At 55.4% G+C, this 107,062-nt stretch carries 88 protein-coding genes and 1 pseudogene; 52 read left to right on the top strand and 37 right to left on the bottom strand.

Features of this window, described 5'->3' with window-relative positions; translation table 11 throughout:
- Window positions 1-550: 550 nt before the first annotated feature.
- Window positions 551-1,567 carry an NADPH-dependent aldehyde reductase Ahr gene (gene ahr / locus WH277_RS03225; RefSeq protein WP_133844318.1) on the bottom strand — a complete coding sequence of 339 codons (1,017 nt, stop codon included), beginning with the start codon at window positions 1,565-1,567 and terminating at the stop codon, window positions 551-553.
- A gap of 464 nt (window positions 1,568-2,031) precedes the next feature.
- On the opposite strand from ahr, the gene WH277_RS03220 reads away from it, so the two are divergent.
- Window positions 2,032-5,055: an autotransporter family protein gene (locus WH277_RS03220; RefSeq protein ID WP_339504325.1), complete on the top strand. Its 3,024-nt coding sequence runs from the start codon at window positions 2,032-2,034 to the stop codon at window positions 5,053-5,055.
- A gap of 71 nt (window positions 5,056-5,126) precedes the next feature.
- Here the strand turns inward: WH277_RS03220 and proP are convergent, their stop codons facing one another.
- Window positions 5,127-6,632 (bottom strand): glycine betaine/L-proline transporter ProP, encoded by a 1,506-nt coding sequence (gene proP / locus WH277_RS03215; RefSeq protein WP_159337789.1) that lies wholly within the window; start codon window positions 6,630-6,632, stop codon window positions 5,127-5,129.
- A 429-nt stretch (window positions 6,633-7,061) separates the two neighbouring features.
- On the opposite strand from proP, the gene WH277_RS03210 reads away from it, so the two are divergent.
- Window positions 7,062-7,586: a hypothetical protein gene (locus tag WH277_RS03210; protein ID WP_133844312.1), complete on the top strand. Its 525-nt coding sequence runs from the start codon at window positions 7,062-7,064 to the stop codon at window positions 7,584-7,586.
- 5 nt (window positions 7,587-7,591) lie between these two features.
- Here WH277_RS03210 and WH277_RS03205 read toward each other — a convergent pair whose 3' ends face one another.
- A complete protein-coding gene (locus tag WH277_RS03205; RefSeq protein ID WP_133844310.1) occupies window positions 7,592-9,163 on the bottom strand; it encodes an EAL domain-containing protein in 1,572 nt (523 codons plus the stop codon).
- A 48-nt stretch (window positions 9,164-9,211) separates the two neighbouring features.
- Here WH277_RS03205 and WH277_RS03200 point away from each other — a divergent pair, with 48 nt between their 5' ends.
- Window positions 9,212-9,433, top strand: coding sequence for a hypothetical protein (locus WH277_RS03200; RefSeq protein ID WP_159337791.1), 222 nt, complete (start codon window positions 9,212-9,214; stop codon window positions 9,431-9,433).
- 38 nt (window positions 9,434-9,471) lie between these two features.
- Window positions 9,472-9,801 (top strand): DHCW motif cupin fold protein, encoded by a 330-nt coding sequence (locus tag WH277_RS03195; protein ID WP_133844306.1) that lies wholly within the window; start codon window positions 9,472-9,474, stop codon window positions 9,799-9,801.
- A gap of 52 nt (window positions 9,802-9,853) precedes the next feature.
- On the opposite strand, the gene uxuA is transcribed toward WH277_RS03195, so the two are convergent.
- Both uxuA and WH277_RS03185 read right to left on the bottom strand, forming a co-directional pair.
- A complete protein-coding gene (gene uxuA, locus WH277_RS03190) occupies window positions 9,854-11,041 on the bottom strand; it encodes a mannonate dehydratase (protein WP_133844304.1) in 1,188 nt (395 codons plus the stop codon).
- A 62-nt stretch (window positions 11,042-11,103) separates the two neighbouring features.
- Window positions 11,104-12,393, bottom strand: a complete 1,290-nt coding sequence (locus tag WH277_RS03185; RefSeq protein ID WP_133844301.1) for an MFS transporter — start codon at window positions 12,391-12,393, stop codon at window positions 11,104-11,106.
- Window positions 12,394-12,654: 261 nt separating this feature from the next.
- On the opposite strand from WH277_RS03185, the gene WH277_RS03180 reads away from it, so the two are divergent.
- Window positions 12,655-13,341 carry a FadR/GntR family transcriptional regulator gene (locus WH277_RS03180; RefSeq protein WP_212815782.1) on the top strand — a complete coding sequence of 229 codons (687 nt, stop codon included), beginning with the start codon at window positions 12,655-12,657 and terminating at the stop codon, window positions 13,339-13,341.
- A gap of 63 nt (window positions 13,342-13,404) precedes the next feature.
- Here the strand turns inward: WH277_RS03180 and WH277_RS03175 are convergent, their stop codons facing one another.
- From WH277_RS03175 to WH277_RS03160, 4 genes are all read right to left on the bottom strand, one after another.
- Entirely contained in the window at window positions 13,405-14,442 is a 1,038-nt protein-coding gene (locus WH277_RS03175) for an AI-2E family transporter (protein WP_133844297.1), read from the bottom strand.
- 320 nt (window positions 14,443-14,762) lie between these two features.
- On the bottom strand, window positions 14,763-16,418 hold the full coding sequence (locus WH277_RS03170) for an ABC transporter permease (RefSeq protein ID WP_339504317.1): 1,656 nt from the start codon (window positions 16,416-16,418) through the stop codon (window positions 14,763-14,765).
- A gap of 44 nt (window positions 16,419-16,462) precedes the next feature.
- A complete protein-coding gene (locus tag WH277_RS03165; protein ID WP_133844292.1) occupies window positions 16,463-17,437 on the bottom strand; it encodes an ABC transporter substrate-binding protein in 975 nt (324 codons plus the stop codon).
- Window positions 17,434-18,138 (bottom strand): ABC transporter ATP-binding protein, encoded by a 705-nt coding sequence (locus WH277_RS03160; RefSeq protein WP_133844289.1) that lies wholly within the window; start codon window positions 18,136-18,138, stop codon window positions 17,434-17,436. The genes WH277_RS03165 and WH277_RS03160 overlap by 4 nt, the downstream gene beginning before the upstream one ends.
- A gap of 151 nt (window positions 18,139-18,289) precedes the next feature.
- Between WH277_RS03160 and WH277_RS03155 the strand changes: the two genes are divergently transcribed.
- On the top strand, window positions 18,290-19,498 hold the full coding sequence (locus tag WH277_RS03155) for an MFS transporter (RefSeq protein ID WP_133844287.1): 1,209 nt from the start codon (window positions 18,290-18,292) through the stop codon (window positions 19,496-19,498).
- Between the two features lie 119 nt (window positions 19,499-19,617).
- On the opposite strand, the gene WH277_RS03150 is transcribed toward WH277_RS03155, so the two are convergent.
- Window positions 19,618-20,433 carry a TIM barrel protein gene (locus tag WH277_RS03150; protein ID WP_133844285.1) on the bottom strand — a complete coding sequence of 272 codons (816 nt, stop codon included), beginning with the start codon at window positions 20,431-20,433 and terminating at the stop codon, window positions 19,618-19,620.
- A gap of 573 nt (window positions 20,434-21,006) precedes the next feature.
- On the opposite strand from WH277_RS03150, the gene WH277_RS03145 reads away from it, so the two are divergent.
- Window positions 21,007-22,512 (top strand): CoA-acylating methylmalonate-semialdehyde dehydrogenase, encoded by a 1,506-nt coding sequence (locus WH277_RS03145; protein ID WP_133844282.1) that lies wholly within the window; start codon window positions 21,007-21,009, stop codon window positions 22,510-22,512.
- Window positions 22,513-22,559: 47 nt separating this feature from the next.
- Window positions 22,560-23,381, top strand: a complete 822-nt coding sequence (iolB, locus tag WH277_RS03140; protein WP_133844279.1) for a 5-deoxy-glucuronate isomerase — start codon at window positions 22,560-22,562, stop codon at window positions 23,379-23,381.
- 155 nt (window positions 23,382-23,536) lie between these two features.
- Here iolB and WH277_RS03135 read toward each other — a convergent pair whose 3' ends face one another.
- Window positions 23,537-24,391, bottom strand: coding sequence for a MurR/RpiR family transcriptional regulator (locus WH277_RS03135; RefSeq protein WP_159337799.1), 855 nt, complete (start codon window positions 24,389-24,391; stop codon window positions 23,537-23,539).
- 243 nt (window positions 24,392-24,634) lie between these two features.
- Window positions 24,635-26,557 carry a bifunctional 5-dehydro-2-deoxygluconokinase/5-dehydro-2-deoxyphosphogluconate aldolase gene (locus tag WH277_RS03130; protein ID WP_167864246.1) on the bottom strand — a complete coding sequence of 641 codons (1,923 nt, stop codon included), beginning with the start codon at window positions 26,555-26,557 and terminating at the stop codon, window positions 24,635-24,637.
- 597 nt (window positions 26,558-27,154) lie between these two features.
- Here WH277_RS03130 and iolD point away from each other — a divergent pair.
- From iolD to iolE, 4 genes are all read left to right on the top strand, one after another.
- Window positions 27,155-29,095: a 3D-(3,5/4)-trihydroxycyclohexane-1,2-dione acylhydrolase (decyclizing) gene (iolD, locus tag WH277_RS03125; protein ID WP_159337803.1), complete on the top strand. Its 1,941-nt coding sequence runs from the start codon at window positions 27,155-27,157 to the stop codon at window positions 29,093-29,095.
- A gap of 199 nt (window positions 29,096-29,294) precedes the next feature.
- Window positions 29,295-30,308 carry a Gfo/Idh/MocA family protein gene (locus tag WH277_RS03120; protein ID WP_159337805.1) on the top strand — a complete coding sequence of 338 codons (1,014 nt, stop codon included), beginning with the start codon at window positions 29,295-29,297 and terminating at the stop codon, window positions 30,306-30,308.
- Between the two features lie 91 nt (window positions 30,309-30,399).
- The gene (locus WH277_RS03115; RefSeq protein ID WP_133844269.1) at window positions 30,400-31,284 is read left to right on the top strand and encodes a sugar phosphate isomerase/epimerase family protein; all 885 of its coding nucleotides are present in this window, start codon (window positions 30,400-30,402) and stop codon (window positions 31,282-31,284) included.
- A gap of 44 nt (window positions 31,285-31,328) precedes the next feature.
- Entirely contained in the window at window positions 31,329-32,225 is an 897-nt protein-coding gene (gene iolE, locus WH277_RS03110) for a myo-inosose-2 dehydratase (protein ID WP_133844267.1), read from the top strand.
- A 58-nt stretch (window positions 32,226-32,283) separates the two neighbouring features.
- Here iolE and WH277_RS03105 read toward each other — a convergent pair whose 3' ends face one another.
- Together WH277_RS03105 and WH277_RS03100 are read right to left on the bottom strand one after the other, a co-directional pair.
- Entirely contained in the window at window positions 32,284-32,844 is a 561-nt protein-coding gene (locus WH277_RS03105) for a DcrB family lipoprotein (protein ID WP_133844265.1), read from the bottom strand.
- A 218-nt stretch (window positions 32,845-33,062) separates the two neighbouring features.
- A complete protein-coding gene (locus WH277_RS03100; RefSeq protein WP_133844263.1) occupies window positions 33,063-33,728 on the bottom strand; it encodes a 7-cyano-7-deazaguanine/7-aminomethyl-7-deazaguanine transporter in 666 nt (221 codons plus the stop codon).
- Window positions 33,729-33,934: 206 nt separating this feature from the next.
- Here WH277_RS03100 and tusA point away from each other — a divergent pair, with 206 nt between their 5' ends.
- A complete protein-coding gene (gene tusA / locus WH277_RS03095) occupies window positions 33,935-34,180 on the top strand; it encodes a sulfurtransferase TusA (protein WP_133844261.1) in 246 nt (81 codons plus the stop codon).
- A gap of 192 nt (window positions 34,181-34,372) precedes the next feature.
- Here the strand turns inward: tusA and WH277_RS03090 are convergent, their stop codons facing one another.
- A complete protein-coding gene (locus WH277_RS03090; protein ID WP_159337807.1) occupies window positions 34,373-36,640 on the bottom strand; it encodes a zinc/cadmium/mercury/lead-transporting ATPase in 2,268 nt (755 codons plus the stop codon).
- 310 nt (window positions 36,641-36,950) lie between these two features.
- Entirely contained in the window at window positions 36,951-37,577 is a 627-nt protein-coding gene (locus WH277_RS03085; RefSeq protein ID WP_133844257.1) for a lysoplasmalogenase, read from the bottom strand.
- A gap of 152 nt (window positions 37,578-37,729) precedes the next feature.
- Here WH277_RS03085 and WH277_RS03080 point away from each other — a divergent pair, with 152 nt between their 5' ends.
- On the top strand, window positions 37,730-38,089 hold the full coding sequence (locus tag WH277_RS03080; RefSeq protein ID WP_133844255.1) for a DUF2500 domain-containing protein: 360 nt from the start codon (window positions 37,730-37,732) through the stop codon (window positions 38,087-38,089).
- A gap of 64 nt (window positions 38,090-38,153) precedes the next feature.
- Here the strand turns inward: WH277_RS03080 and WH277_RS03075 are convergent, their stop codons facing one another.
- Both WH277_RS03075 and rsmD read right to left on the bottom strand, forming a co-directional pair.
- The gene (locus WH277_RS03075; RefSeq protein ID WP_133844253.1) at window positions 38,154-38,423 is read right to left on the bottom strand and encodes a DUF1145 family protein; all 270 of its coding nucleotides are present in this window, start codon (window positions 38,421-38,423) and stop codon (window positions 38,154-38,156) included.
- A pseudogene (gene rsmD, locus WH277_RS03070) lies at window positions 38,413-39,018 on the bottom strand (16S rRNA (guanine(966)-N(2))-methyltransferase). The gene WH277_RS03075 and the pseudogene rsmD overlap by 11 nt, the downstream one beginning before the upstream one ends.
- A 174-nt stretch (window positions 39,019-39,192) precedes the next feature.
- Here rsmD and ftsY point away from each other — a divergent pair.
- The 7 genes from ftsY (at window position 39,193) to WH277_RS03035 (ending at window position 46,221) form a co-directional block, all read left to right on the top strand.
- Window positions 39,193-41,271: a signal recognition particle-docking protein FtsY gene (gene ftsY, locus WH277_RS03065; RefSeq protein ID WP_339504311.1), complete on the top strand. Its 2,079-nt coding sequence runs from the start codon at window positions 39,193-39,195 to the stop codon at window positions 41,269-41,271.
- 6 nt (window positions 41,272-41,277) lie between these two features.
- On the top strand, window positions 41,278-41,946 hold the full coding sequence (gene ftsE, locus WH277_RS03060) for a cell division ATP-binding protein FtsE (RefSeq protein WP_133846607.1): 669 nt from the start codon (window positions 41,278-41,280) through the stop codon (window positions 41,944-41,946).
- The gene (ftsX, locus tag WH277_RS03055) at window positions 41,936-42,928 is read left to right on the top strand and encodes a permease-like cell division protein FtsX (protein ID WP_133846608.1); all 993 of its coding nucleotides are present in this window, start codon (window positions 41,936-41,938) and stop codon (window positions 42,926-42,928) included. The genes ftsE and ftsX overlap by 11 nt, the downstream gene beginning before the upstream one ends.
- Window positions 42,929-43,223: 295 nt before the next feature.
- Window positions 43,224-44,078 carry an RNA polymerase sigma factor RpoH gene (gene rpoH / locus WH277_RS03050; protein ID WP_133846609.1) on the top strand — a complete coding sequence of 285 codons (855 nt, stop codon included), beginning with the start codon at window positions 43,224-43,226 and terminating at the stop codon, window positions 44,076-44,078.
- Between the two features lie 171 nt (window positions 44,079-44,249).
- Window positions 44,250-45,101, top strand: a complete 852-nt coding sequence (locus WH277_RS03045; protein ID WP_133846610.1) for an AraC family transcriptional regulator — start codon at window positions 44,250-44,252, stop codon at window positions 45,099-45,101.
- A gap of 83 nt (window positions 45,102-45,184) precedes the next feature.
- On the top strand, window positions 45,185-45,913 hold the full coding sequence (locus WH277_RS03040; RefSeq protein ID WP_159337814.1) for an AzlC family ABC transporter permease: 729 nt from the start codon (window positions 45,185-45,187) through the stop codon (window positions 45,911-45,913).
- A complete protein-coding gene (locus WH277_RS03035) occupies window positions 45,910-46,221 on the top strand; it encodes an AzlD domain-containing protein (RefSeq protein ID WP_159337816.1) in 312 nt (103 codons plus the stop codon). Before WH277_RS03040 ends, WH277_RS03035 begins: the two co-directional genes overlap by 4 nt.
- Here the strand turns inward: WH277_RS03035 and panM are convergent.
- Window positions 46,197-46,601, bottom strand: a complete 405-nt coding sequence (gene panM, locus WH277_RS03030; protein WP_159337818.1) for an aspartate 1-decarboxylase autocleavage activator PanM — start codon at window positions 46,599-46,601, stop codon at window positions 46,197-46,199. The genes WH277_RS03035 and panM overlap by 25 nt on opposite strands.
- Before the next feature lie 388 nt (window positions 46,602-46,989).
- Between panM and WH277_RS03025 the strand changes: the two genes are divergently transcribed.
- The 10 genes from WH277_RS03025 (at window position 46,990) to ugpQ (ending at window position 57,165) form a co-directional block, all read left to right on the top strand.
- A complete protein-coding gene (locus WH277_RS03025; RefSeq protein ID WP_133846614.1) occupies window positions 46,990-48,105 on the top strand; it encodes a branched-chain amino acid ABC transporter substrate-binding protein in 1,116 nt (371 codons plus the stop codon).
- 194 nt (window positions 48,106-48,299) lie between these two features.
- Entirely contained in the window at window positions 48,300-49,226 is a 927-nt protein-coding gene (livH, locus tag WH277_RS03020; RefSeq protein ID WP_133846615.1) for a high-affinity branched-chain amino acid ABC transporter permease LivH, read from the top strand.
- The gene (locus WH277_RS03015) at window positions 49,223-50,497 is read left to right on the top strand and encodes a high-affinity branched-chain amino acid ABC transporter permease LivM (protein WP_133846616.1); all 1,275 of its coding nucleotides are present in this window, start codon (window positions 49,223-49,225) and stop codon (window positions 50,495-50,497) included. Before livH ends, WH277_RS03015 begins: the two co-directional genes overlap by 4 nt.
- Complete coding sequence (gene livG / locus WH277_RS03010; protein WP_339504305.1) at window positions 50,494-51,261, top strand: high-affinity branched-chain amino acid ABC transporter ATP-binding protein LivG; 768 nt, start codon at window positions 50,494-50,496, stop codon at window positions 51,259-51,261. Before WH277_RS03015 ends, livG begins: the two co-directional genes overlap by 4 nt.
- Window position 51,262: 1 nt before the next feature.
- Window positions 51,263-51,976 carry a high-affinity branched-chain amino acid ABC transporter ATP-binding protein LivF gene (livF, locus tag WH277_RS03005; RefSeq protein ID WP_062747708.1) on the top strand — a complete coding sequence of 238 codons (714 nt, stop codon included), beginning with the start codon at window positions 51,263-51,265 and terminating at the stop codon, window positions 51,974-51,976.
- A gap of 232 nt (window positions 51,977-52,208) precedes the next feature.
- Entirely contained in the window at window positions 52,209-53,525 is a 1,317-nt protein-coding gene (ugpB, locus tag WH277_RS03000; protein ID WP_133846618.1) for a sn-glycerol-3-phosphate ABC transporter substrate-binding protein UgpB, read from the top strand.
- Between the two features lie 97 nt (window positions 53,526-53,622).
- A complete protein-coding gene (gene ugpA, locus WH277_RS02995; protein ID WP_227535572.1) occupies window positions 53,623-54,510 on the top strand; it encodes a sn-glycerol-3-phosphate ABC transporter permease UgpA in 888 nt (295 codons plus the stop codon).
- The gene (gene ugpE, locus WH277_RS02990; RefSeq protein ID WP_133846620.1) at window positions 54,507-55,352 is read left to right on the top strand and encodes a sn-glycerol-3-phosphate ABC transporter permease UgpE; all 846 of its coding nucleotides are present in this window, start codon (window positions 54,507-54,509) and stop codon (window positions 55,350-55,352) included. The genes ugpA and ugpE overlap by 4 nt, the downstream gene beginning before the upstream one ends.
- 2 nt (window positions 55,353-55,354) lie before the next feature.
- The gene (locus WH277_RS02985; RefSeq protein WP_339504302.1) at window positions 55,355-56,425 is read left to right on the top strand and encodes a sn-glycerol-3-phosphate import ATP-binding protein UgpC; all 1,071 of its coding nucleotides are present in this window, start codon (window positions 55,355-55,357) and stop codon (window positions 56,423-56,425) included.
- Window positions 56,425-57,165 carry a glycerophosphodiester phosphodiesterase gene (gene ugpQ / locus WH277_RS02980; RefSeq protein ID WP_159337827.1) on the top strand — a complete coding sequence of 247 codons (741 nt, stop codon included), beginning with the start codon at window positions 56,425-56,427 and terminating at the stop codon, window positions 57,163-57,165. Before WH277_RS02985 ends, ugpQ begins: the two co-directional genes overlap by 1 nt.
- Window positions 57,166-57,318: 153 nt before the next feature.
- On the opposite strand, the gene WH277_RS02975 is transcribed toward ugpQ, so the two are convergent.
- Entirely contained in the window at window positions 57,319-57,606 is a 288-nt protein-coding gene (locus WH277_RS02975; protein ID WP_133846623.1) for a DUF2756 domain-containing protein, read from the bottom strand.
- A gap of 155 nt (window positions 57,607-57,761) precedes the next feature.
- Here WH277_RS02975 and ggt point away from each other — a divergent pair, with 155 nt between their 5' ends.
- A complete protein-coding gene (gene ggt, locus WH277_RS02970) occupies window positions 57,762-59,510 on the top strand; it encodes a gamma-glutamyltransferase (protein WP_133846624.1) in 1,749 nt (582 codons plus the stop codon).
- Window positions 59,511-59,555: 45 nt separating this feature from the next.
- On the opposite strand, the gene WH277_RS02965 is transcribed toward ggt, so the two are convergent.
- Both WH277_RS02965 and WH277_RS02960 read right to left on the bottom strand, forming a co-directional pair.
- Complete coding sequence (locus WH277_RS02965) at window positions 59,556-60,698, bottom strand: phytanoyl-CoA dioxygenase family protein (protein ID WP_159337831.1); 1,143 nt, start codon at window positions 60,696-60,698, stop codon at window positions 59,556-59,558.
- A gap of 13 nt (window positions 60,699-60,711) precedes the next feature.
- Entirely contained in the window at window positions 60,712-61,542 is an 831-nt protein-coding gene (locus tag WH277_RS02960; RefSeq protein WP_133846626.1) for an SDR family oxidoreductase, read from the bottom strand.
- A 309-nt stretch (window positions 61,543-61,851) separates the two neighbouring features.
- Here WH277_RS02960 and WH277_RS02955 point away from each other — a divergent pair, with 309 nt between their 5' ends.
- On the top strand, window positions 61,852-63,033 hold the full coding sequence (locus WH277_RS02955; protein ID WP_133846627.1) for an aspartyl protease family protein: 1,182 nt from the start codon (window positions 61,852-61,854) through the stop codon (window positions 63,031-63,033).
- Window positions 63,034-63,100: 67 nt separating this feature from the next.
- On the opposite strand, the gene WH277_RS02950 is transcribed toward WH277_RS02955, so the two are convergent.
- Complete coding sequence (locus WH277_RS02950; RefSeq protein ID WP_133846628.1) at window positions 63,101-63,595, bottom strand: GNAT family N-acetyltransferase; 495 nt, start codon at window positions 63,593-63,595, stop codon at window positions 63,101-63,103.
- 364 nt (window positions 63,596-63,959) lie between these two features.
- Between WH277_RS02950 and WH277_RS02945 the strand changes: the two genes are divergently transcribed.
- The 4 genes from WH277_RS02945 to gntU all read left to right on the top strand — a co-directional run bounded on the left by WH277_RS02945 (window position 63,960) and on the right by gntU (window position 67,849).
- Window positions 63,960-64,655: a pirin family protein gene (locus WH277_RS02945; RefSeq protein ID WP_133846630.1), complete on the top strand. Its 696-nt coding sequence runs from the start codon at window positions 63,960-63,962 to the stop codon at window positions 64,653-64,655.
- A gap of 105 nt (window positions 64,656-64,760) precedes the next feature.
- Window positions 64,761-65,756, top strand: coding sequence for a gluconate operon transcriptional repressor GntR (gene gntR, locus WH277_RS02940; RefSeq protein WP_159337835.1), 996 nt, complete (start codon window positions 64,761-64,763; stop codon window positions 65,754-65,756).
- A gap of 206 nt (window positions 65,757-65,962) precedes the next feature.
- The gene (gene gntK, locus WH277_RS02935) at window positions 65,963-66,502 is read left to right on the top strand and encodes a gluconokinase (RefSeq protein ID WP_133846632.1); all 540 of its coding nucleotides are present in this window, start codon (window positions 65,963-65,965) and stop codon (window positions 66,500-66,502) included.
- A 6-nt stretch (window positions 66,503-66,508) separates the two neighbouring features.
- Window positions 66,509-67,849: a gluconate transporter gene (gene gntU, locus WH277_RS02930; protein ID WP_133846633.1), complete on the top strand. Its 1,341-nt coding sequence runs from the start codon at window positions 66,509-66,511 to the stop codon at window positions 67,847-67,849.
- Window positions 67,850-67,983: 134 nt separating this feature from the next.
- On the opposite strand, the gene WH277_RS02925 is transcribed toward gntU, so the two are convergent.
- The gene (locus WH277_RS02925) at window positions 67,984-68,577 is read right to left on the bottom strand and encodes a YhgN family NAAT transporter (RefSeq protein ID WP_133846634.1); all 594 of its coding nucleotides are present in this window, start codon (window positions 68,575-68,577) and stop codon (window positions 67,984-67,986) included.
- A 272-nt stretch (window positions 68,578-68,849) separates the two neighbouring features.
- On the opposite strand from WH277_RS02925, the gene asd reads away from it, so the two are divergent.
- The 6 genes from asd (at window position 68,850) to glgP (ending at window position 79,944) form a co-directional block, all read left to right on the top strand.
- Window positions 68,850-69,959, top strand: coding sequence for an aspartate-semialdehyde dehydrogenase (gene asd, locus WH277_RS02920; protein ID WP_133846702.1), 1,110 nt, complete (start codon window positions 68,850-68,852; stop codon window positions 69,957-69,959).
- A gap of 468 nt (window positions 69,960-70,427) precedes the next feature.
- Window positions 70,428-72,614: a 1,4-alpha-glucan branching enzyme gene (gene glgB, locus WH277_RS02915; RefSeq protein WP_133846635.1), complete on the top strand. Its 2,187-nt coding sequence runs from the start codon at window positions 70,428-70,430 to the stop codon at window positions 72,612-72,614.
- Window positions 72,611-74,596 (top strand): glycogen debranching protein GlgX, encoded by a 1,986-nt coding sequence (gene glgX, locus WH277_RS02910; protein WP_133846636.1) that lies wholly within the window; start codon window positions 72,611-72,613, stop codon window positions 74,594-74,596. The genes glgB and glgX overlap by 4 nt, the downstream gene beginning before the upstream one ends.
- A 12-nt stretch (window positions 74,597-74,608) precedes the next feature.
- Entirely contained in the window at window positions 74,609-75,895 is a 1,287-nt protein-coding gene (glgC, locus tag WH277_RS02905) for a glucose-1-phosphate adenylyltransferase (protein WP_133846637.1), read from the top strand.
- Window positions 75,896-76,041: 146 nt separating this feature from the next.
- The gene (glgA, locus tag WH277_RS02900; RefSeq protein WP_133846638.1) at window positions 76,042-77,475 is read left to right on the top strand and encodes a glycogen synthase GlgA; all 1,434 of its coding nucleotides are present in this window, start codon (window positions 76,042-76,044) and stop codon (window positions 77,473-77,475) included.
- 21 nt (window positions 77,476-77,496) lie between these two features.
- Window positions 77,497-79,944 carry a glycogen phosphorylase gene (glgP, locus tag WH277_RS02895; RefSeq protein ID WP_133846639.1) on the top strand — a complete coding sequence of 816 codons (2,448 nt, stop codon included), beginning with the start codon at window positions 77,497-77,499 and terminating at the stop codon, window positions 79,942-79,944.
- Between the two features lie 116 nt (window positions 79,945-80,060).
- Here glgP and glpD read toward each other — a convergent pair whose 3' ends face one another.
- Window positions 80,061-81,572, bottom strand: coding sequence for a glycerol-3-phosphate dehydrogenase (glpD, locus tag WH277_RS02890; RefSeq protein ID WP_133846640.1), 1,512 nt, complete (start codon window positions 81,570-81,572; stop codon window positions 80,061-80,063).
- Between the two features lie 238 nt (window positions 81,573-81,810).
- Here glpD and glpE point away from each other — a divergent pair, with 238 nt between their 5' ends.
- The 5 genes from glpE to malQ all read left to right on the top strand — a co-directional run bounded on the left by glpE (window position 81,811) and on the right by malQ (window position 88,608).
- Window positions 81,811-82,134, top strand: a complete 324-nt coding sequence (gene glpE / locus WH277_RS02885) for a thiosulfate sulfurtransferase GlpE (protein WP_133846641.1) — start codon at window positions 81,811-81,813, stop codon at window positions 82,132-82,134.
- Between the two features lie 100 nt (window positions 82,135-82,234).
- Window positions 82,235-83,053 (top strand): rhomboid family intramembrane serine protease GlpG, encoded by an 819-nt coding sequence (gene glpG, locus WH277_RS02880; RefSeq protein WP_133846642.1) that lies wholly within the window; start codon window positions 82,235-82,237, stop codon window positions 83,051-83,053.
- 12 nt (window positions 83,054-83,065) lie between these two features.
- Window positions 83,066-83,824: a DeoR/GlpR family transcriptional regulator gene (locus tag WH277_RS02875; protein ID WP_133846643.1), complete on the top strand. Its 759-nt coding sequence runs from the start codon at window positions 83,066-83,068 to the stop codon at window positions 83,822-83,824.
- A 298-nt stretch (window positions 83,825-84,122) separates the two neighbouring features.
- Entirely contained in the window at window positions 84,123-86,555 is a 2,433-nt protein-coding gene (gene malP, locus WH277_RS02870) for a maltodextrin phosphorylase (protein WP_339504292.1), read from the top strand.
- On the top strand, window positions 86,536-88,608 hold the full coding sequence (gene malQ / locus WH277_RS02865) for a 4-alpha-glucanotransferase (RefSeq protein WP_133846645.1): 2,073 nt from the start codon (window positions 86,536-86,538) through the stop codon (window positions 88,606-88,608). The genes malP and malQ overlap by 20 nt, the downstream gene beginning before the upstream one ends.
- A gap of 95 nt (window positions 88,609-88,703) precedes the next feature.
- Here the strand turns inward: malQ and fabF are convergent, their stop codons facing one another.
- The 3 genes from fabF to gntX all read right to left on the bottom strand — a co-directional run bounded on the left by fabF (window position 88,704) and on the right by gntX (window position 91,474).
- Window positions 88,704-89,987 carry a beta-ketoacyl-ACP synthase II gene (gene fabF, locus WH277_RS02860; RefSeq protein WP_133846646.1) on the bottom strand — a complete coding sequence of 428 codons (1,284 nt, stop codon included), beginning with the start codon at window positions 89,985-89,987 and terminating at the stop codon, window positions 88,704-88,706.
- A gap of 169 nt (window positions 89,988-90,156) precedes the next feature.
- A complete protein-coding gene (nfuA, locus tag WH277_RS02855) occupies window positions 90,157-90,732 on the bottom strand; it encodes a Fe-S biogenesis protein NfuA (RefSeq protein WP_133846647.1) in 576 nt (191 codons plus the stop codon).
- Between the two features lie 58 nt (window positions 90,733-90,790).
- Window positions 90,791-91,474 (bottom strand): DNA utilization protein GntX, encoded by a 684-nt coding sequence (gene gntX / locus WH277_RS02850; protein ID WP_133846648.1) that lies wholly within the window; start codon window positions 91,472-91,474, stop codon window positions 90,791-90,793.
- Between the two features lie 35 nt (window positions 91,475-91,509).
- Between gntX and bioH the strand changes: the two genes are divergently transcribed.
- Together bioH and WH277_RS02840 are read left to right on the top strand one after the other, a co-directional pair.
- Window positions 91,510-92,286, top strand: a complete 777-nt coding sequence (gene bioH, locus WH277_RS02845) for a pimeloyl-ACP methyl ester esterase BioH (RefSeq protein WP_133846649.1) — start codon at window positions 91,510-91,512, stop codon at window positions 92,284-92,286.
- A gap of 163 nt (window positions 92,287-92,449) precedes the next feature.
- Window positions 92,450-92,716 carry a YdgH/BhsA/McbA-like domain containing protein gene (locus tag WH277_RS02840; RefSeq protein ID WP_133846650.1) on the top strand — a complete coding sequence of 89 codons (267 nt, stop codon included), beginning with the start codon at window positions 92,450-92,452 and terminating at the stop codon, window positions 92,714-92,716.
- Between the two features lie 33 nt (window positions 92,717-92,749).
- Here the strand turns inward: WH277_RS02840 and WH277_RS02835 are convergent, their stop codons facing one another.
- From WH277_RS02835 to greB, 5 genes are all read right to left on the bottom strand, one after another.
- Window positions 92,750-94,438 carry an alpha-amylase family glycosyl hydrolase gene (locus WH277_RS02835; protein WP_339504290.1) on the bottom strand — a complete coding sequence of 563 codons (1,689 nt, stop codon included), beginning with the start codon at window positions 94,436-94,438 and terminating at the stop codon, window positions 92,750-92,752.
- 82 nt (window positions 94,439-94,520) lie between these two features.
- The gene (gene feoB, locus WH277_RS02830) at window positions 94,521-96,824 is read right to left on the bottom strand and encodes a Fe(2+) transporter permease subunit FeoB (RefSeq protein WP_339504289.1); all 2,304 of its coding nucleotides are present in this window, start codon (window positions 96,822-96,824) and stop codon (window positions 94,521-94,523) included.
- Window positions 96,821-97,063, bottom strand: coding sequence for a ferrous iron transporter A (gene feoA, locus WH277_RS02825; RefSeq protein WP_133846653.1), 243 nt, complete (start codon window positions 97,061-97,063; stop codon window positions 96,821-96,823). The genes feoB and feoA overlap by 4 nt, the downstream gene beginning before the upstream one ends.
- A 136-nt stretch (window positions 97,064-97,199) precedes the next feature.
- Window positions 97,200-99,530 carry a Tex family protein gene (locus WH277_RS02820; RefSeq protein WP_133846654.1) on the bottom strand — a complete coding sequence of 777 codons (2,331 nt, stop codon included), beginning with the start codon at window positions 99,528-99,530 and terminating at the stop codon, window positions 97,200-97,202.
- A 100-nt stretch (window positions 99,531-99,630) separates the two neighbouring features.
- The gene (gene greB / locus WH277_RS02815; protein WP_339504416.1) at window positions 99,631-100,110 is read right to left on the bottom strand and encodes a transcription elongation factor GreB; all 480 of its coding nucleotides are present in this window, start codon (window positions 100,108-100,110) and stop codon (window positions 99,631-99,633) included.
- A 288-nt stretch (window positions 100,111-100,398) separates the two neighbouring features.
- Here greB and ompR point away from each other — a divergent pair, with 288 nt between their 5' ends.
- Both ompR and envZ read left to right on the top strand, forming a co-directional pair.
- Window positions 100,399-101,118: an osmolarity response regulator transcription factor OmpR gene (ompR, locus tag WH277_RS02810; protein WP_001157751.1), complete on the top strand. Its 720-nt coding sequence runs from the start codon at window positions 100,399-100,401 to the stop codon at window positions 101,116-101,118.
- Window positions 101,115-102,464 (top strand): two-component system sensor histidine kinase EnvZ, encoded by a 1,350-nt coding sequence (gene envZ / locus WH277_RS02805; RefSeq protein WP_133846655.1) that lies wholly within the window; start codon window positions 101,115-101,117, stop codon window positions 102,462-102,464. The genes ompR and envZ overlap by 4 nt, the downstream gene beginning before the upstream one ends.
- A 64-nt stretch (window positions 102,465-102,528) precedes the next feature.
- Here envZ and pckA read toward each other — a convergent pair whose 3' ends face one another.
- The 4 genes from pckA to WH277_RS02785 form a co-directional block, all read right to left on the bottom strand.
- The gene (gene pckA / locus WH277_RS02800) at window positions 102,529-104,148 is read right to left on the bottom strand and encodes a phosphoenolpyruvate carboxykinase (ATP) (protein ID WP_339504287.1); all 1,620 of its coding nucleotides are present in this window, start codon (window positions 104,146-104,148) and stop codon (window positions 102,529-102,531) included.
- 395 nt (window positions 104,149-104,543) lie between these two features.
- Window positions 104,544-105,422, bottom strand: a complete 879-nt coding sequence (hslO, locus tag WH277_RS02795; RefSeq protein ID WP_133846657.1) for an Hsp33 family molecular chaperone HslO — start codon at window positions 105,420-105,422, stop codon at window positions 104,544-104,546.
- Window positions 105,423-105,444: 22 nt separating this feature from the next.
- Window positions 105,445-105,846: a ribosome-associated heat shock protein Hsp15 gene (hslR, locus tag WH277_RS02790; RefSeq protein ID WP_200642645.1), complete on the bottom strand. Its 402-nt coding sequence runs from the start codon at window positions 105,844-105,846 to the stop codon at window positions 105,445-105,447.
- A gap of 130 nt (window positions 105,847-105,976) precedes the next feature.
- A partial coding sequence (locus WH277_RS02785; protein ID WP_339504285.1) for an IgaA/UmoB family intracellular growth attenuator occupies window positions 105,977-107,062 on the bottom strand: 1,086 nt, incomplete at its 5' end.

Genomic DNA, 107,062 nt, shown 5'->3' with positions numbered 1-107,062 from the left:
CCTGGAATGGATGATGCCGGGGATCTCGCAGGGGCATGCTGGCCCCTGGAATGGATGATGCCGGGGATCTCGCAGGGGCATGCTGGCCCCTGGAATGGATGATGCCGGGGATCTCGCAGGGGCATGCTGGCCCCTGGAATGGATGATGCCGGGGATCTCGCAGGGGCATGCTGGCCCCTGGAATGGATGATGCCGGGGATCTCGCAGGGGCATGCTGGCCCCTGGAATGGATGATGCCGGGGATCTCGCAGGGGCATGCTGGCCCCTGGAATGGATGATGCCGGGGATCTCGCAGGGGCATGCTGGCCCCTGGAATGGATGATGCCGGGGATCTCGCAGGGGCATGCTGGCCCCTGGAATGGATGATGCCGGGGATCTCGCAGGGGCATGCTGGCCCCTGGAATGGATGATGCCGGGGATCTCGCAGGGGCATGCTGGCCCCTGGAATGGATGATGCCGGGGATCTCGCAGGGGCATGCTGGCCCCTGGAATGGATGATGCCGGGGATCTCGTAGGGGCGGGGCATGCCCCGCCCGTTACGATCAACGGCTTAAAAATCCGCTTTCAATACCACGCGGAAATTGGCTTTTCCGGCGCGCACATGGTCCAGCGCATCGTTAATTTTCGACATCGGGAAATACTCGACGTGCGGCGCGATATCGCGACGTGACGCCAGCTTCAGCAGCGAACGCAGCTGGCCCGGCGATCCGGTAGACGAACCGGTCACTGCTTTGTCGCCCATGATCAAATCAAATGCGCCCACCTGGAACGGCTTCATCACGGCACCCACGGTGTGGAATTTGCCTTTCGGTGCCAGGGCATCGAAGTACGGTTTCCAGTCAAGGTCAACGGCAACGGTGCTGAGGATCAGGTCGAAACGGCCCGCCTGTGACTTCAACGCTTCCGGGTCACGGCTGTTGATCACTTCATCGGCACCCAGATCCAGGATGGACTGCTTTTTATCCGGTGTGGAGCTGAATGCGACCACTTCAGCGCCCATCGCCCGCAGAATCTTAATCGCGATATGGCCAAGACCGCCAATGCCGATGACGCCGACGCGGCTGGTGGCGGTAATGTTGCTCATCAGCAGTGGTTTAAACACGGTGATCCCCCCACACAGCAGTGGGCCTGCGGTCGCCGCATCCAGGCTTTCTGGTAATGGGATCACCCACTGCCAGTCTGCACGCAGCTTCTCGGCGAAACCGCCGTTATTCAGAATTGTCGGGATGGTTCCCTGTTCGCAGTTCACCTGCTCACCGTTAATGCAGGCATCGCAGTGCTGACAGCTTTTCGCCGTCCAGCCAATGCCCACGCGCTGACCCACAGACAGTCCTTTGTTTTTTGCCGCATCCCCGAGCGCGGAGACACGTCCGATCACTTCATGACCGCCGATAGTCGGGTACTGAGAGATGCCCCATTCGTTATCGATCATCGACAAATCGGAATGGCAGACGCCACAGTATTCCACCTCGACTTCCACTTCCTCTGCACTCAGCGCGCCTGCGTCGAACTCATACAGCTCCAGAGCCTGTCCTGCTTTCATTGCTGCGTAGCTTTTAATTTTCACTTAATACCTCAGATTCAGTTTACGGTCAGGGCGAAGTGTAGCGCTATGAGGGCAGAAAGTTGGATTTTTGCCGCACAAACTGCCCATCTGCGCCGATGAATGGGGATAATTTAGCCATTCCCCCCTGATTGAAGGGTGAAAAGTGTACGCCAGTTTTGCCGCAAAAAGTGCGATATCCCTCTTACATGGTTCACTGTAATTCACTATTACCTTAGAGAAATCCTAATTCTGAAAAAATATCTTTCAGATAATCTGAGTGGCTACAGCCTGTTTTTATTTTATTGTTTTTTATTTTTATTAGTGAGGCTTAATCGTTTTTTTTCATTTTTTATTTCGAAGAATAAAGTACTTTCCTATTGTTAATTTATGAGTTAAACCCAATGGGGAATATGATGTTGTGACGTTTAAATGGACTGTTTTGTATTTATTGATGAGTTAAGTAATAAAGGGATTTTATGCGAAAAATGAATAAGCGATTTACCTGCAATATCGTGACGCTACTATTGTTTCCTCTGAGTGCTGCGGCAACATCACCATGGGAAGTTAACGATGGTCAGAAACTTCAGGTCAGTCAGGGAAATATGACCACGGGCAATAATCAGCCTGCGCTATCTGCCAGTGGTGAAAACAGCCACCTGGTGACGGACCCGAACCTCAACTTTATCACTTCCGGCTCTGGCTCTTACGGTGTACGGGTCGTTCAGGGGGCGCAGGCTGACATCAATAAAGCCTCCATATCTACCCAGGGAAGCTATGGCAACGGTGCCAATGTTGTTCAGGGTACGCTCAACATGGATGGAACCAATATTCATGTTACCGGGATAAATGCTTATGGTATTTCGGCCACCGGAAATTCAACGCTGAATCTCAGTAATACCCATATTACACTGGGGAACAGAATGAATGAGGGCATCGATATTGCGGGCGGAACGCTTAATGGTAATGGCCTGATATTAACGGCAAATAGCCCCACCATGTTGAATATGATAGAAATCTCTCAACAGACTCAGGCAACGCTAAAAGATTCCCAAATTATTCTCAATGGCCTGAGCTCCAGTTTTGGTATTCATGTTAATAACGCAACGCTGAATGCATCCGGTCTGATTATTAATGCGAGTAATCTGGGCCAGGGGATTCTGGTAGAAAAGAGCAACCAGGCCGGTTCTGCATTGACCCTGAATGACAGCAGTATCAGCACGACGGGGAGAACGGCCACCGCGATATCGACGCTAGGACAAAGTGTTCTCAATAACGTGAATATCAACACCACCGGTGATTTTGCCCATGGTGTGAGCCTGGAATATGCCGGTTCGGCGCAGGTTAATGGAGGTCATATCGAGACATCGGGTTCTGATGCTTACGGCATCTGGACAACAACCAAAGATTCCTTGCTGCAGGTGAAGGATACGGTGTTCAGCATTTCAGGTGAGAACGGTATAGCGGTGGCAGCACAGGGCGGTAAAGCATCACTCGACAATATTCAGGCCACGATCACCGGTGAGAGAGGTCGCGGTATTGTCACGGAAAGTCAGTTGGATGCAAAAAATATCAATGTGCTCACAACGGGGAACAACAGTACCGGTGTGCAGTCCAGCGGCGCAAAAGGTGATATGACGATAAGCAACTCATCGATTACCGCCACCGGAACGGGGGGTTCGGGGATGGCCGCAGCGCTCGGTGCGAAAATCAACGCCGACGGTATCAACATGACCATGAAAGGCGAAAAGAACATTGGGCTATGGTTGAGAAAGGGAACGCTCAACGTGGCGAACAGTACTATCGTCACGGCGGATGGCCCCGGATTATATACAGATGGTAACGCCCTCAGCGAGGCTGCCCTCGACAATACTCAGCTAGAGAGTGGCGGCTTCAGTGCGTTTCAAATACTGGGCAGTGCGCTGAATCTGAATCTGAGCAACGGGACGGTCGCCACCGGAGGCAATGGCAATGTGCTTGAGGCTCTGACCCTGAAAGACGCTCAGGGTGCAGATGCCCGCAACAGCCAGGTGAATCTGATGGCAGATAACGCCACCCTGAATGGCAACGTGATATCAGATTCTGTGCGTAATCAGGTCAACCTCAATCTGCAAAACGGTTCGACTCTGACCGGCATGATGAAAAATGTCAGCAGTACCCTACTGGATTCGACCAGCACCTGGAATATGACCGGGGATTCCGATCTGAATACGCTCCAGCTGGATGGCAAGGTTCTGTTTGATGGTCAGGATTTCCATACGCTGACCGTGAACAATAACCTGAGCGGCAGCGGCTATATTGGTATTCATACCCGGCTGGATGGCGACGATTCACCGAGCGATCGATTGAATGTGAAGGGCGATGCCACAGGCCATTTTACGGTAGATATCACCAATCAGGGGGGGAAAGGGGCTGAGACACACATGGGTATTCCGGTCATTAACGTGGCGGGGGAAACGAAAGATGTCACCTTTACACAATCACAACCCTTACTGGCCGGGAACTATGAGTACTTCCTCAACCCGGTCAACAGCCATGAATGGTACTTACAGTCCAGCTATAAGCCCGTGGTCGACCCCAATGCACCGGCTCCCGAGGCACCCTATCGTCCAGAGACCAGTGGTTACCTGATTGGGCCTTATCTCAATGCGGCTTATGCTTACACGGCGGCCGGAACCTACCATCAGCGTCTTGGTGCCCGTCAGGAGGGCGAGGCCGCCTGGGGCCGCATCTATGGGCGGCATGATATCTACGGAGCAGGCCAGTTTGGGTATGACAGCACCACCGCCTTTATGCAGCTGGGGGGGGATCTGTGGCGGGGGAGTGTAACGCCTGACATTCAGGCGCGTTCAGGCGTGATGGTGACCCTCGGTGATATCCACAGCAGTGCACGTGACTATGCTCGTAGCCAGCGTAGTGGCTTGTCGGTCAATACCGGTAAAATTAATACCACGGCATACAGCCTTGGGGGGTATTTCACGGCTGATAATGAGGAGGGGGCGTATCTGGATACCGTGGGTCAGGTCACCTGGTATCGTAACCACTACAAAAGTATCAACAACACCGGGCAAGGCAGCTACAGTACTCTGCTGTCGGCTGAAACGGGCGTTCCTTTTACCGTCAGCGGCGAGTTTAAGCTGGAACCTCAGCTGCAACTGATGGGGCAGTATCTGCACAATGGTGAAATCCGTGCGGGTGGTGCCAAAGTCGATCGCAGCCATGACGTCATGGGGCAGGCGCGTGGTGGGGTGAGGCTGTTTTATGATGCGCAGGATGTCCAGCCCTGGGTGCAGGTTGATACGGTGCAGCGGATGGGGAAAATTCCCAGTATCGCGATGAATCAGGAGAGTCTCTCACCGGATATTCACTCCGGCTGGTGGCAGCTGGGGACGGGGATTCGCGGTCAGGTTAATCCGGCTCTCAGCCTGTACGCCGATGTGACCTACCAGCACAGCTATGGGCAGGGTGTGGAAGGCTACGGCGGGAATATAGGGATGAAATACCAGTTCTGAGTGCGTCAGGCTTGCCCGATAAAAAAGGGCCGACCGGACAGGCCGGTCAGCCCTCATCATCAGAATCAGAACTACTCGTTAATACGCGGATGCTGATCAATCAGGCGGGAGCGTTTGGCTTCCAGCTCGCTAATCTGCTCACTAATATCTTCGATTTTCTGCTCAATGTTATCGTGATGCTCCTGCAGGATCTCTTTCGCTTCAGCCATATCTGAAGCGGCAGGGGTGGCGCCACGCAGCGGCATATTGGCGGTTTCCTTCATCATAATCCCGGTCACCAGGCCAATCACTGCCACGACCATCAGGTAGTAAGCTGGCATGTAAAGATTATTGGTGGTTTCTACCAGCCAGGCCACGGCGGTTGGCGTCAGACCCGCTACCAGTACGGAGATGTTAAAGGCACTGGCCAGCGCACTGTAACGGATATGGGTCGGGAACATGGCCGGCAGGGAAGAGGCCATCACGCCAGTGAAGCTGTTCAGGATCACCGCGAGGATCAGCAGGCCGGCAAAAATCAGCCCCATCACGCCGCTGTTAATCAGCATAAAGCACGGCACCGCCATCACCAGCAGCGCGATGCTACCAATAATCACAAACGGACGACGGCCAAACTTGTCGCTCATCAGGCCCATAACGGGCTGCACAAACAGCATACCCAGCATAATGGCGATGATAATCATCACGCCATGATCCTCCGAGTAGTGCAGGTTATGCGACAGGTAGCTCGGCATGTAAGTCAGCAGCATGTAGTACGTGACGTTGGTAGCAATCACCAGGCCAATACAGGCCAGCAGGCTTTTCCAGTGCTTAGTGGCGATCTCTTTGAACGAGACTTTCGGGCCATCGGCCAGGCCTTCACGGTCGCCCTGTTCCAGCTTATCTACGTGCTGCTGGAACGCTGGCGTCTCTTCCAGCGCGTGGCGCAGGTAAAGCCCGATGATGCCTAACGGCAGAGCAACAAAGAACGGAATACGCCAGCCCCACTCAAGGAAGTTTGCTTCGCCGATAATGGCTGAAATCAGCACCACCAGTCCCGCACCCAGAACGAACCCGGCGATAGAACCGAAGTCCAGCCAGCTACCCATAAAGCCGCGCTTACGGTCAGGAGAGTACTCAGCAACGAAGATCGATGCGCCGGTATACTCACCCCCGACCGAGAAGCCCTGTGCCATTTTACACAGCAGCAGCAGGATCGGCGCCCAGATACCAATTGAGGCATAGGAGGGAATTAAGCCGATACAGAAGGTACTGATCGACATAATGATGATGGTGATAGACAGGATTTTCTGGCGTCCGTACTTATCCCCCAGAGCGCCAAAGAACAAGCCACCTAATGGACGGATTAAGAAAGGAACGGAGAAGGTTGCTAAAGCGGCAATCATTTGTGTGCCGGGATCGGCGCCTGGGAAGAAAACTTGCCCCAGTGCATAGGCAACAAAGCCATAAACACCGAAATCGAACCACTCCATGGCATTGCCTAATGAGGCGGCGGTGATCGCCTTGCGTAATCTGGTATCGTCAATGATGGTAACGTCTTTTAACCCAATCGGCTTGACACGCTTCCTACGTAGCTTCATATAGAGCACCCTGTAATTTTCTGTTTTTCCTGGATAAATATCTCGCCGCTGTGGTCAGACCCGTGGTGTGATTGACCGCTCACGGGAGAAAACCAACTGCAAAATGCGCCATCGTCAGGCATTGGTATGAGCCAATACGGTACGGCAGCGCACTCTGCCAGCTATACAGTATATAGGCTCTTCGCAAGCTGACATAATTTCAGTAAGAAACCTCTTATCTGAGATGGCAAAAATCGGCGTTTCCACAGCGGTTCATTCTGCGAATTAGCACTGTGCTGGAGAATTAAATGTGAGGTGTCAGTCATCTGTAGATTAATAAGTTAATCTTATCATTGGCTTGGTGGGAATAATCTTAAAAAATTCCTCTTTCTGCTCTTGATCGGCTGTCATCTATCAGTAATACTCGTCGCCGCCTTTTAGGGGGACGATGTGAGTCAGACCAAAAACAATAATTTCCAAAACCACTGGCTGATTATGTTGGACAGTGTTGAAGAAAATCTAAAGTATTATTGCCGTACTCACGTCTTATCCGATGGCGTTGCCAGCGTGAACGGTGGCAAAACAGCGCAGACTAATGAGTGGCTTCACTGCGCCTCAAGCGTGGAAAATGTGCTGCAAACGTTGTCGCTGAACAGTGAAAATCTGGGTGAACAGGTCAAGGCACTGCGGGGAGAAGGGCTGGTATCCGGCCGGGCGTATCGTCTGATCCTGCGTTTCCAGTCATTAAGCGCGTTACTGGCTGAACGGACGGCCTCGGTGCAGGCCCGCGAACGGCATGCGGAATACCGCCAGCTGGCTGACCAGATTATGCCAACGCTGGCGCGCATTAATAAACGTGTGGCTGCCCGCCGCCAGATGCTGGATGCCTGCGGCGAGGGGGGGCAATTCGTGGCGTGCCCGGCGGACGATACCATAGACGTCGCGCTGCGCGCTGCGCAAAAGCGTCGTATTTAATCGACTCAGGGCTTGCTGCCATTGATATCGCGCTGCGCAATCCACTGCATCAGTTCCTCATTGCCCATCGGACGGGCATAGTAATAACCCTGAATGTACTCAACGCCGCGATTTTTCAGATATTCCAGCTGCATGTTACTTTCCACACCTTCTGCCACCACCTTCATCGCCAGCTTCTGCGCCAGCAGGATAATGGCATCCAGCACCGGCGTTTCGCCCTCAATCGATTCAATGGCGTTGACGAACCCCTTATCGATTTTCAGATAGTCGATCGGGAACGTTTGCAGATAGGTCAGTGAACAGTGCCCGGTACCGAAATCGTCGATAGCCACCTTCATCCCCTCACGACGCAGCTCCGACAGTTTTTTCCCGACCTCAATACCATCACGGATCAGGCTGCGTTCCGTCAGTTCCAGCGTAATGCAGGCGTTCAGATGGGCAATTTCGCGAGAGAAATGGCGCATATCGCTCACAAAGTCCGGGTGTTGCAGGTGTTCGGCAGCGAGGTTGATGCCCAGATTAAAACCGGGTGGAACCTGCCAGTCGGCACAGTCTTTGGCGACCAGCGTCAGCAGATGGCGGGTCAGCGGGATGATCATTCCTTCGTCTTCCGCGGCCGCGATAAAGATATCCGGGCGCACCCAGCTTCCGTCGGGGCGCTGCCAGCGCAGCAGCGATTCAGCCCCGGATAACTGCCCGGTCAGCTGGTTATAAACTGGCTGGTAATTCACCGTGAACTCATCATGGACAATGCCCCGGTGGATTTCGTCACGGAAGGAAGCCTTACGATTCAACCATTTATTGGTGATGACGACAAACAGCAGTGAAAGAATGATCGCCATCGGCAAGAAGGTGAACATTATCTGCCGCCAGCTTTGCAGTGCTTCAGCACGGGGGGCGGTGATGTTGATGGTAATCGGGTAACGGCTGGACTGGCTGGTATAGCTACTGGTGCCCAGAACACCCTGATAGATATACAAGGGTTTACCGCTGGAAATGCGGTAGCCACCGCCAAACTGCATGGTGATATGGTAGCCACGCTTAAGGCCGACGGCAGTCATAAAGTCGATCAGGTACTGACCATCAATGACAGCATAGGTGCCAAAGGTGGGGTCGGTTTCACGTATAAACACCACCGCAGGCCGATCTTTCACACCAAAGGTTCCCGCAACGGACCATGACCATGACGGCGCGCTTCCGACCGGGAGCGCGCCTCGTACCATTGTTTCCAGGGTTCCCCGGGTGGTGCCAAAAGCGGAGGAGCAATAGATTTCGTTACCGCGGGTGAGACCTACGGAACGGAAGTAGGGGTAGAGCGTGCCGAACTGCTGGAGCTGCAGACGAATATCCGAGCACTCACGGGGACGGAACTGCTGCAAGAGGTCGGTCATCTTCCACGCAAGATCGCTGACATTATCGGCCTGAGCAAGTAGCATAGAGGCCGTGAGTGTTTGCTGGTGGATCACCGTTTTACGGGCTTCAATAAAGGCAAAAATAAGACAGAGTACCAGTGGCAACAGCCCGGTAAGAGTCAGCCAGATATACTTTTTCTTCTTCGGCTTTGCGAGAGCTTGCAAGCGGTTCCCCTGTTAGCTGCCTGAATGGATCGCAGCGGCGGTAGATGATTGAAAAATGCCTTTTACTACCCGGTGGTTATCGGCGCACCGGGGCAATCACTAAATAAGTCCTTTTTGCTTGCGCTTATGCCTGATGTGACAGGCACACTGTGCATCAGCGTTATTATTATGCAAAAAGCGGTTGAATTCACCATCACTCATACTGAAATCTTTACCACTTCTCTTTCTTTTCCACCCGAACGGCTGGGCTTGCGGCGCGTATCCTTCTGACGTAGTTTATTTTTTTCACTACTCACGGAAGCCTGATAATGAAGATGAACGATATCCCTTTTGGCACCACGGACTGGTCAACGCTGACAGCAACGGAACATCCGGGAGAAACCGGTACGGCCTGGTGGCGGACTCAGCAGTTTGGTGAGGTTCGGGTGAGAAGGGTGGATTATACCGCCGGGTATCTGGCGGATCACTGGTGCAGCAAGGGGCATATTCTGCTGTGTCTGTCCGGTGAGCTACACACTGAGCTGGATGATGGCCGCGTGTTTACCCTGACGGCGGGGATGAGCTATCAGGTGGCGGATAATGCGGAAGCGCACCGTTCGTGGACCGACAGCGGTGCGCAGCTGTTTATTGTTGACTGATATGTCTGCTTCACACGGCAGGTGCCTTGTTTGCACCTGCCTGAGATCGATATTATTCCGCGTTGAAGAAAATCTGTTTTAACGCTAACTCTACGCCGCGGATCTCCGCCAGCCCCTTCAGGCGACCAATCGCGGAATAACCCGGATTGGTTTTTTTATGCAGATCATCCAGCATCTGGTGTCCGTGGTCCGGGCGCAGCGGAATGGCGCGCTGGTTGCCCGCATGGCGGCGCTTCTGCTCCTCGGCCAGAATCACCTTAATCACGCCGACCATATCAACATCTCCCGCCAGGTGGGCGGCTTCGTGGAAGCTGTTCGGGTTCGCTTCGCGCTTCGTAGAACGCAGATGGGCAAAGTGAATTCGGTCGGCAAAGGTTTCCGCCATTTTTACCAGGTCGTTGTCGGCGCGTACGCCGTAAGAGCCGGTACAGAAGGTGAAACCGTTATGTACGCTGTCGACGGTCTCTTTCAGCCACTGCATATCGTCGATAGTGGACACAATGCGCGGCAGGCCGAGTATCGGACGCGGTGGATCGTCCGGGTGTACCGCCAGCACAATCCCGGCTTCTTTCGCCACCGGCACGATGGCACGCAAAAATTCGGCCATATGTTCACGCAACTGCGCTTTGTCGATGCCATCGTATTGGGATAACTGCGCCTGGAACTGTTCCAGCGTGTAACCCTCTTCTGCGCCCGGCAGCCCGGCGATAATGTTGCGCGTCAGGGTATCGATCGCTTCCTGGCTCATGGCGGCAAAACAGGCGGCGGCTTCGCGCTGTTCTTGCGCGTCATAATCCTGCTGCGCACCGGGGCGTTGCAGGATATGCAGCTCAAAGGCGGCAAAGGCAATATGGTCAAAGCGCAACGCTTTTGCCCCGTCCGGTAACGTCCAGCCGAGATCGGTACGCGTCCAGTCCAGCACCGGCATAAAGTTGTAGCACACGGTGTCGATGCCGCAGGCACCGAGATTGCGCAGTGATTGCTGATAGTTGGCGATGTACTTTTTGTAGTCGCCGCGCTGGGTTTTAATCGACTCGTGGATCGGCACACTTTCAACCACCGACCAGACCAGGCCTTTCTCTGCCAGCAGAGCCTGACGGGCTTTGATCTCTTCCACCGGCCACACCTCGCCGTTAGCGATATGGTGCAGAGCGGTCACGATGCCCGTCGCACCCGCCTGGCGAGCATCATCCAGCGAAACCGGATCGTTAGGGCCGTACCAGCGCCATGTATGTTCCATACGTTCTCCTTTCGGGACTATCTGCCTGCGATAACGCCCCTGATGTTGAATGATTTAGCTAATTAATCCGCAATCGGATCTTTCACGATAAAGAAATAAGCCAGTGCGCCTGCGAAGGTCACGCAGGAGCAGATCACCAGCGCCATATTGAACGAACCGGTGGTATCGACTACCCAGCCGGTGACAATCGGGGCGAATGAGGCACAGATAAAGCTACCGAAGTTTTGAATACTGCTGACCGAGGCCACCATGCGTGACGGTGCCATGACCTGTACCAGCCCCCAGGCGGACGTCCCGGCAAAATGCACAAAGAACAGCGCCAGACTGATAAAACCGACGGCCATGGCGGTTGAGGTGGATTGCACCACTAACAGGGTACAGGCAGCGGAACAGACCAGGCCCAGGCAGATGAGCGCCTTGCGGGTTTTCGCCAGCGCATAGCCACGGCGTGCCAGACGGTCAGCAACGGTGCCATTCACCAGCATCCCTATCGAACCAAACAGAAAGGGAATGGCGGCGACCCAGCCAGTGCTGGTCAGGCTCAGACCGCGCTCGGCCTGTAAATAACCCGGCAGCCACGAGAGATACAGCCAGCCGGTGTAGTTCACGCCGCTGAAGCCGAGGATCATTCCCCATACGGTGCGCTTCTTAAACAACGCGCCCCACTCTTTCAGCGATACGCGGGTTTTCTGTGACGGCATGGAGCCTTGATCGAGGTACTGCTGCTCCTCCGGCGTCAGGGCAAAACGGTCGCGGTTGCGATACCAGGCATACCAGCAGAGAGCAATCGCCACCCCGGCCACACCGATAATCACAAACATCATGCGCCAGCCGAAGGCCAGCATCAGCGCCACGAGGATCGGCGGGGCGAACGCCTGACCAAAGGTAGTGGAGGAGTTAAAGATCCCCATCGGCAGGCCACGTTCACGAGCATTAAACCAGTCGTTGACGACTTTAACGCCGCTCGGCATAAACGGCGCTTCGCCTATCCCCAGACCAATACGCAGCATAATGAAGTGGCTGAAACTGTTGACTGCACCAGCCATCGCCTGCATCACCGACCAGAACAGCAGGCCGCCGCCCAGCACGATACGCGGGCCGAAGCGGTCCAGCAGCAGGCCGCTGGGCAACTGGGAAATACCGTAAGAGAGAGAAAATGCCGAGAGCAGCACGCCAAACTCGGTGGCCGACAGGCCAAGATCGTTGCGGATCGCGGCATTAGCGATCGATAACGATCCGCGATCGAGGAAGTTAATGATCCCGGCGAGGAACAGCAGCGTCAGCGAAACGGTCTGTATCCGTTTGAGGCGGCTGGATTTTTGTAAGGGTGATTCAAAGGCTGAAACCGTCATCGGTGTTCCTTGTACGGCTCAACGGCCGTTTTCTTATCAGAAAGTCACAGGTTACATTGTCTGGCCCAGTGGTCAGGCCGCTGGACCAGAGCATAAATGCGAAGGGCCTGTGGGTTCCGTGATCGCGATCGCAGCATGAGCATTTTTCCCAATACGGGATCAGGTGGTGATGCCGGATACACCGTAGGGGCGGGGCATGCCTCGCCCGGCTGTGGGGCCTTGTGATAAGCTCTGCCATCATCTTTGCCGCCTGGAACGGGTATGGAATTACCAACACTGAAAGTCGAACGCCTTTACCGGCAGATTTCTAACCTGCTGATTGGCTGCATTAAAAAGGGACAGTTTCCCGCCGGTGCCATTTTGCCGCCGGAGCGTGAGTTAGCGAAGCAGCTGGGCGTCAGTCGTTCGTCGATTCGTGAGGCCCTGATTGCTCTGGAGATTACCGGCTGGGTGGAAATTCGCACCGGCAATGGCGTTTACGTGATGAATCCGCTGCCGCAAAGCGAAGATACACTGGTTGAAGAGGAGTTCAGCCTGAAGGCGCTGATCCAGGCTCGTCAAGTCTATGAAGCGATGACGGCTGAACTGGCGGCGCGCAACGGCAGTGACGATCAGCGTGCCGAATTGCAGGAGATCACCCAGGACCTCATCCAGTTACACGTTAATGATGAGAAATTCCTGCGGGAAGATAAGCGTTTCCATTTGCTGATCGCCGAGATGACCGGGAATGAAGTGCTGCGCGATATGATGGAATATCTGTGGAATAAACGTAAAAGCTCGCGCTTTGTGCGGCTGGAGAGCCACTACGCGGAGAGCGATTTCCCGCGTGAGATGAACCAGGATCATGAAGACATTGCCCGTGCCATCATCGCCCGGGATGCCGTTCAGGCACGGGCCTGCATGGAACGCCATTTACAGCATGTGTATGACCGATTGTTTATCGAATAACACGGATTGGCATATCGGCCAGTAGGGTTTTTGTAGGGGTCGGGCATGCCCGACCCGTGAGGATTAAATTGATTTGCGCCCATTCCCCAACAGGATCGCCAGCTTGCCGCCGCCGGGGGTGGTTTCCATCAGAATTTTACAGACGCTGGTCAGTGGGACAGAGAGTAGCATTCCCACCGGGCCGAGCAGCCAGCCCCAGAATATCAGCGACAAGAACACCACCAGACTCGACAGCCCCAGCCCGCGTCCCATCACTCTGGGTTCCAGCAGATTGCCCAGCAGCATATGAATGGCGATAAACAGTGCCGCGACCAGCCCGGCTTCCAGCGGCGTGTTCAGCAACAGCGCCTGCAACACGGGGGGAATACCGGCAATCACGGGCCCGATATTCGGCACAAAGTTCAGCACGAAAGCGACCACACCCCACAGCAGCGCGAACTTCACCCCCAGGGCCAGCAGCGCCAGCCAGACCAGCACACCCGTTGCCAGACTGATCAGCGTTTTCAGTGCCAGATAGTGGGTGACCCCCTTCAGCGCCTTATGCATGCCGGCAATACGGATCTGCGGATTGACCAGCGCGTAACGTAGCTTGTACGGCAGATGATGAACCTCAAACAGCATAAAAATCACCGTCATCATCACCAGAACGATCTGCGCCATTGCCCCGGAAAACTGCCCCAGCATGGTGGTGGCGACATCCATCACTGCATTCGGGTCCAGCCGCTGTGCCAGCGACTCAGGGGAAATCATGATATGAAAACGGGCGGCAACGTGTTGCACCAGGGCCAGTTTTTGCTCCGCCTGCGCCTGAAGCTGTGGGTAGACTTCGCCAAACTCCTGCAATGACCCGGCAATCATGGCGATCAGCAGCGCCAGCCCAATCAGCACCACCACCACGACCAGGCTGATAGCAACACCACGGCGCATTTTTCGCCGCATCAGCCAGCTCACCAGCGGGTTCAGCACGATGGCGAAAAACAGCGCCATCAGGAACGGCACCACGATCTCTGCCGACAGCTTGATGCCGCCCAGAATTACCACCAGCGTAGCCAGTTTTAGCAAAATATTTTGCCCGATCTTCTCCTGCGGCAATGACTTCATTGCGTCTCCGTTTTGACAATATGCGCAGCAAGTGTAGCGGCTCTGGCGCGACAGCCATTCACTTTAGGAATGGTCGTGTTTTTCCGTTGGTAACGGGCGAGGCATGCCTCGCCCCTACGGCAATGAAGTTTTGTCGGGGTCGGGCACGCCCGACCCGGTGACAATGGAAAGGTATGCAGGTGTTGGGTCGGGGTCGGGCACGCGGGTGTTTTGTAGGGGTCGGGCACGCCCGACCCGGTGACAATGGAAAGGTATGCAGGTGTTGGGTCGGGGTCGGGCACGCGGGTGTTTCGTAGGGGTCGGGCACGCCCGACCCGGATTTATCCGCGCTCGCGTCGTTGCAGGATCGCCAACGCAGTGAGCATCAACGCCAGCCCGGTGCCCATCGCAATGCTGGCCATCGCCATTCCCTGACCCACGGAACCCTGCTCGAACTGACGCCAGATAAAGACCGATACTGTCTGGGTGCCCGCCGGGGCCAGCAGCAGCGACGTCACCAGCTCGCGCGAGGCGATGGCAAACACCATCAGCATTGCGGCCAGCAGGCTGGGGAACACCAGCGGCAGCACGATATGGCGCAATGCTGCCCAGGCGCTGGCGCCGTGCACACGCGCTGCCGGCTCCAGGTTGCTGCCCAGTTGTTTGAGCGCGCTGCTGACATAGCGCACCGGCCAGGGCAGCAGCAGGCAACAGTAGGAGAGCAACAGGATCGGCCAGCTGTTATAGGGTGTCAGCGGCCAGAACGGCTGATTCCATAGCAGGATCAGCCCAACGCCGACCACCACGCCCGGCAGCGCGGCCGGGAGCAGAGACAACGCATCGATCAGCGCAGCACCGCGAATACGCCGTACCACCACCAGCCAGGCCGCCAGAAACCCTAACAACCCGGTGATCACTGCCGCGCCGAGCGCCAGGCCGAGGCTGGTGGAGAGCGCCGTCAGGGCATCACCCTGTAGCGCAAACAGCGCCGCGAAATGGCGTAGCGTCAGATTGCTGAGATGCATCCCGCCGGATAGCGTGGAAAGCAGTGACGTCAGCAGCATGGAGCTCATCGGGAGCACCACCATCAGTAACGCCATCAGGCAAAACAGCAGCAGCACCGGTGCGCGCCAGGCACCGAGCGAAATGCCGCTGTTCTGCGCGGGCTTGCCGTTAATACTGGTGACATCTTTGTTGCCGACCAGCTTCTTCTGCAAAGCGAACGCCGCCAGCGCCACCATCACCAGCAGCATGGAGAGCAGCGACGATCCCGGCAGGTCGATCGGCCAGTCTGCCAGGCGCTCCTCAATACCAACGGTCAACATCACAACCCCCGCACGTGAACCGAGCGCGGCGGGAACGCCATACTCCTCAATCGCCAGAGTAAAGGCCAGCAGGATGCCGGCGGCCAGCGCAGGCAGCAGCATGGGTAGGGTAATGTGCCAGAAAGCCCGCCATGCGCTGGCGCCATGTACCCGTGCCACGATGGCCAGCTGCTGTCCGCTCGCCAGCAGACTGCGCGACACGGCAAAGTAGACCACCGGGAAAATATTCAGCGTCATCACCAGCGTAATGCCGCCCTGACTGAACAGTAGATCGTTGAGATCGAGACCGATCGCCTGATACAGATAGCCGTTATGTTGCAGCGCCAGCATCCAGCTGAGGGCAGAAATATAGGGTGGAGTCAGGAACGGGATCAGCAGCAGTAGATCCCAGACACGCGCCAGCGGCAAATGAAACAGCCCGCGCAGCGTGCCGAGAGGAATGCCTACCAGCGCGCTGAGCAACGCTACGCTCAGGCCGGTTTTCAGCGTACCGCTGAGTAGCGCGGGCAACTGCGGATCGGCCAGCAGCGTCGTGATCGGGGTAAAGGCACCGGCCAGCGATCCCTGTGCCAGCGCGGGAAACAGCGCCTGTAGCAGAATAAACAACAGCGGCAGGGCGACCAGAATAAGCAGCAGCGCCACGGTCAGCAGCGGAAGTAAACGAGAGGTCATTGTGGGTTCCTGCGGGGCGACGCAGAGGCGCCGCCCGGGGAGAATTAAGGATGGCTGAACAGTGTGCCAAAGCGTTGCAGGACGGAGCCACGGTCGGCGTTACCACCGCTTTGGGCTGGCAGAATGTTCAGGTCACTGAGCAGTGGGCGTTTTGCGCCGACGTCAGAACGTGCGGGCATTAACCAGGCATCGGCCACTTTCTGTTGCCCCTCTTCCGACAGCACATAGTCGATAAAGGCTTTGGCATCCGCCGCGTGCTGCGTACTTTTCAGGATCATCATCGGACGTGGTGCCACCACCGTACCGCTGGCCGGGAAGATCACTTTGATCGCTTCACCCTCCTGAATGCTGTTATAGGAAACGTAATCCACTGCGCCAAAGACGGCGGCTTTTGCGCCCTGTAACACCGGGGTCAGCGCCTGAGCGTTAGGCCCGGCAATCACCATCCCGTTCATCTTCAACTGACTGAACAGCTGCCAGGCCCGGTCGCCCATGCTGTTTTGCAGGCCGATAAGCAGGTCAAGCGAGGCACCGGAGAGCGAGGGATCGGGGGTGGTTACGCGGTCTTTAAAGGCTGCACTGGTCAGGTCGTTCCACTCTTTCGGCTCCGGGGTGCCGCTTTTGGTATTCCAGACAATCCCCAGCGCTGAAATGCCCTGGGCCACATACGCATCGGTTTTGAACGCGGCGGGCACCTTTTCGGCATTCGGGCTTTGATAGGGCAGCAGCCACTCACGCTTCTCAAGCTCTTCGGCCGTATCCCAGGAGGCGGAGATCAGGATGTCGGCCTGAGGATTCGCCTGTTCGGCCTCCAGTCGTGCCATGACCTTGCCGGTGGTGGCCTGGAAAATATTGACCTTCACGCCGCTCTGTTTCTCAAAGCCCGCCGCGAGGCTTTTCGCCAGCGATCCCGGCCCGGCGGTGTAAACCGTCAGCGCCTGTGCATCATTCATTATCATGCCGGAAGATAACAGCATCGCGAAAAGTGCTCCTTTTTTCATCGAGTTTAACAAGGTCATGCGAGTTCCCCAGAGAGTGACGTAACGGTTTGAAGTGCAGAAACAGACCCGGCAGACAGCCAGACGATACGGTCAGCCAGCATTTCGGCTTCGCTGCGATCGTGGGTGACATACACGGCGGTCGTACCGAGCTGGCGCAACAGACTGGCCATCTCGCGACACAGAGATTCACGTAAATCGCGATCAAGATTGGAGAGCGGTTCATCGAACAGCAGAATCTTCGGTTCCGCGATAATCGCCCGCGCCAGCGCTACGCGCTGCTGCTGCCCCCCGGAGAGATCGGCGGGTTTACGCCCGGCGAAATCCGCCAGACCAACGCGTTGCAGGGCGGCCATCACCCGCTCGTCGCGTTCGCGCGCAGCCACCCGGCGCATCAGCAGGGGAAAGGCAACGTTTTGCGCCACGCTCATATGCGGCCACAGGGCGTAATCCTGAAAAACCATACCGATATCGCGTTGTTCAGGGGGCAGGCAGTGGCCCGGGCTGGCAATCAGGCGTTCGCCAAATTGCAGCGTGCCCTGCTGCGGTTGCAGCAATCCAGCCAGCAGTTTCAGAAGGGTACTTTTGCCGCAGCCGGAGGGGCCAAGCAGGGCGACAATGCTACCCGCCTCGATATGAAGATCGAGATGGTTGAGCACCGTCTGCGTGCCGAAGGCATAGTGGATGCCTTCCAGCGTGACGGAAGTGGGGGAACAGGTCATCTTGTTATCCTCTTTGGGACTTTGTGCGGGGAAGTATAGGGAGGCTGTATGACGGATTTATGGCGGAAGAAAGACGCCAGCGCTAGCTACCGGTTCTGCTATTTCGCGTATAGTGGCATTTCATCCATTTTTCCCTGCGAGCAGGATTTTCATGTCTGAGCAGCCCGTCGGAGCCATATCGCTAAGTGGCTTTCGCTTAAATCTGCGTATTTTCTCCGTAGTGATGTTCAATTTCGCCAGCTATATGACCATCGGTTTACCGCTGGCTGTGCTGCCTGGCTATGTCCACGATGTGATGGGCTACAGCGCCTTCTGGGCGGGGCTGGTGATCAGCCTGCAATACTTCACCACGCTGTTGAGTCGTCCCCATGCCGGGCGCTATGCCGACCTGTGGGGCCCGAAAAAAGTGGTGATTGTTGGCCTGTGCGGCTGCTTTATCAGCGGGATTTGCTACCTGCTGGCGGCGTTGAACAGTGGGCTGCCGTTGCTGAGCCTGCTGCTGCTGTGTGCAGGCCGGCTGATACTTGGCGTTGGACAGAGCTTTGCCGGGACCGGCTCAACCTTGTGGGGGGTTGGGGTGGTGGGATCGCTGCATATTGGCCGGGTGATCTCCTGGAACGGGATTTTCACCTACGGGGCGATGGCGATTGGCGCACCGCTTGGTGTGGCTATTTATCACTGGGGCGGCCTGATGCTGCTGGCAGGGATTATCACGGCGATTGCGCTGGTGGGTATTCTTCTGGCGTTACCACGAGCCCCGGTGAAAAGCAATAAAGGCAAGCCACTGCCATTCCGCGCTGTGCTCGGCCGCATCTGGAGTTTTGGCCTGCTGCTGGCAATGGGATCGGTGGGTTTTGGCGTTATTGCGACCTTTATCACGCTGTTTTATCAGGATAAAGGGTGGGATGGCGCGGCCTTTGCGCTGACGTTGTTCAGCGTGGCCTTTGTATGTACCCGGCTACTGTTCCCCAATGCCATTGCCCGCCACGGCGGGCTGAATGTGGCGCTGGTCTGTTTTGCGGTGGAAGCCATCGGCCTGTTTATGGTCTGGGGGGCGTGGGATCCGTGGCTGGCACGTGTCGGTGCGTTGCTGACCGGAGCCGGGTTCTCACTGGTGTTCCCGGCGATTGGCGTGGTGGCGGTAAAAGTGGTGCCGCCACAAAATCAGGGCAGTGCGCTGGCAACCTATACGGCGTTTATGGATCTGGCGCTGGGCATTACCGGACCGCTGGCAGGCCTGGTGATGAGCTACGCGGGTGTGCCGATTATCTATCTGCTGAGTGGGCTGCTGGTTTGTCTGGCGATGGTGGCCACGTTGCGGCTTAAAAAAGCGACCCCCGAAGGGGTCGTTGTCAAATGACACAGATAAGATGAAGATATTTGCCGCCTGTCGGGTCGGGCATGCCCGACCCCTACGACAGCGTGGAATCCCGTAGGGCCGAGGCATGCCTCGCCCGCTGTCAATGCGACTCCCGTTGATTAATTCTGCAACAATGCAATGCTCTGGCGGATCTCACGTTCGATATCCGCCGCACTCCAGTTATCCATTACTGAAGCAAATGGCTCGAAGGCGTAAACACCTGTGTAGCCCCGTTCTTCAAGGCGCTGCACCTGCCAGACGCTTTTCAGCAGGTCATCCTCACTCAGCATCAGACGCTCTTCATCAGTCAGCTCGTTCACCGGGCGGCCATCGATGACACCAGACAGATGCACCAGGCCAATCTGGTTCACATCAATGCCGTTGGCAAAGTCCTGCTCAGCGCCTTCATACAGATGGTGGTGGAAGGTATCCAGCACCATTTTGAACGGCACCCCCGCCTGTTGAATCAACTGCTGTGCCTGGCCTGCGGAGCGCAGTGAACTCACCGGGAAGCCCAGTGGCTCAACCAGGCCTTCCACGCCGTAGCGCGCAAACAACGGGGCCAGCGTGCTCAGTGCCTTCTGCGTGTCTTCGGCTGAAATTTTTGTGCCGTCATTAAGTGGGCACATGACCAGCGCTTTCGCCCCAATGCCCTGTGCGTCTTTCAGCAGACTTTCGGCACGGGCCAGCAGGTCATCACTGATCTGGTTAAACGGATACAGTGCGTTGATGGTGACAATGTCCAGGCCATACTTTTCTGCCAGATCGCGAACCTGCTGGTGGCTCAGGTTGTCTGTGACGCTGCCGCCTTTCATATCGTTACGCAGTTCAACTTTATGCAGGCCCAGCTTTTGCACTAGTTGGAAAAATGCCTCGATGCTGAGGGCAGGTGCAATTTTACGGTTAATACAAAAACGGGTTGGATCGATAGCCATCGTGTGGCTCCTGTTGAGTAGGGTAGGAAGGTAAAAAGTTCATCCCTGTCATGCGTTCAAGCGGCATGGCAAGGGTTGCCTTTCTGCCACCCGACACGTCAGGGCGTACCGCCAGCCATTTTTGTTAACGCCGAGGCTGGTCGGTGGTCATGCACAGGCCATAAGAGAACATTTATTTCATATATAGTGAATAATGAAATTTAAATTTTTAGATCCGTCTCGCAAAATTTCACTCAACACCGGATAAAACCAGCATAAATACAGAGTAATCCTGGCGTTTTAGTGGGGCCAAACGTGGCGTTATGTGACCGTTGTCCTGAAACGACTGCTCCGCGCACCGCCTGAGCTGAGGGCTTTTTTTACCCGTGTCCATTCCCGGGGTGAAATGGCCGGGGCTCTACCCCTGAAAAATGCGATCCAGGCCGCTAAAAACGAATTTTCTAAAGTGAAATATTTGAAAAATTTATTTCAATATTATACTGTCTCAACACGAATCAAGGTTTTGCCCGGCAAGGCAGCGGTATGACGTCAGACTGCCTGCGAGGGAAACTCATACTTCAAAGAGGCCAGCACATGACTATCGTAGGAAACTTTATTGGCGGTAAAACTTCTTTCAGCGCCAGCAACGAAACCATTCCGATTTACGATCCGGCAACCGGTAAGCCGGTGCGCGAACTGACGCAGAGCACCAGTGATGAAGTCGCCAATGCGATTGCCGTTGCACACGAAGCATTCGATAGCTGGTCACGTACTTCTCCACTGCGCCGCGCCCGTATTCTGTTTAACTTTAAAGCACTGATGGAAGAGCATCGTGATGAGCTGGCCGAGTTGATCGTCAGTGAGCACGGTAAAGTCTGGTCAGATGCGCTGGGTGAACTGACCCGTGGTCTGGAAGTGGTGGAGTTTGCCTGCGGTATCCCGCACCTGATCAAAGGTGAGAACTCTGCTGATGTTGGTACTGGCGTTGACAGTTACTCGCTGATGCAGCCACTGGGCGTTGTGGCCGGTATCACCCCGTTCAACTTCCCGGCGATGGTGCCACTGTGGATGTTCCCGATTGCGCTGGCTTGCGGTAATACCTTCGTGCTGAAGCCACCGGCACTTGACCCGTCAGCGTCCGTACGTATGGCTGAACTGCTGACCGAAGCCGGCCTGCCGGATGGCGTGTTCAACGTGATCCACAGCTCGAACGAAAATGCTGAGCAGTTGTACAAAGATCCACGCGTTCAGGCGGTGAGCTTCGTCGGTTCATCCGGTGTGGCCGAGCACATCTACACCACCGCCAGCGCCCATGGTAAACGTGTGCAGGCCTTCGGCGCAGCGAAAAACCACGCTATCGTGATGCCGGATGCCGATCTGGATGCGACGGTCAATGCCATCATGGGCGGCGCGTTCGGCTCCGCCGGTGAACGCTGCATGGCACTGCCGGTTGTGGTTGCTGTGGGCGACGACACCGCAGACAAACTGATTGCTGCACTGACTCCGCTGGTGAAAGCCCTGCGCGTTGGCCCTGGCATTCACAAAGGCAAAGACGAAAACGAAATGGGGCCGGTTGTTTCTGCTGCGCACCAGAAGAAAGTGCTGGGCTACATCGACAAAGGTGAAGCAGAAGGCGCGAAACTGGTGGTTGATGGTCGTGGTATTCAGGTGGAAGGCAATCCTGATGGCTACTACGTTGGCGGTACGCTGTTCGATAACGTCACCACGGATATGGTGATCTGGCGTGAAGAGATCTTCGGACCCGTACTGAGCATCGTGCGTGCGCCTGACTACAAAACGGCACTTGACCTGGTGAACAGCCACGAATTCGGTAACGGCAGCGCCATCTTCACCAGCAATGGTCATACCGGTCGCGACTTCGTACGTGAAGTGCAGGCGGGCATGGTTGGCGTTAACGTACCGGTTCCGGTACCCATGGCCTTCCACAGCTTCGGCGGCTGGAAACGCTCCGTGTTTGGGGCACTGAATGTGCACGGGCCGGACGGTGTGCGCTTCTACACCCGCATGAAAACGGCCACCGTACGCTGGCCGAGCGGTCAGAAAACCGTATCTGAGTTCAGCATGCCTACGCTGGGATAATTAAATATGGGCGAGGTGCGCCTCGCCCCTGTGAACAGAGAGGCTGTATGTCATTGCTATCCAAAGTAAAACAGCCGGATGCGCAGGGCCGTATCCAGCACGTCACCCCGGAAAGCGCTGGCTGGCGCTATGTTGGTTTTGATGCATATCAGTTGAAGAAGGGCCAGACGCTGACGCTTGAGAGCGGCAGCAAAGAGCTGTGCCTGGTGCTGGTTGCAGGGCTTGCCTCCGTGAAAACCCGTCAGGCTGAGTTCCCGAACATCGGCAAACGTATGTCACCGTTTGAACGCACTCCCCCTTACTCTGTGTATGTTCCGCACAACGAACAGGTTGTCGTGGTGGCAGAGTCTGACCTTGAGCTGGCGGTGTGCAGTGCACCGGCGACGGAAGGCAAACTGCCTGCACGTCTGATCGCGCCTGAAGATGTCGGTGTTGAGCAGCGTGGTAAAGGGAATAACAAACGCCTGGTACACAACATTCTGCCTGACGATAAGCCAGCGGACAGCTTGCTGGTGGTGGAAGTGTATACCGACGAAGGGAATACCAGTTCGTACCCAAGCCATAAACACGATCAGGAAGATTCACCTGATGAAACCTACCTGGAAGAGACGTATTACCATCGTTTCAACCCGGATCGCGGTTTCGCGATGCAGCGTGTTTATACCGACGACCGTTCGCTGGATGTCTGTATGGCGCCTTACAATCAGGATGTGGTTACCGTTCCGCGTGGTTATCATCCGATGTCGACCGTTGCAGGTTATGACAACTATTACCTGAACGTGATGGCCGGGCCGGTGCGTCTGTGGAAATTTACCTGGGAGAAAGATCATGCCTGGGTGAACAGCGATGAGTATCCCCGCAAAGGATAATCCCGCATGGACGATCGTTGCGGGGTCAGGCATGCCTGCCCCCTACGAAACCGTCATTGACGTAGGGGCGGGGCATGGCTCGCCCGATGGCGCAATAAAAGGTTGATGTTAAAACGAGCGATAAAACGGGTGGCCCTCACAGGCTACCCGTTTTTTTATGGGCGGGGTTTATTCGGGTCGACGTTGGTCAGTGCCAGCGACACGGCCAGCGTCTGGGCCAGGCACAGCGAGGCGACCTGGGAACGGAAACCATCCACCTGCGCTTCACGCACCACAAAACAGACATCACTGAAGGCGGCGAGTGGGCTGACCTGGCTGTCAGTAATCGCGATCTGATGTGCGCCACGTTTTGCACCCAGCTCCACCAGCTCAACGGCTTCGCGTGCATACGGTGAGTAACTGATGGCAATCACCACGTCTTTCGGGTTCACCATGCTCAGCTGCTCGGCAAACATACCGCCCAGGCCGTCGATCAGAAACGCGCGGCGCTCCAGATGACGCAGAGCGTAAGTCAGATAGGACGCCACGCTGAATGAACGGCGTAAACCGATAACGTAAATGTTGTCAGCCTCATCCAGCATCTTCACCGCTTTTTCCAGCTGCTCAGGATTGACCTGCATCGCCAACTGTTGCAGCGCCTGCGAGTTGACCATGGTGAACACATTGAGGATTTCAGCCGGGCTTTCCGGGGCGCTGGCCGTTTCATCGGTGGCGGTCTGGCGGAACAAACGTGCGCGTTCGGTGTAGTTGACCGTCTCTTCCATCAGATGCTGGCGGAACACCTGCTTCATTTCATTGAAACCACTAAACCCAAAGGCATTTGAGAAGCGGATAAGCGTAGAGGGTGGGACATCAGCCTGCTGAGCGATAGAGGCAACGGTATCAAAGGCGATGCTGTTGCTGTTATCAAGAATATAGCGAGCCACCTGCTTCAGGCGTTTACTGAGAGTGTCGTAGCGGCGACGGATATCGTCCTGCAACAGAGAAAGTTGGGTCGGATTATTAGTCATTAACGGCTCGCAAAAAGTAAAATAGTGTTCTTCTGTGCGTTATTCTACCAGATGAACAAAAAATTTCACTTGATGACGAAAGCAGCGGCTTCTATTTCATCAGGGTTGGGAATCAGTTCACAAAATCGTAACCTTCTGCGTGCGCCGCGCAAAATAATAAATTCGTTTCAAAAAAAAAGGGTGACCCTATACCAGGTCACCCTTATGGCCGTACCGTACATATACGGACGGCTGTACGGCGTTTTATTTCGCCGGACGCGCCTCACGCCAGTAGCCGATCAGCGTCAGGTAGTTACTTTTTACCTTCTCAATCAGTGCGGCATCATCCAGCTCACCCTGCAACCACTGACGTGATGGCTGGCCGAAGATGGTGCGACCCACGGCAAAGCCTTTCACCCACGGTGATTTCGCGGCGGCAGCAAAGCCTGCTTTCAGTTCAGCTTCCGGTGCATCCAGGCCCAGCAGCAGAATGCCACGGCAGTGTGGATCGTGCTTTTCAATCAGCGCGCTGATGGCTTCCCAGCTGGCGTGTGACAGCGGAGGCAGCTTCCACCAGTCAGGCTGAATGCCCAGGCTGTAGAAATGGGTGAGGATCTCCAGATAATATTTCTCATCTTTATCCGGGTTGCTCTCCGGCAGGATCACTTCCAGCAGCAGCTCATGACCAGACTTGTTACAGCCGTTCCACACATCGAGGATCAGCGCATCCTGTTCCTGACGCATCTCTGCGCTGTCTTTCGGATGATAGAAAGTCAGACATTTGACCACGTGCTCCTGCGGCCAGTCGATCAGCTGGGAACCGATGTTGCCGTGTTCCAGACGCAGCGGACGTGAGCTGGGTAATTCGATAGGGCGACCAATCCACCAGCCTTTACCGGTGATGGCATTTAGCGCGGGCTGACCATAAGTGGTGTCTGCCAGGATACCGCAGCGGCCATCGTCCAGACCGGCTTCTTTCGCCGCAGCCTGCGCGCCCTGTAACAGCAGCAGCTTCAGGTCGGGAATACGTGCATCACTGACGCCCGCTTCTGCTGCCATATCGGCAAGCTGTTTACGGTGGTCAAAGGCAAAAATGTTCAGTTCGTTCCACTGCTGCTTACGGGTGGTCACGCGGTGCAGGTGGTTGAGGCGGCTGTCGAGATCCGGACGTTTCACGTCTTTGTCACGGCTCAGGAAGTCGTCCAGCTCTTCTTTAGTCGGCATGGCCGGGGCGCAGCCGTGGCGGGAAACAACCAGCGCGCCGCAGGCATTCGCGTAACGGCAGGCCTGCTCCCAGCTTTCATCGTTGAGCCAGCCGCGCAGCAGGCCAGACATAAAGGCATCGCCTGCACCGAGTACGTTCAGCACGTCAACGCGCACGCCGGTTTGCAGTTTGGTCTGTTCCCAGCTGTCCGGGATTTCGCCTTCAAAGACCACACAACCCAGCGGGCCACGTTTGCACACCAGCGTGGCTTTTGTTGCTTTACGCACATTTTTTAGCGCAGTCAGGCTGTCGGTGCTGCCACCCGCAATGTGGAACTCTTCTTCTGTTCCCACCACCAGATCGAAATAGTGCAGCACTTCCTGCAATTGCTGCGTGACACGCTCGGATTCCACAAAGCGGGTTTCGCCATCGCCCAGTGAGGTCAGGCCCCACAGAACCGGACGGTAGTCGATGTCCAGTGCGGTACGCAGACCATGACGACGTGCAATATCCAGCGCTTTCAGCACGGCGGCGCGGGTATCAGGATGTGACAGGTGCGTACCGGTTACGGCAACGGCACGCGATGAGGCGATGTAATCTTCCTGGATATCATCCGGGACCAGGCCCATATCGGCGCAGTTATCGCGGTAGAACACCAGCGGGAAGGTTTCCTGATCTTTGATCCCGAGGATCACCAGGCCGGTCAGGCGGGTTTTATCCGTAATCAGGCTCTGGGTATCACAGCCCACGCGTTGTAACTCTTCGCGCAGGAAGCGGCCCATGTGTTCATCACCGACACGTGCCAGCATGGCAGATTTCAGACCCTGAATCGCTGTGCCATAAGCAACATTGCCAGAGGAGCCACCAAGATACTTTGCAAAGGAGGTCTCATCTTCAAGGCGCGCACCGATTTGCTGGCCATAAAGGTCGACAGCGATGCGCCCGATACAAATCACATCGAGCGGCTTCTGTTGTGTACTCATACCTGTTGTTTCCTCTGTTTTTTACCCTGCCTCCTTGCCGTTTAACTGCCACGTCAATGATTGTGGGTAGTGCCGATGCTGTTGAGCGTTTCCAGCAGATCGGAGCCATCAGCCCGATCACATCCGGATCTAACATGTAGCGAAGTATGAGGAATAAAAATTCCAAATTCAATATGAAATGAAATTATTGCCCCAAAAGTGTGAGGTGGTTAAAACTCTTGCATCGTGGATTTCGCTACCCGATGGGGCAGTGGCGTTTCGCGGCATTACAGAGATGTGAGCGGCCTCTCAACTTTCTTAACGTGCATCAGGGAACATATTGAAGTGAAACGATTTTTCTCTTTTTGGAGTAAAGGTATTGTTATCGTTTCATTTACCCGATGTAAATCACCCCATTTACCCCCGTTGCACCGCAGAATTTGATCTCACTCGCAAAATGAAATGTTTCTTCTGTAATTGTGTTTAGTGAAAAAAATATTTGTTTATAATCGGCTCACGTTTCACTTATAGCTGTCGCCGTTTTGATCCCAAGGCGACCACAAATGCGAACCTCGGTGGACCTTATGATGTGGCCACCGATACTGAAAGGAAGAGCAAATGGGCAAGATCAGATTAACCACAGCACAGGCTCTGGTCAGATTCCTGGACAACCAGTATCTGTCGGTAGACGGCGTTGAAACCAAATTTGTTAAAGGTATTTTCGCTATCTTCGGCCACGGTAACGTACTGGGCTTAGGCCAGGCGCTGGAACAGGATAGCGGCGATCTGGTGGTCTACCAGGGTCGTAATGAGCAGGGCATGGCGCATGCGGCCATCGGTTTTGCCAAACAGAAACTGCGCCGCGAAATTATCGCCTGTACCTCATCCGTCGGTCCGGGTGCCGCGAACATGGTGACAGCCGCCGCGACCGCGACCGCCAACCGTATTCCTTTGCTGCTGCTGCCTGGTGATGTGTTTGCCACCCGCCAGCCGGACCCGGTTCTGCAACAGATTGAGCAAAGTCACGATCTGAGCATCAGCACCAATGATGCTTTCCGCGCCGTCAGCAAATACTGGGACCGCGTCAGCCGTCCGGAGCAGCTGATGACCGCCTGTATTAATGCCATGCGTGTGTTGACCGATCCGGCCGACACGGGTGCGGTCACGATTTCACTGCCGCAGGATGTGCAGGGTGAAGCCTATGACTTCCCTGACTACTTCTTCCAGAAACGCGTCCACCGTCTGGAGCGTCGCCTGCCCACCGAAGGCCAGCTGGCTGATGCAATCGCACTGATTGCCGGTAAGAAAAAACCGATGATCATCTGTGGCGGCGGGGTGAAATACTCCGGCGCGGGTGATGCACTGCGCGCCTTTGCTGAACGCTACAACATTCCCTTCGCTGAAACCCAGGCGGGCAAAGGCACCATCGTTTCTGACCATCCGCTGAACGTTGGCGGTGTGGGCGAAACAGGCTGCCTGGCGGCTAACCTGCTGGCAAAAGAAGCGGACCTGGTGATTGGTATCGGTACACGTTACACCGACTTCACTACCGCCTCGAAATGGATTTTCCAGAATCCGGACGTCAGCTACGTCAACATTAACGTCAGCAACTTTGATGCCTACAAGCTGGATGCTGTTCAGGTGGTGGCTGATGCGCAGGAAGCCCTGACCGCACTCGACAGCCGTCTGGCGGCAACCGGCTTCAGCAATGGCTGGGGCGAAAAAGTCTCACAGGCGCAGAGCAAACTGCTGAAAGAAACCCAGCGTGTTTATTCTTCCGTCTACAGCGGCACCGACTATGTGCCGGAAATTGATGATCATATGGATCGCGAAGCGGTATGGGCTGAGTTTAACCGTCTGACTGGCTCCTTCCTGACTCAGAGCAGCGTACTGGGTACGCTCAATGAGCGCCTCCCAAAGGATTCAGTGATTGTCGCGGCAGCGGGCAGTCTGCCGGGCGACCTGCAACGTATGTGGCGCACCAAAGATTACAACAGCTATCACGTCGAGTATGGCTATTCCTGTATGGGCTACGAGGTCAGCGCTTCACTGGGCGTTAAGCTGGCCGAACCGCACCGTGAGGTCTTCACGATGGTGGGTGATGGCTCCTTTATGATGCTGCACTCCGAGCTGGTGACCTCGATCCAGGAAGGCGCGAAGATCAACGTGATCCTGCTGGATAACATGACTAACGGTTGTATTAACAACCTGCAGATGGAGCACGGTATGGATAGCTTCACTACCGAGTTCCGTTTCCGTAATGCCGACGGCGGCAAACTGAACGGCGGCTTTGTGCCGGTCGACTTCGCCGCTATCGCCGGTGGCTACGGCTGTAAAACCTATCGCGTCACCACCCTTGAGCAGTTGCAGGCGGCGCTGATTGATGCGCAGAAACAGACGGTATCAACGCTGATTGATATTAAAGTTCTGCCAAAAACCATGATCCACAAATACTTCAGCTGGTGGCGCGTAGGCGGTGCCCAGGTGTCCACATCAGAGCGCGTAGACGCCGTGGCCCAGATGCTGAACGAACATATCGACCAGGCGCGTGAATATTAATTATACCCTTCATTCTTCACGCTGCAGGTGCGTTGGCTGCGCCTGTTCACCCCAGTCACATAGTTATCTATGCTCCTGGGGATTCGCAGGCTTGCCGCCTTCCTGCAGCGAGAATTATTTTGGGTATAAACATTTGTTGTTTATTTAACGGGCATTTTTATTTCGCCCGCTCTTATCCCCCTACATGTAAGGACCTGTCATGACATTAAAATTAGGTGTAATCGGAACGGGCGCTATCGGCCAGGAACATATCCGTCGTTGCAGTAAAGTGCTGCAGGGTGCGCAGGTGGTGGCGGTTTCAGATATCAACGTCGAGGGTGCTAAAGCGGCCCTGGCACGCATTGGTATTGAAGCGGAAGTGTTTGCCAACGGCCATGACGTGGTGAAATCACCGAACGTTGATGCGCTGCTGGTAACCTCCTGGGACCCGACTCACGAAGAGTTCACTCTGGCGGCGATTGAAGCCGGTAAGCCGGTATTCTGTGAAAAGCCACTGGCGATGAGCGCGGAAGGTTGCCGTCGCATCGTTGATGCCGAAATCCAATTTGGTAAACGTCTGGTACAGGTTGGCTTTATGCGCCCCTACGACAGCGGCTATCGTGCGCTAAAAGAGGTGATCACCAAAGGTGAAATCGGTGAGCCACTGATGCTGCACTGCGCACACCGTAACCCCACCGTACCGGAAAACTACACGACCGATATGGCGATCACCAACACGTTGATCCACGAGTTGGATGTGCTGCGCTGGCTGACCGAAGATGATTATAAATCGGTGCAGGTGGTGTTCCCACGTTCCACGTCGAAGACCCACGCTAAACTGCGCGACCCGCAGGTGGTGCTGTTTGAAACCCGTAAGGGCATTCGCATCGACGTGGAGATCTTCGTGAACTGTGCTTACGGTTACGACATTCAGTGTGAAGTGGTGGGCGAAGAAGGTATTGCTAAGCTGCCAGAGCCGTCCGCCGTACAAATGCGTAAAGACGCCAAACTGTCTACGTCTATCCTGACCGACTGGAAAGACCGTTTCATTGATGCCTACGATGTTGAATTACAGGCATTTATTAACGACGCCACCGCAGGCAAGCTGACCGGGCCATCCGCCTGGGACGGCTATGCTGCTTCTGTCGCTGCCGATGCCTGCCTGAAAGCGCAGGAAAGCGGTGCGATTGAGCCGGTGGAACTGCCGCAGCGCCCGGCTTTCTACAATAACTGATCGTCAGGTTACAGGCCGGACGCGCTTAACCTCCGTCGATATGACGGGGGATCACCGTAAAACAGCGTACTGATTTATCACGGAGAGTCTGATGAAAATTGCCTTTGATGTAGATGTCATTCGAGATTTGGGCATCACAAAAATGGTTCACCAGGTGGCTGACTGGGGCTACAAATATATTGAGCAGTCCCCGCATCCGCAGATCAACCCGTTCTACAAACATCCAAAAGCCAGCCGCGAAATCATCACTGAGTACAAAAACGCGCTGCGTGAGACCGGGCTGGAAATCTCCTCTTATATCGTTGTGTACCGCTGGTCCGGTCCGGACGAAGCGCGCCGTCAGGCCGCCGTCAGAAACTGGAAACGCATGATAGAGATCGCGGTTGAAACCGGTGTGCAGGTGATTAATACCGAACTTTCTGGTAACCCGAACGAACCTGAAATCTGTGAAGAGATGTTCTATCGCTCAATGGAAGAGCTGCTGCCTATCGTCGAACGTGAAGGCATCCGCATCGAAATCCAGTCTCATCCATGGGATTTCTGTGAAGAGAGCAACGAAACCGCTGACATGGTGAAATCGTTCCGCAGTGAGAACGTCAAATATCTCTACAGCGTGCCGCACACCTTCTTCTACGACAAAGGGAAAGGGGATGTGAAAAGCATGCTGGAATATTCCGGTGTCGACCTGTCGCACGTGCTGATCGCGGACACCATGAATCACACCAAACACTGCCGCTATATTGTGAACCCGCCTGGCGTTGATGCCACGATTCACCAGCACGTGGGGGTGGGCGAAGGGGAAGTCGATTTCCAGACGCTGTTCCAGACGCTGCGCGATATGGACTTTGCTAACCGCACGTTCAAAGTCGGTGGTGAGTCAATTATTGCCTCTTCACTGTTCGGTTACCCGGAAAAAATGAATCGTCAGGCAGTGGAAACACGCGAACTGATCGAGCGTGAGCTGCTGAGAAAATAAAGCAGGGCGGCAGTGGCCGCCCGGTGAACCTTTGAGGTAACACCATGAACAAAGATAACGTCAAACTGGCTATTGCACCGATCGGCTGGACTAACGATGACATGCCTGAGCTGGGTAGCGAGAATACTTTCCAGCAGATCGTCAGTGAAATGGCGCTGGCAGGTTTTACAGGCAGTGAAGTGGGCAGTAAGTACCCGCGCGATCCGGCGGTGCTGAAGCCGATGCTGGACATCCGTGGTATCGAGATCGTCAATGCCTGGTTCAGCACCTTCTTTGCTAACGGCGATAAAGCGAAAACCATTGATGAATTCATCAACCATCGTGATTTCCTGCATGCGATGGGGGCAAAAGTGATTGGCTGTTCAGAGCAGAGCCTGAGTATCCAGGGCACCACCAAAGCCGTGCTGGAAGAGAAACCTCACTTTACCGATGAACAGTGGCGTCTGACGGTGGAAGGCTATAACGAGCTGGCGAAACTGGCGGCTGAGAAGGGCATGACAGTGGGCCTGCATCACCATATGGGCACCGGTATTCAGACCACTGCTGAAGTGGATCGCTTTATGGCCGAGACCAACGATGATGTTTATCTGCTGTTCGATACCGGCCACGCTTACTACTCTGAAGGATCCCAGGAAGCCATGCTGGCCATTCTGACGAAATACCTTCCGCGCATTAACCACGTGCACTTAAAAGACGTGCGTGATGAGATTGTGGCGCAGGTGAAGAGTCAGAAGTTGTCATTCCTTGATGGCGTGAAGAAAGGCACCTTCACCGTTCCGGGTGATGGCGTGATTGATTTCGATCCGGTGTTTAAAATTCTCGATGATTTCGGCTACAAAGGCTGGATGGTGGTGGAAGCGGAGCAGGACCCTGCGCTGGCTAATCCGTTCGAGTATGCAGTTAAAGCGCGTAAGTATATTCGCGAACACGCCGGGCTGTAACGGCCAATAAAAAGCCCCCCGCACCAGAGATGCGGGGGGCTTTTTTTATGCCATCAGATTATTTCAGCTGAATGGTGCTGATAATGCTTTCCGCTTCGGTTTGTGCCTGCTGCTGGTTTTCCGCAGGCAGCGTGATCTGCAGTGTCAGCAGCTTGCCATCGACTTTACCCAGAACCACAGAAGACCATGAAGACTGGTTATTGGCAGAGATCACGGTGTCCAGTTGCTGTAACGGCTGGCCTTTCACGGTAATGGCTTTGTTGGTCACGACCTGAAGCTGTGCATCACGATTACGCTGCTGCGCTTCAAGACGACCTGCCAGCACATCCAGACCTTCGTTCGTGCTCTCACCATCAATCACGATGATCGCTTTCTGGCCTGACTCATCCGCATAGACGTGCATATTGTTCGCCTGAGTGCCGAGCTTGCCGCTCTTGTCAGACATGCCTGCCGGCAGGGTGAAGCTCAGTTTGCCATCCATCAGAGTGACATTCTGATTGGACTGACTGCTGCTGACGCCATTATCATCGGCGGCAGCTTTCTCATCTTTTTTGCCATCACAGGCAGCCAGTCCAGCTACCAGCAGCGCGATTCCGGCATATTTCAGTAAGTTACGCATCAGGGTTCCTTTCACATTGGTCGCGTAGAGATCAGGTGCTTATACAATCGTATTCAGCCTTCAAAAGCAACTTATACCCGTCGTACTTCACGCTGCAGCTGTGTTGGCTGCGGCTGTGTGCCCTGGTCACATAGTTATCTATGCTCCCAGGGACTTACAGCCTTGCCGCCTTGCTGCAGCTCGAATGACTTGGGTAAGTAATGATTATTGAATTCAGATTAACCGAAGTTGACGCGGGTGCTATTGGATTTCTCTGCTAATCGTTTCAGCGCGGCATTCAGCAGCACGCCGTAAGCCGGCAGGAAGAACACCATGCAGATGAGCACCTTGAAGCTGTAATCCACCAGGGCGATCTCCACCCAGTGGGTGGCCATAAACAGGTCAGGACTTTTATAGAAGGCAATAAAGAAGAAAGCGAGGGTATCGCTGATATTGCCGAGGAACATCGCCGCCGCCGGTGCCATCCACCAGGCGGCTTTCTGGCGCAGGCGGTTGAACACGTGGATATCGAGGATCTGGCCGAGCGCATAGGCCATAAAGCTGGCGCAGGCGATGCGGGCAACAAACAGATTCATCTCTTCCAGCGCCGCGAAGCCCTGCCATTCGCCCTGATAAAACAGTGCGGAGATGGTATAGGAGATAAACAGCGCCGGGATCATCACGGCGAGGATAATGCGTCGTGCCAGAGGGGCACCGAAAATCCGTACCGTCAGGTCAGTCGCCAGGAAGATAAACGGGAAGCTGAACGCACCCCAGGTGGTGTGCAAACCAAAAATTGCGACCGGTAGCTGCACCAGATAGTTACTGGAGGTGATCACCAGCAAATGGAAAAGGGACAGCCAGACCAGCGCATGGGTGCGCTGACGCGTAGAAAAAGCGATCATTGTTGTAAGCCTTTTTAGATTGGGGTGAGGGAACCCATGAAAATTTGTCTGTGTTTCGCTCAGGCGAATTCGCGGCATATTACCGCTTTGACCTGCTAATGCAATGGTTAATTTTAACGCAAACGTTATCGTTGCAGGCAATCCTTGCACACGCACCGACTGGCGCTAAAATAGACGCCGTCCGTAACATAATGACTGAGAATATCATGAGCGACCTTTTCGCCAATCCCGATCAGACCCTAGATGCGCTGGGCCTGCGCTGCCCGGAACCGGTGATGATGGTGCGTAAGACTGTGCGCCATATGCAGGACGGTGAAACCCTGTTGATTATCGCTGATGACCCGGCCACCACGCGTGATATCCCTGGCTTCTGCCGTTTTATGGAGCATACGCTGGTGGCTCAGAACACCGATGTTCTGCCGTATCAGTTTTTGCTGAAGAAAGGATTGTAAGGTGCGGGTCGGGCATGCCCGACCCCTGTGACAACCCGGCACATCCCAGTGGGCGATGCATGCCCGACACCCGGGACAATCCGGTACGTTGCGCTATCCTGTCGTGGCGATGGATGCCTGGCCTCTGGTATACCCCCGGAACGTTGCATTACTCCGTAGGGGCGAGGCATGCCTCGCCCAACGTTTACCCCGTTATTTCTTTCGTAACAACCGCAGTGCGTTAGCGGTCACTAACGCTGTCGCCCCCGAGTCTGCCAATACCGCGAGCCACAGTCCCGTTATCCCCAGTAACGTCGTCACCAGGAACAGCCCTTTCAGCCCCAGCGCCAACGCCACATTCTGGCGGATATTGGTATGGGTTGCGCGCGACAGGCGGATCATCGCGGCCAGGCCATTAAGCCGGTTATGGGTCAGTGCGGCATCGGCGGTTTCCAGTGCGACATCACTGCCGCTGCCCATTGCAATACCGATGGTAGCGGCCTTCATCGCCGGAGCATCATTAATGCCGTCACCGACCATTGCTACCGGCTGCTGCTGATTAAGCTGGCTGACCGCCGCGACTTTATCTTCCGGTAACAGGCCTGCGCGGTAGTCAATATTCAGCTCAGCGGCGATGGCCGCCGCCGCGCGCGGATTATCGCCCGTCAGCATCACGGCCTGGATGCCCAATGACTTCAGCTCGTCCAGTGCAGCTTTGGCATCGGCACGCAGCGTATCGCGCAGCGCGATGATTCCCAGCAGCTGCTGGCCATCATGCATCAGCACCACGGTATTGCCCGCGTTTTCCAGGGTTTCCACGTTCTCACGCTGCGGTGCCAGCAACGCTTCAGGCAGTTTTGATGGTGCGCAGATGGAAAGTAAGCGATCACTCACAACGGCTTCCACGCCGCTGCCCGCCAGGGCGCGTTGTGATTCGGCTCCAGGGATGGTCAGCTGTCGGTCTGTTGCCGCCGCCACAATCGCCAGCGCCAGCGGGTGGGAGGAACCCTGTTCAATGGCGGCAGCCGTTGCCAGTAACTGATCCTCATCCAGTGCGGCCAGCGGCAGAATAGCGGTGACCTGCGGTTTGCCTTCGGTCAGGGTGCCGGTTTTATCAAAGGCGATGGTACGTACGCTGCCCAGGTTTTCCAGCGCCGCACCGCCTTTAATTAATGCCCCCCGGCGTGCCGCAGCAGCCAACCCGGAGGTAATCGCCGCCGGGGTGGAAATCACCAGCGCGCACGGGCAACCGATCAGCAGCAGTGTTAATCCTTTATAGATCCACGGTTGCCATTCAGCCCCCATAAACAGCGGCGGTACCAGTACTACTGCCAGCGACAGTGCAATAATGGCCGGGGTGTAGATACGGCTGAAGCGGTCGAGGAAACGTTCAATAGGCGCGCGCCGCTCTTCGGCTTCTTCAATCAGATGCAGAATGCGGTCAATGGCACTTTTACCGGGTTCGGACACTACTTCCAGCTGCACCAGTCGATCCACGCTCAGGCAACCAGCGGCGATGGTTTCATTTTTCTGGCGTTCAACCGGCACTGACTCCCCGGTGAGGGCACTTTCATCAAAGCTGGCAAAAGCACTGAGCAGTTTCGCATCGGTGGGCAGCCGCGCACCGGCGGCCACCTCAATGACATCTCCGGGGCGTAACGCGTTCACCGCCACGTTTTCACGCAGACCTGAACGCAGGCGTAGCGCTGTATCCGGCTTGAGTGCCATCAGCGCAGTCACACCTTTGCGTGCACGCCCGGCGGCAAAGGACTCCAGCCGCTCTCCCAGCATAAACAACAGCAGTACCATCGCCGCTTCTGCGGTAGCGCCGATAAACAGTGCGCCGAGAGCCGCAACGGTCATCAGGGTTTCAATGCTGAATGGCGACCCGCTGCGCATCAGACGCAGGGCGCTGCGGCCAATCGGCCAGACGCCAACCAGTGTGGTCAGGGTAAAGGCCAGCGTGCCTGCCGGATGATTCAGGCTACTCAGCAGTGCACTTATCGCCATCAGTACAGCCAGCAGAATCAGGTTCACATTCTCCTGCCAGAAACTCTGTTCAACTTTAGGTGCGGTGGGAGCATCGCTGCGCTGTAATTGAAAACCGGCGCGAGCCACTGCCCGTTCAACGTCATCACGGATATCGCTGCTGGCATCGACCCGCAGTTTTTCGCTGGAAAATACCACGCGCGCCATGGCTACCTGAGGAAGTTGTTTTACTGCGGTTTCTACCTTGCGTGCGCAGGCCGGGCAGTCCATCCCTGTCACCAGCCAGCTAAAGCTTAAAGCGCCAGTGGGCCTGTCGCCCTCATCATCGGGGTCGTTCCCCGAACTGCAGGCTGCATCTTCACAACAGGGGGCATCAACGCTGGCTGCGCTGACAGCGGTGATTTTTTGAATAACGGGGCGCGGGCGGGTGCTGCATCCGTGCTGTTGACTGGCGTGGTGGTGACCACAACCACATGAAGAGTGCTGGTGCATAACGCCTCCTGACAGGTATCGGCGGGCACCAATGCCCGTCGATACCCATCTTACACTCTGGAGTGGACTCCAGAGTCAAGCGCTATACCCGTCATACTTCGAGCCTCAGGTGCGTTGGCTGCACCCGCTCACTCCAGTCACATAGTTATCTATGCTGCTGGAGACTATGAGCCTCATCCGTGAGGCTCACCCTGCGGGCTTGCCGCGTTACTCGGCCTGGCCTCGCCCCAGGAGGGCAGCGCGTTGCGCGGTTCAAAAAGGCTAAAGCCTTTTAGTCCTGAAACTCGAATTATTTAGGGTATGGTACAAATTACAGCCACAGGGCGCGCACAATCATAAAGTGACCGCCGAAATAGCAGGCGGCGATAATCGCACTGTCAGCGCTAAAGCGGCGGCGATAATGGCTGACTAACCAGACGATGTTACCCAGCAGCAGCAATATTGCTCCGGCCATCAGGGTAAAGGCATCTTCGGACGGCAGAACAAAATAACGTTCCGTCGCCAGCCAGACCATCAGCAGTGCCATACCGAAAAAGGTGCAGATCGGCCAGCGCAGTTCTTCCAGACGGCTCCAGATCGTGGCGATTACCACGCCACCGACGATCAACAGCACTAATGGGATGGGCCAGAACACACTGAGCGTCATCTGGCTGGCGAAGTAGAGGGTATAAAGCAGGTGCGACAGGAAGAAAGCACCGATGGCATACAGCATACGTTTGGTGGGCAGTAACGTGAGCGCATCACCCACCAGTGTTGCCAGTACGCCCAGCAGAATCAGGTAATCAGTGGTTGCCAGCACCGGAGCCTGCCACGCCCAGGCCAGCAGCAGCAACATGGTGACGGGTTTAAATACCCAGCGTTGCCACTGTGGGCCACGATAGGAGGCATCAACATACAGCCAGCCGGAAAAAAGAACCGCAAGGAATGACCAAATCATAAATTGTCCCTGTTGTTATAGATGAAAGTGATGCAACTTCACTCAGTCTAGGTGAAGGGGGGGTGATGTGACAATGAGAGGTCTCCGGTTGTATCCTGTTGCGCACGCGATGCACATACTCACCTTTTTACCTTCAGGAGGATGAAGAAAACATGAAGCCCCCTCTGATCTTTTTTATCGTACTGGCCGTGATCGCCATCTTAGCAACCCGTCAATTTATTAAGCAGCGGCGTGAAGTGGCGGTTAATGATGCTTCGCCGGTACGGTCTCTGGTGGTGGAAGTGAAATCCAAGCGAGAATACCCGGCACCGAACCGCCGTTCACGCCAGCGCGAACATATTCCGGTAGAGGATATGCGTTATGAAGCCTGGTTCCACCCGTTAAACGGGGCAGGTGATTTTAAGCTGGAGTTAACTGCCGGGGACTATCATCAGATCGATAAGGGCAGTAAAGGTGAGCTGAAGGTCAAAGGTTCACGCTTTATCAGTTTTGTGCCTGAGACAGCACCCTGATGCGATGCCGGAAAATGATCTTTCCGGCACACAGACTCCGAACTTGATGAGGGAACGCGGTGGGTTACTGCTTAGGAAAATTCTTCTTTTGCCAGGCCAGCAGTTCAAATACCCCGAAGAAAAACACTTTAATCTGCATCAGGCCGCTCAGTTTTTCTGCGCCTTTCGGTTGAGTGGTGCGCATCAGCACCAGTTGCAGACCATGCATAATCACCATGAAAAACAGCGCGACATTAACAAAGTACGTGAGCGGTTTCGGGAACGGGTGTACCACGTTAAGCAGTAAAAAGGCCCAGACGAACAGCATCAGCACGCGGCCTGCATTAATCAGCATTGGAAATCTCCTTGTCAACACGGTGACGAATATACAGGCGGTAGGCTACCTGTCCGGCAATTTTCTCGCGGTGAAGCTGCCAGTTTACCGGGACGGGCGGGATGCCGTGCTCCACTTCACTTTCAACATACACCAGCGCGCCATCGCTCAGCCAGCCGTTGCTCTCCAGTAACTGGGTGGTTTTCTCCAGCAGTCCCTGACGAAACGGTGGATCGATAAAGACCAGCTGATGTTCATCCCCTTTTTGCGCCAGAAATTGCAGGGTGTTGGTATTGACCACGCGTCCGCTCTTCGCTCCAAGGGTCGCGAGGTTTTTTTACAGCTGCTGTGCCACCGGGCGCTCCAGCTCCAGCAATGTGGCGCTGGCAGCATGGCGTGACAGTGCTTCCAGACCGAGTGCACCGCTCCCCGCATAGCAGTCGAGGCATTTTGCCTGCTGAATATCAGCGGCCAGCCAGTTGAACAGGGTTTCGCGTACCCGGTCAGTGGTCGGGCGCAGGCCCGCGCTGTCGGGAACCGGCAGCTTACGACCGCGCCACTGCCCACCAATAATACGTATTTGTCCTGCTGCGCCGCTGCGGGGTTTCTTATTCATCTTGCTGAACTCTTAATAATTTGTTGCATAGTTTAACGGGCTAACCGGGCGGAGGAAACGTAAAAAGGGTGCTGTGATGCGCTTGGCAGAAAGTGTTAGACTAAGAGATTAATTAACAGATTAATTTTCGTACCGGAACCGGAACGGTTTTCCCGCGAGGAGTGTGGTTGCACCATGGCAAAGAATAAAAAACGTGGCTTTTTTTCCTGGCTTGGTCTGGGGCGCGAAGAACAGACGCCACAGGAAGAAGTAAAAGAAACGTTATCACCGCAGCCCTCTGCCGATACGCCAGCGGAAGTGCCCCCTGCCGCTGACTCTGCCCCTGAAAACGCTCACAACGCCGAAACCGAAGCGGCTGCCCGTGCTGAAGCTGAAGCGACTGCCCGTGCTGAAGCTGAAGCGACTGCCCGTGCTGAAGCCGAAGCGGCTGCCCGTGCTGAAACCGAAGCGGCTGCCCGTGCTGAAACCGAAGCGGCTGCCCGTGCTGAAGCTGAAGCGGCTGCCCGTGCTGAAGCCGAAGCGGCAGCTCGTGCCGAAGCCGAAGCGGCTTCCCGTGCTGAAGCCGAAGTAGCTGCCCGTGCTGAAGCTGAAGCGACTGCCCGTGCCGAAGCCGAAGTAGCTGCCCGTGCTGAAGCCGAAGCGGCAGCCCGTGCTGAAGCCGAAGCGGCAGCCCGTGCTGAAGCCGAAGCGGCAGCCCGTGCTGAAGCCGAAGCGGCAGCCCGTGCCGAAGCCGAAGCGGCAGCCCGTGCTGAAGCCGAAGCGGCAGCCCGTGCTGAAGCCGAAGCGGCAGCCCGTGCTGAAGCCGAAGCGGCAGCCCGTGCTGAAGCCGAAGCGGCAGCCCGTGCCGAAGCCGAAGCGGCAGCCCGTGCTGAAGCCGAAGCGGCAGCCCGTGCTGAAGCCGAAGCGGCAGCCCGTGCTGAAGCCGAAGCGGCAGCCCGTGCTGAAGCCGAAGCGGCAGCCCGTGCTGAAGCCGAAGCGGCAGCCCGTGCTGAAGCTGAAGCGGCTGCCCGTGCCGAAGCCGAAGTGGCTGCCCGTGCTGAAGCCGAAGCGGCAGCCCGTGCTGAAGCCGAAGCGGCAGCCCGTGCTGAAGCCGAAGCGGCAGCCCGTGCTGAAGCCGAAGCGGCAGCCCGTGCCGAAGCCGAAGCGGCAGCCCGTGCTGAAGCCGAAGCGGCAGCCCGTGCTGAAGCCGAAGCGGCAGCCCGTGCTGAAGCCGAAGCGGCAGCCCGTGCTGAAGCCGAAGCGGCTGCCCGTGCCGAAGCCGAAGCGGCTGCCCTGGCCGCTGAGGTTATGGAAGAAGAACTTCAGCCAGTGGTGGAGCAAGTTCGCCCGACCAAAGAAGGTTTCTTTGCCCGTCTGAAGCGCAGCCTGGTCAAAACCCGTGAAAATCTGGGTTCTGGTTTCATCGGCCTGTTCCGTGGCAAAAAAATTGATGACGATTTGTTTGAAGAGCTGGAAGAGCAGCTGCTGATTGCGGACGTTGGCGTAGATACCACGCGTCGCATTATTGCCAGCCTGACGGCGCAGGCGAGCCGTAAGCAGTTACGTGATGCCGAAGCGTTGTACGGCCTGCTGAAAAGCGAAATGGCTGAGATTCTTGCTAAGGTTGAAGCGCCGCTGGATGTTACGGGGAAAACGCCGTTTGTTATCCTGATGGTCGGCGTCAATGGTGTGGGTAAAACCACCACTATCGGCAAGCTGGCGCGTCAGTTCCAGGCTGAAGGTAAATCCGTAATGCTGGCCGCAGGCGATACTTTCCGTGCCGCTGCCGTTGAGCAGTTGCAGGTGTGGGGAGAACGAAACAATATTCCCGTCGTGGCGCAGCATACTGGCGCAGATTCCGCCTCAGTGATCTTCGATGCCATCCAGGCTGCGAAGGCGCGCCACGTTGACGTGTTGATCGCCGATACGGCCGGGCGTTTACAGAATAAATCGCACCTGATGGAAGAGCTGAAAAAAATCACCCGCGTGATGAAGAAGCTCGACGACCAGGCGCCGCATGAGGTAATGCTGACAATCGATGCCAGCACCGGCCAGAATGCCATCAGCCAGACTAAACTGTTCCACGAGGCCGTCGGCCTGACCGGGATTACCCTGACCAAGCTTGACGGTACAGCGAAAGGTGGGGTGATCTTCTCGGTGGCAGATCAGTTCAACATTCCGATTCGCTACATCGGCGTTGGCGAAGGTATTGAAGATTTACGATCGTTTAAGGCTGACGATTTTATAGAGGCACTTTTTGCCCGAGAGGATTAAATTAGGATGATTCGCTTTGAAGAAGTCAGTAAGGCTTATCTCGGCGGTCGGCAAGCGCTGCAGGGGGTAGATTTTCATCTGCGTCCTGGCGAAATGGCGTTTCTGACCGGACATTCCGGGGCGGGGAAAAGTACCTTGCTGAAGCTGATCTGTGGCATTGAGCGCCCGAGTGCCGGGCATATCTGGTTTGGCGGCCACGACATCAGCCGTCTGAAAAGCCGTGAAGTCCCGTTTCTGCGCCGTCAGATCGGTATGATCTTCCAGGATCACCATCTGCTGATGGATCGCTCGGTGTATGACAACGTGGCGATCCCGCTGATTATCAGCGGGGCCAGCGGTGAAGATATTCGCCGTCGCGTTTCAGCCGCACTGGATAAAGTTGGCCTGCTCGATAAAGCAAAAAGCTTCCCGATTCAGCTGTCTGGCGGTGAACAACAGCGTGTGGGCATCGCCCGTGCGGTCGTCAACAAGCCCGCCGTTCTGCTGGCGGATGAACCAACCGGTAACCTCGATGAGGCATTATCAGAAGATATTCTGCGTCTGTTTGAAGAGTTCAACCGTGTGGGCGTCACCGTTCTGATGGCGACGCATGATATGGGACTGATTGGCAGCCGTCAGTATCGACTGATGACGCTAAACCAGGGACGTTTGCACGGAGGTCATCGTGGCGAATAAGCGCAATCCCCGCCCGGCAGCAGCCAAAGCGGTGAAGCAGAAGGTGCCATCTAAAAGCAAAGCGCTAAAAGGCGGATGGCAAGAGCAGTGGCGTTATGCAATGCATGGCTCACTCTCTGACATGTGGCGCCAGCCGCTGGCCACGTTGCTGACAGTAATGGTCATCGCCATTTCTCTGACGCTGCCCAGTGTCTGCTATATGGTCTGGAAAAATGTGAGTCAGGCGGCAGATCAGTGGTATCCCGCCCCGCAACTGACCGTTTATCTGAGCAAAACACTGGATAACGACGCCGCTGAAAATGTCGTGGCGCAGTTGAAAAAAGAAGAGGGCGTCGACAAAGTTAACTACCTGTCACGCGAAGAGGCGCTGGGCGAATTCCGTAACTGGTCTGGTTTTGGCGGTGCGATGGACATGCTGGAGCAGAACCCGCTGCCAGCGGTTGCGATCATTACGCCGAAGCTGAATTTCCAGAACTCATCCACCATGGATAGCCTGCGTGACCGCGTGTCAAAAGTGCAGGGTATTGATGAAGTGAAGATGGATGACAGCTGGTTTGCCCGCCTGGCGGCGCTGACCGGGCTGGTGGGACAGGTTGCATCAATGATTGGTATTCTGATGATTGTGGCTGTGTTCCTGGTGATTGGTAACAGCGTACGTCTCAGTATTTTTGCCCGGCGTGACACCATTAATGTGCAAAAGCTGATTGGTGCCACCGATGGTTTTATTCTGCGACCTTTCCTATACGGCGGCGCACTGTTGGGCTTCTGTGGTGCACTGTTGTCACTGGTGCTGTCTGAAGTGCTGGTGCTGCGGCTTGAGTCGGTGGTGGCTCAGGTGGCTTCTGTGTTTGGCACTACCTTCGGGTTGCACGGTCTGGCGTGGGATGAAAGCCTGCTGCTGCTGCTGATTGCCGCAATGATTGGCTGGGTGGCCGCGTGGCTGGCAACGGTACAACATTTACGCCGATTTACGCCTCAGTAACCCCTTTACACGTTTTTTTGATATAATCTTCCTCTGCTGCGTGAGAGTTTACCGCAGAGGAAGTTCATCAACTTGTCACTTCCCCCTGCGATTCTGCTCCTTTCATGCGCCGCATATTATGTGTAAAACCTCCACTAATCTGATTGAACTTTTGGGTGGTTTTAGCATCATAGTAGGCAGATTTAGACCCAAAGCTTCGCACAGATTGCTTTCGATTTTTGTCGGCAATTCGCGTAGTGTAGTCAGCGCGTCAGGGACTGGCGCTGTCACCACGCTTAACACAGAGAGGATTTGAATGACCAAAGAAATGCAAACTTTAGCTATTGCTCCCTTAGGCAACCTGGATGCGTACATCCGGGCAGCTAATGCCTGGCCTATGCTGACGGCAGAAGAGGAAAAAGCGTTGGCTGAACAGCTGCATTACCAGGGCGATCTGGAAGCAGCTAAAACGCTGATCCTGTCTCACCTGCGCTTTGTCGTTCATGTTGCTCGTAACTATTCTGGTTATGGCCTGCCGCAGGCAGACTTGATCCAGGAAGGTAACATCGGCCTGATGAAAGCTGTGCGCCGTTTTAACCCGGAAGTGGGGGTGCGCCTGGTGTCCTTTGCTGTGCATTGGATCAAAGCCGAAATTCATGAATACGTTCTGCGTAACTGGCGTATTGTGAAAGTTGCCACCACCAAAGCACAACGTAAGCTGTTCTTTAACCTGCGTAAAGCTAAGCAGCGTTTGGGCTGGTTCAACCAGGAAGAAGTCGAAATGGTGGCGCGTGAACTGGGCGTCAGCAGCAAAGACGTGCTGGAAATGGAATCGCGCATGGCCGCGCAGGACATGACCTTTGACCCAACGCCGGACGACGAAGGCGAAGGGCGTTCAATGGCGCCGATGCTCTACCTGCAGGATAAGTCTTCCGACTTTGCGAATGGTATTGAGGAAGATAACTGGGACGATCACGCGGCTGATAAGCTGAGTGATGCGATGCTGGGGCTGGACGAACGCAGTCAGCATATTATCCGCGCCCGCTGGCTGGACGACGACAACAAAACCACCCTGCAGGAGCTGGCCGATCAGTACGGCGTTTCCGCAGAGCGTGTGCGTCAGCTTGAAAAGAACGCCATGAAGAAACTGCGTCTGGCGATTGAAGCCTGATAGCACCTTCTGTCTGGACAGGCCTGTTGGCCCTGACGTTAAAAACCGCCTTTCGGGGCGGTTTTTTGTTTTCTGCTGGCGTGCAAAACAAGAAATTTCCCCGCCGCTGACGTAAAGTGAGGGTTTTAACCCTGAGCAAAGAGCAATTTTGTTCTACTACCCGGAATGAAAATGGACGCAAACGCCGCCCCCGAAGAGAAGGCCACGCTGTTTTGCTTCGAGGAATTTGATGGACTGAGCATGCTGGAGGCGAATTATCACCGCCGTCGTTTCCCGCGCCATGTGCATGAGACCTTCTGCGTTGGGGTGATAGAAACCGGCGCGCAGCGCTTCTGGCGATCCGGGGGAGACCATGTTGCGCCCAGCGGTGACATTATTCTGGTCAATGCCGATGAAGTGCACACCGGCTGTTCGGAAGTCGCTGGCGGCTGGTCGTATCGTGCAATTTATCCGCATCCCGACCTGTTTGCGCGGCTGGCGGCCGTGTCAGGCAGCGATGCAGGCCCGGTCCCGTGGTTTCCTGATGCGGTGCTGCACGATCCGGCACTCTCTGCTCAGCTGCGGCTGGCTTTCTCGCTGTTGCCGCAGCCGGGCAACAGCCTGCTGAAAGAGTCATTATTGCTGACGGCATTTTCCTGGTTGATGGTTCGTTACAGCCGGACGCGTCCCGCGACGCTGGTGATGCCCGAGGCTGGTCGGGCGCTGTTACCGGTGAAGGACTTAATGGCGGCGGCTCCAGAACAGAACTGGTCACTGCAACAGCTGGCCGATGTTGCCGGGCTCAGTCCGTGGCATTTTCTGCGTCAGTTTAAAAAGAGCACGGGTATGACGCCACACGCCTGGCTGGTGCAGGCACGCCTGCGTAAAGCACGTGAACGGCTAGGGCGCGGGGAAACGCTGGCTCAGGTCTCTACGCTGTGCGGATTCTCCGATCAGAGTCATTTCACTCGTCATTTCAAAAACTCCATGGGCGTCACACCCGGCGACTATCTGCGGGCAATAAAACCGGGAGCATCGCGCTAATTCCCCGCGCAATTTTATTCAATCCTTCATCCCGTCACGTCTTCACACTGCTCACTGATTTTATTCAGAGGAGCACATTATCTATGTCAGACACACTAAGTTCACCCCAGCCGCCGCAAGATGCTCATTGCTGGTCTGGCTTTTTTACCGGCGCAGTGAATATGCTGCCGCTGTGCCTGTCTGTGGTGCCCTGGGGGATACTGGCCGGATCGATGGCAGTGCAGTCCGGACTAACGTTACCGCAAAGCGTCGGGATGTCGGCGCTGGTCTTTGCCGGGGCGGCGCAGTTAGTCACGCTAGGCCTGCTGACCTCTGGCGCCGGAGTCACCACCATCGTACTGTCGGTGTTTTTCATTACCTCACAGCACTTTCTTTATGCGCTCAGCCTGCGCGATACCGTGTCGCGCTTTCCGGCCCGCTTCCGCCTGCCCACGGGCTTCCTGCTGTGTGATGAACTGTTCGCCCTGAGCAGTGGACAAAAGGCAGCACGATCCCTGACGCCGGGTTACCTGATCGGTGCCGGACTGACCTTTTACCTCTGCTGGAATCTGTTCAGTCTGGCCGGAATATTACTGGCGGCCTCGATCCCCGATCTGTCGCGTTATCATCTTGATTTCTCGATTGTCGCGACCTTTATTACCCTTGTGGTGCCGATGATAAAGCGCCTCAGCGTACTGGCTGGTGTACTGAGTTCACTGGTGCTGTCGATGGTCTTCAGCCTGATGCAGGTCGACGGGGCGGTGATGCTGGCGGGATTAACGGGTATGGCGATAGCGGTGATGGTGGCGCGTGCCCGGGGAGAAGTGCAATGAGCTGGCTACTGTTGCTCAGCCTGGCAGGGTTGGTGTTTTTCAATCGTTATCTGTTTCTGGAGCCGCGCGTGCCTGTCCGGTTACCGACGCCGTTGCGCCAGGCGCTAAACTATTCCGCCCCTTGTCTACTGACGGCAATCTGTGGGCCGATCATTTTGCTGCAAGACGGTATGCTGCGCAGTCTGCCGGATAACCCTTACCTGTCAGGTGCCGTTGTTGGGGTGGTTATCGCGGCATGGGTAAGAAATATGATTTTCAGCGTGCTGCTGACCCTGCTGGCGTTTTATCTGCTCTGCTGGCTGTTATAAGCCCACTCACCGTTCTGCTGTGTAAACCCGGCCGCCTGCATAAAGGCGGCTATGACCACGGAGTCTGAGGTGCCATCCCCGGCAACCGACCAGTGCTGTACTGCCGGGTTTTGTGCCAACACCTCTTCTACTAAGTAAAGGCCGACACCGCGTCTGCGGGTAACTTCACGCACATCGAGCTGCGATAATCGCCCCTCACTGGCCGTGATCTCGACGTTAACGGCTGCCAACAGCCGATCGTTAAAGCGTGCCGCATACAGTTGATGTTGTTCGTTCAGTGTGGCTTCCAGCACCTGAGTCTCAAGCTCAGGCCAGATTTTTTTTAAATCACTGCGATCCTGCTCTGAGAACTGTTGCAGGCGGATGATAGTCAGTTTCATCGGAATAACCCGTACGTGAGAAAGGCATATTGTAGCGAAGTTGACCATACTATAACGTGTTAGTTTTTGCGTACAAAAACGAGGCGATGTGTTGAGTCTCTGTCCTTTATGCCGAGTAAATCATTGTTGATGATTTATCAGCCAGCATAAACTCCTGGGTATTCGGCTAAAATGCCACCGTTCGTGTTAGTGAATTGTCCTGTGGCTCCCGCTATTTACTGAATATGTCAGTTGATTTACAGCAGAATATTCCTGTTTAATAACCTGAAATTTAAAGCCTTATTCATAAAAAATGCCGGTAATCACTCTAACTCGTTCTTAGTTAAGCGTTTATCGCTGATTACATGGCACATAATAAATAGTAACCACAACAGATGGGGTAGTTCGGATGAAAATGAGTAAAGGTAGTGCGTTCCTGGCGGGCTGTGTTGCCCTGGCAATGAGCCATGCAGCAATGGCAAAAGACATCAAAGTGGCCATCGTGGGTGCGATGTCCGGCCCGGTGGCCCAGTATGGCGACATGCAGTGGACAGGTGCGCAGCAGGCCATTGCCGATATCAACGCTAAAGGCGGTGTTAACGGCGACAAACTGGTCGCAGTGAAGTATGACGACGTTTGCGATCCTAAGCAGGCGGTTGCAGTCGCCAACAAAGTGATTAACGACGGTATCCGTTACGTCATCGGCCACCTGTGCTCTTCTTCTACCCAGCCTGCTTCTGATATCTATGAAGATGAAGGCGTGCTGATGATTACCCCGGCAGCAACCGCACCAGACCTGACCAGCCGTGGCTATAAGCTGATTATGCGTACGACCGGTCTTGACTCTGACCAGGGTCCGACCGCCGCAAAATACATCCTGAGTGAGATTAAACCGCAGCGTATTGCCGTGGTTCACGATAAGCAGCAGTACGGTGAAGGCCTGGCGCGTTCCGTACAGGACAGCCTGAAAAAAGCGGGCGGCAACGTGGTGCTGTTTGAAGGTGTGACCGCAGGCGACAAAGATTTCTCTACGCTGGTGGCGCGTTTGAAGAAAGACAACGTCGACTTCGTCTATTTTGGCGGTTACCACCCGGAAATGGGTCAGATCCTGCGCCAGGCACGTGCGGCCGGTCTGAAAACCCAGTTTATGGGCCCGGAAGGTGTGGGTAACGCTTCCCTGTCGAACATCGCGGGTGCGGCTTCCGAAGGGATGCTGGTGACGCTGCCAAAACGTTATGACCAGGTGCCTGCCAACAAACCTATCGTTGATGCGCTGAAAGCGAAAAAAGAAGACTCTACAGGTCCATTCGTCTGGACAACCTACGCTGCCTTGCAGTCACTGGCCGCCGGTATGGAGCGCAGCAAGAGCGCAGAGCCGGAAGCTATCGTGAAAAACCTGAAAGAAGGCGCAGCAGTACCAACGGTGATGGGTGACCTCAACTGGGATGAGAAGGGCGATCTGAAAGGCTTCGAGTTTGGTGTATTCAAGTGGCACGCTGACGGCTCTTCCACTGCCGTGAAATAAACCAGGCTGCGGGTCAGGCGTGCCTGGCCCCTACGGAATAATGCAGATCCGTGGGGTAACCCGGTGAATCCCCGGAATAACGGGGATCCTTGGGGTAGCTCAGCGCATCCCCGTAGGGGGCGGGCGGGCCCGGCCCTTTGTCGTTTTCATCCACCTGCACCCGCTGTGCAGGTGGATTCGTAAGGTATTAAGGTATGTCCGAGCAGTTTCTCTATTTCTTGCAGCAAATGTTCAACGGTGTGACGTTGGGCAGCACCTATGCGCTGATCGCCATTGGTTACACCATGGTGTACGGCATCATCGGCATGATTAACTTTGCCCACGGCGAAGTGTATATGATCGGCAGCTACGTCTCGTTCATCGTCATCGCCGCATTGATGATGATGGGGATTGATGCCAGCTGGTTGCTGATTGGCAGCGGCTTCGTTGTCGCCGTGGTGATCGCCTCCTGTTATGGCTGGAGTATTGAGCGCGTGGCGTATAAGCCTGTGCGATCGTCCAAGCGCCTGATTGCCCTGATCTCCGCCATCGGGATGTCAATCTTCTTACAAAACTACGTCAGCCTGACCCAGGGCTCGCGCGATCTCGCGCTGCCAAGTCTGGTGACCGGACAGTGGACGATTGGCGAAAGCAATGGCTTTGCAGCGACCATTTCCACCATGCAGATCGTGATCTGGAGCGTGACGTTCCTCGCCATGCTGGCGCTGACGATATTTATCCGCTACTCACGTATGGGCCGTGCCTGTCGCGCCTGTGCTGAAGATCTGAAAATGGCCAGCCTGCTGGGCATTAACACCGACCGGGTGATCTCACTGACCTTCGTGATTGGTGCGGCAATGGCGGCGGTGGCCGGCGTGCTGCTGGGCCAGTTCTACGGCGTGATCAGCCCTTATATCGGTTTTATGGCCGGGATGAAAGCCTTCACCGCTGCCGTGCTGGGTGGCATCGGGAGCATTCCCGGTGCAATGATCGGTGGCCTGATTCTGGGGATTGCAGAAGCCCTGACCTCCGCCTACCTCAGCACGGAATATAAAGATGTAGTGTCGTTCGCGCTGCTGATTGTGGTGCTGCTGGTGATGCCTACCGGTATTCTTGGTCGTCCGGAGGTTGAGAAAGTATGAAAAAGCTCAACCTGCTTAACGCCCTTGTCTCATCGCTGATGCTATTGGTGTTGGCGGCATTCTTTATGGGAATGCGGCTGGATCTCGATGGCACCAAACTGGTGGTTAATAACGCGGGCAACGTGCGCTGGAACTGGATTGCGCTGGGCTGTGGTGTGGTGTTTTTGTTCCAGCTGCTGCGCCCGCTGGTGCAGAGCAGCCTGAAAAAAGTCTCCGGTCCGTCGCTGGTCCTGCCGGGGATTGATGGTTCAACCCCGAAGCAAAAACTGTTTCTGCTGGCTTTAATTGTTGCCGCCGCCGTGTGGCCGTTCCTGGTGTCACGCGGCACGGTGGATATCGCCACCCTGACGCTGATTTACGTCATGTTGGGCCTTGGCCTGAACGTGGTGGTGGGGCTGTCGGGGTTGCTGGTGCTGGGTTATGGCGGTTTTTATGCCATCGGTGCTTACACCTTTGCGCTGCTCAACCACTACTATGGCCTGGGGTTCTGGGAGAGCCTGCCGCTGGCAGGTCTGGTCGCTGCGGCGTTTGGTCTGCTGCTGGGCTTCCCGGTACTGCGTCTGCGCGGTGACTATCTGGCGATTGTTACCCTCGGTTTCGGTGAAATCGTGCGTATTCTGCTGCTGAACAATACAGAGATTACCGGTGGCCCGAACGGCATCAGCCAGATCCCGAAACCTTCTCTTTTTGGGCTGGAGTTTAACCGCAGCGCACGTGACGGCGGTTGGGATACGTTCCATAACTTCTTCGGCCTGAAGTATGACCCGAGCGACCGTATTATCTTCCTGTATATGGTGGCGCTGCTGCTGGTGGTGATCACGCTGTTTGTGATCAACCGTCTGCTGCGTATGCCGCTGGGCCGCGCGTGGGAAGCCCTGCGTGAAGATGAGATTGCCTGCCGCTCGCTGGGCCTCAGCCCAACGCGCATCAAGCTGACCGCCTTCACCATCAGTGCGGCCTTTGCCGGTTTCGCTGGCTGCCTGTTTGCCGCCCGTCAGGGCTTTGTCAGCCCGGAATCCTTCACCTTTGCCGAGTCGGCGTTTGTGCTGGCGATCGTGGTACTGGGCGGCATGGGATCGCAGTTTGCCGTGATTCTTGCCGCGATCCTGCTGGTGGTGTCACGTGAACTGATGCGCGATCTTAACGAGTACAGCATGCTGGTGCTCGGTGGCTTAATGGTATTGATGATGATCTGGCGTCCACAGGGGCTGTTACCGATGAAGCGCCCGCATCTGAAGTTGAAAACGGCAGAAAAAGGAGACCAGGCATGACTCAGCCTCTGTTATCCGTTAATGGCCTGATGATGCGTTTTGGTGGTTTGCTGGCCGTCAATAATGTGGAACTGGAGCTGCGCCCGCAGGAAATCGTCTCGCTTATCGGCCCGAATGGCGCTGGTAAAACCACGGTGTTTAACTGCCTGACGGGGTTCTATCGCCCGACGGGTGGCTCCATCACGCTGGGGGACAAGCAGCTTGCGGGTCTGCCCGGGCAGAAAATCGCACGCATGGGGATTGTCCGTACCTTCCAGCATGTGCGCCTGTTCCGCGAGATGACGGTGATTGAAAACCTGCTGGTTGCCCAGCATCAGCACCTGAAAAGCGGCGTGTTCTCGGGTCTGTTGAAAACGCCAGCCTTCCGCAAAGCGGAAAGCGAAGCGCTTGATCGCGCAGCCACCTGGCTGGACCGTGTCGGGTTGCTGGCGCTGGCTAACCGCCAGGCGGGTAACCTCGCTTACGGGCAGCAACGCCGTCTTGAGATCGCCCGCTGCATGGTGACGCGTCCGGAAATCCTGATGCTGGATGAACCGGCAGCCGGCCTGAACCCGAAAGAAACTCACGAACTGGATGAGCTGATTGCGGAACTGCGCAACCAGCACAACGTTTCGGTACTGTTGATTGAACATGATATGAAACTGGTAATGGGTATTTCTGATCGTATTTACGTGGTCAACCAGGGAACGCCGCTGGCTAACGGTACGCCGGATGAGATCCGTAATAACCCGGACGTGATCCGTGCTTATCTGGGAGAAGCATAATATGAGTCAGGCTATGCTTTCCCTGAATAATATCAGTGCGCATTACGGCAAAATACAGGCGTTGCACAATGTCAGTCTGCATATTAATCAGGGCGAAATTGTCACCCTGATTGGTGCGAACGGTGCGGGTAAAACCACCATTCTCGGGACGCTGTGCGGGGAACCGCGTGCCACCGAGGGGTCAATTACCTTCGACGGTAAAGACATTACCGACTGGCAGACGGCGCGTATTATGCGTGAGGCGATTGCCATTGTGCCGGAAGGGCGTCGCGTCTTCTCGCGTATGACGGTGGATGAGAATCTGGCAATGGGCGGTTTCTTTGCCGAGCGTCAGCAGTATCAGCAGCGCATCAAACGTGTGTATGAGCTGTTCCCCCGTCTTTATGAGCGCCGTGTACAGCGTGCCGGCACCATGTCTGGCGGTGAACAGCAGATGCTGGCCATTGGCCGTGCGCTGATGAGCCAGCCGCGTCTGTTGCTGCTGGACGAGCCATCGCTGGGCCTGGCCCCGATCATTATCCAGCAGATTTTCGACACCATCGAACAGCTGCGTCAGGAAGGCATGACGATTTTCCTCGTTGAACAGAATGCCAACCAGGCGCTGAAGCTGGCCGACCGGGGCTACGTGCTCGAAAACGGTCATGTGGTGCTGGAAGATACCGGGGCTGCGTTGTTGGCCAATGAAGCGGTACGTAGTGCGTATTTAGGCGGTTAATGTCCGGGGCGGGCATGCCAGTAAAACAGGGCGGGCATGCCCGACCCCTACGTTATCCGTTGGGGCGAGGCATGCCTCGCCCGATATCAATAATGCATCCCCGACCGTCACCTCGCTGTCACCTCACTGTCATAACTTCGTTATTTTTCTGTCATTTTCGCATGTCATGTTACCTCCCGACTCAAAGAATGCGCGATAACGCGCCTTACAACACCGGGTACAGGAAACCGACATGTCATCAATCGCCTTTCGTCATACCGCACTTAGCGTGGTACTGGGACTGACTCTTAGCGCCAATGCGCTGGCCGCCACTGAGATCCCATTCTGGCACTCAATGGAAGGTGCGCTGGGTGAAGAAGTTAACTCGCTGGCCACCCGCTTTAACGCAGAAAACCCTGACTATAAAATCGTGCCAACCTACAAAGGTAACTACGAGCAGAGCATGTCAGCGGGTATTGCTGCCATTCGTTCTGGCAAAGCCCCAGCGATTTTGCAGGTGTACGAAGTCGGTACGGCCACGATGATGGCATCGAAAGCGATTGTTCCGGTCAATGAAGTGTTTAAAAACGCGGGCATTGCGATGGATCCGAAGCAGTTTGTGCCCGCCGTGGCGGGCTATTACAGCGATTCCAAAGGCCAGCTGATCTCCCAGCCTTTTAACAGCTCTACCCCGGTGCTGTACTACAACAAAGACGCCTTTAAAAAAGCCGGCCTTGACCCAGAGCAGCCGCCAAAAACCTGGCAGGATCTGGCGAAATATACGGAAGCACTGCGTAAAGCGGGCATGACCTGTGGTTACGCCAGCGGCTGGCAGGGCTGGATCCAGATTGAGAACTTCAGCGCCTGGCATGGTCTGCCCGTTGCCACCAAAAACAACGGTTTTGACGGCACTGACGCGGTACTGGAATTCAACAAACCGACGCAGGTTCGCCACATTGCCCTGTTGGAAGAGATGAATAAGAAGGGTGATTTCACCTACTTCGGCCGTAAAGATGAATCCACCGCCAAGTTCTATAACGGCGACTGTGCCATCACCACCGCCTCTTCCGGCTCGTTGGCGGATATCCGTAGCCACGCCAAGTTCAACTACGGCGTAGGCATGATGCCGTACGATGCAACCGTGCCGAACGCGCCACAGAACGCCATCATCGGTGGGGCCAGCCTGTGGGTCATGAAAAACAAAGATGCAGAAACCTACAAAGGCGTCGCCAAGTTCATGCAGTTCCTGGCGAAACCAGAAATTGCTGCTGAATGGCACCAGAAAACCGGTTACCTGCCGATCACCACGGCCGCGTATGAGCTGACCAAACAGCAGGGTTTCTATGACAAGAATCCGGGTGCAGACATTGCGACGCGTCAGATGCTGAACAAAGATCCACTGCCGTTCACCAAAGGGATGCGTCTGGGCAATATGCCGCAGATCCGTACCGTGGTGGATGAGGAGCTGGAAAGCGTCTGGACGGGCAAGAAAACCCCGCAGGCGGCACTGGATAGCGCCGTTGAACGTGGTAATCAACTGCTGCGTCGTTTCGAACAACAGACCAAATAACGTAGACGCATGTAGGGGTGGATCCCCGATCCGCCCATCAGGGCCGACCAGAACAGCGGTCGGCCCCTGTGACGTTTTTCGCACGAGATAAACCTTTATGTCCCAACCTCGTCCCGTATTTCGCGCCAAAGCACTGCCCTACCTGCTGGTGCTGCCACAGCTGTTAATCACGATCATTTTCTTCCTCTGGCCCGCGGGCGAAGCCCTGTGGTACTCGGTCCAAAACGTCGATCCTTTCGGCATCTCCAGCACGTTTGTCGGACTGGAAAACTTTATTCGCCTGTTTAGCGACAGCTACTACCTTGATTCCTTCTGGACCACGCTGGTGTTCAGCGGTCTGGTCACCGTAATTGGTCTGGTGGTGTCACTGTTATTTGCTGCGCTGGTCGACTACGTGCTGCGCCTTAAACGCTTTTATCAGACGCTGATGCTGCTGCCTTATGCGGTGGCCCCTGCGGTGGCGGCGGTGCTGTGGATGTTTCTGTTCAGCCCCGGCCTCGGTCTGATTACCCATTTCTTAGGACTGCTGGGTTACAGCTGGAACCACGCGCAAAATAGCGGCCAGGCGATGTTCCTGGTGGTATTGGCCTCGATCTGGCAGCAAATGAGCTACAACTTCCTGTTCTTTTTTGCGGCGTTGCAGTCCATTCCGAAATCCCTGGTGGAGGCGGCCGCGATTGACGGCGCAGGCCCGGTGCGGCGTTTCTTCAGCCTGTCGTTGCCGCTGATCGCCCCGGTGGGTTTCTTCCTGGTGGTCGTGAATCTGGTGTACGCCTTCTTCGATACCTTCCCGGTGATTGATGCCGCCACGGGCGGTGGCCCGGTACAGGCGACGACGACGCTGATTTATAAAATTTACCGTGAAGGCTTTGCCGGTCTGGATCTCTCCTCGTCCTCTGCGCAGTCCGTGGTGCTGATGGTGCTGGTGATTATTCTGACGGTGATTCAGTTCCGCTATGTCGAGAAGAAGGTGCGCTACCAATGATCGAAAACCGACGCGGGCTGGATATTTTCAGCCATACCCTGCTGGGCCTCGGTATCCTCACCGTGCTGTTCCCGCTGTATGTGGCGTTTATTGCCGCCACTCTCAGTACGGAACAGGTGTTTCAGGTGCCGATGCCGCTCATCCCCGGTACGCACCTGTGGGATAACATTTCCAGTATCTGGACCCACGGCGTGGGGCAAAACAGCGCGCCCTTCAGCACCATGCTGTTTAACAGCCTGATCATGGCGCTGGCGATCACCACCGGAAAAATTACCGTCTCTATGCTGTCGGCTTTTGCGCTGGTGTGGTTCCGCTTCCCGCTGCGTAACCTGTTTTTCTGGATGATTTTTATCACCCTGATGCTGCCGGTTGAGGTGCGTATTTTCCCGACGGTGGATGTGATCGCCGACCTCAATATGCTCGATAGCTACAGCGGGTTAACTCTGCCACTGATGGCGTCGGCCACCGCCACGTTCCTGTTCCGTCAGTTCTTTATGACGCTGCCTGATGAACTGATGGAGGCTGCACGTATTGATGGTGCCAGCCCGATGCGCTTCTTCTGGGACATCGTACTGCCGCTGTCGAAAACCAATCTGGCAGCGCTGTTCGTCATCACCTTTATCTACGGCTGGAACCAGTACATGTGGCCGTTGCTGATTGTCAGCGACAGCAAACTGGGGACGGCAGTCGCGGGGATCCGCAGCATGATTGCCACCGGTGATGCGGCAACCCAATGGAACCTGGTGATGGCGGCGATGATCCTCACGCTGATCCCACCGGTAGTGATTGTTTTAGTGATGCAGCGCGCCTTTGTTCGCGGTCTGGTTGAGAGTGAGAAATAACGATGGCAGGTGTAAGACTTCAGGCAGTAACGAAATCCTACGATGGGATAAACCCGATTATTCAGCCGCTGGATGTCTCAATCCGCGACGGTGAGTTTATGGTGATGGTCGGGCCAAGCGGCTGTGGAAAATCGACACTGCTGCGCATGGTGGCCGGGCTGGAACGGGTGACCAGCGGAGATATCTATATTGATACCCGCCGTGTGACCGAAGAGGAGCCAAAAGATCGCGGTATCGCGATGGTATTCCAAAACTATGCACTCTACCCGCATATGAGCGTGGAAGAGAATATGGCCTGGGGCCTGAAAATTCGCGGTATGGGCAAAGAACAGATCCGCCAGCGCGTGCTGGAGGCGGCACGCAGCCTGGAGCTGGAGGCACTGCTGAAACGCCGCCCGCGTGAGCTGTCCGGTGGGCAGCGCCAGCGTGTGGCGATGGGGCGCGCCATTGTGCGGGAACCAGCGGTATTTCTGTTTGATGAACCGTTGTCTAACCTGGATGCCCGGCTGCGTGTGCAGATGCGTCTGGAGCTGCAGCAGCTGCATCGTCGTCTGAACACCACCAGTCTGTACGTGACCCATGACCAGGTAGAAGCGATGACGCTGGCGCAGCGGGTGATGGTGATGAATAAAGGCGTGCTGGAACAGCTCGGTACGCCGGTGGAAATTTATGAGCGCCCGGCCACGCGTTTTGTCGCCAGCTTTATTGGTTCCCCGGCGATGAACCTGTTGGAAGGGCAGGTGAATGCTGACGGCTCACGTTTTAATCTCAGCGACAGTATGGCGCTTCCCCTGAGCGTGCCGAAGGCAAAATGGGCCGATCGCGCATTGACGATGGGCGTTCGTCCGGAGCATATTGAACTCTCTTCCCGGCAGGACGGCGGCATTCCACTGGTGGTGGATACGCTGGAAATGCTGGGAGCGGATAACCTTGCACACGGCCGCTGGGGCAATAATAAACTGGTGGTGCGCCTGCCACATTCGGTGCGACCTGAGATGGGCAGCACGCTGTGGCTGCATCTGCCGCCGCAGTCATTGCACTTCTTTGACCCTCATGGACAACGGATCGACTAATGAATAAGACCTGGCCATACCCGCCCATTGTTGCCCATCGCGGCGGCGGGAAACTGGCGCCGGAAAATACCCTGGCCGCTATCGATATCGGTGCGCAACTGGGCCACCGGATGATTGAGTTTGATGCCAAACTGTCGCAGGACGGTGAAATTTTCCTGCTGCATGATGACACCCTTGACCGTACCAGCAACGGCTGGGGTGTGGCAGGGCAGTTGCCGTGGGACAAGCTGGTCCAGTTGGATGCCGGTAGCTGGTTTGGTAGCGCGTTCACCGATGAGCGCCTGCCGCTGCTGGCTGATGTCGCGGCACGCTGCCGCCAGCATCGTCTTATGGCGAATATCGAAATTAAACCCACCACCGGTCTGGATGCAGAAACCGGGCGGGTGCTGGCGCTGGCGTCAAGGATGATGTGGCAAGGGCAGGTGATGCCGCTGCTGTCATCGTTCTCGTATCAGGCGCTGGAAGCGGCACAGCAGGCGGCACCGGAGCTGCCACGTGGGCTGCTGCTGGATGAGTGGGATGACAACTGGCAGGCGCTGACCACCACGCTGGACTGCGTGTCGATTCACCTGAATCATAAGCTGCTGGATAAGGCGCGCGTTGCACTGCTGAAACAGGCCGGGCTGCGTATTCTGGTGTATACGGTTAACAACCCGGATCGGGCGCGTGAGCTGTTGCAGTGGGGCGTGGATGCGATCTGCACCGACCGCATTGATGTGATTGGACCGGATTTCCGCTGAATAGCGGGTCGGGCATGCCCGACCCCTACGAATCGTGTGATTGATTGGGCATCGCGCTGTACGGTTTTATGTAGGTGCGAGGCATGCCCGCCCCCTACAAATCGTGTGACCGATGGGATTTATGTAGGGGCGCGGCATGCCTCGCCCTGAGCGTCAATTCTGTGGCAGCTGTTTCACCTGACCCTCTTTGGTGCGCTGGGCCGCACTGTCACGCTGCTCCTGCATTTTCCGCTGCAAATCCTGCTGCTGACGCTGTTGATCCTGCTGGAGTTTCAGCTTCTGCTGCGACTGCTGGTTCTGCATATTTTGCTGCAAACGCTGCGTGCTGGGATTGTAGCCCGGCTGTTGTGGGTTGCTGTTATTGCTGTTGTTGCTCAGCATGTTCGCCATACCGGTTAACGGCAAAATGGCGGCAAAGATAACTAACCATTTCATTTTCATTTTTATTCCTCCGTGTTACTGCCTTAAGTCTACTTCAGCCACAAGCCCTGCACGCCAGGAGTGTTCCTGATTTGCGTTAAAATTCGCCTTTCATCCATTTTTGTGCATATTTATCAAAGGCAAACATAACGTAAATATAATTAAAGGATGTAACAATGATGACACAAGCTACTCTGAAGCGCCTGTCGTGGTCGCTGTTAGCCGGGTTACTGGTGTGGCAGGGGGCAGGTGCTGCTCCCACTGCGCCGCCTGTTTCTTACGGGGTTGGGGCGGACACCTTCCATCCGGTGAAAGCGCAGCACGGTATGGTCGCTTCGGTGGATGCAACGGCGACAGAGGTTGGGGTGAAAATCCTCGAACAGGGCGGAAATGCGGTGGATGCGGCTATCGCCGTGGGTTATGCGCTGGCGGTGACGCATCCACAGGCAGGGAATCTCGGCGGCGGGGGTTTTATGCTGTTGCGCACCGCGTCCGGTAATACCACCTCGATTGATTTTCGCGAGATGGCTCCGGTACACGCCAGCCGCGATATGTTCCTGGATGCGGCGGGCAACGCCGACAGCAAAAAATCACTGACTTCCCATCTTGCCTCCGGCGTGCCGGGAACGGTGGCAGGATTTTCACTGGCCAGTCAGAAATATGGCACGCTGCCGCTGAGTACCTTAATCAAACCGGCACTTGAGCTGGCACGTAAAGGCATCGTGGTGAACGACTCGCTGGCGGATGACCTGAACGTTTACGGTAAAGAGGTGCTGGTAGGGCATGCGAACAGTAAAGCCATCTTCTTTAAAGCCGACGGTACGCCTTATCTCAAAGGCGAAAAGCTGGTGCAACGCAATCTGGCACGCAGCCTCGAACTGATTGCACAGCAGGGACCGGATGCCTTCTATAAAGGCAAAATTGCCGATGAGATCGCAGGCGAGATGCAGCAGCACGGTGGGCTTATCAGCAAAACGGACCTGGCGAACTACCGTGCGATCGAGCGCAAGCCGATCAGCGGCACCTACCGTGGCTATGAAGTCTTCTCGATGCCGCCACCCTCATCAGGCGGCATTCATATTGTGCAGATCCTCAATATTCTGGAAAACTTTGACCTGGCGAAGATGGGATTTGGCAGCGCAGATGCCATTCAGGTGATGGCGGAAGCAGAAAAATATGCCTATGCCGATCGCTCGGAATATCTGGGCGATCCGGATTTCGTCAAGGTGCCGTGGCAGGCGCTGACCAGCAAAGCGTATGCTAAATCGCTGGCGCAGCAGATTGATGTCGCCAAAGCGCGCCCTTCCGCGGAGATTAAACCCGGTAAGCTGGCCCCGTATGAAAGCAATCAGACCACGCACTTCTCGGTGGTGGATAAAGACGGCAATGCGGTAGCGGTTACCTACACGTTGAACACCAATTTCGGCAGCGGAATTGTCGCCGGTAACAGCGGCATTCTGCTGAATAATGAGATGGACGACTTCTCCGCGAAACCGGGAACGCCAAACGTTTACGGGCTGGTGGGCGGTGAAGCCAATGCGGTACAGCCTTACAAGCGCCCGCTCTCTTCCATGTCGCCGACCATTATCGCTAAAGACGGGAAAACCTGGCTGGTAACGGGCAGTCCGGGCGGGAGCCGCATCATCACTACTGTGCTGCAAATGGTCGTGAACAGCATTGATTTCGGAATGAACGTCGCCGAAGCCACCAACGCGCCGCGCTTCCATCATCAATGGTTACCGGATCAGCTACGTGTAGAGAAAGGCTTCAGCCCGGATACACTGAAACTGTTGAGCCAGAAGGGGCAGAATGTGAAGGTGATGTCTGCCATGGGCAGCACGCAGAGCATTATGCTGGGGCCGGACGGGATGCGTTACGGTGCGTCAGATCCGCGCACCATTGATGATTTAACCGCGGGGTATTGATGTGATGCGGGCCGACCAGGAAACAACCGGTCGCCCCGCGGAAAATCACGCCTGACGTTTCTGCACGTGCTCGCTTAACTGCTGATCAAAGTGCACTTCCGACCATCCCTCCTGTAATGCCTGCAACAGCAGCGCCTGCTGCGTCTGTGGCACCAGTCCGCCCAGCGGTGGATCGGTATCCAGATTGGTCGGGAACGAATAGCCCTCTGCCGCAGCGGCAATCACCGCATGACGCTGTTCTGTCTCCAGCTGGCGCTGACGCAGAGCGGGATAGAGGCTCAGCAGTACTTTGACGTGGTTGACCTTCTCCATGGTTTTGCCAAAGCTGGAAGAGACCTGGAGCAGGTTGGCCGTGCGGATATGATCTGCCGTGGTGTTATTACCTGCCGCATGGAACAGCGCCGGGTTGAAGAACAGCCCGTCGCCTTTTTGCAGCGGTAGCTGAATCGCATGCTGCTGGAAGTATTCAATAAATTTGGGCTGGCGCCAGGCCAGATACCCGCCCTCATACTGATGGGAAAAGGGCAGCAACTGGGTTGGGCCAGATTCCAGCGGCATCTCCGTATGCGCTACCGCGCCTTGCAGGGTGAGATACTGCGACAGGATCTGTAAAGGCAGCGGGAAGCGGGCCACAACCTCATTACTCTGGAAACCCAGATGATAATCGCGGTGTGGCTGCTGTGCTTTACCGCCCGGCCGTACCTGATTCACCTGTGCGGTGATCTCATAGCCCGGCCCGACCCAGCTTTCGCAGATCAGCGCCAGCAGGGGATTTCCGTAGTAATCGATAAAGGCATCGGCATCGCGTTCTGCCACTTTTTGCAGGGCATTCCAGATGCGTCCATTGCTGCCAGCCCTGGCAAAATGATCGCCGCCGCCGCCGGAGGCCGCCTCATCACGCAGGATCTCCTCAAACAACTGACTGCTGCGGTCGACGGCCGCCAGATCGCGGTACAGCCCTTTAACAACAAATACGCCAGGCCCGGATGAGAGCGCCCGATGCAGTTCACTGAGCACCGACTGGCGATCGTCACGGGCGGCATTGATCAGCGACTCAGCCTGATAAATCAAAACATTCCGTTGTGCGCCGTGCGCCAGCGGGTAATCCTGTTGATGCAGGGTCTGCTGTGATACGGTGGCGAAATCATCCAGCGAAAGCTGTGCTTCATTGAGATAGATTGCGTTCATAACCGGTCGCTCCTTACAGGGCCAGTATCTGCTGAGGCTGTGGTGCACCATCATCACCGCAGCCCACCACGTTCTGATCAAAATCGATGACGGCACCGGTCATCATCCCGGACTCTTCAGAGAGTAAAAATGCCACGCCACGGGCCACTTCCCGGGGCTTCAACAGTCGGCCAAAGGGCTGCTCGCGTTCGGCTTTTTCCAGCCAGTCGTCGCTCGCCTGGTGATACTGCTTCTGGATGTCATCTTCGTGTGGTGTATCCATCCAGCCAATATTCAGGCCGTTAACGCGAATGCGGTTGCGCATGGCGCTGAAAGCAACGTTTTTCGTCAGCGTAACCAGTGCGCCTTTTGAGGCGGCATAGGTGGTGAGGAAGCTCTGGCCGCCGTGAGAGGTCATGGTGATAATATTGACGATGCTGCCTTCCACCTTATTGGCAATCATCAGTTTGATCGCCGCCTGCATCAGAAAGAATGGCGCACGGACGTTGACGGCAAAGATGGCGTCAAAAAGTTCGGGGGTCGTATTGAGGATGGTGCCACGATCGGACATTCCGGCACAGTTCACCAGACCATGCAGCGTACCGAAGCGCGTTGCCGCTTCGGCAATCACCTGTTCGCAGGCTTGTGGGTCACTGATATCGGCGGCGACAAACCAGGCTTCACAGCCGAGTGCCCGTAACGCCTCTTCTTGAGCCGCCCCGGCCTTGCGGTTTCGGCCACAAAGGATCAGCCCGCGCGCGCCGCGTTCTGCCAGTAATCTTGCAACGGCAGCGCCCAGTCCCTGAGTGCTGCCCGTGACCACATAGACGTTACCGTGAAACTGCTGATTAATATTTAAGCTCATGATTAAACTGCCTTTATTGTTGATTTATGTAGGGTTGGTCGTCAGAGAAAATGGCTCCAGACCACCTTATCACTTACATTTCATTAACAATACGCACGAATCACCTCAAAAAAACCTCAAAAAAAAGGTGTCAAATGTGAGTGTGACAGGGGGATGAGTGAGTTGGGTTCAATCCAGTGTTTTTTGCTTTTTCTCGACAATTAGCACGCTTAAATCTCGTTTTGTCCTCTTTTTAACGTAGATTGAAGAAACGTAAACGTCACAGGGCCCCCAATACTGGAACATGGGGCATCCACTACAAGGAAGGTTATGAAGTACTCTGCACTGACCATCATTTTTTCCGCTGCGCTGCTGTCGGGATCATTATCGGCTCTGGCCGACCGCATTCCTGTCTCCGCCCCACAGGCCGTGTTAACGAGCCCCGTGCGGCCCGATGTTCTGATTGTGCCGGTGGCCATCAGCGGCAAGCAGTACCATTTCCTGCTGGATACGGGCATCAGTACGCTGGTGATTGATAATGCGCTGGCGAGTGAGCTGACGCATCGGCTCCCCGTTGACCAGGTGTCGGCGTTGCAACGGGCTATCCTGGCGGCAGGTCTTCAGACGCCGGGTGGGCCGCTGCCTGCAGATGCACTCCTGCTTTGGCAGCCGATGGCATTGGCTATTGGCGATCGCGTGTTGCCCGCCAGTGCCCCGTGGCTGGGGATGGATCTCAGTGCCTTTACTCAGGTGACCGGTGTGAAAATTGACGGGATTTTAGGCCAGGATATTTTTCGCCAGTTTGCGTGGCAGGTTGATAATCAACAGGGGCAGCTCAGCGTCTGGCAGCAAGCGCCCGGCACGCTGGATTACCCGGTGTGTGTTCCCTACCGCGATGCCTATGATTCCGGGCCTGAATTGTTGCTGGACTATCACAATCGCCCGGTCCATATGCGGGTTGATACCGGCGTTTATTACAGTTACATCGGTGATGAGCTGATTAAAGCAAGCCGCGAACGTCCTGAAAGCGCGGTGCTGACAGGCATCAATCAGCCCGTTCTGGGGCTAACTGGCCAGGCGGTAAGTGTTGGGTATTCACTGACAGGCTTAAGTTTTAATCAGATGCCGCTGGGTAAGCTGCTGGTACGTGAGAACAAACAGGGAGCATATGGTCTGGGGATGAACTTTCTGGCCCGCTTTGATAGCTATCTTTTCATGCCGAAAAAAATGCTGTTTTGTTATCGGGAGCAACACTTTACTCGCGACGAGCCTGAACCGCAGCGCATCCTTTCCGTTCGTTATTACGCACATCGGGTTGAGTTCTTTTCTCATTCCCCGACCGCACTGGCCCGCTTTGGTCTGCAAAATGGGGATGTGCTGGTGGAAGTTAACGGCAGTAAAGTCCTGCCTGAAGGCCTTCATCAACTCCGTATTGCCCTGGCGGACACTCCGGCAGGGCAATTAGTGCTCAAGATTGAGCGTCGCGGTAAAATGAAAACGATCAGGATTTGATGATGCAGGGGAGGGCTCATACTGGGCTCATCCCCGCAAGATAGTGCTCGCTTTGGCACCACGCCAGTTATGACCGGAAGCGCGCCATGTAGAGGGCATCAACCTGCTGGCCATTGCGTAATGCATAACGCCGGGCGCAGCCTTCAGTTTCAAAACCAAATTGTTCATACAACGCGATAGCGGCATGGTTGTCGGCAAAGACCGTGAGTTCGATACGCTCAACGTTCAGCCAGTTATCACAGAGATCGATGATCGTACGCATCATCGCTTTCGCCACACCCTGGCCGCGATAACGGACATCGACCCCGAGGCCAAACGTGGCGGTATGACGGCGGCGGGCGCGATTGTTGACCTCCAGCGTGACCTGGCCAGCCACTTCATCACCCCTGCAGGCCACCAGCATTTGCATGCCATCCGGCACAGAGGCGATGCGTTCCTGCCACTTTTTTAGCGAGGGATGGGGGAGCTGTAGTGTATCGGCATAGGTTTCCGGCTGGCTGTACAACTGATAAATGGCAGTGGCATCTTCCGCAAGCACATGTCGAACAATAATCTCACTCATTTTCCCTCTCCGTAGATTGTATAATCCTCTTTAAAATCAGGGTTTTTTATCGCCATATCAAGCAAAAAATAATCAGAAAATGGCTTTACAAGTGCGAATGATAATGATTATTATTGTCATGCGTTTTCAGGAAGGCCTCTGGCACAGACTGAGAAGGCACGACATTGCTCACATTGCTTCAGTATTTCTTAGCCAGCTCGGGTGCTGGCTTTTTTTTTGCCTGTCTTCCGCCGCACATCTGCAATTCTCCTGTTTCTTTCTGCGCATTTATATCGAATATTTTGAACAGAGAAGACAATTTTATCCGCTATCATCCACAGCGCTACAGGTCCAGACTGTGTCAAAACGTTGAGGAGAATTGAATATGATTTACTTACGCAAAGCACAAGATCGTGGTCATGCAAATCATGGCTGGCTGGACAGTTACCACACCTTCTCTTTTGCCGATTACTACGATGCCAATTTTATGGGCTTCTCGGCACTGCGAGTGATTAACGAAGATGTGATTGATGGTGGTCAGGGATTTGGTACGCATCCTCATAAAGATATGGAAATCCTGACTTACGTGCTGTCCGGTACGGTTGAACACAAAGACAGCATGGGCAACAAAGAGCAGATCCCGGCGGGTGAATTCCAGATTATGAGCGCCGGTACCGGGGTCCGTCACTCTGAGTACAACGCCAGCAAAGATGTACCGCTGCATCTGTACCAGATCTGGATCATCCCGGAAAAAACCGGTCTTGAGCCACGTTACGCGCAGCGCCGCTTCGACGATGTGCAGGGACGCCAGCTGGTGCTGTCACCGGATGCCCGTGAGGGTTCGCTGAAGGTGTTCCAGGATATGACGCTGTCCCGTTGGGCGCTGAAATCCGCTGAGCAGGGTAGCGTAGAGGTGGAAGAGGGTCGTCGTATCTGGATCCAGGTGGTGAAAGGGGCGGTTACCGTCAACGGTGAAGCGGCAACAACGTCTGACGCGTTTGCCATCTGGGATGAAAAATCCCTGGCGATTGTTGCCAGCAGCGATGCCGAAATCCTGTTGTTCGACCTGCCACCGGTCTAAGTGTTCTCCCTGTCACATTTTGGGTGCGGTTTACCGCACCCTTCCTCTTTTTTATCCCTATCTTTGTTACACTCAGCTCAACTCGTTCCTATTCGTTGAAGTCAGATGAAGAAAAAAAGACCGGTACTACAGGATGTTGCCGATCGCGTAGGCATCACTAAAATGACCGTTAGCCGCTATCTGCGTCATCCCGATCAGGTTTCTGCCGCGTTGCAGGGCAAGATCGCTGCCGCGCTGGATGAGCTGGGTTATATCCCTAATCGCGCCCCCGATATGCTCTCTAATGCCACCAGTCGGGCGATTGGCGTATTACTTCCCTCATTGACTAACCAGGTCTTTGCCGATGTATTGCGCGGCATTGAAGCGGTGACCGATGCAGCGGGTTACCAGACGCTGCTGGGTCATTTTGGCTACAGCGCTGAAAAAGAAGAGCTACAGCTGCGCTCGCTGCTGGGCTGGAACATTGATGGCCTGATCCTCACCGAACGCACCCATACTGCTGCCAGCCTGCGCATGATTGAAACCGCCGGCATCCCGGTGATTGAGATGATGGACTGCATCTCGCCGTGCCTCGATATGGCGGTCGGGTTTGATAATGTCGAAGCGGCCCGCCAGATGACCCATGCCATTTTGCAAAAAGGCCATCGTCATACGGTGTATCTCGGCGCACGCCTGGATGAACGCACCCTGCAAAAAGAGCAGGGCTATCGCCTGGCGATGCAGGAAGCCGGGCTGGAGCCTCGCTGCGTGATGATGGAAGCGGCATCGTCGTTTTCCGCCGGTGCGATGCTGATGTGCGAAGCGCAGAAGCGCTATCCGCAGACTGACAGCCTGTTTTGTACCAATGACGACCTGGCGGTCGGTGCAATGTTTGAGTGCCAGCGTCAGGGGCTGCAAGTGCCGCAACAGATGGCGATTGCCGGTTTCCACGGCCACGATATTGCTCATGTGGTTAACCCGTCGCTGGCGACGGTGCAGACGCCGCGTGAGCGTATGGGGCATGAATCTGCAGCGCTGTTGCTGGCGCGTATTCGCGGTGAAAACGTGGATACGGCACCGGTGGATGTCGGCTTTACGATTCTGGCGGGCGGGAGTATTTAATACAGGTCGGGCCTGCCCGACCCCTACGCCTCCATCGACTTACCCCTTTGTGCCTCTCTCCGTCTGAATCTGTCATTTTTTTGAACCACCTCACATTTACCAGCTTTTTCCGCCGTGGCTGTTGCCATACTCACTGCACATCCAGACAATGTTACCGATAACAAATAACCGAACACATCTGCTACCTCTCTGCCGGAGCCAAAACAATGACCACTCATTCATCGCCTAATCACGTCTTCGTACTGATGGGTGTATCCGGAAGCGGCAAATCTGCCGTTGCCAATGCCGTTGCGCATCAACTGAAGGCGGCCTTCCTCGATGGTGATTTTCTGCACCCACGCGCCAACATTGAAAAAATGTCTGAAGGCCATCCACTGAATGATGACGATCGTCGTCCGTGGCTGGAGTCGATCAACGATGCGGCATTCGCCATGCAGCGCACCAACGATGTGTCACTGATTGTTTGTTCGGCACTGAAAAAAAGTTATCGCGATATTCTGCGCAAAGGTAACAGCAACCTCTCATTCGTCTATCTGAAGGGTGACTTCGATACCATTGAGTCGCGTTTGCGTGCACGCAAGGGGCACTTCTTCAAACCGCAGATGCTGGTGACACAATTTGCCACGCTGGAAGAGCCGGGCAGCGATGAAGATGATGTGCTGGTCGTCGATATTAATCAGTCACTTGATGACGTTGTTGCGGCAACACTCAAAACCATTGACGGTGCGACAGAAAAAAATAAGTAGGGTGTAATGAGTACTGCAACACTGGTGTTAACGGCGGCGGGCTCGGTTTTGCTGCTGCTGTTTTTAGTGATGAAGGCAAGGATGCACGCCTTTGTGGCGCTGATGTTAGTGTCTATTGGCGCAGGTCTGTTCTCCGGGATGCCGCTGGATAAAATTGCCACCACGATGGAAAAGGGCATGGGCGGTACGCTCGGCTTCCTCGCCATCGTGGTTGCGCTGGGCGCGATGTTTGGCAAAATTCTGCATGAAACGGGCGCGGTCGATCAGATCGCCATCCGTATGTTGAAAACCTTTGGTGAAAGCCGTGCCCATTATGCGATGGGGATTGCCGGGCTGATTTGTGCCCTGCCGCTGTTCTTTGAGGTGGCCGTGGTGCTGTTAATCAGCATTGCCTTTGCGGTTGCGCGCCGTACCGGCGATAACCTGGTGAAGCTGGTTATCCCGCTGTTTGCCGGGGTGGCCGCTGCGGCGGCGTTTCTGCTGCCCGGGCCAGCGCCGATGCTGCTGGCTTCGCAGATGCATGCTGATTTCGGTTGGATGATTCTGTTGGGCCTGTGTGCCGCCATTCCGGGAATGCTGATTGCCGGACCGCTGTTTGGCCGTTTCATCAGCCAGCATGTGACTTTTGGTATCCCCGCGGAAGGCGATCATCCTGAATTTGATGAGAGCAAACTGCCCTCGTTTGGCTTCAGTCTGTCGCTGATCCTGTTTCCCCTGCTGCTGGTGGGGCTGAAAACTGTTGGCGCCCGCTTTACCACGCCTGGCTCTACGCTGTACGAGTGGCTGGAGTTTATCGGTCATCCGTTTACCGCCATCCTGCTCGCCTGCCTGGTGGCGATTTATGGTCTGGCATACCGTCAGGGCATGGATAAAGAGCGCGTGATGGAGATTTGCGGTGCGGCGTTACAGCCTGCGGGGATTATCCTGTTGGTGATTGGTGCCGGGGGCGTGTTCAAACAGGTACTGGTGGATTCCGGTGTGGGTCCGGCGCTGGGTAATGCGCTGACCGGGGCCGGTTTGCCGGTGGCGTTGGCCTGCTTCGTGCTGGCCGGTGCCGTGCGCATTATTCAGGGGTCGGCAACGGTGGCCTGTTTAACGGCGGTGGGCCTGATTATGCCCGTGATTGAACCGCTGCATTATTCCGGTGCGCAGATGGCCGCGCTGTCGATCTGTATTGCCGGAGGTTCAATTATCTGTAGCCACGTCAATGATGCCGGTTTCTGGCTGTTTGGCCGCTTTACGGGGGCAACCGAAGGGCAGACGCTGAAGACCTGGACGCTGATGGAAACCATACTCGGCACCGTTGGGGCAATTATCGGTATGATTGCGTTCGAATTGTTGTCGTAGTCAGCAAGGGCGAGGTGTGCCTCGCCCCTAGGTATTAATACGATGTTGGCAGGATTGAAGCGTGCCTCGCTCCTGCGTATTAACACCTGTGTCGTAGGGTCGAGGCATGCCTCGACCTTAACGCCATGTAAGGATTACAGTTTCAGATAAACGCGTATCCCATCCAGAAACATCTGCGTTGCCAGCATAATCAGAATCAACCCCATCAGACGCTCCAGCGCATTGACCCCTTTATCTCCCAGCAGTCGTAAAAACAGCCCCGATAGCAGTAAAATCACCACCGTCAGCCCCCACGCAATCAGCAGTGCACCGACAAGATGGCCCATATTCTGTGGATACTGGTGTGACAGCAGCATCAGGGTTGCCAGCAGAGAGGGCCCTGCCACCAGGGGGATTGCCAGTGGCACCAGGAACGGCTCTTCACCTGCTGACAACCCGCTACTGCTGCTTTCCTGCGAAGGGAAAATCATCTTGATGGCGATCAGAAACAGAATAATACCGCCGGAGATCGATACCGTTTCGGTACGCAGATTCAGGAACGCGAGAATTTTTTCGCCCGCAAACAGAAACAGCAGCATGATCAGTAGCGCGATCAGCATTTCGCGAATGAGCACCATCCGTCGACGTTTCGGCTCCAGATGCTTCAAAACCGACATAAAAATCGGCAAATTGCCCAATGGATCCATTATCAGCAACAATAATATCGTGGCCGAGATCATTTCAGTCATCGTTGTTGTTCTCTTTATTAATCAATGTTCGCCTCTTATAAGCAGAGCTGCTAAAAAAAACCGTCTAATCGATTTAATTCACTTGCCACTTTTCCTGCAACTTGTAAGGTTTAGCAATCTAATATTTTAACTCTAACAGGTCAGGCGCCACTGTCGCAGCCAGTTTGCTTACCGCCAGCGTACAGCAACCGTAGCGTACTGAAGTACGTGAGGATTGCGAGCACTGCCGGGGGCGAAAATGGCAAGTAAAGTAGCCCGGGATAAAGGTAATGATGAAATCTGTAGGATTGGTAGGTTGGCGTGGGATGGTGGGCTCGGTACTCATGCAGCGCATGAGCGAAGAGCGCGATTTTGATGTGATTCGCCCGGTATTCTTCTCGACGTCTCAGCACGGCCAGGCGGCGCCAGCGTTCGGCGGCCAGTCTGCGGGCACGTTGCAGGATGCCTTTGATATTGAAGCGCTGAAAGCGCTGGATATTATCATCACCTGCCAGGGCGGCGACTACACCAGCGATATTTATCCTAAGCTGCGCGCAGCCGGCTGGAACGGCTACTGGATTGATGCGGCATCCACGCTGCGTATGAAAGATGACGCTATTATTATTCTCGACCCGGTCAACCACAAGGTGATCCACGACGGCCTGAACAACGGAATAAAAACCTTCGTTGGCGGTAACTGCACCGTGAGCCTGATGCTGATGTCACTGGGCGGTCTGTTTGAAAATAACCTGGTGGAGTGGGCATCCGTGGCGACCTACCAGGCGGCTTCCGGCGGCGGTGCGCGCCACATGCGTGAACTGCTGACCCAGATGGGCATGCTGCACAACCACGTGGCGAAAGAGTTGCAGGACCCGGCTTCTGCCATCCTCGACATTGAGCGTAAAGTCACCGAGTTGAGCCGCACTGGCGTGTTACCAACTGATAATTTCGGCGTACCGCTGGCAGGCAGCTTGATCCCGTGGATCGACAAACAGCTGGATAACGGTCAGACGCGCGAGGAATGGAAAGGCCAGGCGGAAACCAACAAAATCCTGCGTACCAGCAGCGTCATCCCGGTTGACGGTCTGTGCGTGCGCGTTGGTGCGCTGCGCTGCCACAGCCAGGCGTTTACTCTGAAGTTGAAAAAAGATGTGCCGTTGGCTGAAATCGAACAGATGCTGGCCGCACATAACGAGTGGGTGAAAGTGGTCCCTAACGACCGTGATATCTCCATGCGTGAATTGACGCCAGCCGCCGTTACCGGCACGTTGAACACCCCGGTAGGTCGCCTGCGTAAGCTGAACATGGGGCCGGATTATCTTTCCGCCTTTACCGTTGGCGACCAGCTGCTGTGGGGCGCGGCAGAACCGCTACGTCGTATGTTGCGTCTGCTGGTGGGTTAATTCGGGTCATTTCCCCTCTGCCGCTGGCAGGGGGGATGTCACCCTGTTTCGATTTGCATCATCATTTTTCACTGTTATTACGTGCACCTTCCTTTGTGTTAACTGGCGATTCTCCGCGCCAGAATTCAGTCACTTCCCCTTGCCCGGGGCTTGAACCCTGGCAGGTCTAAGAAGGGTCTGACGTTCCTGTCTCACGCCTTTAAAGCAATAAACTTTGATCTGAAAGAAATATTTTTACGCTTTCATCCATGGCTATTGTTTTCCCCTGGCTATGCTTAAAAAGCCACAGTTCCTAAAACATTATTTTTTTTCACTTCGTTATTTTATTGCACGCTGCGGCGGTTTTTACCCAGTGGAAGGTTACCTCTGCCGGTCAGTGTGTTTTGGGCTCAATGAAGAGCAGTGCATTGGCGATACCCGAATCGGGGATTCCGCCAGTCGACTGCCGATCATCACGGGAAGAAAGTCATGTCAGAGCTTATGGATCGTCGTGTGATTAACGCTTTAGTCTCTGGTCATTTTGCTGACCCCTTTTCTTTACTGGGCATGCACAAGACCGACAAGGGTCTTGAAGTGCGTGCTCTGTTACCGGACGCCAGCGAAGTCTGGGTGATTGAAACCAGTACGGGCAATAAATGTGTGCAGCTGGTGTGCCTCGATTCTCGCGGTTTTTTTCAGGGGGTGATCCCCAAACGTAAAACTCCGTTTCGCTATCAACTGGCCGTCACCTGGCACGGCCAGCAAAATTTAATCGACGATGCTTACCGCTTTGGTCCACTGCTGCCGGAAATGGACAGCTGGCTGCTGGCGGAAGGGACCCATCTGCGGCCTTATGAAACCCTGGGTGCGCATGGCGATGTGATTGACGGTGTGATTGGCACCCGCTTTGCCGTCTGGGCGCCGAATGCTCAGCGCATCTCTGTGGTCGGTGAATTTAACTTTTGGGATGGACGTCGGCATCCGATGCGCCTGCGGCGTGAAATTGGTATCTGGGAGTTGTTTATCCCGGGCGCCACGCAGGGGCAGCTTTATAAGTTCGAGATTATCGACCATCAGGGACAACTGCGCCTGAAAGCCGACCCTTACGCGTTTGAGGCGCAGATGCGTCCGCAAACGGCCTCTATGATTTGCGGTATTCCAGAGAAAACCACTCTGTCACCGGAGCGCCAGCGTGCGAACGGTTTTGACGCACCGATCTCGATTTATGAAGTGCACCTCGGCTCCTGGCGCCGCCACACGGATAACCACTTCTGGTTGAGTTACAAAGAGCTGGCAGAACAACTGGTGCCTTATGCCAAAGAGATGGGCTTTACCCATCTGGAGCTATTGCCCATCAATGAGCATCCATTCGACGGGAGCTGGGGTTATCAGCCACTGGGAATGTATGCCCCAACGCGCCGTTTCGGCACTCGCGATGATTTCCGTGCCTTTATTACGGCGGCCCACAATGCCGGGCTGAACGTGCTGCTGGACTGGGTTCCCGGCCACTTTCCATCGGATGATTTTGGTCTGGTGAAGTTTGATGGCACGGAGCTGTATGAACATGGCGACCCGCGCGAAGGCTTTCACCAGGACTGGAACACGCTGATCTATAACTTTGGTCGCCGTGAGGTGAGTAATTATCTGGCGGGGAATGCACTCTACTGGATCGAGCGTTTCGGCATTGATGGCCTGCGGGTGGATGCGGTGGCATCCATGATTTACCGCGACTACAGCCGCGCCGAAGGCGAATGGGTGCCGAATCATGTTGGCGGGCGTGAGAATTTCGAGGCGATCTCTTTCCTGCGCTACACCAACCGAACGCTGGGCCATGCTGCCCCCGGTTCGATTACCGTGGCGGAGGAGTCAACGGACTTTGATGGCGTGTCACGACCGCCGGAAATGGGCGGCCTGGGCTTTTGGTTTAAATGGAACCTCGGCTGGATGCACGACACCCTCGACTACATGAAGCTCGATCCGATCTACCGCCGCCATCATCACAATCTGATGACGTTCGGTATGCTTTACAACTACACCGAAAACTTCGTGCTGCCGCTGTCCCACGATGAAGTGGTTCACGGCAAGAAGTCGATTCTGGACCGCATGCCGGGTGACACCTGGCAGAAGTTCGCCAACCTGCGTGCCTATTACGGCTGGATGTTTGGCTTCCCGGGTAAAAAGCTGTTGTTTATGGGTAATGAGTTCGCTCAGGGCAAAGAGTGGAACCACGATACCAGCCTGGACTGGCATCTGCTGGAAGGGGAAGACAACTGGCATAACGGCGTGCAGCGTCTGGTGCGCGACCTGAATCATACCTACCAGGCACAGACGCCGCTGCATCAACTCGATTTCGACCCGGCCGGGTTTGAATGGCTGGTGGTGGATGACTTTGATAACTCGGTGTTTGTCTTTGTGCGCCGCGATCGCGATGGCAATGAACTAATCGTCGCCAGTAACTTTACCCCGGTGCAGCGTGAAAGCTATCGCTTTGGCGTGTCGGGTGCCGGGCGCTGGCGCGAAGTGCTAAACACCGACTCCGGCCATTATCACGGCGGTAACAACGGCAACCTGGGAACGGTCAGCACCGATGACTGGGGCAGCCATAACCGCAGTCACTCTCTCAGTCTGACGCTGCCTGCGCTCTCGACGCTGTGGCTGGTACGGGAGGCAGAATGACATCACTCCGTGAGGGACTTCCAGCACCGCGCGGTGCCCACTATGACGGCAAAGGGGTGAACTTTACCCTGTTCTCGCAGCATGCTGAACGCGTGGAGCTTTGTCTGTTTGATGCCAGTGGCACGGAGACGCGTGTGGATCTTCCTTCACGGAGTGGCGACATCTGGCACGGCTACCTCCCCGGCGGTAAACCGGGCCAGCGTTATGGTTATCGCGTGCATGGTCCGTGGCAGCCGCAGCAGGGGCAACGTTTTAATCCGGCGAAGCTGTTGCTCGACCCCTGCGCACACGAAGTGCTGGGTGAAGTCACGGACGACCCTTGTTTCCAGTGTGGGGTGCAGCAGCCGGATCCCCTTGATAGCGGGCCGCTGGCACCGAAAAGTGTGGTGCTGGCCGATGATTTTGACTGGGACGAGGATGCGCCACCGCGCGTGCCCTGGGGCAGTACCGTGATTTATGAGGCCCACGTACGTGGTCTGACAAAGCTGCATCCGGATATCCCGGAAGCGATACGCGGCACTTACGCGGCGCTGGGGCATCCGGTGATGATCGACTACTTTCAGCGACTGGGGATCACCAGTCTGGAGCTGTTGCCAGTGGCCTGCTTCGCCAGTGAACCGCGCTTACTGCGGATGGGATTGAGTAATTACTGGGGCTACAACCCGCTGGCCTGCTACGCGCTGGAAGCGCGCTACGCCTCCGGCCAGCACCAGCTGCATCCGCGTCAGGAGTTCCAGCAGGCTGTGAAGGCGCTGCATCAGGCTGGCATAGAAGTGATTCTTGATGTGGTGTTTAACCACAGCGCAGAGCTGGAGGAGACTGGCCCCACGCTGTCGATGCGCGGCGTCGATAATCAGAGCTACTACTGGCTGGACGGGCAGGGGGAATATCAGAACTGGACCGGCTGTGGCAACACGCAGAATCTCAGCCACCCGCAGGTGATGGCGTGGATGCTCGACTGCCTGCGCTACTGGGTAGAAGAGTGCCATGTCGATGGCTTCCGCTTTGACCTGGCCACCGTACTGGGGCGCACGCCGGACTATCATCAGGATGCGCCATTGTTTCAGGCGATTGCAGCCGATCCTGTGCTGTCAGGCTGCAAGCTGATTGCCGAACCCTGGGATATCGGCATCGGGGGTTATCAGGTCGGCAATTTTCCTCCACCGTTCGCCGAATGGAATGACCATTTTCGCGATGCTACGCGGCGTTACTGGCTGCATGGCGAGTTGTCCAACGGCGACTTTGCACGGCGTTTTGCCGGGTCGAGCGATATCTTCGATCGTGGCGGCCGACGGCCCTCCAGCAGTATCAACCTTATCACTGCCCACGACGGTTTTACCCTGCGAGATGTGGTCAGTTATGAACATAAACATAACGAAGCGAACGGCGAAGATAACCGTGATGGCAGCAACAATAACTTCAGCCATAACCACGGCGTGGAAGGATTACAGGCGCCGTTACTGATTATGGAACACCGCCGTCGTAGCGTGCATGCCCTGTTGGCCACGCTGCTGCTGGCGCAGGGGACGCCGATGTTACTGGCCGGGGACGAACACGGGCACAGCCAGCACGGCAACAATAATGCTTACTGCCAGGACAATCCGCTGACATGGTTCAACTGGCAGCAGCACGATCGCGGACTGTTTGCTTTCACTGCCGCACTGATCCATCTGCGCCGCCGTATTCCGGCGTTGCAGCAGGATCGCTGGTGGCAGGACGGTGATGGCAATGTGGAGTGGCTGAACGACCAGGGACAGCCGTTGACCACTGAGCAGTGGGAGCAGGGGGCGCATCGTTTGCAGATCAGGCTTTCACAGCACTGGTTACTGACGATCAACGCCACCGAAGAAGTGTATGACCTGGTGTTACCTGAAGGGAAATGGCATGCCATTCCTCCCTTTGCCGGGGATGATAACCCGATTCTGTCAACGGTCTGGCATGGAGCCGCCCACGGTGTGTGCGTGTTCCAGGAACAATCATAATAGGAATCAGACATGGTCAAATTAGATAAGAACGACCCTGTAATGCTGGCAAGGCAACTCCCTACACAAACTGTTGCGCTGATCCTTGCGGGTGGACGCGGTACGCGTCTGAAAGACCTGACCGCCAAGCGTGCGAAACCGGCCGTTCACTTCGGCGGCAAGTTTCGCATTATCGATTTTGCGCTTTCCAACTGTCTGAACTCCGGCATTCGACGTATTGCGGTGATCACCCAGTATCAGTCGCACACGTTGGTACAGCATATCCAGCGCGGCTGGTCCTTCCTCAATGAAGAGATGAACGAGTTCGTCGATCTGCTGCCTGCGCAGCAACGCCTTTCCACCGACCACTGGTATCGCGGCACCGCCGATGCGGTAACGCAGAACCTCGATATCATTCGTCGCTACCGTGCGCAGTACATCGTGATCCTGGCCGGGGACCACATCTACAAGATGGACTACTCGCGCATGCTGATCGATCACGTAGAAAACGGTGCGCGCTGCACCATTGCCTGTCTGCCGGTGCCGCTGGAGGAAGCCAGTTCCTTCGGCGTGATGAAGGTGGATGATGATAACAAGGTGGTTGAGTTCCTTGAGAAACCGGAGAACCCACCCTCAATGCCTGGCGACAGCAGCCGGGCGTTAGCCAGCATGGGTATCTATGTTTTTGATGCCGAATATCTTTTCGGCCTGCTGGAAGTCGATCAGGCGTTACCGGAGTCGAGCCATGATTTCGGTAAAGATTTGCTGCCGAAAATTGTCGCCAGTGGTGAAGCTCTGGCGCACTCTTTCAGTCTCTCCTGCGTTCAGCATGATGAGACGGCAGAACCTTACTGGCGCGATGTCGGCACGCTGGAAGCCTACTGGAAAGCCAATCTTGACCTCGCTTCTGTGATGCCAGAACTGGATATGTATGACAGTACCTGGCCGATCCGCACCCATATGGAACCGTTGCCGCCGGCGAAGTTTGTGCAGGATCGCTCCGGTAGTCACGGGATGACAATGAATTCGCTGGTGTCAGGGGGCTGCATTATCTCTGGTTCAGTGGTAGTGAACTCGGTGCTGTTCTCCCGGGTTCGAATTAACTCCTTCTGCAATATTGAGTCATCGGTATTACTGCCGGATGTAGAGGTGGGACGTTCCTGCCGTCTGCGACGTTGTGTGATAGACCGTGCCTGCGTACTGCCAGAAGGAACGGTGATTGGCGAAAATCCGGATGATGATGCCCGGCGTTTCCACCGATCGGAAGAAGGGATCGTTCTTGTCACCAGGACCATGCTGGCGAAGCTTGGCTGGCGATAGCACACACGTAATCCAAAATAATTGAAGTTGCATCCAGGCGGCAAGAGAACGAGTCCCGATGAGCTTACTCAGGTAAGTGATTCGGGTGAGTGAACGCAGCCAACACAGAGGCAGCTTCAAGTATGAAGGATAAAAAGGAGCCGATAATGCAGGTGCTACACGTCTGTTCAGAAATTTTCCCGCTGCTGAAAACCGGCGGACTTGCTGATGTTATTGGGGCATTACCGGCGGCGCAAATCGCAGAAGGCACGGATACAAGGGTGTTGTTGCCGGCCTTTCCGGCGCTGAAGAAAGCCATTACACCGACTCAGGTGGTGGCGAAGCTGCAAACATTTGCCGGTGATGTGGAGCTACACTTTGGTCATTTTGATGGCGTCGGCATTTATCTGATCGATGCTCCCGGCCTGTATGATCGGCCCGGCAGTCCGTATCACGATGAGTCGCAGTACGCCTACGCCGATAACCATCTGCGCTTTGCGCTGCTGGGATGGATTGGCTGTGAGCTGGCGTGTGGGCTGGATAACTGGTGGCGACCGGATGTGGTGCATGCCCATGACTGGCACGCGGGGCTGGCCTGTGCCTATCTTGCGGCGCGTGGTCGCCCGGCAAAATCGGTGTTTACGGTCCACAATCTGGCGTATCAGGGGTTGTTTGAAGCGCGGCATCTGGATCTGCTTCAGCTTCCGCCTTCCTTCTTCAATATGCACGGGCTGGAGTTCTACGGGCAGATCTCATTCCTTAAGGCCGGGCTGTTCTATGCCGATCATATCACGGCCGTCAGCCCGACTTACGCACGTGAAATCACGCTGCCTGAGTTTGGTTACGGTATGGAAGACTTGCTGAAACAGCGCCAGCTGGAAGGGCGGCTGACCGGGATACTCAACGGTGTTGATCCGGCTATCTGGGATCCGGAGCAGGATCTGCTACTGAATGCGCGCTATAACCGTGATGTGCTGGATGCCAAGCTGGAGAACAAACGGCAGTTGCAGATCACCATGGGATTAAAGATCGACGACAAAGCGCCGGTCTTTGCTGTGGTCAGCCGTTTAACGAAGCAGAAAGGGCTGGATCTGGTGCTGGAAGCTCTGCCGGGGCTGCTGGAGCAGGGCGGTCAGCTGGTGTTACTGGGTGCAGGGGATGCAGAACTGCAACAGGGGTTCCTTGCTGCGGCTGCCGAGTATCCAGGCCAGGTGGGCGTGCAAATCGGCTATCACGAAGCCTTCTCGCACCGCATTATTGGTGGCGCTGATGTGATTATGGTGCCGAGCCGTTTTGAGCCCTGTGGTCTGACACAGCTCTACGGATTGAAATACGGCACGCTGCCGCTGGTGCGGCGTACCGGAGGGCTGGCAGATACGGTGAATGACAGCTCACTGGAAAATCTGGCTGACGGTATCGCCAGCGGTTTTAGTTTTGAAGACAGTAATGCCTGGTCGTTATTACGTGCAATTCGACGTGCTTTTGTTCTCTGGTCCCGTCCTTCGTTGTGGCGCTATGTTCAGCGTCAGGCAATGGGGATGGATTTTAGCTGGCAGGTGGCTGCAGTGGCCTACCGCGATCTCTATCAACGTTTGTTGTAACCAGAAAATGGGAAATTTGATATGAACGCACCGTTCTCCTATGCCTCACCGACGCTCAGTGTCGATGCACTCAAGCACTCAATTGCCTATAAGCTGATGTTCACCATTGGCAAAGACCCGTCTATTGCTAATAAGCACGAGTGGCTGAACGCCACCTTGCTGGCCGTGCGCGATCGTATGGTCGAGCGCTGGCTGCGATCGAACCGTGCCCAGTTGTCTCAGGATGTGCGTCAGGTGTATTACCTGTCGATGGAGTTTCTGGTGGGACGCACGCTGTCCAATGCGCTGCTGGCGATGGGCATCTACGACGATGCAAAATCGGCGCTGGAAGAGATGGGCTTCGACCTTGAGGAGCTGATTGAAGAAGAGAGCGATCCGGGGTTGGGTAACGGCGGCCTCGGTCGTCTTGCTGCCTGTTTTCTGGATTCCCTTGCCACGCTCGGTCTGCCGGGACGCGGCTACGGCATCCGCTACGAGTACGGCATGTTCAAACAGAATATCGTTGATGGTCGCCAGGCGGAGTCACCGGATTACTGGCTGGAATATGGGAATCCCTGGGAATTCCAGCGTTTTAACACCCGCTACAAGGTGCGTTTCGGTGGCCGTATTCAGCAGGAAGGCAGCCGCGCACGCTGGGTAGAGACCGAAGAGGTGCTGGCCACCGCCTACGATCAAATTATCCCGGGTTACGATACGGATGCCACCAATACCCTGCGGCTATGGGGCGCGCAGGCCAGTAATGAAATCAATCTCGGGAAGTTTAACCAGGGCGATTACTTTGCGGCGGTGGAAGATAAAAACCATTCGGAAAATGTGTCGCGCGTGCTCTATCCCGATGACTCGACCTATTCCGGGCGTGAATTGCGTCTGCGGCAGGAGTACTTCCTGGTGTCAGCCACGGTTCAGGATATCCTTCATCGTCACTGGGCGATGCACCAGACCTTTGATAACCTGGCCGATAAAATTGCCCTGCATCTTAATGATACCCACCCGGTGCTGGCGATCCCGGAACTGATGCGCGTGCTGATCGATGAGAACAAATTTACCTGGGATGACGCCTTTGAAGTCACCTGCCAGGTGTTCTCCTACACCAACCACACGCTGATGCAGGAAGCGCTGGAGACCTGGCCGGTGGATATGATCGGTAAAATTTTGCCGCGTCATCTGCAAATTATCTTCGACATCAATGACTACTTCCTGAAAACCATCCAGGAATATTACCCGGATGACTGGGAGCTGCTGTCGCGTATTTCCATTATTGATGAGAACAACGGTCGCCGTATTCGTATGGCCTGGCTGGCGGTGGTGGTCAGTCATAAAGTGAATGGCGTCTCTGAGCTGCACTCGAATCTGATGGTTCAGTCGTTGTTTGCTGACTTTGCCAAACTGTTCCCTGGCCGTTTTTGCAACAAAACTAACGGCGTGACGCCGCGTCGCTGGCTGGCACTGGCGAACCCGGCGCTCTCCGATGTGCTGGATGAGACGATTGGTCGTACCTGGCGTACCGAACTGAGCCAGTTGGATGAGCTGAAACAGCATATTGACTATCCGAACTTTATTGAGCAGGTGGCGAATGCCAAACTGAAAAATAAAAAACGTCTGGCGGCTTACATCAGCCAAAAAATGGATGTGGTGATCGATCCGCGTGCGATGTTTGATGTGCAGATTAAGCGTATCCACGAGTACAAACGCCAGTTGCTGAATGTTTTGCACGTCATCACCCGCTATAACCGCATCAAAGCCGATCCGACGGCCGATTGGGTGCCCAGGGTCAATATCTTCGCCGGGAAAGCCGCCTCAGCGTATTACACCGCAAAACACATCATTCATTTGATCAACGATGTGGCGAAGGTGATCAACAACGATCCGCAGGTGAAAAATAAACTGAAGGTGGTGTTTATTCCTAACTACGGCGTGAGTCTGGCGCAGATCATTATTCCGGCGGCCGATCTCTCCGAGCAGATTTCACTGGCGGGCACCGAAGCGTCCGGCACCAGTAATATGAAATTTGCACTCAACGGCGCACTGACGATTGGTACGCTGGACGGAGCAAACGTCGAGATGTTGGATCACGTGGGTGAAGAGAATATCTTTATCTTCGGTAACACCACACCGCAGGTCGAAGCGCTGCGCAACAGTGGCTATAACTCCCACACTTTCTATGAGGAGGATGCCGAACTGCATCAGGTCCTGATACAGATCGCCACCGGAGTATTCAGCCCTCAGGAGCCTGGGCGTTATCGCAATATCTTTGATTCACTGGTTAATCTTGGGGACCACTACCAGCTGCTGGCCGATTATCGCAGCTACGTGGATACTCAGGATAAGGTCGATAAGCTGTATCGTAATCAGGAAGAGTGGACGCGCTGTGCGGTACACAACATTGCCAATATGGGATATTTCTCGTCGGACAGGACCATTCAGGAGTATGCGGATGAGATCTGGGGGATTAAACCGATAAGATTGTAATCAGAGCCGGAAAGGGCGAGGCATGCCTCGCCCCTACGAATCATGTACGGGCCGGGCATGCCAACCCGCTGCGCCCCGCCATAACGTAGGGGTCGGGCATGCCCGACCCGCTGATATTACGATGCCAACGACAGCGCGGCCGGTTTCTTACCGTGTTCGGTCAGCCACGCGGTCACTCGCGCCTGCTGCTCATCGTTCAACCACATCCCTTCTTTGGTACGACGCCAGATAGCATCGTCGGTCACGCGTACCCATTCGTGCTCAACCAGGTAACGCAGTTCCGCTTCATAGAAGTGGTGACCAAACAGCTCACCCAGATCCTCAAGAGAGGTCGCGTCTTTCAGCAGCAGTTCTGTATTACTGCCGTAAGTTCGCGCGTAGTGGCGTGCCATCGCCTCGGTAATAAACGGGAAGCGGCGACGCAGGGTCGCGGCATAATCTTCACGTGTTCCGGCAAAGTTGCCACCCGGTAGTACACAGCTTTTGGTCCATGCCGCACCGATACTTGGGTAGTACTTGCTCAGTTTCTCCATCGCGTGCTCTGCCAGCTTACGATAGGTGGTCAGCTTACCGCCGAACACGGAAAGCAGCGGTGCCTGGCCGGCATCATCATGCACATCCAGCGTGTAATCGCGGGTAATCGCCTGCGGAGAATCTGACTCGTCGTCACACAGCGGACGCACGCCGGAGTAAGTCCAGACGATATCGTCACGGCCCAGATCTTTCTTGAAGTGGGCATTAAACACTTTCAGCAGGTAGTCGACTTCGTTATCGTCGATTTTCACATTCTGCGGATCGCCTTTGTACTCAACGTCGGTGGTGCCGATAATTGAGAATTCATCCATCCACGGAATGACGAAGACAATACGGTTATCTTCGTTTTGCAGAATATAAGCCTGCTTCTGGGTGTGTACACGTGGTACCACGATATGGCTGCCTTTGATCAGGCGGATGCCATACGGCGACTTCAGCTTCAGGCTGTCATCAAACAGCTGTTTAACCCACGGACCGGCAGCATTCACCAGGCCTTTGGCGCGCCAGGTAAAGGTTTTGCCACTGTCGATATCTTCAGCTTCCACGATCCACAGGCCGTTTTCACGCCAGGCGCGCGTCACGCGAGTACGGGTGCGAACTTCACCGCCACGCTTCTCAATTTCCTGCGCGTTAAGCACCACCAGGCGGGCATCATCCACCCAGCAGTCAGAATATTCGAAACCGCGCACGATTTCCGGCTTCAGCACCGAGTCTGAGCCAAAACGCAAACCCTTACTGCCCGGCAGGCTGGTACGTTTACCCAGGTGGTCGTACATAAACAGACCCACGCGGATCATCCAGGCTGGACGCAGGTGCGGGCGGTGCGGCAGACGGAAACGCATAGGGAAAGCGATGTGTGGTGCCATTTTCAGCAGCACTTCACGTTCGGCAAGCGCTTCACTTACCAGGCGGAATTCATAGTGCTCCAGGTAACGCAGGCCACCGTGGATAAGTTTTGAACTGGCAGAAGAGGTGGCGCAGGCGAGATCTTGCGCCTCCAGCATCAATACTGACAGGCCGCGCCCGGCAGCATCAGCCGCAATGCCAGCACCGTTAATACCGCCGCCGATTACGATCAGGTCTTTGGTTTCCACGTCATCTCCTCCGATGTTCGGAATCTTTCACTAATGTTCGTTTTCGAGCATTATACTAATCGGAAACCAACATTGATGCTAGCGTTAACCTAATAAAAACAATTATGCGTGATGCAGGTAACATATTTGCTGCAAGAAAAAGTTTATCTCCCTGCTAACTCCCGGGTTATTGTGCGCCGCCTTCAGGCTACAATGGGGGTAATTTGGTCACTTTTTTAGCTTTTGACGAGAACCCACCATGGAACAATTTGAGTGCATCAACGTACAGCAGGCGCAGCAGAAACTCTCTGAAGAGAATGCGTTGCTGGTTGATATTCGCGACCCTCAGAGTTTTGCTGCTGCCCATGCCAGCGGCGCTTTTCATCTGACTAACGATTCACTGCCTGCTTTTATCTCCCAGGCGGCGTTAACGACCCCGGTGCTGGTGATGTGCTACCACGGCAACAGCAGTAAAGGTGCAGCGCAATTCCTGCTCAGTCAGGGGTTCACGGCGGCTTACAGTATTGATGGCGGATTTGACGCCTGGCGTGCCGCTTTCCCGCAGCAGGTCGACGCACTCTGACGCCTCTCTTGTCACCGCTCGCGCTTTCCCCTGCAACCGGTAAGGGGAAATCGTTATACTCTCGGTTTGTCTGGTCTGACTGAAAGGAAGTCGCTTCTCTATGCGCATCACCCATTTTACTCATCTGCGCCCGGCGCAGGCGTTTGTCGATTACATGGCGACGCGCGGCGTGACGTTGCGCGTTGAGCACGATAATGGTTACACCCTGTGGCTGGATGATGAATCGCAGCTGACAGTGGTCGAAAACGAACTCAACCAGTTTATTCGTGACCCTAACCACGCGCGCTATCAGGCGGCCAGCTGGACCTCGGGCACGACAGACAGCGGCATTCACTATCAGCATGTTTCACTGCTGGATAATCTGCGTGAACGTGCTGGCGTCCTCACGCTGACGGTGATGGCAGCCTGCGTGCTGGTCTTTATCCTGATGCAGGTGCTCGGTGATGGCGCCGTGATGCGCCTGCTCTCCTGGCCTGATGCAGACCAGCACTTTGAACTGTGGCGCTGGTTCTCACATGCCTTACTGCATTTCTCGCTGCTGCATATTCTGTTTAACCTGATGTGGTTTTGGTATCTTGGCGGCACGCTGGAAAAGCGGCTCGGCAGCGGCAAGCTGTTCGTGATTATGCTGATATCCGCGCTGCTCAGCGGCTGGATGCAGGCGAAGTTCAGCGGTGTGCTGTTTGGTGGGCTTTCCGGTGTGGTCTACGCCCTGATGGGCTATTCCTGGCTGAGCGGTGAGCGCAGCCCTGAGCGCGGGATCTTTCTGCAACGCGGATTGATGGCCTTTGCGGTTTTGTGGCTGCTGGTGGGGTATTTCGGTTGGTTTGGTTTGTCGATTGCCAATGCAGCGCACGTTACCGGGCTGCTGGTTGGGCTGGCGATGGCCTTTGTCGATACGCGTCATAAAAAAAGCTAAAAGGAGAACAGCGTGAAGCAGACACAACGACATGACGCCATCATTGAGCTGGTGCGCCGTCAGGGATATGTCAGTACCGAAGAGCTGGTAGAGCACTTTGATGTCAGCCCGCAGACCATTCGTCGCGACTTAAACGATCTGGCCGAGCAAAACAAAATTCAGCGCCATCATGGCGGTGCCGCGTTACCCTCCAGTTCGGAAAACACCGCCTGGCAGGACCGTAAGATGATGTGGTCGGCAGAGAAAGCGCGTATTGCTCAGCGTGTTGCCAGCCAGATCCCCGATGGCGCCTCGCTGTTTATTGATATCGGCACCACTCCGGAAGCGGTGGCGCATGCGCTCATGAACCACAGTAATCTGCGTATCGTCACTAATAACCTGAACGTTGCGGTGTTGCTGATGGCGAAACCCGATTTTCGCCTGATCCTGGCCGGGGGCGAAGTGCGTACCCGTGATGGCGGCATTATGGGCGAAGCGACGCTCGATTATATTTCTCAGTTCCGCCTCGATTACGGCATTCTGGGGATTAGCGGTATCGATATGGACGGCTCCCTGCTGGACTTCGACTACCATGAAGTGCGCACCAAGCGCGCGATAATCGAGAATTCCCGCTGTGTGATGCTGGTGGCAGACCACTCTAAATTTGGCCGCAACGCGATGGTTAACCTGGGCAATATGGGGTTGATCGATTACCTGTTTACCGACCAGGCACCGCCACCGAGTGTCATGAAAACGATCGAACAGCACGAAGTTCATCTGGAACTCTGCTAGCCCGGCCGGGGCGATCTAAAAAAAGGTCGCCCGCTACTGGCACGTTTAACGAATTCACTCATACTCAGATCAGTCTCTTTTTTTCACCTCCTATTCCCATTCTGGGCGTGCAGCCTGTTCTGCACCCTATTGCCGCGCGCTTTATCCGGGCAGCCCAGCCCGGTTAGTTGTCTCCCTCTAGTTGTTTACTTGCTTTTTTTTCGCTCATCGCATTCTGCGGTGAGCTTTTTTTCGTTTTGCCGTCTTAACTGTAAGGTGCCTTCAGTCACATTTTGCCCACCTGTTTAAGAGGGATTATATGTTGCAACAGAAATTCAATAAGGCGCGCTTTGATGCGGCGTTGACGCGTCAGTGGCAGCATCTTGGTTATACACGTGCCGCAGACATGACTGCCCACCAGTGGTGGCAGGCGATCAGCGGTGCGCTGGCAGAACTGCTGGCGGCAAAGCCGGTGACGAAATCCGTGAAAAAGCAGCGCCACGTTAACTATATTTCTATGGAGTTTCTGATTGGCCGCCTGACCGGGAATAATCTGCTGAATCTGGGCTGGTATGACGAGGTTAAAGCGGCACTGGCAGAGCATCAGCGCGATCTCAGTGAACTGCTGGAAGAAGAAGTTGATCCTGCTCTGGGTAATGGTGGGCTGGGGCGGCTGGCCGCCTGCTATCTGGATTCGATGGCCACGGTGGGGCAGCCGGCTACGGGTTATGGGCTAAATTATCAATACGGTTTATTCCGCCAGTCGTTTGACGACGGTCAGCAGATTGAAGCACCGGATGACTGGCAGCGTGAGCGTTATCCATGGTTTCGCCACAATGCGGCGCTGGATGTGAATGTCGGCATCGGCGGGACGGTAATCAAAAATGCCGATGGCCAGCTGGCGTGGCATCCGGCGTTTACTCTGCGCGGCGAAGCCTGGGATCTGCCGGTGACCGGCTACCGTAACGGCGTTGTACAGCCACTGCGTCTGTGGCAGGCCTCCCATGCTCATCCGTTCGACCTCACGCTGTTTAATGACGGTAAGTTTCTCGCGGCCGAGCAGCAGGGTATTGATGCGGCGAAGCTGACCAAAGTGCTGTACCCCAACGATAACCATCAGGAAGGAAAGCGCCTGCGCCTGATGCAGCAATACTTCCAGTGTGCCTGTTCGGTGGCCGACATTCTGCGTCGCCATCACCTTGCTGGGCGCAGCGTGCATACGTTGCCGGACTATGAGGTGATTCAGCTTAATGATACCCACCCGACCATCGCCATTCCCGAGATGCTGCGTGTGCTGCTGGATGAGCACCAGTTAAGCTGGGACGATGCCTGGGCCATCACCCGTCAGACCTTCGCCTACACTAACCACACCCTGATGCCGGAAGCGCTGGAGCGCTGGGATGAACGGCTGGTACGCAGCCTGCTGCCACGCCATTTCACGTTGATTAAAGAGATCAACCGACGCTTTAAAAAGGTGGTCGAGAAACAGTGGCCAGGGGATGAAGCCGTTTGGGCGAAACTGGCGGTGGTGCACGATAAACAGGTGCGCATGGCCAATCTTTGCGTGGTCAGCGGTTTTGCTGTGAATGGTGTGGCTGCGCTGCACTCTGAACTGGTGGTGAAAGACCTGTTCCCGGAATATCACCTGCTGTGGCCGGAGAAATTCCATAACGTTACCAATGGCATCACGCCGCGTCGCTGGCTGAAGCAGTGTAATCCGGCGCTGGCGGCGTTGATCGATGACACGCTTAACGTTGAGTGGGCGAACAATCTGGAGGCGCTGAAAGGGCTGGAAGCCTTTGCCGACAATAAAGCATTCCGCAAACAGTATCGACAGATTAAACGCGCCAACAAGCTGCGCCTGGCTGAGTACATTGTGCAGCGCACTGGCATTGTGGTGAACCCGGATGCCTTGTTCGATGTACAGATCAAACGCCTGCATGAGTACAAACGCCAGCATCTTGGCCTGATGCATATCCTCTCTCTCTATAAACGGCTGCGCGACGACCCGAAACTGGATGTGGTGCCGCGTGTGTTCCTGTTTGGCGCCAAAGCCGCACCGGGTTACTACCTGGCGAAGAATATTATTTATGCCATTAATAAGGTGGCGGAGAAGATCAACAACGATCCGCTGGTGGGCGACAAGCTGAAGGTGGTGTTCATTCCGGATTATCGCATTACGGCGGCTGAGTTGATGATCCCGGCAGCCGATCTGTCAGAACAGATCTCCACTGCCGGATATGAAGCCTCCGGTACAGGCAATATGAAGCTGGCGCTGAATGGTGCGCTGACCGTAGGTACGCTCGACGGGGCCAACGTTGAAATCGCTGAACAGGTGGGTGAAGAGAATATCTTTATCTTTGGCAATACGGTGGACCAGGTCAAGGCGCTGAAAGCCAGTGGCTATCAGCCGCTGAAGTTACGCAAAAAAGATAAACATCTTGATAGCCTGTTGAAAGAGCTGGAGAAAGGATTTTTCAGTGATGGCGATAAACACGCGTTCGACATGATGCTGCACAGCCTGGGCAAAGGGGGCGATCCGTGGCTGGTGCTGGCCGACTTCGCCAGTTACTGCGAAGCACAGCTGAAGGTGGAAGCGCTGTACCGTGACCAGGAGGCCTGGACGAAAGCGGCTATTCTGAATACGGCCCGCACCGGGATGTTCAGCTCCGATCGTTCGATTCGGGATTACCAGCAGCGTATCTGGCAGGCAAAACGGCCCGGGAGAGGCGATGGACTTAAAAAAGCGTGAGCAGGCCGCTACGGCGGCGGGTATTGCTTCGAAATATATTAATGCACGCGGGCAGCCGGAAGCGGTGAGCGCCGGGACGCGCGAAAAGCTGCTTGAGGCAATGGCCGCCGTTCCTGATAGGGGAAATGCACCATTGCCACCCTGTCGTGTGCTGCTGAAAAAACGGACTCAACAGCTTCAGGTGGGGGGAAAAGGGAATTATCAGTGGCAATTTGACAGTGAGCAGGGGAAAACCCACCAGGGGTCTGTGTCTGGTGGAGAGGTGCTGACGCTGCCGGCGAATCTGCCAGAAGGTTATCATCATCTGTTGCTCACGCAGGGGAAAAAACAGTGGCCGTGCCGGATTATTGTGGCACCAAAACGCTGCTATGAGCCTGCAGAGTTAAAGCGCGGCGACAAACTGTGGGGCGCCTGCGTGCAGCTCTATACGCTGCGATCGGCCCAGAACTGGGGCATCGGTGACTTCGGCGATTTGAAGCACATGGTCAGCGAAATCGCCACACGTGGCGGCGCATTTATTGGTCTCAATCCGATTCACGCGCTTTATCCTTCCCTGCCTGAAAATGCCAGTCCTTACAGCCCGTCGTCACGGCGCTGGCTCAATGTGATGTACATCGATGTGGCTGCCGTGCCGGATTTCCAGCACAGCAAGGCCGCACAGCGCTGGTGGCAGAAAAAGAGCACCCAGACGGCGTTACACACTGCACGCGATGCTGACTGGGTGGATTATGCGCGGGTGGGGGCATTAAAAATTCAGGGGCTACGTCATGCCTGGTCGCAGTTCACCGCACGTGATGCGCAGGACGCCAGCGTGCAGCACTTTGAGGCCTTTATCAACGCCGGGGGAGAAAGCCTGTTAAACCAGGCCGCCTTTGATGCCCTGCACTGCGCTATGCTGAAGGACGATCCTGCTCGCTGGGGCTGGCCGGTATGGCCTGAAAATGTACAGCAGGGCGATAGCGAGGCGGTGCAGCAGTTTTGCCGTGAGCAGCAGGATGAAGTGCGTTTCTGGTCATGGCTGCAATGGCTGGCGAATCGTCAGTTTGATGCGTGCTGGCAGTGTTGCCAGCAGCACCAGATGCCAGTGGGGCTTTACCGGGATTTAGCCGTGGGCGTGGCGGAAGGCGGCGCCGAAACCTGGTGCGATCGTGAACTCTACCGGTTGAAAGCTTCCGTTGGCGCGCCGCCGGATATCCTCGGCCCGCTGGGGCAAAACTGGGGATTGCCGCCGATGGACCCGCACGTGATGGCGGCGCGTGGCTACCAACCGTTTATCGACCTGCTGCGGGCGAATATGGCGAGCTGCGGCGCACTGCGCATCGATCATGTGATGTCGCTGTTGCGCCTGTGGTGGATCCCTTACGGTGAAACGGCCAACTTCGGTGCCTATGTCCACTATCCGGTGGATGACTTAATGGCAATCCTCGCGTTGGAAAGTCAGCGCCATCAGTGCATGGTGATCGGTGAGGATCTTGGTACTGTACCGACGGAAATTGTCAGTAAACTGCGCGACAGTGGTATCTATTCGTGGAAGGTTCTCTACTTCGAGCAGGAGAGTGGGGATCGTTACCGGGCACCCTCCGTTTGGCCACGCCAGTCTATGGCGAGTGCGACGACCCATGACCTGCCGACGCTGCGTGGCTTCTGGAGTGCCGGGGATCTGACTCTGGGTGAAACGCTGGGTATTTATCCTGACAAGCTGGTCCTCAAAGGGTTGTTTGAGCATCGCGTCCGCCAGAAACAGGCATTGCTGGAGGCATTGCATCGTCATCACTGTGTGCCAAAAAGCTGTGGTAAACGGGCGGACAGGCTGGCGATGACAACGGTGCTCAATCGTGGATTACAGCGTTTTATTGCCGACAGCAACAGCGCACTGCTGGGGCTGCAACCAGAGGACTGGCTGAATATGGCCGATCCGGTGAATGTACCGGGCACCACCGATCAGTATCCCAACTGGCGGCGTAAACTGAGCGTCACGCTGGAGGCCATGTTTGCCGATGATCGCGTTAATCGCTTAATTAAGGATATCGATAAACGACGTAAAGCCCCGTAATAATCGTGCGAGGCATGCCTCGCCGTATCAACTATTGCCGCATCACGTAGGGGTCGGGCTTGCCCGACCCGTTTCTCTTGCGGTCCGCCCGGCGCTTACGGCGTAAAGGCTTTAAAAATCACCGAACCGTTTACACCACCAAAACCGAAACCGTTAACCAGCACGCTGCGGATGGTCATCTGCTGCGCACTGTTTTTAACGATGTTCAGCCCTTCAGCAGCACTGTCCAGCTGTGTGATATTCAGCGAAGGTGGCGCAATCTGCTGACGCATTGCCATCAGTGAGAAGATCGCCCCCACAGCCCCGGCGGCGCCCAGCAGATGCCCGGTGGCGGATTTGGTTGAGGAGATCGCCGTGTGAGCGCCTTCACCCAGTACCCGACGCAGCGCATTGATTTCGGCAAGATCGCCGACCGGCGTCGAGGTAGAGTGCGCGTTGATATAATCGATATCGCGCCCTGTTATCCCTGCCTGCTGGAGCGCAATGGTCATCGCACGCGCAGCGCCTTCTCCATCTTCCGGCCCGGAAGTGATGTGGTAAGCATCCGAGGTGGTGCCATAACCGACCACTTCACCAAGGATTGTGGCGCCACGCGCCTGAGCACGGGTCAATTCCTCCAGTACCAGCATCCCGGCACCTTCTCCCATCACAAAACCATCACGTGCCTGGTCGAACGGGCGCGAAGCCTGCTCAGGATGGTCGTTAAAGGCTGTTGATAGCGCGCGGGCGGCCTGGAAGCCCCCGAGTGAAACCGGATTGATGCAAGATTCACAGCCACCCACCACGGCGATATCCGCATCATCAAAACGGATGGCGCGGAAACCGTCACCGATACTTTGAATGCTGGCCGCGCAAGCGGAAACGGGTGTTCCCAGCATGCCCTTGAAGCCATATTTGATCGCCACGTGTGACGCCGCGAGATTGGCGATAAACGACGGAATGGTAAACGGGGACAGTTTACGGCTGCCTTTTTCTGCCACGGTTTTGACCGCATTGCTGATGGCATGAAAACCGCCAATGCCGGTGGCAATAATGGTGGCGGTGCGCAGACGTGCGGTTTCCGATAGATTATGTAAGCCGGCCTGCGTGATGGCTTCTTCGGCCGCTGCCAGCGCCAGATGAATAAAGCGGTCCGCTTTACGCTGCTCTTTCACCGGAATAAGCGCAGCAATATCAAAACCGTGCTGCGGGTCTTGTTCGATGGAGGGAACCTGCCCACCCACGCGGATGGCCGTATCGCCATAGGCCTCTTCAGGAAGATGACGAATCCCGGACTGACCGGCGATCAGCCGTTGCCAGCTACCGTCTACGCCATTACCGAGCGGGCTGATTAAGCCCATACCTGTGATCACGACTCTTCTGCCAATATTGTTCAACATGATGACCTGTAGGTTGCGAAAACAGGTTTCAGTGTACACGTGTAAGCTGAAAAATCCAGCGTCAATCACGCCAGGGAAAATTAAACAGGCAGTCGGGGGAAAATTAAACCGGGGGCGTGAAATCGCGGGGAAAGAAAAGAGAAGGGGCCGGATATCCGGCCCCAGGTCATCAGTAGAACGAATGCTCACCGCGTTCGTGTTCTGTCAGGTCGCGTACGCCTTTCAGTTCAGGGAACGCTGCCAGCATCTCTTTCTCGATGCCTTCTTTCAGGGTCACATCGACCATGGAACAGCCGTTACAGCCGCCGCCAAATTGCAGAATAGCGAAACCTTCGTCGGTGATTTCCATCAGGGAAACTTTACCGCCGTGGCTCGCCAGCTGTGGGTTGATCTGGGCCTGCAACAGGTACTCAACACGCTCAATTAACGGGGCATCTTCGTTAACTTTACGCATTTTGGCGTTCGGTGCTTTCAGCGTCAGCTGTGAACCCAGGTTATCGGTCACAAAGTCGATTTCAGCGTCTTCCAGATAGGGTGCGCTGAGGGCATCAACATAGGCCGACAGCAGGGGAAACTTCAGTTCAGTATCCGTTGCTTCTACTGCATCGGGTGGGCAGTAGGAAACACCGCACTCGGCAGTCGGTGTACCCGGATTAATCACGAATACACGAATTTGGGTGCCATCTTCCTGCTTTGACAGCAGTTTTGCGAAGTGCTCTTGTGCAGAGTCGGTAATTAGGATCATGGCGATTGCTCAATAGTTAACTAATTTCATTGGTTATAATACGCCCATCACCGACGCTCTACAAGGTTCGGCACAGGCACCAGATCTGTACGCTGGCAGCACCCCTGGCCAGCAGAATGCGGCTTATCTCTGCGACGGTACTGCCCGTGGTGACCACATCATCTAATAAGGTGATATGCAGCCCGCGCACATCAATTTCAAGTGTAAACGCGCCGCGTAAGTTTTTACGCCGCGCCAGAGCGCCCAGACGGTGCTGAATACGCCCCGCACGTATACGTGTGATGGCTCGGGGTAAATAACGACATTGCGTCCAGCGTGCCAGACAGTGAGCCATATCCTCTAACTGATTATAGCCGCGTTGCCACGCCCGGCGATGATGCAGTGGGACCGTCAGCAATACATCCGGACGATGCAGCCCGCTTTCACGCCGTTGCATTAACCAGCATAGCAGTATCAACCGGGCCAGCATTACCGCAAGTGCGGTGGTGCGATAAAACTTTAGCCGGTTTACGAGCTGGCTGAGCGGTGGTTGCCAGGGCGTGACGAACACCAGCCACTGCCAGGGAGGTGGGCTGTGCAGGCAGCGGCCGCATTCACGGGTTGTTTCGCCGCTGGGCAGTCCACAGCGTGGGCAACCACCGCGCATCGCCAGAAGGTGGCGTAAACAAACGGTGCACAAGCCGTGCTGTGCAAGGCTGAGCGGCATCAGACATAGCCAACAGCCTGCTGGCATTGGTAGCATGGCGACCTCGTAATTTAAATACAGGACGATAACCGATGACGGTGCTTCACTGGGAGACTATTGGACAGGGCGATCGCCATCTTGTGCTGCTGCACGGATGGGGGTTGAACGCCGGGGTGTGGCATTGCATTAGCGAGCGGCTCAGCGCACATTTTTGTCTGCATCTGGTGGATCTTCCCGGTTATGGTCACAGCCAGGGATTCCCGGCAATGACGCTCGATGAGATGGCGGCAGCTGTGCTGGCGCAGGCCCCTGAGCAGGCCATCTGGCTGGGCTGGTCGCTGGGTGGCCTGGTTGCCAGCCAGGTGGCGCTGAATGCGCCGCAGCGGGTGCGTGGTCTGGTCAGCGTGGCATCCTCACCGCGTTTCAGTGCGGAAACCGATTGGCCCGGCATAAAACCGGAAACGCTGACCTCATTTCAGCACCAGTTGAGTGAGGATTTCCAGCGCACCGTGGAGCGGTTTCTCGCGTTACAAACCCTGGGGACGGACAGCGCTCGCCAGGATGCCCGGGCATTGAAAAGCGTGGTGTTTGAGCGACCGGTACCTGCGGTTGAAGTCCTGAACGGCGGGCTGGAAATTCTCAAGACGGCAGACGTGCGCCAGGCGCTCGCCGCGCTGTCCATACCATTTTTACGCCTGTATGGGGCGCTGGATGGCTTAGTACCACGAAAAATTGTCCCGCTGCTTGATGATGCCTGGCCAGCCAGTACCAGCCATATTATTGAGAAAGCGGCCCATGCGCCTTTTATCTCGCATCCGGCCGATTTTTGTCAGCAGATTATCGATTTCAGTGAGAACGTCAGGCCCTGAGGAGCGCCATCTCTGGGCAACTGAGCGGGGGAGGCAGAGTGGCGTTACGTATTGCAACAATTCACTGCGTTGTCGGTTTGCACATCGCGGTCGATAATGGTCACGGCACTATTTTTTACTGCCATTGATAACTGGAAATATTGACCTAAGGAGAGGAAATTGTATGAAAAAGCTGATCACTATCTCTGCCCTGATGTTGACGACCCTGGCGGCATTTAATGCCAGTGCAGCCGAGCAGATCACCCGCGAAAAAGCGCAGGAGATGAAGCTGGAAAAAATCGGTACGGTGACGACAAACTCCACCACCGATCCGATGGATGCCAACGCCCGCTTATCGAAAAAAGCCGATGAGAAAGGCGGTAAATACTATGTGATCATCGCAGCCCAGCAGGGGAACCGCGATCACGCATTGGCTGACGTCTATAAGTAAGCGATAGTCCCTGCCCGCCATCGGTGGGCAGTTTCAGGCTTTCAGCCAGCGGAATTCCCACGCTTCCAGCAGCATCGCCTGCGCACCATCAATACGATCGCCACTGGCAATATCCCGATACCAGCGCGCCTCTGGCAGCATCATACTCACCGCTTTATTGCTCAGGTTAAACACGCACCACAGGGATTCCTGTTCTTCTCTTGCCTGGCGTTTCATCACCAGCAGTGAATTGTCACTGTCGATGATGCTCATGGGATTATCCGGATGGAAGGCCGTCTGCTGGATACGCAACTGAATGAGCTGGCTGAGGGCATAGTAGACTCGTTGTCGCAGTGAATCCTTTTCCATTAACGCCTGTTCGATATCGCTGACGGCATATTTCTGGCGGTTGATTGCCCGGTTGTACCCGGCAATTTTTACGCCTTCAACATCGTTACGTGAGCCGAGAATACTTTGCACGTAGATGGCCGGTACGCCAGGAAAGGCCAGCAGCAGCGCATGGGCCAGCAGGAAACGTCGCAGGCGCGTATCGTCATCATCCGCTTTCTGATTCAGGGCATCCATGTAGGTGACATTGATTTCATACGGACTGGTGCTGCCATCAGGGTTATTTTTATAGGAGATCAGCGCTCCTTCCATCGCCAGATCGCGTACCAGCGAGACGATCTCGGTTTCCGGCAGAATGCCGCGTAAGGGGTTCAGGCCGATGCCGTCATGTGACGCGAGGAAATTGAAGAATGTGGTGCTGCCGCTGCCGCCATCGAGGGAGGCGGCCCACTGGCGAAGGGCACGTGACGATCCATAATGGATTGCGTGCAGCACCAGCGGCGGCAGTGAAAACTGATACACCATCTGCGCCTCATCACGACCATTACCAAAATAGCTAATGTTATCTTTGTGCGGAACGTTGGTTTCCGTTAACACCACCGTGCCTGGTGCCACTTCGTTGGCAATAGCGCGAAACAGCTTGACCAGCTGGTGGGTTTTTTCCAGATGAATACAGGACGTTCCCGGCGTTTTCCACATATAGCCCACCGCATCCAGGCGCAGGTAATCGGCACCTTTTTGCAGATAATCCAGTACCACGTTCACCATCGCGATCAGCACTTCCGGGTTAGTGAAGTTCAGGTCGATCTGATCGGCGCTGAAGGTGGTCCAGATAAAACGGGTTTCACCATCGGCCATCGCAAAAGGCGTGAGAAGGGGTGAGGTACGTGGGCGGGTGACAGCGCTTAAATCGGTGGTAGGCGGCATGCTGATAAAGAAATCGTTCCAGCCGGGGTCCTGCGCCAGATAGTGGCGAAACCAGGCGCTTTCAGATGACATGTGGTTGCAGACAAAATCAAACATCAGCCGGGTATGCTGGCGCAGGGCGGCGACGTCCTGCCAGTCGCCACATTTGGGGTCCACCTGGTGATAGTCAATGACGGAGAAACCATCGTCGGAGGACCAGGGGAAAAAAGGCAGCAGATGAACCAGATTAAAGCTGGATTGCAGGTGCTGTTGCCAGAAACGAGAGAAGGTCGTCAGGGTGGGCGTGTTCTCTTCGTGAAACTGATCGGCGTAGGTGATCAGCACCACGTCTTTTTCATCCCAGTGTGGTTTACGCGACTGTTGAATACGCTCCCGCGCATCAGCAATCAGCGTATGCAGCCGCTGTAAGCAGGATGGCGGGAAAGTGTAATCGTAGATCTTATCTATTAAGTTATTGATAATATCCATTATTATTCGAATTGCCACCGCGGGTGAAAAATTCAGACGTTATTTTTCACTGTAGACGCTGGTCACAAAATCGCAACCTGCATCAGTGGCAACGACCGTTTTTGGCGCAGTTCTGGCAGCCGGTACTGACCTGTTTAACCGGGATCTGGGCCGGGGTGATGCGCACGCGGCGTAGCGCGCCCAGCAGCAGGGCATTGAACAGCAGGACAGTGGCAATAATCAGACTGCTGCTGCCTGGATGCTGGTGGAAACTGGCAACCTGATAAAACAGGGTGGCCAGCGAGTAAGCCAGATCCAGCCCCCACAGGATCGAGAACAGCATCCAGCGGTTACTGCTTTCACGGGCAATGGCACCCATTACTGAAACGCAGGGCACGTACAGCAGCACAAAAATCAGGTAGCTGTAGGCGGCAGCATCGCTGGCGAACTTGCTGTGCATCGTACCCATTGCGCCGCTGGCCATTTCCGCATCGCCTTTACTGGCCTCAATGGGGTTGGCGAGAACGCTGAGGCTGAAAGTGGCTTTGATGCCTTGCCATGTCTCAATCAGCGCGTCACTCAGCTGCGTGCGAAGACTGAACTGCTCAGGGTCGAATGCCTGCTGTTGCAGCGCTTCGGCGGTGTAGAGAGTATTCAGCGTGCCGACCACCACTTCTTTTGCCATCGCTCCGGTCAGCAGACCGACGGTAGCCTGCCAGTTATCATCGTGAACACCGATCGGTGCCAGCAGTGGTGTCAATGTCTGGCTGACGCTGGCCAGCGCGGAGTCGTTCAGATGACTCACCGGCTTGCCGCTAAACGAAAAACTGTTTAGCGCACCGATAAGCATACTGACCAGCACAATCACTTTCCCGGCCCGCAGGACAAACCCCCGCAGACGCTGCCAGGTTTGCAACAGCAGACTTTTGGCGTGAGGAACGTGCCACAGTGGCAGCTCCATTACAAAGGGACTGGCGTTACCGCGCATCAGCGTATGCTTAAGCAGCAGGCCAGTGACGATGGCCGCGAAAATCCCCAACAGATAGAGGCTCAAAACGACCAGTGCACCACGCTGACCGAAAAAGGCCGCCGCAAAGACCGCGAAAATCGCCAGCCGCGCTCCGCAGGAGATAAACGGCGCCATCAGTACGGTGATCAACCGCTCCCGTGGGGCGTCCAGCGTGCGTGCTCCCATTACCGAGGGCACATTGCAGCCAAAGCCAACAATCAGCGGCACAAAGGATTTACCGGGCAGACCAAGCGCCTGCATCAACCGATCCATCACAAAGGCGGCACGCGCCATATAACCGGAATCTTCCAGCAGAGAGAGGAACAGGTACATCATGCCGATCTGCGGTATCAGCGGCATGACGGTATTGATCCCACCGCCGATGCCCTGCGCCAGGAAAAGCGTCAGCCATAACGGTAGGTGCAGCGTAGCGCCCAGCCACTGCGTACCCTGAATAAATATCGCCGCTGATCCGAGGTCGAAAAGCGGTTGTAGTGCGCCACCAAGGTTGATGGCGAGGAAGAACATCATATACATCACCAGCAGAAACACCGGCAGGCCCAGCCAGCGGTTCATGGTCAGGCGATCCAGGCGCTGGCTGAACAGGCTACGGCTTCCGGCGGCACGGATGACCTTGTGGCAGAGTGACTCGAGAGTCTGATAACGGCTACTGGCAATGGACTGAGCGGCATCCTCCCCCAGACGTTCATGGATGCCTGGCAGTAACGCCTGGGCTGCGGGCATCTGCTGCTGGCTCCAGATATCCCCTTCCAGCATATGCAGGGCCAGCCAGCGTTTCTGCCCTTCTGGCGTGGCGGCGGACATGGCAGCGACCAGTTCACGCAACGCTTGTTGCAGCGGCTGCGAATAGGGGACAGCAAGCGGGGTGGGCTGGCGTGAATAACGGTCGATGGTCTCTTTCAGGCGATTAATGCCGCGCCCGCGAGTGGAAACCAGCGGTATCACCGGGCAGCCCAGCGCCTCTTCCAGCGCCGGGAGGTCTAACTCTGTTTGCTGGCTTTCAACAATATCCAGCATGTTCAATGCCACGATGCAGGGCTGCCCCATCTCCAGCAGCTGCAAGGTCAGATAAAGATTGCGTTCAAGGTTGCTGGCATCCACCACGTTAATCACCAGGTCGGCATCACCGCTCAGGAGATACTGACAGGCAATCTGTTCATCCAGCGATGCCTGTGCCGAGAGCGTGGTGAGTGAGTAGCAGCCTGGCAGATCAACCAACTGCACCTGATGCTCTTCTGTGGTGAACTGCCCTTCTTTGCGCTCGACGGTCACACCGGCCCAGTTACCGACCCGCTGGCGCGATCCGGTGAGCTGGTTAAACAAGGTAGTTTTGCCTACGTTAGGGTTCCCGGTCAGTGCGATAGTCGTGGTTTTCATGCGACCTCTCCGGCTGACTGCATGGCTTCCAGTTGGAGTAATGCAAGATCCTTTTTGCGCAACATCAGGCTGACGTGGCGGGTTTCAATATGTAGGGGATCGCCCAGTGGAGCGATACGGATCAGCCGAAAGGTGATGCCGGGCAACAGGCCCAGCGCCATGAGTTTCTGGCGAAATACCGGATTGATGGATGACGAAAAACCGACGATTCGGTAGGCGTGCTGTGGGATCATTTGCATTGGCGGTGCCTGCTTAAATAGACACTGATAATTTTAATGAGAGTGATTCTTGCTCACATTGATATGGAGCAACTTAATCGCAGGGCAGACGCGGAGGTTAGGAAAAAAGAGCGGGCCATCAGGCCCGCCGGGGGGATTAGCTTTTTTTGCCAAAGGCGGCAGCCAGCGCATCGCCCATCGCGCTGTTGCCCGCAGGCTGGGCGGCAGGGCGCTTGTTGTTGGCTTTTGCCGGGCGCGCGTTGTCACGGTCCGGCGATTTGTTGCCGCCACCGCGTCGCGCGTTGGTTTCGCCTGGCTGCTCGTCAAGGCGCATGGTCAGCGCAATACGCTTACGCTGTAAATCCACTTCCATCACCTTCACCTTGACCACATCACCGGCTTTCACCACTTTGTGTGGGTCATCGACAAATTTATCGGCCAGTGAGGAGATATGCACCAGACCATCCTGATGGACGCCGATATCGACGAAGGCGCCGAAGTTGGTGACGTTAGTCACCGAGCCTTCAAGCACCATCCCCGGGAGCAGGTCATTCATGGTGTCGACGCCGTCAGCGAACTGTGCGGTTTTAAACTCAGGACGTGGATCGCGACCCGGTTTTTCCAGTTCTTTGATGATGTCACTCACGGTCGGCACGCCGAAACGCTCATCGGTAAAATCAACGGCTTTCAGATTACGCAGCTCAGTCGGGTTACCCATCAGGTCGTTAAGAGCCTGCTCGGTGGCGGCGAGAATACGCTGCACGACCGGATAAGCTTCCGGGTGCACGGTAGAGGCATCCAGTGGGTTATCGCCCTGAGTGATGCGAAGGAATCCGGCGCACTGTTCAAAGGCTTTCGGCCCCAGACGACCGACTTTCAGTAACTGCTGACGGTTCTGGAAACGGCCGTTCTCATCACGCCAGGTGACAATGTTCTGGGCGATCATCTTGCTCAGCCCTGCCACGCGCGTTAGCAGCGGCACAGAGGCGGTATTCAGATCGACACCCACGCCGTTCACGCAGTCTTCCACCACCGCATCCAGTTTTCTCGCTAACTGGCTCTGGCTGACGTCATGCTGGTACTGGCCGACACCAATGGATTTCGGGTCGATTTTTACCAGTTCGGAGAGCGGATCCTGTAAGCGACGGGCGATGGAAACCGCGCCACGCAGCGAGACATCCAGGCCAGGGAACTCCAGTGCCGCCAGTTCGGAAGCGGAATAGACCGAGGCTCCCGCTTCGCTGACGATGACTTTCTCGCCCTGGACCTGCGGGAACTGCTTTTGCACCTCAAGATAGAAACGCTCGGTTTCACGAGATGCCGTACCGTTGCCGATGGCGACCAGTTCAACCTGATGTTTGGTACAGAGTGCTGCGACGGCCGCTGCGGCTTTCGCAGTCTGCCCGGTGTGAGGATAGATGGTGTCTGTCGCGACCAGCTTCCCGGTCGCATCCACCACGGCGACTTTGACCCCGGTACGTAGGCCAGGATCGAGACCCATCGTGGCGCGCATCCCCGCCGGCGCCGCCATCAACAGATCGTGCAGATTGCGGGCGAAGACATTAATCGCTTCGTCTTCCGCGCGTTCACGCACGGTGCCCATCAGTTCGGTTTCGAGGTGCAGCAGCACCTTGATGCGCCAGGTCCAGCTGACTACGGCTTTACGCCAGGTATCCGCTGGCGCATTGTTCAGGCGCAGATTCAGATGGTCTGTGATGATCTGCTCACCGTGGCTTTCGCGCGGTGGTTCATCAAACTGCGGATCAGCATTCAGCGCCAGCTGTAAGATACCTTCGTTACGCCCACGGAACATGGCCAGCGCACGGTGGGAAGGTACGGTGGATAACGCTTCATGATGATCGAAGTAGTCACGGAATTTTGCGCCTTCCTCTTCTTTGCCATCGATCACACGTGCGACCAGGTGTGCATTTTTCCACAGGTAGTCACGCACTTTTGCCAGCAGTCCGGCATCTTCTGCGAAACGTTCCATCAGGATGTAGCGTGCACCATCCAGCGCCGCTTTGGTGTCAGCAACACCTTTGTCGGCATCAATGTAGCCAGCGGCCAGTTGTTCAGGATCGTGAGACGGCTCCTGCCATAACGTGTCTGCCAGGGGTTGCAGACCGGCTTCTATCGCGATCTGACCGCGCGTGCGGCGCTTCTGTTTGTAAGGCAGATAGAGGTCTTCGAGCTCGGTTTTACTCAGGGTGGCGTTGATTGCCGCTGCCAGCTCATCGGTCAGTTTTCCCTGGTCGGCAATGGATTTCAGAATGGACTGGCGGCGGTCGGCAAGCTCGCGCAGGTAACCCAGTCGGGTCTCCAGCTGACGCAGTTGGGTATCATCTAACCCGCCGGTCACTTCCTTACGATAACGTGCGATAAACGGCACGGTATTTCCTTCGTCCAGCAGGCGAACAGCGGCTTCAACCTGTTCTGGTCTGGCCTTTAGCTCACTTGCAATCAGGCGGCTCAGTGAATTATTCATCATTGTTGGGACACTTTTTAGCTTAAGAAATTGGCAACAGTTATACGGATTGCAGCAGCATAATGCCAGTCATCAGACTGTCAGCATGGCTGCAACGGCGAGTTTAGGATTCTTTGACGTAGCTGATCGCATTGACGTACCACAGTGCTTCACCCACTGGGGTGTGGACGATGGCGGCATCCCCGATCTCTTTTTTCAGCAATGCACGCGCCATCGGCGAGTCGATAGAGATATAGTCATTGCGACCGAAGATCTCGTCATAGCCGACAATGCGGAAATGCTTCAGATCGCCATCATCGTTTTCCACCTCAACCCAGGCACCGAAAAACACTTTGCCATCCTGCTGTGGGGAATAGTCGACAATACGCAACTGTTCCAGGCACTTGGTCAGATAGCGTATCCGACGGTCAATTTCACGCAGGCATTTTTTGTTGTACTGATAGTCGGCATTTTCACTGCGATCGCCAAGGCTGGCCGCCCAGGTGACCTTCTTCGTCACTTCCGGGCGCTCTTCACGCCACAGGAAGTCCAGCTCCTGCTTCAGCAGGTTGTAGCCTTCGCGGGTAATCAGTTTGGTTTTCATCATTCAGCCATCGTCATCGTGATATGCAGACTATTTTGTTGTGCTGTGTGACGGGATGCAAATTCATTGTTCCGAATTATGCCGCAACGTTACTGCTTGTTTGTCATGATAAATACGCTGGAAAAAACCGTTCATCCCCTGGTTTTTTTGACCCAGATTACAGATAAGCTGCTGTTTAATATGCTTTGTAACAATTTCGGCTACAATATAAACCATTATTGACTGTTACATTCAGGCATCTTTTTTAAAAATACAGGCTCAGGCAATAGCGCCTTTGGGAGTAACGAAATGCAAGAAAATTACAAAATCCTGGTGGTAGATGATGACATGCGTTTGCGTGCACTGCTGGAGCGTTATCTGACCGAGCAGGGCTTCCAGGTGCGTAGTGTGGCCAATGCTGAGCAGATGGATCGCCTGCTGACGCGTGAATCATTCCACCTGATGGTGCTGGACCTGATGTTACCTGGCGAAGATGGCTTGTCGATTTGCCGCCGTCTGCGCAGCCAGAGCAACCCCATGCCGATTATTATGGTCACCGCCAAAGGCGAGGAAGTGGATCGTATCGTGGGCCTCGAAATCGGTGCGGATGACTATATTCCAAAACCGTTCAACCCACGTGAACTGCTGGCCCGTATCCGTGCGGTGCTGCGTCGTCAGGCGAATGAACTACCGGGTGCGCCTTCTCAGGAAGAAGCGGTGATTGCTTTCGGTAAATTCAAGCTGAACCTCGGTACCCGCGAGATGTTCCGTGAAGATGAGCCGATGCCACTGACCAGCGGCGAGTTCGCCGTGCTGAAAGCGCTGGTGAGCCACCCGCGTGAGCCGCTGTCGCGCGATAAACTGATGAACCTGGCCCGTGGTCGTGAGTACAGTGCGATGGAGCGTTCTATCGACGTACAGATCTCCCGTTTGCGCCGTATGGTGGAAGAAGATCCGGCTCATCCACGCTACATCCAGACCGTTTGGGGCCTGGGCTATGTCTTCGTGCCGGACGGCAGTAAAGCATGAGGCGATTCCGCTTCTCTCCCCGTAGTTCATTTGCCCGCACACTGTTATTGATCGTTACCCTGCTGTTCGTCAGCCTGGTAACGACTTATCTGGTGGTGCTGAACTTTGCAATTTTGCCCAGTCTGCAACAGTTCAACAAAGTGCTGGCCTATGAAGTTCGTATGTTGATGACCGACCGTTTGCAGTTGGAAGATGGCACGCAGCTGGAAGTGCCTCCGGCATTTCGCCGTGAAATCTACCGTGAACTCGGCATCTCGCTGTATACCAATGCAGCGGCGGAAGAGAGCGGATTACGCTGGGCGCAGCACTATCAGTTTCTCAGCCAACAGATGGCGCAGCAGTTGGGTGGCCCGACCGATGTCCGTGTGGAGGTCAATAAGAACTCCCCGGTGGTGTGGCTGAAAACCTGGTTGTCGCCGGATATCTGGGTGCGCGTCCCCCTGACCGAGATCCATCAGGGCGATTTCTCTCCATTGTTCCGCTACACGCTGGCGATTATGTTGCTGGCGATCGGTGGAGCCTGGCTGTTTATACGTATCCAGAACCGCCCGCTGGTGGAGCTGGAGCACGCGGCGTTACAGGTGGGTAAAGGCATTATCCCCCCGCCACTGCGCGAGTATGGTGCCTCTGAGGTCCGTTCCGTGACGCGGGCATTTAATCAGATGGCATCTGGCGTGAAGCAGTTAGCCGATGACCGAACCCTGCTGATGGCCGGGGTGAGTCATGACCTGAGAACGCCATTGACGCGTATTCGTCTGGCAACGGAAATGATGTCAGAGCAGGATGGCTATCTGGCTGAGTCGATCAATAAAGATATCGAAGAATGTAATGCGATTATCGAACAGTTTATTGATTACCTGCGTACCGGGCAGGAGATGCAGTTTGAACGCGCGGACCTCAACAGTGTGCTGGGAGAAGTGGTGGCGGCAGAAAGCGGTTACGAGCGTGAAATTGAGAATGCCGTGATGTCCGCTGAGCTGATGCTGGATATCAATCCCCTTGCGATTAAGCGTGCGATTGCCAACATGGTCGTCAATGCTGCCCGCTATGGTAATGGCTGGATTAAGGTCAGTTCCGGGCGTGAGCTGCATCGAGCCTGGTTCCAGGTAGACGATGATGGTCCCGGTATTGAACCCGACCAGCTTAAGCACCTGCTTCAGCCGTTTGTGCGTGGTGACAGCGCACGCAGTACCAGCGGAACGGGCCTGGGACTGGCGATTGTGCAGCGTATTATTGATGCTCACCAGGGGGCGCTGGAGATTGGTAAGAGTGAAAAAGGGGGCTTACGCATTCGTGCCTGGCTGCCATTGCCACCTGCCAGCCTTCCGCCAGGGCCTACCCAGTGACAGGCAAGGGTGCGGCATGATGTCGTAGGGGTGAGGCATGCCTCACCCGATTCCACTGACTGGCTTACAGTTTCGGCCCGGCTTTCACCAGTGCTTCACCCGCTTTAGTGTCGGTGAACTTATCGAAGTTGTTGATAAACCTCTGCGCCAAATCCCGAGCCTTTGTTTCCCATTCGGCTTCACTCGACCAGGTTTGACGCGGGTCGAGCAGTTTGCTGTCTACGCCTTGCAGGGTCAGCGGTATCTCCAGGTTGAAAACAGGCAACGTGGTGGTTTCTGCATGGGCGATGTCGCCACTGAGGATAGCGTTGATAATCGCCCGTGTATCGGCGAGCGAAATACGTTTCCCACTGCCGTTCCAGCCGGTATTCACCAGCCAGGCTTCTGCGCCTGCGTCCTTCATCCGTTTCACCAAAACCTCTGCGTACTGTGTGGGGTGCAGGGTCAGGAACGCGGCACCAAAGCAGGCTGAGAAGGTGGGAGTAGGTTCGGTGACTCCACGCTCAGTACCGGCCAGTTTGGCGGTAAAACCGGAAAGGAAATGGTACTGGGTCTGCTCGGCGGTCAGGCGTGATACGGGGGGCAGCACACCAAAAGCGTCAGCGGTCAGGAAAATCACTTTCTTCGCGTGGCCGGCTTTCGACACCGGTTTAACGATATTGTCGATATGATCAATCGGGTAGGAGACGCGGGTGTTCTCGGTCTTGCTGCTGTCGTCATAATCCACCGAACCATCGCTGCGAACGACAACGTTCTCCAGCAGGGCATCCGGGCGGATCGCATGGTAGATCTCCGGTTCTGCTTTTTCTGACAGTTTGATAGTTTTAGCGTAACAGCCCCCTTCAAAGTTAAACACGCCGTCATCATCCCAGCCATGTTCATCATCGCCAATCAGCTTGCGCTTTAGATCGGTAGACAGTGTGGTTTTGCCCGTGCCTGAGAGGCCGAAGAAAATGGCAACATCCCCTTTTTCACCGACGTTGGCCGAGCAGTGCATCGACGCAATCCCTTTTAGCGGCAGCAGGTAGTTCATCATAGTGAACAACCCTTTCTTCATCTCGCCGCCGTACCAGGTTCCCCCGATAAGCTGCATGTTTTCCGTCAGGTTAAAGGCGACAAAGTTCTCGGAATTCAGCCCCTGTGCCTGCCAGTCCGGGTTGGTGCACTTGGCGCCGTTCATCACCACGAAGTCGGGTATGAAATTCGCCAGAGCTGCTTTATCCGGGCGGATAAACATGTTCTTCACGAAGTGCGCCTGCCAGGCGACTTCCGTGATAAAGCGTACGCAGAGGCGTGAGTCCGGGTTAGCGCCGCACCAGGCATCGATAACAAACAGGCGTTTGCCGGAGAGCTGCTTTGTGACAAGGTTTTTCAGCGACTGCCAGGTCTCCTGCGAGAGGGGGTGGTTATCGTTTTTACCTTTCCCATTGTCACTCCACCACAGCGTGTCGCGGGTGGTTTCGTCACGTACCAGATATTTGTCTTTCGGAGAGCGTCCGGTAAAAATGCCGGTATCAACGGCGACAGCGCCAGACTGCGTGACGATACCGCGCTCAAAACCGTTTAATGTGGGTAGGGTTTCTTCCTTAAACAGGGTGTCATAATCAGGATTATGAATCACCTTCACCGTATCAGTGATGCCATAAGCGACGAGGTCCTGCAAGGTCAGGTCGTTAGTGTGCATGTTACTGCTCCTTTGTCGGTTTTTTGTACTGCGTCAAATTGTAGGGGTATTTCAACTTTATTACCGCGAGCAACCTCCGGCTTCTGCATCAGTGCCGGGTGATGCCACGATCGCGCGCAGTTTACACCCGCCAGAAAACAGCGAAAGCGGCAAAGAAGGAAAATGAGAAGCCACGCCGGGTTCAATGAAAAGAATCGCATTTGTTGCATCAATAGTGCTAAGTCGGTGTCTTTTTGTAGTGATAAATACCAGGTTATGAAGAATTTTTAGCGGGAAAATGCGATTTTTTGTGACGGGAGTATCGTATTGTTTTTCGATAGAAAATAAAGACAGGCGGGGTAAAAACGGGGCATCGTTGAAAAGAAAAAGGCCGGGTAATATCCGGCCCCTGGCGATTAGTGAACCTGTTGGTCACCTGTCGCAGAATCATTACGGATCGCGGCAATATCGACCGCATCATAGACGTAATGATTACCGCAGTAGTCACAGTGCATATCAATATTGCCATCTTCCTGCAGGATCTGATCCACTTCTTCATCCGGGAGTGTGCGCAGCACATCGCCGCAACGTTCGCGTGAACAGGTGCACTTGAAACTCACGTTCTGGGGTTCAAACAGGGTGACTTCTTCCTGATGATAGAGGCGCCACAGCACGTCATTCGCTGGCAGGCCCAGCAGCTCTTCCGTTTTAATCGTTTCTGTCAACGTCGCCAGGTGGTTGAACTCATCCAGACTGGCATCCTGAGCCGGGAGAACCTGCAACAGAATACCGGCTGCACCCACCTGCGATTCTGTTTCGCCGGTGCGGATAAACAGGCGAGTAGGGAGCTGCTCTGAACGCATAAAGTAATCTTCCAGGCAGGCGGCCAGGGTGTCACCTTCCAGGCCGACAACGCCCTGATAGCGCTCACCTTCTTTCGGAGAAATGGTGATCACCAGATAGCCATTGCCGACCATCTCTTTCAGGCTGCTGCCGTCGGCAATTTCACCCTGCATACGCGCAACCCCACGCATTTCCTGAAGATTATTACCGTTGATCACCGCCATATTAAGCGGGCCATCACCCTGCAATTGCACCGTGATATCACCGTCAAATTTCAGGGTGGCTGTCAGCAGGCTGGTGGCGACCAGCAGTTCGCCAAGGACCTGTTGCACTGGCTGAGGGTAGTCATGGCCCTCAATGATTTCCTGCCATGTCTGGGATACGGTAACCAGTTCGCCGCGCACAGCATGGTTTTCGAACAGGTAACGGTGCATCTGGTCTTGCTGGGACATAGTGTTTCTCTCGAGTGTGGCGTTATTCGTCGCCAGAATGTTTAAATTTCATCAGGTCACGACGTTCCTTTTTATCAGGGCGCCGGTCAGGGTGCGGCATAGTCAGGGCGTTCATTTTACGCGCCAGTGCCACTTTTTCCCGCTTCTCAATACTTTCTACCGTTTCACGGTACAATTGTTGCGCAACAGTCGCCGGGCCACGTTTGTCAGTGACCGCTTCAATTACTACGGTGCGCTGATCGTTACCCTGGCGCAGCGTCAGCTCCGCAGCGACTTCCACCAGTTTACTGGGTTTGCTGCGTTGACCGTTGTAATGGACTTTGCCGCCTTCGATCATTTCGCGTGCATCTGCCCGGGTTTTATAAAACCGGGCGGCCCAAAGCCATTTATCGAGCCGGACCCCGTCTGAGGGTTTCTCTTTCATCGCTGCTCCTTTTGGGAATACCCCTATATAGGGTGTCCCCCGTCGTCTTTCAAGTTAACGGGTGGGGCGTCCTGGATTATTTTGGGTATGGAGGGCACTAACTATTAAAAATAGCACAGATGCGATGGGGTCAGAACATCGGCCGCACGGTCTGTATATCGTTGAGCGAATGGTTGAGGCATTTGTCGTAATACTGATGAATTTCCATCATCCGAAGACGATTACGGTGGATGCGACGCAGCGCCAGTAGTGTGTTAATGACCAGAATCAGAGTAAGCAACAGCAACAGCAAACTGCTGCCGAGGTAGTGCCATAATGTGATGGTGTCCGGCTCGCTGTGCAGTGCGATATGGCGCGTACCGTTGGCATCGGTGGTGATGCTGGTAATGATCCCGTTAGCGTTAAACGGCGTGTGCAGCAGCATACCGGCCAGACGTTGCAGTTCTGGCCACTGGTCGGGGGCGTTGTAATCAAACAGTGATGCTGCCGGGGAGGGCTGATTCACCAACTGGCGACCTTCGTCACTGAGGATCAGAAAACCACCCGGAGGAGGGCTGTTCAGTGCGTCTGCGGCACGGCGTGTTTCACGATAGAAGAAAGAGGAGGTTGCGGTATTGACCAGGTTTTCCAGCGCTTCGGCACTCACCGGGCGAAGTAACACGTTCATGCCGTTGAGTGCACCGGAATTGGCACGATGCACCAGCGTTTGCCAGTCTTTGGCATTGCCGAGGTTGACCAGCGCATTTTTCAGACGCACACAGTCCTGTTCCTGGCTGCACAAATCCTGCGTTTTTTGCACGATATCTGAGAAATCGTCCAGCAGGATCATGCCTGACTTCTGAATGGCGGTGGCCAGCTGCGGATTGAGTTTTGGGTCGGTGCTGGTCTGCGGATGAAGCTGCATCCGGGTGGTATCCAGCAGTGCAGTGGCTTTATCGATAATATCGGACTGCGGCAGGGGCAGGGGTTCAGCGTTGTTCCAGTAGACCGCAGAGCAGTCGAACGGCATAAAGTCATAGCTGCGGTTGCCCTGATAGGTGGTTGGAATCGAACACATCCCCGTGCCTTTGACTTTCAGGCTGTCGCCTACATGCAGGGCAACGTTTTCTAAGTCACTCACCTGCGTGACCTGCAGACTTTCCGTGCCTTTAATCCATGCCAGGCTCAACTTCAGTGGCATGCTCAGGGGGATCCAGGAAATCAGCAGTACCAGCAC

Origin of the sequence: Erwinia sp. MYb416 (assembly GCF_037479575.1) — a bacterium.
GTDB lineage: Bacteria > Pseudomonadota > Gammaproteobacteria > Enterobacterales > Enterobacteriaceae > Erwinia > Erwinia rhapontici.
Note: the sequence above shows the minus strand (reverse complement) of the source record. Positions and strands in the feature narration are given on the sequence as shown.

Excerpts from the sequence above, each read along its gene's own strand:
- fabF (WP_133846646.1), bottom strand. The coding sequence starts at position 89,987 with ATGTTGAACAATATTGGCAGAAGAGTCGTGATCACAGGTATGGGCTTA.
- WH277_RS03135 (WP_159337799.1), bottom strand. The coding sequence starts at position 24,391 with ATGACTAATAATCCGACCCAACTTTCTCTGTTGCAGGACGATATCCGT.
- livF (WP_062747708.1), top strand. The coding sequence starts at position 51,263 with ATGAGTCAGGCTATGCTTTCCCTGAATAATATCAGTGCGCATTACGGC.
- WH277_RS02960 (WP_133846626.1), bottom strand. The coding sequence starts at position 61,542 with ATGAGCTTAAATATTAATCAGCAGTTTCACGGTAACGTCTATGTGGTC.
- WH277_RS03150 (WP_133844285.1), bottom strand. The coding sequence starts at position 20,433 with ATGGCTATCGATCCAACCCGTTTTTGTATTAACCGTAAAATTGCACCT.
- WH277_RS03120 (WP_159337805.1), top strand. The coding sequence starts at position 29,295 with ATGACATTAAAATTAGGTGTAATCGGAACGGGCGCTATCGGCCAGGAA.
- malQ (WP_133846645.1), top strand. The coding sequence starts at position 86,536 with ATGGACTTAAAAAAGCGTGAGCAGGCCGCTACGGCGGCGGGTATTGCT.
- WH277_RS03180 (WP_212815782.1), top strand. The coding sequence starts at position 12,655 with ATGGAATTACCAACACTGAAAGTCGAACGCCTTTACCGGCAGATTTCT.
- pckA (WP_339504287.1), bottom strand. The coding sequence starts at position 104,148 with ATGCACACTAACGACCTGACCTTGCAGGACCTCGTCGCTTATGGCATC.
- nfuA (WP_133846647.1), bottom strand. The coding sequence starts at position 90,732 with ATGATCCTAATTACCGACTCTGCACAAGAGCACTTCGCAAAACTGCTG.
- WH277_RS03130 (WP_167864246.1), bottom strand. The coding sequence starts at position 26,557 with ATGAGTACACAACAGAAGCCGCTCGATGTGATTTGTATCGGGCGCATC.
- WH277_RS02840 (WP_133846650.1), top strand. The coding sequence starts at position 92,450 with ATGAAAAAGCTGATCACTATCTCTGCCCTGATGTTGACGACCCTGGCG.
- WH277_RS03085 (WP_133844257.1), bottom strand. The coding sequence starts at position 37,577 with ATGATTTGGTCATTCCTTGCGGTTCTTTTTTCCGGCTGGCTGTATGTT.
- WH277_RS02975 (WP_133846623.1), bottom strand. The coding sequence starts at position 57,606 with ATGAAAATGAAATGGTTAGTTATCTTTGCCGCCATTTTGCCGTTAACC.
- ugpA (WP_227535572.1), top strand. The coding sequence starts at position 53,623 with ATGTCCCAACCTCGTCCCGTATTTCGCGCCAAAGCACTGCCCTACCTG.
- WH277_RS02835 (WP_339504290.1), bottom strand. The coding sequence starts at position 94,438 with ATGGATATTATCAATAACTTAATAGATAAGATCTACGATTACACTTTC.
- WH277_RS03195 (WP_133844306.1), top strand. The coding sequence starts at position 9,472 with ATGAAGATGAACGATATCCCTTTTGGCACCACGGACTGGTCAACGCTG.
- WH277_RS03175 (WP_133844297.1), bottom strand. The coding sequence starts at position 14,442 with ATGAAGTCATTGCCGCAGGAGAAGATCGGGCAAAATATTTTGCTAAAA.
- ftsE (WP_133846607.1), top strand. The coding sequence starts at position 41,278 with ATGATTCGCTTTGAAGAAGTCAGTAAGGCTTATCTCGGCGGTCGGCAA.
- WH277_RS03040 (WP_159337814.1), top strand. The coding sequence starts at position 45,185 with ATGTCAGACACACTAAGTTCACCCCAGCCGCCGCAAGATGCTCATTGC.
- ugpE (WP_133846620.1), top strand. The coding sequence starts at position 54,507 with ATGATCGAAAACCGACGCGGGCTGGATATTTTCAGCCATACCCTGCTG.
- glgC (WP_133846637.1), top strand. The coding sequence starts at position 74,609 with ATGGTCAAATTAGATAAGAACGACCCTGTAATGCTGGCAAGGCAACTC.
- WH277_RS03100 (WP_133844263.1), bottom strand. The coding sequence starts at position 33,728 with ATGATCGCTTTTTCTACGCGTCAGCGCACCCATGCGCTGGTCTGGCTG.
- WH277_RS03220 (WP_339504325.1), top strand. The coding sequence starts at position 2,032 with ATGAATAAGCGATTTACCTGCAATATCGTGACGCTACTATTGTTTCCT.
- glgB (WP_133846635.1), top strand. The coding sequence starts at position 70,428 with ATGTCAGAGCTTATGGATCGTCGTGTGATTAACGCTTTAGTCTCTGGT.
- WH277_RS03080 (WP_133844255.1), top strand. The coding sequence starts at position 37,730 with ATGAAGCCCCCTCTGATCTTTTTTATCGTACTGGCCGTGATCGCCATC.
- hslO (WP_133846657.1), bottom strand. The coding sequence starts at position 105,422 with ATGTCCCAGCAAGACCAGATGCACCGTTACCTGTTCGAAAACCATGCT.
- WH277_RS03105 (WP_133844265.1), bottom strand. The coding sequence starts at position 32,844 with ATGCGTAACTTACTGAAATATGCCGGAATCGCGCTGCTGGTAGCTGGA.
- WH277_RS02820 (WP_133846654.1), bottom strand. The coding sequence starts at position 99,530 with ATGATGAATAATTCACTGAGCCGCCTGATTGCAAGTGAGCTAAAGGCC.
- ugpB (WP_133846618.1), top strand. The coding sequence starts at position 52,209 with ATGTCATCAATCGCCTTTCGTCATACCGCACTTAGCGTGGTACTGGGA.
- gntX (WP_133846648.1), bottom strand. The coding sequence starts at position 91,474 with ATGCTACCAATGCCAGCAGGCTGTTGGCTATGTCTGATGCCGCTCAGC.
- ftsY (WP_339504311.1), top strand. The coding sequence starts at position 39,193 with ATGGCAAAGAATAAAAAACGTGGCTTTTTTTCCTGGCTTGGTCTGGGG.
- glgP (WP_133846639.1), top strand. The coding sequence starts at position 77,497 with ATGAACGCACCGTTCTCCTATGCCTCACCGACGCTCAGTGTCGATGCA.
- envZ (WP_133846655.1), top strand. The coding sequence starts at position 101,115 with ATGAGGCGATTCCGCTTCTCTCCCCGTAGTTCATTTGCCCGCACACTG.
- glpG (WP_133846642.1), top strand. The coding sequence starts at position 82,235 with ATGCGCATCACCCATTTTACTCATCTGCGCCCGGCGCAGGCGTTTGTC.
- asd (WP_133846702.1), top strand. The coding sequence starts at position 68,850 with ATGAAATCTGTAGGATTGGTAGGTTGGCGTGGGATGGTGGGCTCGGTA.
- proP (WP_159337789.1), bottom strand. The coding sequence starts at position 6,632 with ATGAAGCTACGTAGGAAGCGTGTCAAGCCGATTGGGTTAAAAGACGTT.
- bioH (WP_133846649.1), top strand. The coding sequence starts at position 91,510 with ATGACGGTGCTTCACTGGGAGACTATTGGACAGGGCGATCGCCATCTT.
- feoA (WP_133846653.1), bottom strand. The coding sequence starts at position 97,063 with ATGCAAATGATCCCACAGCACGCCTACCGAATCGTCGGTTTTTCGTCA.
- WH277_RS03155 (WP_133844287.1), top strand. The coding sequence starts at position 18,290 with ATGTCTGAGCAGCCCGTCGGAGCCATATCGCTAAGTGGCTTTCGCTTA.
- greB (WP_339504416.1), bottom strand. The coding sequence starts at position 100,110 with ATGAAAACCAAACTGATTACCCGCGAAGGCTACAACCTGCTGAAGCAG.
- WH277_RS03035 (WP_159337816.1), top strand. The coding sequence starts at position 45,910 with ATGAGCTGGCTACTGTTGCTCAGCCTGGCAGGGTTGGTGTTTTTCAAT.
- livH (WP_133846615.1), top strand. The coding sequence starts at position 48,300 with ATGTCCGAGCAGTTTCTCTATTTCTTGCAGCAAATGTTCAACGGTGTG.
- WH277_RS03185 (WP_133844301.1), bottom strand. The coding sequence starts at position 12,393 with ATGACGGTTTCAGCCTTTGAATCACCCTTACAAAAATCCAGCCGCCTC.
- WH277_RS02945 (WP_133846630.1), top strand. The coding sequence starts at position 63,960 with ATGATTTACTTACGCAAAGCACAAGATCGTGGTCATGCAAATCATGGC.
- glpE (WP_133846641.1), top strand. The coding sequence starts at position 81,811 with ATGGAACAATTTGAGTGCATCAACGTACAGCAGGCGCAGCAGAAACTC.
- ompR (WP_001157751.1), top strand. The coding sequence starts at position 100,399 with ATGCAAGAAAATTACAAAATCCTGGTGGTAGATGATGACATGCGTTTG.
- WH277_RS03115 (WP_133844269.1), top strand. The coding sequence starts at position 30,400 with ATGAAAATTGCCTTTGATGTAGATGTCATTCGAGATTTGGGCATCACA.
- WH277_RS02950 (WP_133846628.1), bottom strand. The coding sequence starts at position 63,595 with ATGAGTGAGATTATTGTTCGACATGTGCTTGCGGAAGATGCCACTGCC.
- WH277_RS03160 (WP_133844289.1), bottom strand. The coding sequence starts at position 18,138 with ATGACCTGTTCCCCCACTTCCGTCACGCTGGAAGGCATCCACTATGCC.
- uxuA (WP_133844304.1), bottom strand. The coding sequence starts at position 11,041 with ATGGAACATACATGGCGCTGGTACGGCCCTAACGATCCGGTTTCGCTG.
- WH277_RS03165 (WP_133844292.1), bottom strand. The coding sequence starts at position 17,437 with ATGACCTTGTTAAACTCGATGAAAAAAGGAGCACTTTTCGCGATGCTG.
- WH277_RS03045 (WP_133846610.1), top strand. The coding sequence starts at position 44,250 with ATGGACGCAAACGCCGCCCCCGAAGAGAAGGCCACGCTGTTTTGCTTC.
- WH277_RS03015 (WP_133846616.1), top strand. The coding sequence starts at position 49,223 with ATGAAAAAGCTCAACCTGCTTAACGCCCTTGTCTCATCGCTGATGCTA.
- WH277_RS02985 (WP_339504302.1), top strand. The coding sequence starts at position 55,355 with ATGGCAGGTGTAAGACTTCAGGCAGTAACGAAATCCTACGATGGGATA.
- ggt (WP_133846624.1), top strand. The coding sequence starts at position 57,762 with ATGATGACACAAGCTACTCTGAAGCGCCTGTCGTGGTCGCTGTTAGCC.
- glgA (WP_133846638.1), top strand. The coding sequence starts at position 76,042 with ATGCAGGTGCTACACGTCTGTTCAGAAATTTTCCCGCTGCTGAAAACC.
- WH277_RS02925 (WP_133846634.1), bottom strand. The coding sequence starts at position 68,577 with ATGACTGAAATGATCTCGGCCACGATATTATTGTTGCTGATAATGGAT.
- iolD (WP_159337803.1), top strand. The coding sequence starts at position 27,155 with ATGGGCAAGATCAGATTAACCACAGCACAGGCTCTGGTCAGATTCCTG.
- iolB (WP_133844279.1), top strand. The coding sequence starts at position 22,560 with ATGTCATTGCTATCCAAAGTAAAACAGCCGGATGCGCAGGGCCGTATC.
- panM (WP_159337818.1), bottom strand. The coding sequence starts at position 46,601 with ATGAAACTGACTATCATCCGCCTGCAACAGTTCTCAGAGCAGGATCGC.
- WH277_RS03170 (WP_339504317.1), bottom strand. The coding sequence starts at position 16,418 with ATGACCTCTCGTTTACTTCCGCTGCTGACCGTGGCGCTGCTGCTTATT.
- iolE (WP_133844267.1), top strand. The coding sequence starts at position 31,329 with ATGAACAAAGATAACGTCAAACTGGCTATTGCACCGATCGGCTGGACT.
- gntU (WP_133846633.1), top strand. The coding sequence starts at position 66,509 with ATGAGTACTGCAACACTGGTGTTAACGGCGGCGGGCTCGGTTTTGCTG.
- WH277_RS03025 (WP_133846614.1), top strand. The coding sequence starts at position 46,990 with ATGAAAATGAGTAAAGGTAGTGCGTTCCTGGCGGGCTGTGTTGCCCTG.
- tusA (WP_133844261.1), top strand. The coding sequence starts at position 33,935 with ATGAGCGACCTTTTCGCCAATCCCGATCAGACCCTAGATGCGCTGGGC.
- rpoH (WP_133846609.1), top strand. The coding sequence starts at position 43,224 with ATGACCAAAGAAATGCAAACTTTAGCTATTGCTCCCTTAGGCAACCTG.
- WH277_RS03090 (WP_159337807.1), bottom strand. The coding sequence starts at position 36,640 with ATGCACCAGCACTCTTCATGTGGTTGTGGTCACCACCACGCCAGTCAA.
- feoB (WP_339504289.1), bottom strand. The coding sequence starts at position 96,824 with ATGAAAACCACGACTATCGCACTGACCGGGAACCCTAACGTAGGCAAA.
- ugpQ (WP_159337827.1), top strand. The coding sequence starts at position 56,425 with ATGAATAAGACCTGGCCATACCCGCCCATTGTTGCCCATCGCGGCGGC.
- WH277_RS03075 (WP_133844253.1), bottom strand. The coding sequence starts at position 38,423 with ATGCTGATTAATGCAGGCCGCGTGCTGATGCTGTTCGTCTGGGCCTTT.
- WH277_RS03145 (WP_133844282.1), top strand. The coding sequence starts at position 21,007 with ATGACTATCGTAGGAAACTTTATTGGCGGTAAAACTTCTTTCAGCGCC.
- WH277_RS02955 (WP_133846627.1), top strand. The coding sequence starts at position 61,852 with ATGAAGTACTCTGCACTGACCATCATTTTTTCCGCTGCGCTGCTGTCG.
- hslR (WP_200642645.1), bottom strand. The coding sequence starts at position 105,846 with ATGAAAGAGAAACCCTCAGACGGGGTCCGGCTCGATAAATGGCTTTGG.
- WH277_RS02965 (WP_159337831.1), bottom strand. The coding sequence starts at position 60,698 with ATGAACGCAATCTATCTCAATGAAGCACAGCTTTCGCTGGATGATTTC.
- livG (WP_339504305.1), top strand. The coding sequence starts at position 50,494 with ATGACTCAGCCTCTGTTATCCGTTAATGGCCTGATGATGCGTTTTGGT.
- gntK (WP_133846632.1), top strand. The coding sequence starts at position 65,963 with ATGACCACTCATTCATCGCCTAATCACGTCTTCGTACTGATGGGTGTA.
- glgX (WP_133846636.1), top strand. The coding sequence starts at position 72,611 with ATGACATCACTCCGTGAGGGACTTCCAGCACCGCGCGGTGCCCACTAT.
- gntR (WP_159337835.1), top strand. The coding sequence starts at position 64,761 with ATGAAGAAAAAAAGACCGGTACTACAGGATGTTGCCGATCGCGTAGGC.
- malP (WP_339504292.1), top strand. The coding sequence starts at position 84,123 with ATGTTGCAACAGAAATTCAATAAGGCGCGCTTTGATGCGGCGTTGACG.